The sequence below is a fragment of the Lentzea nigeriaca genome (assembly GCF_016907955.1).
GTDB classification, from domain to species: Bacteria; Actinomycetota; Actinomycetes; order Mycobacteriales; family Pseudonocardiaceae; genus Lentzea; species Lentzea nigeriaca.
The window spans coordinates 278,521-390,080 of the sequence record NZ_JAFBCX010000007.1 but is presented as its reverse complement, the minus strand read 5'-3'; the positions used below and the strand labels follow the sequence as shown (position 1 = coordinate 390,080).

The following is a 111,560-nucleotide window of genomic DNA, read 5'->3' as shown; positions in this document are numbered from 1 at the left end:
GTGCCATGCACACGCCGTCGCCAGCCAGTTCCACCGGCACTCCGGGGAACAACGACGACACCGCGGACCGCAGCGGAAACGCCTGCCACGAGGGCACGTTGATCGGCGAGACGGTGCCGGCGACGGTGTCCACGGGCCCGGCGGAAGCGATGCCGACACCGGAGACGGGCTCACCCCGCACCACCGACGACACCACCGACACGACGGCGTCCCAGGGGTCGGAGGTCGGCGTGGGCACCCGCGACGAACGCACCACGGCACCCGAGGGGTCCACCAGGGCGGCAGCGATCTTGGTGCCGCCGAAGTCCAGTGCCAGCACCAGATCAGTCACGGTGGCCCATGTTAACCGGGGTTGATCGCCTCGAGTGCCTGCTCCGCCTGCCACCGGCTGTCGCGGTACGCCTCGCGATCGGTGCTGATGGCCGTCAGCACCGGCACTGCGGCCGCGGCGGGCGGGCCGATCTTCTCCAGCGCGTGCATCAGGCGGTACTTCGCCGACTCGTCCCGCATCCAAAGCTCCGTCTGCTCTGCGGGCAGCGGGAACGACTCGAGCGCGGTGACCAGCGCCGGCACGACTTCGGCTCCGTGTGCGGCCAGGGCTTCCGCCGCGATGATCCACGGGACGCCGGGCACCCCGCCGGTCCGCAGGTCCTCGATCACCGACTCGGCGGTCGCGCCGCCGGTCAGGCGTGCCAGCAACCGACCGGCCAGTCCCTCGTCGTCACGGAACAGGCGGTCGCAGACCTTCACGATCTCGGTCGACTCGGTCTCGATCAACGCGAGAACGGCTTCCTCTCGTTGCTCCGGCGCGCACTCGAGCGCGAACCGGACCAGCTCGGCCTCATCCGGATGCATCATGCACGGCAGCCTATGGATCTTGCCGACTCACCCCGCACCGATTTCGAGCCGGATGACAGGAGAGGTCCTGACCAGCTCACCGGCCGCCACCTTCGCGACCGCCGACCACGAGCCTGGCGTGGCCCACACCGGCGCCGACACCGTGAAGTCGAGCGCCAACCGGCCTTGAGCGGGCAGGAGACCGGACAAGCTGAACGGCCCGACCAGCTCCCAGGTCTCCCGCGGCGACAACATCCACGCCTGCACCGGCAGGTCCCCGTGCGCGCCGGAAGCCAGCACGACCCGCAGCACGGAAGAGGAGCCCGGCGCAACGGACACCACCGCGGGCGACGAAGCCACCCACAGCACCTCGACGGGGTCCTCGAAGTCCCACTCGGGCACGGTCAGCAGCACGACGTCGTAGACCTCGAACGGCAGTCCCTCCAAAGTGGCCAGCACCGGATAACAGCCAGGAGTCCGCGGCGGCACCAATCTCACGTCGGCCGACACGAACCCACCGGCGGACAGCGACACCGGCAACTCGTCCCACGACGCCGACCACCCGTCCGGCAGCGACAACCGGACGACACCCTCGAACGCGTCCCCGTCCGAGACCGCGACCACCCGCAGCCGGGTCGGACCGAGCACCTCCAGGTGCACGTTCGCGGCGAGACCGCCCAACGGCGCCGGCTCGTGCAGCCAGTACCGCCCGAACACCGGCGTGACGGCGGGCGAGGCAGGCCCCAGCGGTGGCCCGGCCACCGACAGCCGCGGGGCCACGTCGGGCAGCGTCCCGTGCGCCGGCGACCGCGTGCCCAGCACGCCCACGAGCGGGGAAGGTCCGAGGTGGTCGACCTCGTGCCACAGCGTGAAGGTCGACGACCCGACCATCTTCTCGCCGACCTCGCTGTGCCAGACCGTCACCGGCCCGGTCAGCCTGGGAGGCTCCAGCACAGGACCGTCCACAGCGACCAGTGACGCGATCGGGTCGTACGTCAGCACGTAGTGCGTGGACGCGATCTCCGTGCCGAAGCCCTGCTTCCAGCCGTGGTCGACGTCGTCCTCGACCAACGAACACGTCCGCCACCCGTGCGGCGGTACGTCGCGCGCCAGGAACGTCACGGTGCTCCCGTCGACCAGCGTCGGCAGGGCCTCACCGTCGTGGGCGACGTGCACGTTGCGAGGAGAAGGCAGGTGCACCGAGACCACGTCGGTGCACGGCAGGTTCAACGGGTTCCACACGATCACCGAAGAGTCCACAGTGGACGTCAACGCCGACAGCGACCGCGAGATGATGTCCGAGTGCAGGTCGAAAGCCTCACGCGGATGCGCCGCCGCAGCCCGCACAAGCGCAGCGGCCGGGTAGGCCGCTCCGGTCAGCCGGGCAGCGTGCGTCGCGAACACCGCCGCGGGTGAGTCGTCGATCGGAGCAGGAGGAACGGGCACCTTGCCGCGAACGTAGTAGTCGCGCGGCAACGAGCAGATGACCCGCGGCCACGTGTAGCGGGACTGCCAGTCGTGGTGGATCTCGGTCGTCCACGGCGACGGCATCGAGTGCGGCGCTCCGACGGGCAGCATCACGTGCATCGCGGATCCCGAGGACCGCAGTGCCAGGAACGACGTGTAGACCGACCGCTCGGCCTCCACCAGTGAGGAAGCCTCCAAGGGCGATCCGGGCGGCAGCGACCAGAGCAACGGCGCCACACCGACCACATTGGACGGAGAGCCGACGACCTCGACCCGTCCCTCGGAGATCAGCCGCAGCAGCAGCGAGCGGTGCTGCGGGAACGTGTCCCAGTAAGGCTGCAGCAACTCCACGGACGTCACGGCGAACCGGTAGGCGGGATCGGTCAGAGCCAGGTCCAGATGAGCGCGCAACACCGGGAAAGGCGCATCGGCCGCCACGTGCCCGACGAGGTGCACGGTCCATCCCGGAGTGCCCACAACCAGCGAAAACGAGCACGATTCCTCACCGTCGGCAGACCGCAGGACGGCCTGAGCGGGCACCACGGCGCCGGGGGAGTGCTCGGAAACGTCGACGGCCACCTCGTAGCCGAACGGTCCCGGCAGCAGCGCCCCGCCGTGCCGCGGCGAGTGCAGGCCAGGTCCGGAGACGTGCGCGTGCACCGGTCCCGCCGACGTAGGCGAGGTCACCCGCACCACCTGCAGCAGCGCGGTCCGAGGCCCGACGAAGAGCTCGGTGGACTCGGCGGCGATCACCGATCGATCGCACCACCGTTCAGTTGCCGACGAAATACCCCGATGGTGGCGTCATCGTTTCAGCATTCGTGTCAAACCCGCAGCCACAGTGGTGGCCAGAATCCACCCCGTCACGATCAGCCCGGACGCGATCCACTGCGACGCACCCGGCGTCTGCCAGCGGTTCTTGTTGCCGAAGTCGACGATCGGCACGACCAGGTCGATCGTGTAGAGCCACGCGTTCCACGGCAGGTGGTCCTGCTCGTTGATCGGCACCAGCGGCCCCTTGAACTGGAACCACATGCTGCCCACCATCCACGCCGCGATCAGCCACCCGAGAGCGCGCGCCGGCCGGTAGCCGTAGCCGACCATCGAACGCTGCAGGAAGCTCCACAGCAGCACCAGCGGGCCGAAGAACCGCATGCCCTCCGCGACCGCGCGGTACCGCAGGCGCTGCTTCTCGATCAGCACCGTCGAGGCGTGTTCCTCGTTGCCCGCCGCGGCGAGCATCTCGGCGAACTGGTCGTACGGGCGCGGCCGGTAGCTGCGCCGCATCGCGTGCCGCAGCCAGCGCAGCCGTTGCGCGACCTGGGCGTCGTCGCGCAGGTCGATCGGATAGGCGAGCGAGTCGTAGCGGAAGTCGTCGAGGTCCATGAACCCCGTGGCGTTCCAGAAGTTCTCGTTGTCGTCCAACGACGTGCAACGCGCCTGCCGCAGCGTCACCAGGCCCTTCGGCGGCGACACGACGTTGAGCATCAGCTCCTGGACCTGCATGCCCATGGCGTTCAACGCGTGGCTGTCGAGCTTGTAGCCGAGTACCGCGCCGTTGAAGTTCGCCATGCGGCCGATGGTCGCGCGACGGCAGCGCACGCCGCCGTGAGCCACGAACTCCTTCTCGCCGCGTGCGCAGATGAGGTCGCGGCCGATCGTCGCGCCGCCGATGTCGAGCGACGGCTTCTCGCGCGGTTGGTGGCGGTACTTGCCGGGCTTGATCAGGCGGCTGCCGCGCAGGTCGAGGTTCGCGCCCACGGTGATGCCGCGCAGCTCAAGGCCACCGGAGATCTCCGACTCGCGCACCACGAAGTTGCTGCCGATCTGCGAGCGGTTGGTCAGCAGCGCGTCGGCGCCGGGATTGTCCACAGTGGCATGCTCGATCGTGATGCTGCCGCGCACGTGCGTGTCGACCATGCGCAGCTGGCCCTTGATCTTCACGCCGCGGCCGACGATGTCGCCGCCGATCTCCGCTCCGTCGACGTGCAGCGCGCGACCCAGCCCGGTCGGGTCGGTGCCCACAGCGGGCGGCGACACGGCGTCCAGGACGGCGTCCGCCACCGACATCGTTCCGCCGACGCGGGCGTTCACGGCGCGGACCGTGCCGTGGCTCGTGAAGCCGCGGTCGAGCTCCAGGTCGCCGGACACGTCGACGCGGTCGAGGATCAGCGTCGCGGACGGGTCGGCGTGCGGGTCGTTGGTCTGCTCGAACACGTCACCGCGCGAGAGCATGGCGCGGCCCAACGACAGCGTCGAGCTGATCCTGGCGTTGGCGAGGAACACCACGCCGTGCGAGGTGAACGCGCCGAGCAGATTGCCCCCGACCTGCATGCCGTTGCCGTTCAACGCGAAGCCGTCGGCGTTCTCCAGCACGGCGCTGCCCAGGTTGACGTTGCCGCCGATGCGGGCGCCCGCGAGGCGCACCTCGCCCTCGGTGTGGATGCCGAACGCGAGCAGCGCGCCCGCCACCGTCAGCCGGTCACCGTGCAGGCACAGCCCGCCGGGAACGCTGAACCTGCTGTCCCGCAACAGGACCGAGCCCGCGATCTCGGCGTCGGTGAGGTCGATCAGGTCGGACACCCTGCAGGCGAGCAGCGAGACGTCGTTGCTGCTGCTGAGGTTGCGCGCTTCGAGTCCCGGCAGATCGCAGTCGGTGAACGAGATGCCGGCGAGGTTCGCCTGCCGCAGGTCGGGGGCCGACTCGAACTGGCAGCGCTCGAACTCGAGCACGTACGGCACCTCGACCGCGCGCAGGTCCAGCACATCGGTGACCACGCGGTCCACCACGCGGATGACGGGCGGCGTGCTCGGCTTGCGCCGAGGCAACCGCCACCCGCCCACTCCGTCGTTCTCCCCCGACAGTCCCCGCAGCACCTCCGCCGCGGCGACTTTCCCCCTCGCCACGCGGCTTACTCCGGGTCGCCAGGACCGTGGTGCGTGGGGTCGAGGACACGGCGCAGGAACGTCTTGGTGCGTTCCTCCTGCGGGTTGCCGATCACCTCGGCCGCAGGGCCCTCCTCGACGATGTAGCCGCCGTCCATGAAGATCACCTTGTCGGCGACCTCACGGGCGAACTGCATCTCGTGCGTCACGACCAGCATCGTCATGCCCTCGTCGGCGAGCTGGCGCATCACGCCGAGCACGTCACCGACGAGCTCGGGGTCGAGCGCCGAGGTCGGCTCGTCGAACAGCATCACCTCGGGGTTCATCGACAGCGCGCGGGCGATCGCCACGCGCTGCTGCTGGCCACCGGAGAGCTGCGCGGGCATCGCGTTGGCCTTCTCCTTCAGCCCGACCCGCTCCAGGTTGCGCAGCGCGACCTCCTGAGCTTCCTTCTCGCCGCGCTTGAGCACCTTGCGCTGCGCGACTGTCAGGTTGTTCAGGACGCTGAGGTGCGAGAAGAGGTTGAACGACTGGAAGACCATGCCGATCTTCGTGCGTGCTCTGTCGATGTCGACGTCAGGGTCGGTCAGCTCGACGCCGTTGACGACGATCTGGCCGCCGTTCGGTTCCTCGAGCAGGTTCACGCACCGCAGCAACGTCGACTTGCCGGAGCCGGACGGACCGATGATGCAGACCACGTCACCGCGGTTGACCGTGACGTCGATGCCCTTGAGGACGTCCAGCGTCCCGAACGACTTCTTCAGTCCGGAGATCTCGACGAAGACCTCGCTCATACGACCGACACCTTCTTCCCGCCGGTGCGACGCTCCAGGTGCCGCGACAGATAACCGAGCGGCAGGGTGATGATCAGGTACAGGAAGCCCGCGATCACGATCGGCGTCATGCCCCGGTACTCGTTCATCGCCTGCCTGCCGAACTGGGTGAGCTCGCGCTCGCTGGCCGCCAGACCGATGACGTAGATCAGCGACGAGTCCTTCGTCAGCATGATGAGCTCGTTGGTGAGCGGCGGCAGGATGATCCGGAACGCCTGCGGGATCACGACCGTGATCATGGTGCGCGGCGCGGACATGCCGAGCGACCGCGCGGCCTCGATCTGGCCCTTCGGCACCGCCTGGATGCCCGCGCGGATCGTTTCGGCCATGTACGCGCCGGCGACGATGCCGAGCGCCAGCATCACCGTGGAGTAGGTGTCGAAGCGCAGCTGGAACGCGGTCGGGACGCCGTAGGCGAAGGCGATGAAGACCAGCAGTGCGGGCACACCGCGGAAGAACTCGATGTAGGCCGTCGCGATCCAGCGGTACGGCCCGACCGAGGAGAGCTTCATCAGGGCCAGCACCAGGCCGAGCGCCAGACCGAAGGCGAAGCCGAGCGCCGAGTAGATGATGGTGTTCTTCAGCGCGACGATGATGATGTTGGGGAAGAGCTTCGCCGCGACGTCGAGGTCGAGGAACGCGTGCTGGATCTTGCCCCAGTCGGCGAACACCGCCATCAGGAGGGCCGCGACGATCAGGACGCCGTACTGCACGCCCCGGAAGACTTTGGCGCGTTGCCGCTTGGACATTGCCATGAGGTGCTACCTCGCGAGCTGAGGTTGGACAAGGAGCAGGGCCGGTGCGCGCGCACCGGCCCTGGGGCAAGCCGGATTACTTCTTGTCCGGCTTCTTGCCGAACCACTTCTCGTAGATCTTGTCGTACTCGCCGTTCTCCTTGGACTTCTTCAAGGTGGCGTTGACCTTGTCGAGGAGGGCCTTGTTGCCCTTCTTCACGCCGATGCCGTACTGCTCACCGGTCTGGAACTCGGTGACGACCTCGAGGTCGGCGTTCTTCTTCACGTAGTCGTAGAGCACGCCGTTGTCGTTGATCGCCGCGTCGACCGCACCGGTCTGCACCGCGGTGAGCTGCAGCGCGAGGTCCTCGAACTCGATGATCGTGTAACCGGCCGCCGCCTCGTTCTTCTTGGCGTACTCCTGGCCGGTCGTCGAGGCCTGAACGCCGATCTTCTTGCCCTTGAGCGCCGCCAGGTCCTTGGAGCCGGCACCCTTCTTCGCGACGAGCGCCTGCGTGGCGTCGAAGTACGGGTCGGAGAAGTCGAAGTTCTGCTTGCGCGTGTCGGTGATGGTCATACCGGCGGCCGCGACGTCGCACTTGTTGTTGTTCAGGTCCTGGCCGGACTGGATGCCCTCGAACGGCGTGTCCAGGATCTCCTGCTTGATGCCGAGGTCCTTGGCCACGAGGTTGACGAGGTCCACGTCGAAGCCGACCGTCTGGCCGTCCTTCTCGAACTGGAACGGCTCGTACGGCAGGTGCGTGCAGGTCGTCAGCGTGCCGCTCTTCACGAGCGGGATGCCGCTGTCCGTGCTCCCGGTGGTCTGCGTGCTCGTCGCGCATCCGGCCACGGCGAGGGCCAAGGCGGGGAGTAGGGCGAGCAAATGTTGCCTGGATCGACGAGCCACTGCGTCACTCCTCGTAATGTCGCGGACGAGTGAACGGGATCCTGCCACTCGGGTGACGTGGTGGACAGCACGTGCGTGTTACAGGCCACGTGCTTGCAATAATTTTGCGTCAAATGACGCCTCGAACCGCAGGATCTTGCGCGAAATGGTCCGTGTCACACAATGTCTGCACTTATTGCACCCGAATGGTAACCAAGTGCGATCGTGTCCTTGATCAGGATTTGATCACGGCGGCGCTGCTCAGCGCCTGCGTGCGGTCAGCAAACCGGCGACCAGCGCCGTCCACCCCGTCTGATGGGTCGCGCCCAGCCCTTCGCCCGTATCGCCGTCGAAGTACTCGCTGAACGTGACGTGGTTGCGCCAAAGCGGTGACTCCGAGGCTTCGATCCGCTTGCCGTCCGACGGGCGCCGCCCGTCGTGGTCTGGCAGGAAGAGCGCGACCAACCGGTCGGAGAGCTCGTCGGCCACCTGGCCGGCGGTGAGCAGGCGGCCGGAGTGCGTCGGCATCTCGACCTGGAACGTGCCGTCGTGGAACGAGCAGACGGTCCTGAGCGCCTCGACGAGCAGCGCGTTGGTCGGCAGCCAGACCGGGCCGCGCCAGTTCGAGTTGCCGCCGAACATCGGCGTGCTCGACTCGCCCGGCTCGTAGCCCATCCGGTGCTCCTGGCCCGCGACGTTGACCTCGAGCCCCTCGCGGTGGGCGGCGCTGAGCGAGCGGATGCCGTGCGGTGAGAGGAACTCGTGCTCGTCGAGCATCCGGTGCAGCACGCGGCGCAGCTTGTGCTCGTCCAGCAACGACACGAACGCACCGCGCTCGCCGTGGAACGTGATGAACTGCCCCAGCTCCGGCCGGCGCTTGAGCAGGTGCTCCAACCGGCTGGTGAACTCGTGCAGCTCGCTGAGCACCCACGGCTCCAGCACCGCCGCCGCGAGGAGCGGGATGAGGCCGACCATCGACCGCACCCGGACCGGTTCGGACTCGACGCTGCCGTCCGGGTGGCGGCGCGAGACCCGGTCGTAGCAGAAGCCGTCCTCGTCGTGCCAGATCCCGCTGCCCGACGACCCGAAGTGCGTGAACGCCTCCGCGATCGACAGGAAGTGCTCGACGAACTTCGTCGCGACGTCCTCATAGGACTCGTCGGTGCGCGCCAGCTCCAGCGCGATCTGCATGAGGTGCAGGCTGTACGCGGCCATCCACGACGTGGCGTCCGACTGCTCCAGCCGCCACTCGCCCAGCATCGGCTCGGACCTGTTGACCGGCCCGATGTTGTCCATGCCGAGGAACCCGCCCTCGAACAGGTAGCTGCCGTCGGCGTCCTTGCGGTTCACCCACCACGAGAAGTTGAGCAGCAGCTTGTGGAAGATCTTCGCGAGGAACTTGCGGTCCTTGCTCCCGTCCGCCCGGTAGACCTGTAACGCCGCCCACGCGTGCACGGGCGGGTTGACGTCGCCGAACTCCCACTCGTAGGCGGGAATCTGGCCGTTCGGATGCATCATCCACTCACGACAGAACAGCAGCAGCTGCTCCTTCGCGAACGCCGGGTCGACCAGCGTGAACGGAACCGTGTGGAACGCGAGGTCCCACGCCGCGAACCAGGGGTACTCCCACTCGTCCGGCATGGAGATCACGTCGGCGACGTCGAGGTGCCGCCAGTGCACGTTGCGAGCCTCCGGCGTACGTCTCGAACTGGGCGCCTCCGGCTTGGTGGGGTCGCCGTCGAGCCAGTCCCGCGTCCGGAACCGGTAGTGCTGCTTGGTCCACATCAACCCGGCCAGCGCCCGCCGGAGCACGTGCTTCTCCTCCGGGTCCGCCTCGGGCGCGATGGCGTCGTGGAACTCGTCGGCCTCCAGCTTTCGCTGGGCCATGGTCTCTTCGAAGCTCGGCCCAAAAGGGTCCGGGTGCCCGTCGCCGCCGCTGAGCCGCAGCCGGATCGCCACCGTCTCGCCGGGCTCCACGGGGTCGAACGAGTACCAGGCCGCGAACTTCGTCCCCGCCGCCCCTTCGTCGTCCGGCCCGACCACCTGACAGGTCGACGTGCTCCCGTGCACCACGTAGTTGCAGATGCCGTCCTTGGTCCACGGCGACGGGTTCCGCTCGGCCCCGAAGAGCGACATCTCGTTGCTCTCGTTGTCCGTCATCAACATCGACGGCACCCCGTCGAGCTGCAGCGTGTACCGCCCCAGGTTGCCGTGGTCAGCAGTCACCTTGCGCCCGGTCGCCGTGCTGGCGATGAGCTGGCACGGCCGCTGGTCCCTGCCCCAGGCCCACGTGTTGCGAAACCACAACTGCGGCAGCAGGTGCAACGGCGCGTCGTCGGGCCCGTGGTTGGTCGCCCTGATCTCGACGCAGATGTCGTCGGTGTCAGCCTTCGCGTAGGTGACCTCGACGTCGAAGAACCGGTTCTCGTCGAGCACCCCGGTGTCCGCCAGCTCGGGCTCGCGGTTCTCCCGCCCGGCGTTGCGAGCCATTTCTCTCAGCCGGCCGTACGGGAACTCCCGTTGCGGGTAGCGGTAGACCACCCGCATCCACGAGTGCGTGGGCGTCCCGTCCGTCACCCACCAGTGCTCCTTGACGTCCTCACCGTGGTTGCCCTCGCTGTTGGTGAGGCCGAAGTACCGCTCCTTCAGGATCGGGTCGTTGCCGTTCCACAGGGCGACGGCGAGGTTGAGGAACCCGTGCACGTCGCAGATCCCCGCGATGCCGTCCTCACCCCACCGGTACGCGCGCGCACGAGCGTGGTCAAAAGGGAACGACGCCCACGCATCACCCTCGGGCGAATAGTCCTCGCGAACCGTCCCCCACTGGCGGCCGGACAGGTACGGCCCCCACAGCCGCCACGGGGAGGTCGGGATCTCCGACTCCGCGAGGCGCGCACGTTCCGCTTGTTCGCCCATCGGCCCAGTGTGCGACACGGGGCCCGGCACCCGGTCGGGCCCACGTCAGGTCTGAGTCATTCCTCACTAAAAGCCGGGGCGAACCTCAGCGCTGAGACGACTGCGCGTCCAGCACCAACGCGACCGCCTCGGTGATCCGAGCCGCGTGCGCCAGGTGCAGCCACTCGTCCGGCACGTGGCAGTTGGAGTCGGGCCCGACCGCGCCCGTGACCAGGAACTGAGCGTCCGGGTAGGCCTCGTGCAGCAGTCCCATGAACGGAATCGACCCACCGAGCGACACGGTCCGCCAAGGCGCCCCGAACACCTCCTTGCCGGCGTCGTCCAGGGTCGCCGACAACCACGGCGCCAGCTCCGGCGCGTTCCAGCCGTCCGCGGCCTCGATGCGGGAGAGCTCCACGGTCGCGTTGTAGGGAACGTCCGTGGTCAGCCGCTCCCGGACCGCCTCCAGGGCGGCAGCGGAAGAGGCCGTCGGCGGCAGCCGGAACGAGAGCACCAGTGAGGTGAACGGCCGCAGCACGTTGCCCGCGTCGTCCGGCGACGGCAGGCCGTCGGCGCCTGTGATCGAGAGCGTCGGCCGCCACCCGGTGCCCAGCGCCTGCTCCACCTCGTCGGTGGACATCGGCTGCAGGTCACCGACTCGCGGCACCGGGCCCCACAACGCGCCCGGCGCGGCTTCGACGGCCTCGCGGACCTCGGCCAGCCGGTGCGGCGGGATCTCGACGTGCATCTCCGGGACCAGGATCTCGCCGGTGGCGGAGTCCTCGAGCCGGTCGAGCAGTACACGGGCGATGCGGAACGACGACGGCACCATGCCGGACGACATGCCCGAGTGCAGGCCGCCCTCCAGCACCCGCACGGTCAGCGTGACCTGCACCAACCCGCGCAGCGACGTGGTCAGCCACATGCGGTCGTAGTCCGAGCCGCCCGAGTCGAGGCACACGACCAGTGACACCTGGCCCAGGCGTGAAGACAGGTGCTCAAGGTAAGCGGGCAGATCGGGCGAACCCGACTCCTCGCCCGTCTCCAGCAGCACGACGCAACGTGAGTGCGAACCGCCCGCCGCGCGCACGGCCTCGATCGCGGCAATTGCGGCATATCCGGAGTAACCGTCATCCGCGGAGCCGCGGCCGTAGAGACGTCCGTCACGCAGTACCGGGGTCCACGGGCCGAGCCCGGAGCTCCACCCGCCCACCGGCGGCTGCTTGTCCAGGTGTCCGTAAAGCAACACCGTGTCGTCGCCCGCGTTGCCGAACGCCGGCACGTCGACGAGCAGAAGCGGCGTGCGTCCCGCCAGTTGGACGACCTCGAGCACCGCACCGGGCAGTGAGCGGGAGGCGATCCACGCGCGCACGTGCTCGATCGCGGCGGCCAGTTCGCCGTGTTCCTCCCAGGCGGGATCGAACGCGGGCGAGATCGCCGGCACGGCGACGAGCTGAGACAGGCTCGGGACGATGTCGTCGTCCCAGAGCGTCCGGACAGTGCTGGTCACAACTGAGCGGTCCACCTCTCGATCCTGTCACGACTCCGCCTCCGTCCGCGTCCACAACCGTGTCCCTGGAGACCTCCGCAGAAGTTAACGATCGGTAACCGGGACAACGACGTCCGGTAATCGGACGGCGTAGTCGGAGGGCAAAAGGTCGAACCTCCGACTGTTGTCGCTGATCAGAACGTTGACTCGTGTGTTACGAAGTGGGACGGGTCTCACCAACACGGCGGAGGCCGTGTCAGGATGTGGTCGTAAGCCACCGTCAACGCCGACGGATGCCTCCGGCCCCACCAGGGTTGGCGGCGACCGCCGGCGTCGCCGCACGAGGTCGTCACGAGCGATCAGGCGGTCGGAGAGACAGAGGAGAAGGCGCATGTCGTCCCCTGAGCAATGGACGCACCCTGAGCCGGACGCAGCGCCGGCCGCCACTGCCGCAAAACCGACAGCGGAACAGGTGATCGCAGGCTTGCGAGCGACAGACGAGGGTGGCGCCGACCTGGTGCAGCTCCTCACTCCCGAGGGTGAGCGCGTCACGCACCCCGACTTCGACATCGACATCTCGGCGGAGGAGCTGCGCGGTCTCTACCGCGACATGGTCCTCATCCGCCGGGTCGACCGCGAGGCCAACGCGCTGCAGCGCAAGGGCCAGCTCGGCATCTGGGTGCCGCTGCTCGGCCAGGAGGCCGCGCAGATCGGCGCCGGCCGCGCGATGCGCCCGACCGACATGGCGTTCCCCAGCTACCGCGAGCACGGCATCGCGTGGACCCGCGGCGTGCACCCGACGGAGCTGCTGGGCATCTTCCGCGGCACCGACCAGGGCACGTGGGACCCGGTCGAGAAGCGCTTCCACCCGTACACGATCGTCATCGGCAACCAGGTCCTCAACGCGGCCGGGTACGCGATGGGCCAGAAGTTCGACGGCAAGGTCGGCGACGACGACGGCGAAGCCACCATGGTGTTCTTCGGCGACGGCGCGACCTCCCAGGGTGACGTGCACGAGGGCTTCGTGTGGGCGGCGGTCTACGACGCGCCGCTGGTCTTCTTCTGCCAGAACAACCAGTGGGCCATCTCCGAGCCCACCGAGCGCCAGTCGCGCCTGCCGCTCTACCAGCGCGCCCGCGGCTACGGCTTCCCCGGCATCCGCGTCGACGGCAACGACGTGCTCGCCACGCTGGCCGTCACGCGCTGGGCGTTGGACGAGTGCCGCCACGGCAACGGCCCGATCCTGATCGAGGCGTTCACCTACCGCATGGACGCCCACACCACCTCCGACGACCCGACCCGCTACCGGCTGTCGGACGAGCTGGAGCTGTGGAAGCTCAAGGACCCGATCGAGCGGGTCAAGGTCTACCTGGTCCGGCAGCAGTGGGCCGACCAGGAGTTCTTCGCGGGCGTCGAGGCGGAGGCCGACGAGCTCGCCGAGAACCTGCGTGAGTTCTGCGTCAACATGCCGGACCCGCCCGCTCAACGGATCTTCAGCAACGTCTACGCCGAGGGCAACCCCAACCTCGAAGCGCAGCGCGACGAATTCCTCGACTACGTCTCGGGTTTTGCTGGAGGTGAGCACTGATGGCTGCTCCGACCATGGACCGATCCACGACCGCTGCCCCGGCGACCCCGGTGCAGACGCTCACGATCTCCAAGGCGCTGAACATGGGCCTGAGGGCGGCCATGGAGGCCAACCCCAAGGTCATCATGATGGGCGAGGACATCGGCAAGCTCGGCGGTGTCTTCCGAATTACCGACGGTCTGCAGAAGGACTTCGGTGAGCAGCGCGTGCTCGACACGCCGCTCGCGGAGTCCGGCATCATCGGCACCGCCGTCGGCCTCGCGATCCGCGGCTACCGCCCGGTGTGCGAGATCCAGTTCGACGGCTTCATCTTCCCCGGCTTCGACCAGATCGTGTCGCAGGTCGCGAAGCTGCACTACCGCACCCAGGGCAAGATCAAATTGCCCATGGTGATCCGCGTGCCCTTCGGCGGTGGCATCGGCGCCGTCGAGCACCACTCGGAGTCGCCAGAGTCGTACTTCGCGCACACCGCCGGCCTCAAGGTCGTCTCGTGCTCGAACCCGTCCGACGCGTACTGGATGATCCAGCAGGCGATCGACTGCGACGACCCGGTGCTGTTCTTCGAGCCCAAGCGCCGCTACTACGAGAAGGGCGAGGTCGACACCACGGCCCAGCCCGGCCCGCTGTTCAAGTCGCGGGTTCTGCGCACCGGCACGGACGCGACGCTCGTCGCGTACGGCCCGATGGTCCGCACGGCACTCGACGCCGCCACCGCGGCCGCGGAGGACGGCACGTCGCTGGAGGTCATCGACCTGCGCACGCTGTCGCCGCTCGACCTCGCGCCCGTGTTCGAGTCGGTGCGCCGCACCGGCCGTCTGGTCGTCGTGTCCGAGGCGCCGTCCGAGTCCTCGATCGCCAGTGAGATCGCAGCCAAGGTCCAGCAGGAGTGCTTCTACTCGTTGCAGGCACCGGTGCTGCGGGTGACCGGTTTCGACACCCCGTACCCGCCGTCGAAGCTCGAGGAGGAGTTCCTCCCCGACCTCGACCGGGTGCTGCACGCCGTCGACCGCTCTCTCGCCTGGTAAGGGGAACAACGGAAATGCCGCAGTACAAGCAATTCCCCCTGCCCGACACGGCAGAGGGGCTGACCGAGGCCGAGATCCTCACCTGGCACGTCAAGCCGGGTGACACCGTCACGGTCAACCAGATCATCGTCGAGATCGAGACGGCCAAGGCCGCCGTCGAGCTGCCGTGCCCGTGGGCCGGTGTCGTGACCGAGCTGCACGCCGAGCCCGGCCAGACCGTCGAGGTGGGCGTCCCGATCATCACGATCGACACCGACCCCGGTGGCGCCGCCGCACCCGTTGCTCCGGCGCCCGCTGCCGCCGAGGCGAACGGCACCTCGTCCGGCAAGATCGGTGAGGAGATGCCGGGCGGACGCATCGCGACGCTCGTCGGCTACGGCCCGAAGTCCGGCACGGCCAAGCGTCGTGCGCGCAAGGACACGGCTGCTCCTGCCGCCGTTGCCGCTCCCACTCCGGTCGTGGCGCCGGAACCCGTTGCGGCGCCTGCTGTTCCGGCTCAGGCTCCCGGTGGCTACGTGCCGCTGGCCAAGCCGCCGGTGCGCAAGCTGGCCAAGGACCTCGGTGTCGACCTGTACGCGCTCACGGGCTCCGGTCCGGACGGCGTGATCACCCGCGAGGACGTCGAAAGCGCCGTCGCCGCACCGACCCCCGTCGCCGCACCGTCCTATGTGGACAACGGCTCGCGCGAGCGCAGGGTCCCGATCAAGGGCGTCCGCAAGGCCACCGCGCAGGCGATGGTGGACAGCGCGTTCACCGCACCGCACGTCACCGAGTTCCTGACGGTCGACGTCACGCCGATGATGGAGCTTCGGGCCCGCCTGAAGAACCACCCGGAGTTCCGCGGCGTGAAGCTGACGCCGCTCGCGTTCTGCGCCAAGGCGGTCGTGCTGGCCACCCGCCGCACGCCGGACGTCAACGCGACGTGGGACAGCGCCGCGAACGAGATCGTCTACAAGGACTACGTCCACCTGGGCATCGCGGCTGCCACACCGCGCGGCCTGGTGGTGCCGAAGGTCCGCGACGCCGACCGGATGTCGTTGAAGGAACTGGCGATCGCGCTCGACGAGCTCGCCGCCGTCGCCCGTGACGGCAAGACCGCACCGGCCGACATGATGAACGGCACCATCACGATCACCAACGTCGGCGTCTTCGGCGTCGACACCGGCACGCCGATCCTCAACCCCGGCGAGTCCGCGATCCTCGCCCTGGGCGCGATCCGTGACATGCCGTGGGTGGTCGACGGCGAGATCAAGATTCGCAAGATCTGCCAGCTCGCGCTCTCCTTCGACCACCGCGTGGTCGACGGCCAGCAGGGCTCGCAGTTCCTGGCCGACGTCGGCGCGCTGCTGGCCGACCCTGGCTTCGCGATGACCTACTGAGCGAACTCGTGACGCGAGGCCCCTGCACTCGGGTGCGGGGGCCTTCGCGCTTCTCAGTCCCTGTGCTTCAGCGCGGAGATGGTCAACCCGGTCGCCAGGGCCACGCCGCCGACAAGTGCCATGGCCACGCCCGTGATGTTTTCCAGGCTGGAGTGTGGGCCCGGCGCGAAGTTGACCGCGTAAATCGACGCGATTCCCGCGCCTGCGATCACGCCACCAATCGAGTTGAGCGCTGTCTCCACGACCGACTTCCGGGCACGCTGCAGTCCGAGTCGCGCTGCGGATTCCTTCACGTGGCTGTCGTCAACCGTTCGCAAGTTCGCTCGCCGGGCGATGCGAATCGACTCCTGTCCGACGTCCCCGAGAAAGGCTGCGTGTGCGGTCTGCAGAGCGGATACCGCATGTGGACTCAGCGTCATCACGTTGTTGGGGTCGCGGGACAGTTCTGAACTGATCAGCTGTGCCGCATTGGTCAGATTGCTCGGCACGCTGGTGTTCGTCGCAGGGGCGGAGGGTACCTGAACTGACTGCGCGGGCGACGTCGTTTGTGTGTTCACCTGCCCCCTCCGGGCGTTGGCGGCTTCTGGGCCTCAGCTGGGTAGGCGTCGAGAAACGCCTGTTCACGAGCGGCCGATCCGATGATCTCGCGCACGCCGGGGTCGGGTATGTCCGCGAGCTCCAGCCGCTCCTCCGCTCGCGGCTTCCGGGTGCGCGAGCTCCGGAAGTAAAGGGTGGTGGCAGCGATGCTGACGACGCCGATTGAGCCCGCCAGCACAGGGATGAAATCGAGGAGCGAAACAACCCGGCTGAATGCGGAAATGTCGGCAAGTGCGGCCAGTGATGCGGTCAGGAAGGACAGGGCCGCAGGGGTGGCGGTCAAGATGAACTTGAATGCAGATTCTCTGCGGTCCTTGGAGCTGTCCGCTCTTGGGGGCATGAAATAAGCTTCTTCGGTCGCAGCAGGCTTGCGAGCGACGCGACGTTTGCGAGTGCGCGCCATCGCTCAACCTCCGCATTTTCCGGACATGTTCGACCAACGTGTCATCGGGCGATCTTGGTGGCCTGTTACAAGTGTGCCCTTGAGTTGTGCGATTCCACGATCGGTGGAATCGCGGCCTTGCGTCGGCGTCTCCCCGTCCAAGGTGCGTCTTCGCTGCTCAGCCACCCGGTCGGTTGATCGGGTTTGACTCTCCAGTCACTGGAGGGTTCAGAGTTGTCCCCGTGACGCGCTACCAGATCGGCGAGCTGGCCAAGATGACCGGCCTCACCGTCCGAACGATCCGGTTCTACTCCGACCAGGGCCTCATCCCGCCCACCTCGAGAACGGTCGGCGGCTACCGGACCTACGACAGTGAGGCGGTCGCGAAGCTCAAGCTGGTCCGCACGCTCAGGGATCTGGGCGTGGACCTGCCGACAGCCGGGCGGATTCTCGCCCGCGAGGTGACGGTGACCGACGTGGCGCGGGCACATGCGGAAGCGATCGACGCGCAGATGAAGACGTTGCGGCTGCGCCGTGCCGTCCTGCGCGCCGTCGCCAAAGGAGGGGAGATGGAACTGATGAACGAGTTGGCACGGATGTCGGACGAGGAGCGCCAGCGCATCCTCGACGACTTCTTCGAGGAGGTGTTCGGGCCCTACGAGCTGGATCCGCAGTTCGAGCAGCACATGCGGTCCGTGCGGATCGAGCTGCCGGACGATCCGACGACCGAGCAGCTGGAGGCCTGGGTCGAGCTCGCGAAGCTCGTGCAGGACCCGGACTTCCGCGCGTCGGTCAAGCGGATGTCGCAGCAGCACGAGGAACGGCGTCGCGACGGCGTGGACATGAGCCCGCCGGAGAACAACCAGTTGGAGGCGTTCAACTTCGCGATCGCCCAGGCGCGGGAGGCTCTCGAGGCCGGTATCGCGCCGGAGTCCGAGGCGGCCCGGGAGATCGTGGACCGCGTGAACGCCAACTGGGCGGAGGCGCTGGGCGTGCCGAACGACGAACGCGTCGTCGAGCGGCTGCGCACGTTCTCCGACTTCGCGGACCCGCGTGCCGAGCGCTACTGGGTGCTGATCGCCAAGATCAACGGCTGGCCCGCCATGCCGGACCACTCACGTGAGCGTGCCTGGCTGCGCGCTGCCGGACAGCCGTTCGGCTAGACCACTTCGCGACGGGAACCGGCTGGGCGCCCAGCTCGTTCCTGAAGCAACGAAGGGGGACGTCATGTCTGGGCTGTTCGAGGTGCTCGGGGGCGTGCTCGGGGAGTTGTTGGGTCCTCCGGGCGACGATCAGATGCGCGGTCACGGAGACGTCTTCCTGGATGGCCGCTGGGAAGAGGGAGAGCTGTTCTTCGGTCCCACGAAGATCATCTGGGACGAGCGGATCGTGTTCAGCCCCGAGGAGGGCTGGGTCGAACTGATCACCGACCACGAGCCGCCGCAGCCGAACTTCGTAGTCCTGCACTTCCGCCGCGCCGAGGACACCGTCCTGCTGGCCGTGCACCGCCGCGAGCTCCGGCGCGTGGGCGCGGTGCTGCAGCTGCCGAGCTGATCGTTCAGGCGCCGACCGGAACCGGCGGAACTTCCTTCGCCGGCGGGTTGACCGCGGCGGTCTTCTTCGAGCGGCGGGCGATGATGCGCCGGCCGAGCTCGATCGCCGGGTGCTCGACCCAGCGGAACACCACGTCGGCGAGCAGCAACGACACCAGCGTGACCACGACGGCCGTGAGCGTGCCGTGGACCTGGAACCGGGGCAGCAGCGCCGCGACCATGAAGCCCGCGATGCCCTGGAACAGGTACAGCGAGTAGGAGCGGTCGCCGACGAACCGCATCGGCGCGGTCGACAGCAGCCACGTCACCGGGTTGCGGCCCAGCAGCGACACGATCAGCATCGCCGTCAGCACCGCGTAGGCCAGCAGCAGCACCACGGCGTTGTCGGTGGAGTGCCAGAGGGTCTCCATGTTCACGTGCAGCACGGCGAACCCGATCATCGACACCGGCGCTACCAGCGGGTGGGTCAGCGGCTGGACGAGCTTGAACAGGCGCTTGCTATTCATGACGATCGCCAGCAGCGCGCCGATCAGCAGCACCACGTAGTGCACCGTCGACGTGTACAGCGCGGTCATCGAGTAGCTGGTGTACCAGCCGGCGGTGAGCGGGATGCACGCGATCAGCACGGCCATCGCACCCAGCGCGATGTAGACGCGGCGCCGGGCGGCGGCCACACCCGCGAAGACCATCAGCGCGGGCCAGACCAGGTAGAACTTCTGCTCGATGCCGAGCGTCCACGAGCCGGAGAAGTAGTCGTTCGGAGCGCCCCGCATGCCCTCGGGGAGGAACTCGTTCATGAACGTCAGGTAGTACTTCAGCGTCTCCGGGTAGCGGATCGTGAAGAAGTCGCCGCGCAGGTAGAAGAACGCCATGATGAAGGCGAAGATCACGAAGTACGGCGGCATGATCCGGAAAACGCGCCGGATGTAGAAGTTCTTGAGCGAGATCCGGCCCTTGGTGTCCTGCTCGCGCAGCAGCAGCGTCGTGATCAGGAAGCCGGACAGCACGAAGAAGAGGTAGACGCCGACCCACCCGGACAGCCACTTCCACTCGGCCCCGCCGAAGTGGAAGACCACCACGATGACGGCGGCGAACGCGCGCAGGCCGTCGAGCGCGGGGAAACGCCGCATCGCCATGAACTCGGCATGGGTCAACGTGCGCACGACGTTCCTCCAAGATGGGTTCACCCCAGACCACGGGGCGTTCCGGAGGCTACCAAACTCACCCGAGCCCCTTGGCGACGTTCCGCAGCCCGGCCTCCTTGCGGTAAAGCGTCGGCACGGCCTCGCGTCCCGTCCCGCGCGGACATTGCCGCGAACGGCCCTTCCCAGGCCACGGTCACCGGAGTCCCCTCCGGCAACAGCTCGCCGAGCCGCCTGCGGAATCCTCGTGCAGACACTCGTCCGCGGCAGGCGCGTCGACGTTCGCGAGCTTCACCGCCAGGCGTCACTCCACGCGTTCGCCGATTTACCGTCGGCTAACCAACGCGACCTACGTTCACGTACGTGCTGATCAAACTGGGAATCGTCACGACCGGCGTAGCCCTGCTCTTCGGGGGCGTCGCACAAGCAGCCGAGGTACCGACGGTACCGAAGCCGCCGAACTGCTCGACCGCGGTGCAGGTCGGCTCGGCCGGTGTCGTCAAGCGCGGCACCACCACCATGGCCACCATCACGCAGTTCGAAGGCTGTGGCGGCAAGTACGGCCACGTCCGCGTGCAGGCCACGACCCCGTTCCGCGCGTCCGTCCGCCTGAGCGGCGGCGGCTCGTTCACTCCGCCCACCCAGGGTGAGCTGAACCAGCGCGACGTGTGGACGTTCAGCCGCGTGCTGAACGACAAGTGCACGTTCGCCGTGGCCACCGTGCACATCGATGAGGACGCGCTGACGGGACGCAGCGGCTCGTCCTGCTGATCGGGCGGGCCGGGGTGCGCACTCCGGCCCACCTCTCCGTAACGCGCTCATCGCGGTGTGCGACTACATCGCGCTTCAGGGCAAGCGGTGAGAGCGGACGGCCCGAAAGCCGCCCGCCCGCGGAATCACTTGATCTGCATCCCGGAGATCGCCCGCGACACCACGAGCCGCTGAATCTCCGAAGTGCCCTCGAAGATGGTGAAGATCTTGGCGTCCCGGTGCATCCGCTCCACCGGGTGCTCCCGCGTGTACCCGGCTCCACCCAGCACGTGAATCGCCCGCTCGGTGGCCCACACGGACACCTCGGAAGCCTTGAGCTTCGACATCGAGCCCTCACCGGCGGTGAACGGCACGTTGTTGCGCCCCATCCACGCCGCCCGCCACACGAGCAGCCGCGCCGCGTCGATCTCCATCCGCATGTTCGCGAGGTCGAACGCGATCGACTGGTTCTCGATGATCTTCCGCCCGAACGCCTCGCGGTCCTTGGCGTAGTCCAGCGCGTACTCGTAGGCGGCGCGTGCGACGCCGACGGCCATGGCGCCGACGGTCGGGCGCGTGGTCTCGAACGTCGCCATCGCGGCCTGGCCGCCGGCGCGCTGGCCTTCACGTGCTCGCGCCAGCCGGGCTTCGAGACGCTCGCGGCCGCCCAGGACGCAGCGGCCGGGTACGCGGACGTCGTCGAAGAACACGTCGGCGGTGTGCGAGGCGCGCATGCCGTGCTTCTTGATCTTGCCCGGTGAGGACAGGCCCGGCGTGCCGGGCGGGATGATGAAGCCGGCCTGGCCGCGTGCGCCGAGCGACGGGTCGACGACGGCGGTCACGACGTGCACGTTCGCGATGCCGCCGTTGGTGGCCCATGCCTTCTGGCCGTTGATGACCCACTCGTCGGTGGCCTCGTCGTAGCGGGCGCGCGTGCGGTAGCCCGCCACGTCGGAGCCCGCCTGGGGCTCGGAGGCGCAGAACGCGGCCAGCTTCGGCTCGTTCTCGTCGCCGAAGCACTCGGGCACCCACTCGGCCAGCTGTTCGGGCTCGCCGGACGCGAAGATGCCGGCGACGGCCAGGCCGGTGCCCATCAACGCCAAAGCGATGCCGGCGTCACCCCAGAACAGCTCTTCGGTGGCGATGGGCAGGGACAGGCCGATCGGGTCCGCGAACCAGGTCGCGAGGGCCTCGAAGCCGTAGAGGCCGATCTTCGCGGCCTCCTGGATCACCGGCCACGGCGTCTCCTCGCGCTCGTCCCACTCGGAGGCCGCCGGCCTGATCACGTCGCGAGCGAAACCGTGCACCCAGTCGCGCAGGTCGGTCTGGTCTTCGTTCAGCTCGAGCGAGAAGCCACCCACAGGAACTCTCCTAGGCCTTCGGGATGTTGAAGAGGCTCATGAAGCCGGCCGCGAACCCCAGGTCGCCCTTCACCTTCAGCTTGCCCGTCATGAACAGCACGGGGGCGGAGGCGTTGCCGGTCGCGAGCTTCAGGAAGTCGGCGGGCGTCAGCGTCACGACGGCGCGGGCCTCGCGCGTCACGCCCTTGTTGATGGTGCAGGTCGCGTCTTCGATGATGGCCTCGTAGACGTCGTCCAGCACGTGGAAGTGCACGACCGCACGGGTGGCGCCGGCCCGGTCCGCGCGGAAGTGGACCTCCATGCGGCGGAACACCTCGTCCAGCACGCGCGTGCGCAGCGCCGGATCGGAGACGACGCCCTCGATCTGGTCCTTCGAGGCACGCGAGATGATGCGAGCGAAGTTGGACGGGTCCATCTTCGCCAGGTCGAGGTCGGCGCCGCCGTCGGCGAGCCTGCCCAGCGCGTTCAGCAACGCGGCGAAGTCGGACTTGCCCAGCTTCTTCGGGTCGATGCCGCGGGCGATGACGTCGATGTCGACGTCCTTCAACGCGGGGTCGTCCGGGGAGATCTGCTGCAGCGTGCTGATCAGCTCAGCCGGGCTGAGCTTCGCGATCGCCTCGGTGGTGAGGTCGAGCGTCATTGACACACCTCCTGGTACCTACTCGTGAGTAAGACTACTGGCGAGTAGATAGGGCGGCAAGCCGATCGGATAATCTTGTTCCTCCATACCGAGGGGGTTTCATGCGCACAGAAGGTCGAGCCAAGCGCTTGCCACGCGCGGTGCGCGAGCGGCAGATCATGGACGCCGCCGTCGACGTGTTCTCGCGGCTCGGCTTCCACGCGGCCTCGATGGACGAGATCTCCGAGGTCGCCGGCATCTCCAAGCCGATGCTCTACGCCTACCTCGGTTCGAAGGAAGAGCTCTTCGCGACCTGCATCCGGCGTGAGGCCACCCGGATGATGGAGGCCATCGCGACCGGCGTCGAACCCGACCAGGAACCCGACGTGCAGCTGTGGAGCGGCCTCAGGGCGTTCTTCGGGTTCGTCGGCGAGAACCGGGCGAGCTGGATGGTGCTGCACCGGCAGGCGTCGACCCAGGGCGGCCCGTTCGCGGTCGAGCTCACGGACATGCGCACGCGTGCGGTGTCGCTGGTCGCGGCGCTGCTCACCCAGTCGACGAAGGCGCCGGCGACCAAGCTGGAGGCCGAGTCGCTGGCCGCCGCGCTGGTCGGTGCCGGCGAGTCGCTCGCCGAGTGGTGGCTCGACCACCCGGAGGAACCCGCCGGCGTCGTCGCCGCCCGCCTCATGAACCTCGTCTGGATGGGCTTCGGCGACCTCGTCGAGGGGAACGTCTGGCACCCGCCGTCACGCCGCTGAACCCACCAGGTGGGGCCCCTTGCCCCACACGGCGAACTCCCAGCCGGAACCGCTCTCGCGTGCCGAGAACTCGACGCGACCGGGGATCAGCAGCGGCTTCTTGAACCGGACGTCCACGGTCACGGCCTCGGGCAGCCGTCCTTCCAGCGCGGCCAGGCAGCGGGCCTTCGTCCACATCCCGTGCGCGATCGCCCGCTTGAACCCGAACAGCTTGGCGCTCAACGGGTACAGGTGAATCGGGTTGCGGTCGCCGGACACCGCCGCGTAGCGCCGCCCGATGTCCCCAGGCACCCTCCACACCGCCGACCCGACCGGTCGCTGCAGCTCCTCGCCGGAACCCGATGAGCCGCCAGTGCGCCGCAGGTAGGTCGAAACCCCTTCCCAGACACCGGAAACCGACGTCACGACATCGACCTGCGTCCCCTGCGGGTGCGGCCGGAGGTCACGCGCGGACACGGTGATCTCCAGCGGTTCGCACAACGCCAGCGGCCGCGACTGCGTGATCCGGTTCGCGACGTGCACCAGGCCGGGCAACGGAAACGGGAACCCCGCACCCGTCATCAGCTTCATCTGCAACGGAAAGCCCAGCACGTGGGGGTAGGTCAACGGCAACGCGTCCCGCAACCCGAAGCCGCACACCGCGTTGTACGCCGTCAGGTGCTTCAACGAGACGTCGTGAGTGGCGGAAACCGGTTGGGCTGCCAGGGTTTCCCCACGCCGGAACGACGTGAGAGCGGCACGCAGCAACATCACGCCCCCAGCAGCATCTGGCCGCACACGCGCACGACGTTTCCGTTCACGCCACCGGATCCGGGCGAGGCGAACCACGCCACCGTCTCCGCCACGTCGACCGGCAGGCCGCCCTGCGACAGGCTGTTCATCCGCCGTCCGACCTCACGGGTCAGCAACGGCACGGCCGCGGTCATCTTCGTCTCGATGAACCCCGGCGCGACGGCGTTGATCGTCGCCCCGCGCGCGGCCAGCACCGGCGCCAAGGACTTCACCATCCCGATCACGCCCGCCTTCGACGTGGCGTAGTTGGTCTGGCCGACGTTGCCCGCGATGCCCGCGATCGACGACACCCCGACGATCCGCCCGCCCGCGCGCAGCACGTCGCCTTCGAGCAGCGCCGCGTTGACCCGCTCCTGGCAGGCGAGGTTGACCTCCAGCACCGCGTCCCACAGCGAGGAGTCCATGCGCGCCAACGTCTTGTCGCGCGTGATGCCCGCGTTGTGCACGACGACGTCCACGCCGCCGTGCCGTTCGAGCAGGTAGGACGTCAACCGAGACGGGTCTCCGGTGATGTCGAGCTGCAGCGCAGACCCGCCGACGGAGTTCGCGACCTTCGACAGCTCGTCGCCGGCCGCGGGAACGTCCAGGCAGATCACGTGCGCGCCGTCGCGTCCGAGAGCCGTGGCGATCGCCTCGCCGATGCCCCGCGAGGCACCGGTGACCAGCGCGACCTTGCCCTCCAGCGTGCCGGTCGACGCGGCACCGGAAACGTGGATGACCTGCCCGGACACGTAAGCCGACCGGCCGGACAGCAGAAACCGCAGCGTGGACTCGACGCCGTCCTCGGCACCGTCGGCCACGTAGACCAGGTTCGCGGTGCCGCCGCGCCGCAGCTCCTTGCCGACGGACCGCACGAAGCCCTCGAGCGCCCGTTGTGCCACGGAGTCCGGCGACCGCCCGATGACGATCACCCGCCCGCACGGCCCGAGCTGCGTGATCACCGGGTGGAAGAAGTCGTGCAGCTGCCGCAGATCGGCGACAGAAGCGATGTCGGACGCGTCGAACACCAACGCGCCGTATGGAGCGGACCCTGTTTCGAGCTGCTTCAGAAAGGGCAGCCGGGAAGCGCCACCGACCAGTACGGGCGTGGCCAGAGCGGCGTCACGGCGCAGTGGATACGGGTTCGGCAGGCCGAGCCTGCGCACGAGCTGGCGACCGAGCCCCGACGATGCGAACTTCTGGTACCTGTCCACGTCACACAACCTACTAGCTAGTAAGTCTACTCGCTAGTAGGTAGTATGGACGCATGCGAGTAGCGATCATCGGCGGCAACCGCATCCCGTTCGCCCGCTCGAACGGCCCGTACGCGACCGCGTCGAACCAGGACATGTTCACCGCGGTCCTCGACGGCCTGGTCAGCCGCTTCAACCTGCAGGGAGAACGCCTCGGCGAGGTGGTCGCGGGCGCCGTGCTCAAGCACTCGCGCGACTTCAACCTCGTCCGCGAGTCGGTGCTGGGCAGCAAGCTCAGTCCGGAAACGCCCGCGTACGACCTCCAGCAGGCGTGCGGCACCGGCCTGCAGGCGATCATCGCGGTGGCCAACAAGATCGCGCTCGGCCAGATCGAGGCGGGCATCGCGGGCGGCGTCGACACCACCAGCGACGCCCCGATCGGCGTGAACGAGAACTTCCGCAAGCTCCTGCTGGAGTTCAACCGCACCCGCAAGATCAGCCTGCTGACCAAGCTGCGCCCCGGCCACGTCGTGCCGCACCTGCCCCGTAACGGCGAACCGCGCACCGGCATGTCCATGGGCGAGCACGCGGCCATCACCGCCGCCAAGTACGGCATCACGCGCGAGGACCAGGACGAGCTCACCGCGCGCAGCCACCAGAACCTCGCGCGCGCCTACGACGAGGGTTTCTTCGACGACCTCGTCACGCCGTACCTCGGTCTGACCCGCGACCAGAACCTCCGCCCGGACAGCAGCGTCGAGAAGCTCGCCAAGCTCAAGCCCGTCTTCGGTGACACGATGACGGCCGGCAACTCGACCCCGCTCTCCGACGGCGCCTCCGCGGTCCTGCTCGCCACGGAGGAGTGGGCTCACGCCCGCAAGCTGCCCGTCCTCGCCTACCTGACGTTCGCCGAGACCGCGGCCGTCGACTACGTGCACGGCGACGAGGGCCTGTTGATGGCTCCGGTCCACGCCGCGCCGCGCATGCTCGAGAAGGCGGGCCTCAAGCTGCAGGAGTTCGACTTCTACGAGGTGCACGAGGCGTTCGCGTCCCAGGTGCTCGCCACGCTGAAGGCCTGGGAGTCCGACCTCGGCGAGATCGACCGCGCCAAGCTCAACGTCAACGGCTCGTCGCTCGCGGCAGGCCACCCGTTCGCCGCGACGGGCGCCAGGATCGTCGCGACCCTGGCCAAGTTGCTGCACCAGAAGGGCAGCGGGCGCGGGTTCGTGTCGATCTGCGCCGCCGGCGGTCAGGGAATCACGGCGATCCTGGAGCGATGAGTTCTCCGGGCTCGTGAAGTCGAACCATCCGAACCCGATCAGGAGAAGGATGGCGACCCATGACGCTGCAGGAAGTTCTGGTGGCACACCGCGCGACCACGCCCAGCGCGGTCGCACTCGTCGCCAGGGGTGACGACGTCGAGTTCGCGGCGATCGGCGAGGAGACCCGCGAGTCGGTCTTCCCGATCGCCTCGGTCACCAAGCCGATCGTCGCCACGGCGGCGATGCTGCTGGTGCGGGACGGGAAGCTCGGGCTCGACGACCCGGTCGCGACCTGGCTGCCGGAGATCGCGAACCCGGTGGTCGCGCGGACGCCGAGCAGTCGGATCGACGACGTCGTCCCCGCGACGAGGCCGATCACCGTCCGGCACCTGCTGGCGTCGCGTTCCGGCTGGGGCTTCACGGCGGACTTCTCACTGCCAGCCACGCAGAAGCTCTTCGAAGAGGCGCACCTGCACGGTCGTGAGGACCTACCGTCGCCGGAGGAATGGCTCAAGCACCTCGCGCTGGTGCCGTTGCTGCACCAGCCAGGCGATGGCTGGCTCTACAACACGTCGTACGACGTGCTCGGCGTGCTGCTCCACCGCGTCACGGGCTCGCTCCCGGACTTCATGGCCGAACGCTTCTACGAGCCGATCGGCATGCCGACCACCGGCTTCATCAGCGACGCCCTGCCGTCCGGTGCCGGTGGTCTGAAGTCCACTGTGGATGACCTGCTGGCGTTCAACAGGTTCCTGCTGAACGGCGACCTGCTCGCGGAACTGGCGGTCGACACCACGACGGCGCAGGAGCGCGAGGCCGGGCGGATCTTCCTGGAGGGCCAGGGCTGGGGCTTCGGCGGCAGCGTCGACATCGCCGAGATCGACCCGTGGAACGTCAAGGGCCGCTACGGCTGGGTCGGCGGCTCGGGCACGGCGGCCCACGTCGTGCCGTCGCAGAACCTGATCACCATCCTGCTCACGCGCACCGCGATGACCAGCCCCACACCTCTCGCGATCATGCGTGACTTCTGGCGGAGCGCCGCTCGGCAGGTTCTCTAGTCCAGCAACGACCAGGCCGCCGTGCAGGACGCGGACACGGTGATCTGCTGCGCCTTGAGGTTCAGCTGGTCGACCATCCCGGCCGCCCCCGCCATCTCGAACGAGGCGGACCGGGCCATCGGCGCGTAGTGCCCGCCCTCGGTGTCGCCGATGCGCAGCAACGGCCCGAGTCGTCGCCCGAGCGCCGACGCGTAGCCCTCGGCGCGGCGCAACGCGTCTGCCACGGCCTCCTTCTGCGCCTCGCGGATGGCCTCGGTGTCGTCGACGAGCGTCCACGTCGGTCCGTTGATCCACGACGGTTCGGCCTGCACGAGCTCGGCCAGCAGCCCGTCGAGCCGGTCCAGGTCGCTCACCCAGATCACGTACTGCTGCGACGCGCGGCTGCCTGCGCGCTGGTTGTTGTCCCAGTTGTCGTGCACGGACAGCTGCCGCGAGCGCACCTCGAAGTCCTCGAGCAGCGGTTCGACGGCGGAAATGCGCTGGTTGAGCGTGCTCACCGCCTCGGAACGTTCGGCACCGAGCGCCTCGAACGTCACGTCCACCTGGGCGCGGTCGGCGGTCCGCTCGACCTCGCCGGTCCCCTTCGTCACGACTTCAGCCACGTGGGCCAGCCAACCGGTGCCCCGGTCGATCCGCAACTATTCGGATCTATTGCTCAATCACTAGAAAGCCGAATACAGATCCAGTCGTGGTTCGTCTGCGCGTCTCTACTGCGGGCCCTAGAAACGCCGATACGGTGCGAGCCATGGACCCGGTGCGCAATCCGTTCGCTCCCGGTGCAGGCCAGCGGCCTCCTGAGCTCGCCGGCCGGGACAAGGAAGTCGGAGCGTTCGAGGTGGTGCTCGAACGCGTGGCCCGTGGCCGCCCCGAACGCAGTCTCGTGCTGACCGGGCTGCGGGGTGTCGGCAAGACGGTGCTGCTCGGCGAGCTGCGGTCCATGGCGGTCAAACGCGGCTGGGGTGCCGGCAAGGTCGAGGCCAGGCCGGACGCCGACCTGCGACGACCGCTCTCGGCCGCGCTGCACCGGGCGATCCGCGACCTCGCGGTCCGGCACCGCGCGCCGGACCGGGTCGAGGCGATCCTCGGCATCCTCAAGGCGTTCGCGCTGAGGGCGGCACCGGACGGCGCGAAGCTGCGCGACCGCTGGCAACCCGGCATCGACGTGCCGGCGGCAAGCGGCAGGGCCGACTCCGGTGACATCGAGATCGACCTCGTCGAGCTGTTCACCGACGTCGCCGAGCTCGCGCAGGACGTCGGCACGGGCGTCGCGCTGCTCATCGACGAGATGCAGGACCTCAAGCCCGACGACATCAGCGCGTTGTGCGCGGCGTGCCACGAGCTTTCGCAGCTGGGCGCGCCCCTGGTCGTCGTCGGCGCGGGTCTGCCGCACCTGCCCGCGGTGCTCAGCGCCAGCAAGTCGTACTCGGAGCGGCTCTTCCGCTACGTCCGCATCGACAGGCTCAGCCGGGAGGACGCCGACCGCGCGGTGCTCGCGCCGGTCGAACGGGAGGACGCCCGCATCACCGACGAGGCGCTGGACGCCCTCTTCGATGCGAGTGGTGGCTACCCGTACTTCATCCAGGCCTACGGCAAGGCCGCCTGGGACGCGGCCCCCGCCGATCCGATCTCCGCGCTGGACGTCTCCGTGGCCGCTCCCGAGGCCGACGCGGAGCTGGCCGTGGGCTTCTTCGGCTCCCGATACGAGCGTGCAACGCCCGCTGAACGCGAGTATCTCCGGTCGATGGCCGAGTTGACCGACGGAAAGGATGCGGGCGTCAACACCGCCCAGGTGGCCGACCACCTGGGGCGCAAGCCGTCGTCGCTGTCGCCCGCACGGGACTCGCTCATCAAGAAAGGCCTGGTCTACAGCGCGGAACGGGGTCAGATCGCCTTCACCGTGCCGCACTTCGGGAGGTTCCTGCTCGGCCGGGAGGACTAGCCGAAGGTGCCTGCCGTTGTCCGGCCGTTCACGTTGTCAGCCGATGATTCATCGGCATGTGCCCCAACTCACCGGATAATCGTGTGCGTTCGTGGGTAGGAGGGTGCATACTTGAGTTACCAACACAGCAGACCTCCGAGAGGGAAGTGCAGACCGAGATGAACTTCGCAGCGAAGCTCCGCGCCCGTCGTGCCGAGGCGCGCAACCGGAAGGCCGTGGCTCGCGCGATCGACATGGCCGCCACGCCGTCCATGCGTCACGAGCTGATGGCAATCGCCCAGGCTCAGGTCACGACCCTGCGCTGACTTTCGACCCGGCACTCGCGCGGCGCCCCGTAGCGAGTGCCTCCCCCCAACGGGAACCCCTGGAGCACCTCCCGCGCTCCAGGGGTTTCATTCTGTTAAACGTGATCCGCGCCACAGTATGCTGGCGCTGTAACGGTGCATGTCGGTCCGCCGATGTCACGGTTGACCTCGTGGTGCTGTCGGACCCCCGACCTGGCAGCACCGCGAGGTTTCTTGTTTGCTGGGACCATGAAGATCGCCGTGCTCGGCACCGGCCTCATGGGTGCCCCCATCGCAGCCAACCTCGTCGCTGCCGGACACGAGATCCGGGTCTGGAACCGCACGCGCGCCAAAGCCGAACCGCTCGCCGACCAGGGCGCCACCGTCGCCGACACGCCCGCTGAAGCCGTCGAGGGCGTGGAGATCGTGCTGACGATGCTCAACGACGGCGCCACCGTCACGTCGGTCATCCAGGACGCCGCCCCTTCGCTGCCGCACGACGCCGTGTGGATCCAGGCGTCCACGGTCGGGGTCTCGGCCACCGAGGACCTCATCGCGCTCGCCCGCTCGCTCGGGCTGGAGTTCGTCGACGCGCCGGTGCTGGGCAGCACGAAGCCCGCGGCCGAGGGCAAGCTCGTCGTGCTCGCGTCCGGTGCGCCTGAGCTGCGTGACCGGGTGCAGCCGGTCTTCGACGTGATCGGCGCCCGCACGATGTGGGTGGGCGAGGCCGGTGCGTCCTCGAAGCTGAAGCTCGTCGCGAACAGCTGGGTCCTCGCGCTGACGGCCGCCGTCGGTGAGGCGGTGTCGCTCGCCGAGGCGTCCGGGATCGACCCGAACCTGTTCCTGGAAGCCGTTTCCGGCGGGCCGACGGACTGCGCGTACCTGCAGATGAAGGGCAACGCGATCATCGATCGGTCCTTCTCGCCCGCGTTCACCGTGCAGAACGCGTTGAAGGACGCCTTGCTGGTGAACGAGGCGGCGGTACGTGCCAACGTGCAGCTCGACGTGGCACAGGCAGCGAGTGCGCGGCTCAACCGCGCGGTCACCAAGGGCCACGGCGAGGAGGACATGGCCGCGTCCTACTACGCGAGCTTCTGACAAGCGCCCGACGATCGGCCGGTCCGGCGAGGCGTGCGGGCTCAATAGCGTGGCTTGGTGAACAGACTCGTACGCTCCCTGCTGGCGTTCGGCCTGGTATCGACGCAGGTCTTCGCCACAGCCGCGGTGTCATCCGCGGCGGAAGACGTCAAGAACCGCATCGCCGCCATCCCCGGTGTGCGGATCATCAGCGAAGGAACGTCCGGCACCGCCAGGACGTTCGTGCTCGGCATCCAGCAACCCGTCGACCACCGCAAGCCGCGCGGCGCCCGGTTCGAGCAGCGGTTCTCGTTGCTGCACAAGGCGGAAACCAAGCCGATGGTGCTGCACACCTCCGGCTACCACCTGCCGGGCACGGTCGGCGCGTCCGAGCCCGCCCGGCTCGTCGACGGCAACCAGATCAGCGTGGAACAGCGGTTCTTCCCGCCGTCGCGGCCGTCGCCCGCCGACTGGGACGACCTCGACATCTGGCAGGCGGCCAACGACCACCACCGGATCGTCAGCGCGTTCAAGAAGATCTACGGCGCCCGCTGGCTCTCGACGGGTGCCAGCAAGGGCGGCATGACCTCGGTCTACCACCGGCGGTTCTTCCCACGCGACGTCGACGCGACCATCGCGTACGTGGCGCCCAACGACGTGGTGAACGACCGCGACGTCTACGGCGAGTTCATCCGCAACGTCGGCAACGACCCGACGTGCAACCGGCGGCTGGAGGGCGTGCAGCGGCAGATCCTGCAGCACCGCGACGAGATCGTGTCCCGCCTGGAGGCCAAGGGCTACACGTTCAGGCAGTTCGGCGGTGGGCACCGGGCGCTGGAGGTCCTCGTGCTGGACACGCCGTTCACGTTCTGGCAGTACGGGACGCAGAGCCAGTGCACGCTGGTGCCCGGTGCGGGTGCTTCGGTGGACGACATCTGGACGTTCATGGAGAAGACCGTCGGTTGGGACTTCTACACCGATGCAGGCATCGCGCCCTACGAGACGTACTACTACCAGGCGGGCACGCAGCTCGGCTGGCCCGAAGCCGACGAGTCCTCGGTGCGCGATCTGTTGCGCTACCCCGGCGTCAGCGTGCCGCGCACGCTGGTGCCAGCGGAGATCGAGTTCCCGCGCTTCGACCGGCACGCGATGGCCGACATCGACCTCTGGGTGCGCTACCAGGGCTCGCGGCTGCTGTTCGTGTACGGGCAGAACGACCCGTGGAGCGCGGAACCGTTCCGGCTCGGGCCGGGCACGCGCGACTCGCTGATGTTCTCGGTGCCGGGCGGCAACCACGGCTCGAACATCGCGAAGCTGCCGGAGAAGGACCGCGCCGCCGCGACCGCTGCCGTGCTGCGCTGGGCCGGTGTTTCCGCGCCCGCAACGCTTTCCGCCGCCGACGAGGGCCCCGACTCGCTGGACGCGCTGCGGGCCCGCCGGGACTGAGGCAGGCTGGGGGCGTGAAGCCGTTGCTCGTGGTCGACGCAGCCAACGTCGTGGGTTCGGTGCCCGACGGGTGGTGGCGTGACAGGGCGGGCGCGGCCGAACGCCTCCGCGACGCGTTGCGCGGCCGTGACGAGGAGGTCGTTCTGGTCGTGGAAGGCAAGGCGCGCAACGTCTCCAGCGTCGACGACGTCCGGGTCGTCGCAGCGTCGGGCAATGGCGACGACAAGATCGTCGAGGTGGTTCGCGAGGAAGGCGCCGGACGACCGGTGACGGTGGTGACCGCCGACCGCGAGCTGCGGCGGCGGGTGACGGCCCTGGGGGCCGAGGTGGCCGGCCCCACCTCGGTGCCACGCCGTTAGAGGCGGAACAGCCGTTCGATGACCTGCGCGACGCCGTCCTCGGTGTTCGGCGGCGCGTGGTTCGCGCACGCTCGTTTGACCGCCGGGTGCGCGTTGCTCATCGCGTACGCCGTGCCGGCCCACCCGAGCACCGACAGGTCGTTCGGCATGTCGCCGAACGCGATGACCTCGTCCTTGCTGATTCCTCTTGCGTTGCAGAGGGATTCGAGAGCCGCTGCTTTCGAGACACCGGGCGGGCTGATGTCCAGCAGGCCCAGCCCACCCGAGTGCGTGACCGTGACATGCTGCCCGACGGCCTGTCTGGCGATCTCCATCAGGTGGTCGGCCTCGGCGTCCGGTGCCCACGCGAGCATCTGCACGACCTGGTCCGCCTCGGCGAAGACGTGCTCGAGCAGCTCCAGTGTCCGATGTGGATTGTTCGGCCCGAACCCCTGGAAACCGGGCTCGGACAACACCTCCAGCCCGGTCTCGACCGCGATGCCGACGTTCGGGATCACCTCGGCCAGCGCCGCCGACACCTTCCGCACCACGTCGAACGGCAGCGTCTGCGCGTGCGTGACCTCCCGGTTCGTCAGGTCGTAGATCATCGCCCCGTTCGCGCAGATCGCCGTGCCGGGGAGGTCGAGGTCCTGCACGTACCGGGGCGGCCGCGCGGTGACGACCACGACGTCCGCGTCCACGGCGTCGAGCGTGGCGCGGGTGCGGTCGCTCAGCACCCCGCCCGGCTGGAGCAGCGTGCCGTCGAGGTCGGTCGCGATCAGCCGGATCATCGGCCGATTATCGGGCAGGATCACCTCATGACCCATCGAATTGACGACATGCCGCTGCCGGTCTGGCTCCCCGAGTCCGGCTCCGGTCCCGGCATCGTGCTGATCCAGGAGATCTTCGGCCTGGACGGCTATCTGCGGGGCGTGGCGGAGAAGCTGGCCGCGCTCGGTTACGTCGTGGCCGTGCCCGAGCTCTTCCACCGCTTCCAGCCGGGCTGGGTCGGCGAGCACGACGAGGCGGGCATCCAGAAGTCGATGGAGGTCGTCGGCAACCTCGACTTCCCGCTGGCCGTCCAGGATGTCGTCCGGTCGGTTCAGTACCTGCGCGGACTGCCGGAGGTCACCGGTGGCGTCGGCGTGCTCGGCTTCTGCCTCGGCGGCACCCTCGCCTACGCGGCGGCCGTCGCCTCGGACCCGGACACCGCCGTGTCGTTCTACGGCTCGGGCGTGCCGGACCAGATCGGCACGCTGGACCAGGTGTCGTGCCCGATCCTGTTCCACTTCGGCACCGAGGACGCGTTCATCACCGAGTACCAGAAGGTCGTCGACGCGGTCGCCGAGCACGAGGGTGCCGAGATCGCCCTGGAGCCCGCGGGGCACGCGTTCCTCAACCACCTGGGCCCCTGGTACGACAAGGACGCCGCCGACCGCGCCTGGGACCTGACCGCGGCGTTTCTCGCCCGCACGCTCCCGGCCTAGGAGATGCACGGCACCGCGAGCTGCTGCGAGAAGAACCTCTCCAGCGGCTTGCGGTGCAACCGGCGCTCGACCGCGATCAGCTCGTTCTTGCGGTAGTGGCAGATCTGCGTGCTCGTCACGACGAACCCGTTGCGCTCGGTGGTGGGCATCTCGTCGTAGAGCAGCGCGTGCCCTCCTTGCAGCACAACGACATCCGCCAGCCCGTCAGGAATCTGCCCGGCCCGGCTGGCAACGGTCGCGGCCAGCGAGTCCGGCCGGTTGCGCACCTTACGATGCGGCCACGGCACCCCGTGGTGCTCGGCCTCCAACGTCCGGTGCAACGCCCGCGCGGCATGCCGGATCGCCTTGATGGAGTCGCCGGCCAGCACGTGCGCGTGCGGCACGTCGAGACTCGTGTCCCTGCGAAAGCCGGTGCAGACCACCACCTTGTCGTACCGCAGCTCCCCGGTTCCGTCGAACGTCGCCACGAACTCGTTGCCGCACTTGACGATCCGCTGCACCGACCGCCCGACCGTGTGCGTGATCCGCGCCGTGGTCGCGATGTTGTCGGCCGTCTCGAACGCGCTGTGCCCCCGCCCGATGATCAGCACCCGCTTCCCCGAGTACTCCGTCGGATCAGTGCTGGCACTCGCGTACGTCTCGGCGTGCTCGACCCCGGGAATGCCTGGCACGTACGGCTTCTTGCCCGTGGCGAGGATGACGTGCCGCGCCTGGTACTGGTCCGTGTGCGTGACCCGCGTGTTGTACCGGATGTTCAACGGCCGCGCGAAGTCCTCCAGATACCGCACCAGATCATCGGCGTCGGGAAACGACCGCTTGCTGTACCGCGCGAACGGCACACCGTCGAACAGCGAGTTGTCGTCCGTGGCGAGAACCCGGTGCCGCGGAAACGTCCGGAAGAAGCTCGCCGGCTCCGGTGCCGCCTCGACGATCACGTAGTCACGGCCCGCGTCGTGCAGGAACCGCCCCATCTGCAGTCCCGCGGGACCCGCACCGACCACCAGGTACTCCACCATCACGCACCTCCCGGGGACCTCTACGCCAAAGACAGCGCAAAGGTTCAGGTGGGCGGTTACGTCCATGATGCGGGCTACTGGCGAGTTGCTGTCAATCCTCGCTCCAATGAGCGAGGAATCGGCCGGCGACGTAGATCAGCCACCTGCTCAGGGTCTCCAGTTCCACATCGTGGACGTCGGAACAGTGAAACCGTCCACAGTGTTGGATACGGCCGTGACGACTGCGAAGCGCCGTGCCCGTGTCCGAGCCCCCGAGCTGGTAGGACGCGGCTGGCTCAACACCGGCGGCGACCAGGTCAGCCTCAGGGACCTGCGCGGCAAGATCGTGCTGCTCGACTTCTGGACGTTCTGCTGCATCAACTGCCTGCACGTGCTCGACGAGCTGCGCCCCCTCGAGAAGGAGCACGAGGACGTCCTGGTCACCATCGGCGTCCACTCGCCGAAGTTCGTCCACGAGGCGGACCCGGAGGCGTTGAAGGCCGCAGTGGAGCGCTACGAGGTGCACCACCCGGTCCTCGACGACCCGGAGCTGACCACCTGGCAGAACTACGCCGTCAAGGCGTGGCCGACGCTGGTGCTGATCGACCCCGAGGGCTACGTGGTTCACGTGGCCGCGGGCGAGGGGCACGTGGAAGCGCTCGACACGATCATCAACGAGCTCAGGGAAGAGCACGACGCCAAGGGAACGCTGCACCGCGGCAACGGCCCGTACGTCGCCCCCGAGCCCGCGAACACCACGCTCAGGTTCCCGGCGAAGGCCATCGTCACCCCGAGCAACACGATCCTGGTCAGCGACTCGGCCCACCACAGCATCGTCGAGCTCGAGCAGGACGGCGAGACCGTCGTCCGCCGCATCGGCACCGGTGAGCGCGGCCGCGCGGACGGCCTGAACCCCTCGTTCTCCGAACCCGCCGGCCTCACCCTCGTCCCCAACACCCACGGCTACGACGTGGTCGTCGCGGACACCGTCAACCACCTGCTGCGCGGCCTCAACCTGGAAACCGGCGAGGTGAGGACCCTCGCGGGCACCGGTGAGCAGTGGCGCGACGGTGAGACGGACGGTCCCGCCGACAAGATCGACCTCACCAGCCCGTGGGACGTCGCGTGGTGGAACGGCGGCGTCGCGATCGCCATGGCCGGCAACCACACGCTGGGCTTCTTCGACCCCGGGACGAACCAGGTCAGCCGCCTGGCCGGCACCACCGTCGAGGGCATCAACGACGGGCCCGCGCAGGAAGCCTTCTTCGCCCAGACGTCCGGTCTGGCCGCGGACGGCGACCGGCTGTGGATGGTCGACTCCGAGACGAGCGCGCTCCGCTACCTGGAGAACGGCGAGGTGCACACCGTCATCGGCAAGGGACTCTTCGCGTTCGGGCACAAGGACGGCGACGCGGAGGAAGCCCTCCTGCAGCACCCGCTCGGAGTCACGGTCCTGAAGGACCACTCGCTCGCCATCTCGGACACCTACAACAACGCCATCAGGCGCTTCGACCCCGAGACCAGCACGCTGACGACCATCGCGACGGATATCGCCGAACCGTCCGACGCGCTGCTGATCGACGACGAGCTCGTCGTGGTGGCGAGCGCCGCCCACCGGCTGGAGCGGTTCTCCGCGGCGGCCACGAAGATCGACGGCGAGGCCCACGAGGTCAAGCGGCCGAGCACCGACATCGCGGCCGGGGAGATCGAGCTGGCCGTCATCTTCACCCCGCCGACGGGCACCAAGCTCGACGAGCGGTACGGGCCGTCGACCCGGCTGGAGATCACCAGCTCGCCGCCGGAGCTGATCTTGGAAGGCGCCGGTGTCAGCACCGAACTGGTACGGGCGTTGCGGATCAACGATCAGGTCACGAACGGCGTTCTGCACGTCGTAGCGCAGGCGGCCAGTTGCAGTGACGATCCTGCCGACGAACACCCGGTCTGTCGTCTGACCAGGCAGGACTGGGGTGTTCCCGTTCGAGTGGTTGCCGATGCACCTACACGTCTGCCCCTGCTGATGGGCGGCATGGACGAGGAGGGTCAGCAGGCCACGTAGACTCTGCGGGTGCCTGATGTCAAGCTCGAGATCCAGATGCTGTACGACCGCGTCATGGTGCGCATCTCGCCGGAGGACGGCGAGCGGCGTTCAAGCGGAGGCATCGTGATCCCCGCGACGGCCCAGATGGCGAAGCGGTTGGCGTGGGGCGATGTGTTCGGAGTCGGTACCAGCGTGCGTCACGTGAAGGTGGGCGACCGGGTGCTGTTCAACCCGGAAGATCAGCTTGAGGTCGAGGTGCAGGGCACCACGTACCTCGTGATGAGGGAACGCGACCTGCACGCGGTTGCAACCGAGCTCACCGAGCACGGTACCGGTCTGTACCTATGAGCCGCCGTTCGTGATCTGCGCCTGATAGCTACACACATATGCCGCCTCACCAGAGACAGGGCAACGGGGAGAGCTGTGCCGTACGACGCTGACAAGACGAGAGCGATGCCGCCGGTCAACCCCGGAGGCACCGCCTCCGAGCAGACGACGAAGATCTCGCCGGTGACCGTGGACCCCTCCACGGCGGCGTGGCCGTCGGAGGAGCCGGACAACGAGCCGACCGTCACCGCGGCCGTGCCCGGCGTCGGCTTCCCGGCGAGCGAGGACGCCACCGAGTACATGCGGCCGGTGACCCCGCCGGAGCCGAAGCCGGAGGACTCCGGCGTCTACGGGCCCGTGATGATCGAGCCGGGCGAGGACGACGAGAAGCCGCGCAACGGCAAGAAGAAGGCCCTGCTCGTGGCCGCGGTCGTGGTCGGCGCGTTCGGCCTGCTCTACGGCCTCGACATCCTGATCTCCAGCGGCAACGTGCCGCGCGGCGTCACGGTGGCGGGCGTCGACGTCGGCGGCATGACCCACGACGAGGCCGAGAAGAAGCTGCGCGACCAGATCGGCCCGCGCCTGAGCAAGCCCGTCGCGCTCAAGGCGGGCGACGTCACCGCGGAGCTCGACCCGAAGGCAGCGGGTCTGGAGCTCGACTGGAACGCCACGATCGACCGCGCGGGCAGCCAGCCGCTCAGCCCGATCACGCGCATCACCTCGTTCTTCACCAGCCGTGAGGTCGGTGTGGCGACGAAGGGCGACGACGCGAAGGTCAGCGGCGCGCTCGAGGCGATGCGGCCGAAGCTCGACCACGAGCCGATCGAGGGTTCGATCAAGTTCGAGGGCGGCAACCCCGTCGCCGTCGAGCCGCACGCCGGCCAGAAGCTGAAGGTCGAGGAGGCCGTCAACAAGGTCGTCTCGAACTGGGCCTCCGGCGGCCCCGTCGAGGTTCCGGTGGACTTCACCCCGGTCAAGACGACCAAGGAGGGCGTCGAGAAGGCGCTCAACGACGTCGTCAAGACCGCGGTCTCCGGTCCGGTCAAGATCAAGGGTGAGGGCAAGGACGCGACCCTCACGCCCGAGCAGGTCTTCGGCACTCTGGCGTTCGAACCCGGCGACGGCGGCGCGCTGAACGTGAAGCCGAACAAGGACAAGCTCGTCGAGTTCGCCGCACCGCAGCTCAAGGACACGGTCAAGGAGGGCAAGGACGCCCAGATCGTGTTCGAGGGTGGCAGGCCGACGGTCAAGGAGTCGGTGGACGGCCTCGACCTCGACTGGGACAAGAACCTCCAGCCCTACTTCGACACGGTGAAGAAGACCGACGGGCGCGAGGTCAAGTTCGAGTACAAGCACACGCCCGCGAAGGTCACCACCGAGCAGGCGAACAAGATGGGCATCAAGGAGGTCATCGGCGAGTTCCAGACCGGTGGCTTCGCCGCCGCCTCCGGCGTCAACATCCGGGTTGTCGCCGAGAAGGTCAACGGCGCGATCGTGAAGCCCAAGGAGACGTTCAGCCTCAACAAGTACACAGGCCCCCGCGGTACCGCGCAGGGCTACGTCGAGGCGGGCATCATCGAGAACGGCATCCCCGGCAAGGCGGTCGGTGGCGGCATCTCGCAGTTCGCGACCACGCTCTACAATGCGGCCTACTACGCGGGCATGAAGGACGCGGGCCACAAGGAGCACAGCTACTGGATCTCGCGGTACCCGAAGGGCCGCGAGGCCACCGTGTTCATGGACGGCGCGGGCAACAGCCTGATCGACATCGCGTTCACGAACCCGGACGACACGGGCATCGCCATCCAGACGATCTGGACGCCCTCCACGATCAAGATCGTGCTCTGGGGCACCAAGAACTACGACGTCACCGGTTCCACCAGCAGCGAGTTCAACCCGACCCAGCCGCAGGAGAAGAAGATCTCCAAGGAGGGCTGCACGCCGAGCAACGGCGCGCCCGGCTTCTCGGTGACGGACACCCGCACGATCACGGACCGCCGTACCGGCCAGTCCCGCAGCGAGTCACGGACGGTCCGCTACGATCCGCAGTTCAAGATCATCTGTGAGCCGCCGGCCGGCGGCTGAGGCTGAGCGTCGGGTTCACAGTGGCCACGCGCGGGTATTCACCCGTTCGTGGCCACTGTTGCGAATGAGACGCGAAGACACCCGGTCGTCGAGACGCTCGGGCGCGTGGGGATGGTTGTGTACGGAGCGGTCCACGTGCTCATCGCGTGGCTCGCGCTCCAGGTCGCGTTCGGCGGTGACGCCGAGCGGACGGATTCGAAGGGCGCGCTGACCGAGATCGCCGAAAACGGTGCGTGGCTGCTCTGGGCCGTGGGCATCGGCCTCGTCTTCTTCGCGCTCTGGCAGGCACTCCTGGCCTGCGTCGGTTACCGCTACCGCAGCGAGAAGCGAAAGCGGATCACCAAACGGATCGGCTCCGGCGCCCGCGCGATCACCTCAGGTGCGATCGCCTTCGGTGCCTTCAAGTACGCGACGAGCGGCGCCACCGGCGACACCACGCAACAGCAGCAGGAAGTGACCGCCCAGGTGCTGGTGTGGCCGGGCGGCCAGTGGATCGTCGGCGCGGTCGCGGTCGGCGTCGTCATCACCGCGGGCGCGATCGTCTACAAAGGCATCAAGAAGTCGTTCGAGAAGGACCTCGACATGATCCGCGCGCCGTCGTGGATCGAGCCGGTCGGCCGGATCGGCTGGATCGGCAAGGGAGTCGCGTACGGCGTGATCGGTGTCCTCATCGGACTGGCGGCCATCTACGCCGACCCGCAGCAGTCCGGCGGCATGGACAAGGCGCTGCACACGTTGGCAGAACAGCCTTTCGGCCCGTACCTGCTCGCGGCCGTCGCGATCGGCATCGCCGCGTTCGGCGTCTACTGCTTCGTCGCCGCGCGCGCCCTCCGAGGCTGAAACCGTCAGGCTGTCGCGAGTCTGTGCCGATGGCGGGCAGCGCCTGCCTGCACGGACCGCGGCAGCCCGCCAGGACCTGGCCCCGGCCCACGTAGAAGATTGTTGTGCTGGCCCCATCCCGAGGTTCCCCGCAGCAGCAGGAGATCGCCGGGAAGCAGACTCATACCCTCGAACCAGGAGTCCTGCGGGATACCTGTCTTCTGCCACACGATCACGGCTTTGCGGCCGCGCCGGGCGCGTTGGTACACCTGGTCGACCACCAGTTCGGCTCCCGGCGCTCGGTGTACTCCTGTCAGGCACACCGCGGCCACGATCGCCGGGGTGCCAGGAGGTTCGGTCCTCGGCACCGCTTTCGGTTGGCGTGCCACGTTCCTCGCGGTCGCCGTGCTCTGCGGGTCGGCGGCAATCGGTGTGCTGAAAGGGATTGCGGCACGACCGGCGCACGCCGCGACGCCACCGCTGCGACCGGAACTGGCGCGCCTCGGCAAGCCGAGGCTCATAGTGGTCATGGTGCTCGCCGTGCTGGTGAACGCGGAACGTTCGGCCACTTCAGGTTTCTCGCCCGGTCATCACGGACGTTGCCGGGCTTAGCGAGTGGTGGGTGCCCGTCGCGCTGGTGCTGTTGGGGCCGACGGACCGCTGGTGCTGGCCGGTTGGCTGAGCCTCGACCAGCTCGGCGGCGAGCCGGTGTTGTTGCTGTCGCTGGTCTTCGTGCTCGGCGTGCTGTCGTTCGGCGTCGGCAGCACGTTGATCGCGCGGACGCTGCGCCACGCGGCCGGAGCGCCCACGATGGCCGGTGCCTACGCGACCGCCGCGTTCAACTTCGGCGCGGTGGCCGGACCGTCGGCGATGTCGTTCTGACGCAACGAAAACGGGTCCCGCACCTCGGGCAGGAGGTGCGGGACCCGTCGTCAGCGAGTGTCCTAGAAGACGCTCTCGTCGATGTCCATCAGCGAGTTGTCGGTGGACTCGGCGATCTTGCGGCGAGCGGTGAGCTCCGGCAGCACGTTCTTCGCGAAGAACGACGCCACCGCGACCTTGCCCTCGTAGAACGCCTTGTCCTTGGCCGACGGGGTGCCGCCGAGCTTCTCCAGCGCGACCTCGGCCTGGCGCAGCAGCAGCCAGCCGACGAGCACGTCGCCCGCGGTCATCAGCAGGCGGACCGAGTTCTGGCCGACCTTGTAGAGGTTGCGGACGTCTTCCTGCGACGAAGTCAGGAAGCCGACCAGCGCACCGAGCATGCCCTGCAGATCCTCGAGACCCTGCTTGAGCAGTGCCCGCTCCTCCTTCAGGCGACCGTTGCCACCCTCGTTGTCGAGGAACTTCTGGATCTCGCCGTTGATGAACGCGAGCGCCTGGCCCTTGTCGCGGATGATCTTGCGGAAGAAGAAGTCCAGCGACTGGATGGCCGTGGTGCCCTCGTACAGCGAGTCGATCTTCGAGTCGCGGATGTACTGCTCGATCGGGTACTCCTGCAGGAAGCCCGAGCCGCCCAGGGTCTGCAGCGACTGCGCCAGCTGCTCGTACGCGCGCTCCGAGCCGACGCCCTTGACGATCGGCAGCAGCAGGTCGTTGACCTTGGCCGCGAGCTCCGCGTCCTCGCCGCCGAGCATCACCTTGTCCTGGAACGTCGCGGTGTACAGGTACACGGCGCGCAGGCCCTCGGCGTACGCCTTCTGCAGCATCAGGCTGCGGCGCACGTCCGGGTGGTTGGTGATGGTGACGCGCGGGGCGGTCTTGTCCGTCATGCGGGTCAGGTCGGCGGACTGGACGCGCTCCTTGGCGTAGGACAGCGCGTTCAGGTAGCCGGTCGACAGCGTCGCGATGGCCTTGGTGCCGACCATCATCCGGGCGTACTCGATGACGTCGAACATCTGCGCGATGCCGTCGTGCACCTCGCCCAGCAGCCAGCCCTTGGCGGGGACGCCGTGCTGGCCGAACGTCAGCTCGCACGTGGTGGACGCCTTGATGCCCATCTTGTGCTCGACGTTGGTGACGAAGGCGCCGTTGCGCTCGCCCAGCTCACCGGTCTGCGGGTCGAAGTGGAACTTCGGCACGAGGAACAGCGACAGGCCCTTGGTGCCGGGCTTCGCCTCGATGCCTTCGCCCTCGGGGCGCGCCAGCACCATGTGCATGATGTTCTCGGTCAGGTCCTGGTCGCCGGACGTGATGAAGCGCTTCACGCCCTCGATATGCCAGGAACCGTCGTCCTGCTTGATCGCCTTGGTGCGGCCGGCGCCGACGTCGGAACCGGCGTCCGGCTCGGTCAGCACCATCGTGGCGCCCCAGCCGCGGTCGATCATGATCTGCGCCCAGTGCTTGTCGCGCTCGGTGCCGTTGTTGTAGACGACCGTCGCGAAGCTCGGGCCCGCCAGGTACATGTAGATCGGCGGGTTGGCGCCCAGGATCATCTCCGACGCGGCCCACGCCACCGACGGGGGCGTGCCGAAGCCGCCCAGCGCCTCGGGCAGGAACATGCGGTACCACTCGCCGTCCCAGATCGCCTGGTACGACTTCTTCAGCGACTCCGGCAGGGTCGCGGAGAACGTCTTCGGGTCGTACTTCGGCGGGTTGCGGTCGGCGTCGGCGAACGAGTCCGCGAGCGGACCCTCCGCGAGAGTCTTCATTTCGGCCAGAACGCCGCGCGCGGTGTCCTCGTCGGACTGCTCGAACGGCCCCTTGCCGAGGTGGTCCTGCACGTTGAAGACCTCGAACAGGTTGAATTCGAGATCCCGGACGTTGCTCTTGTAGTGGCCCATCTCGTCAGCTCACTCCTCAGGGTCGCGGCGGGGTCGCCTACTGACCGGTAACAACAGAGTATTACCCGACAGTAACCCCGGCAAGGGTGGCCACCCACTGGTGGCGAAGTAGACAGTCCGCGAAGTGGTCTGGATCGGGCATGAGAGCAGGTCAGACGCGTATCGGGCGCTCGGGAACCATGTCGAGCAGTCCCGCGTTCGTGCGCTCCTGTGCGTCGACCGCGCGCGGCAACATGGCAGATTCGTAGGTCCGGACCCCCTCTCGGACACCGTGCTCGGCGATCGCGAGCGCCAGATCGGCCGCGTCCTCCATCGCGAGGTTCGCGCCGACGCCCAGCGGAGGCATGAGGTGGGCGGCGTCGCCGAGCAGCGTCACGCCTGGTGTGTGTTCCCACGTGTGGGGGACGGGCAGCGCGTACAGCGGGCGGTGGATCGGCTCGCCGGTGAGGAACGCCCGCAGCGACGGGTGCCAGTCGGCGTACAGCTCCAGCAGTTGGGCGTTGGAGGGCCTCCAATCCTCACGCGCGCGCATGCACGCGTACGCGCGGATGTGATTGCCGCTGTTGCGCTGGGCCCACAGCATCAAACCCTCGTCGTCCGCGACCATCGTGCCCTGACCGGTGAGGCCGAGCAGCTGCTCGTCGTCGTCGTGCCGGGTCTCGACGAACATCACGCCGGTGTACTGCGGCGAGGCGGCCGACAGGGCTCGGCGCACCCGTGACCAGGCGCCGTCCGCGCCGATGACCAGGTCGAACGTGGCGGTGGAGCCGTCGAGGAACGTGACCTCGCCCGGCCGCGCCGAGCCGATGCCGACGCCCCAGCTGACGGTTCCCGGTGCGAGCGAGTCGAGCAGCAGCTTCCTGAGCTGGCCGCGGTCGATCTCCGGGCGGAAGTCGCCCTCCGGTGGCTCATGCTCGATCAGCTCGGCCGTGACGGGGTCGACCCTGCGCTGCTCCTGGCCCTCGAACCGGGCGAGCGCGCGCCACTCGTCGAACAGGCCGGCGGCCCGGATGGCCTCCTGGCCGCTGCCGGCGTGCAGGTCGATGGTGCCGCCCTGCTGGCGGGCGTCGGGCGAGCTCTCGCGCTCGAACACGGTGACGTCGTCGAAGCCGTGCAGCTGGAGCACTCGGGCACAGGTGAGGCCGCCGAGTCCGGCGCCTGCGATGGCGATGCGTGGTGAGGGCATGACTCCATGAAAGCGTATCGAGTTCAAAAGTGCAACCACTCAACTTTTGAACCTGCTCAACCAATGCGATATGGTGGAGAGGTGACCGAGCTCGGCCGCCGTGAGCGCAAGAAGCTGCAGACCCGTCAGTCGATCTCCGACGCGGCGACGAGGCTGTTCCTCGAGCGCGGTTTCGACGAGGTGGGAGTGAAGGAGATCGCCGACACGGCGGACGTGTCGGTGACGACGCTGTTCAAGCACTTCCCCAGCAAGGAGGCGCTGGTCTTCGACGAGGACGAGGCGCAGGAGTCCGCGCTGGTCGCCGCGGTGCGCAACCGCGGGGGCAGGTCGATCCCGATGGCGTTGCGCGACCACTTCGTGCAGGCGGCGCGGGGGCACGCCGACCACCCGCAGTTCGAGATCTTCCAGCGGCTGGTGGTGGAGACGCCCGCGTTGCGCGAGTACGGGCACCGGATGTGGACGCGGCACCAGGACGCGCTGGCGCGGGCCATCGCGGAGGAGGCGGGTGTTCCGGCGGACGACGTCAGGTGCGCCGCGCTGGCCAGATTCGCCCTGGAGGCACGCGACGTGATCTTCGAGCGGGACGACCGCGAACGGGCGGCCGACGAGGTGTTCGGGTTACTCGAGCACGGCTGGGCGGCCGATCAGCAGACCTGATCGGTAGGCGAGCGAGACCGCGTGCGTGCGGTCACGCGCGCTCAGCTTGCGCAGGATGCCCTTCACGTGGGTGCGCACGGTCTCCACGGACACGATCAGCTCGTCGGCGACCTGCTGGTTCTCCAGGCCGTCCGCGATGAGCGTGAGCACCTCGTACTCGCGCCGGGTCAGCGTCGGTCGTTCCTTCGGGCGCAGGTCGGGGTGCACGTAGCCGCGCGACCTGCAGGTTTCCAGAATGACGCGGACGATCTGCTCCGGCTGGGCGCTGCGCGGCACGACTCCGCGCACACCCGACTCCAGCACGGCCGTCACGTAGTTCGCATGCGAGTGCGCATCGCGTACCAGCCCGATGACCAGCAGCATCGGATCTCGTTCGACCAGCAGGCGGGCCAGGTGACCGACCGGGTCCAGCACGGAGTCGACGAGCAGCACGTCGGGGCGCAGGCGTTCGTGCAGCCGAACGGCGGCGTGGAGATCACCCGTCGACCCGAGCCAGCGCAGGCCGGGAGTCCGCCTGATCAGGCCGGACAGGCCCTCGCGGTAGAGCGGCACTGGGTCGATCAGCGCGATGCCGGGAGCAGGCCGGCCGGGCGGGAGCATCAGCACCTCCGTTCGTGCATCCAGAGGTGAGACGTCGTTCCCTCGGACGTGTGACGCGGAATAGCCGGTTCATGTGGATGAACAAGGATCACAAACGTGATTCAAGACCGCTGAAGGTCTTCCGTCCCGGGGCAACAGTCTCGTAAGACCTACGTCACATATCCCGTGCGGATGTGCCAGGTTCCCGCCGCCATCAGGCCTGGTGCTCTCGCGGGCACACGTGTGTGCACGCAAGGAGGTCACATGGGCACCCTCGATTGGATCGTGGTCGCCGGTTACTTCGTGGTGATGGTCGGCATCGGGCTCTGGTCCCGCGGGCGGATCAACAACATCGCCGACTTCTTCACCGCGGGCGGCAAGATGCCCTGGTGGTTGTCGGGCATCTCCCACCACATGTCCGGGTACAGCGCCGTCATGTTCGTCGCGTTCGCGGCGGAGGCGTACCGGCTCGGCCTCACGGTCTACATCTGGTGGTCGCTGACGATCGGTCTCGGTGTCGGCATCGGTGCGTTCCTCTGGGCGCCCGCGTGGAACCGGCTGCGGGCCAAGCACGACGTGAAGTCGCCGCTCGAGTACCTGGCCATCCGCTACAACGTGCCGACCCAGCAGCTCATGGCGTGGGCGGGCGCGGGCCTCAAGGTCGTCGACATCGCGGCCAAGTGGGTCGCCGTCGCGTTGCTGCTGCAGGGCTTCGCCGGCGTGCCTGTCGGCTGGGGCATCGCGCTCGTCGGTGCGGTCACGATGGTCTACTCGGTGCTCGGTGGCCTGTGGGCCGACGCGCTGACCGACTTCGGCCAGTTCGTCATCCAGGGCCTCGCGGGCTTCGCGATGTTCTTCGCGGTCGCCGCGCACTTCGGCGGCATCGACTTCATGTGGAAGATCTGGGACCAGCTCCCCGCGAGCCACAGCGACCCGCTGACCGGTCCCTACACGCTGACGTTCTTCATGGCGCTCTTCCTGATCAAGACGCTCGAGTACAACGGCGGCATGTGGAACCTGGCCCAGCGCTACATGGCGGCCCCGTCGGGCTTCGCCGCCAAGCGCTCGGCCCTGCTGTCCGCGGTGCTGTGGCTGGTGTGGCCGCTCGTGCTGTTCTTCCCGATGTGGGCGGCGCCGCTGATCGTGCCGGGAATGGACGCCAACGCCGAGCAGGCCTACGTCGCGATGGGCAAGGCCATGCTCCCCGCGGGCATGGTGGGCCTCGTCCTCGCAGGCTTCTTCTCGCACACGATGGCGATGGTCTCCTCCGACGCCAACGTCATCACCGCCGTCATCACCCGTGACATCCTCCCGCGCATCTGGAAGGGCGCACTGACGATGTCGGCCGACGCACAGCTGAAGCTCGCGCGCATCACCACGTTCGCGTTCATCGGCCTATCGATGACCATCGCGTTGACCGCGGACACCAAGGGCTTCGTGCTGAAGGTCGTGATCGCCCTGGTGGCGGCCACGATGGGCCCGATCGCGATCCCGTTGATGCTCGGCCTGCTCCCGTGGTTCCGCAAGGTCGGCCCGACGGCCGCACTCACGTCGACCATCGGCGGCCTCGCCACCTGGGTGTTCCTCTACACCGAACAGCAGTTCCTGAAGGACTTCACCGTCTCGCAGGCGCTGATCGTCTCGACTCCGCTGCTGGTCTCGCTCGTCCTCTACCTGGCGATCGGCTTCGCGAAGCCCGAGCCGTCGGCCGAGCGCGACGCGCTGATCGACTCGCTCAAGACCGACGCTCCCGACATGGAAGCCGTCAAAGCGTAAGCGCGTTCGTTCTTCATGATCCTCGCGGCGGCGCACCCGAACAGGGTCGCCGCCGCGAGCCACACGTAGGGCATCGGCGTGCCCGTGTAGGACTCGGCCGTCGTCGCCAGCACCACCGTCGCCCCCACTACGAGCCCGGTCGTGTGCGTGACCGGGCAGGAGCTCTTCAGCACGGTGACCACCGCGATCGGCACGAGCAGGAAGCCGTAGGCCAGCACCCTCGTCAGCAGGTTGGCGTGCTCGACGACCTCGTACTTGAGCGCCGGCACGGCGAGCAACGTCAGCAGCACACCGATGGCGAGCCCGATCGTGAGACTGAGCAGCGCGGTCCGTCCTTGCCACACTCGCGTCATGCGGTTCAAGACGTGCACATCACCCGATGGTTGCCGTGGCGTGCGTCATCGTCACGAGACTCATGCGCCGCGGCGCATGCACAGTGGATGGCATGAGTGCCTGGTTTCCCGCAGACGACGCGGAACTGACCGCGGGTTGGCGGCTCTGGCTGGAGCTGAGCGACCGCGTCTACCCGGACGCGTCGTGGGACGGCACCCCGGCGGACGCCATCCGCCAGGTCCGCGAGCTCCTGGCGGCCTGCGAGTCGATCCGCCTGGACTACCTCGCCGAGACCGCGCAGCCTTCGGTCGCCCTGCTGCAACTCCTGCAGTCCATGCCGTTCGTGGCGTCGTTCCCGGTCGACCTGTGGCACGACGACACGCACCCGTTGGACGTCGAACGCGCCGAACTGCTGCATGGCGACCTCGCGTCGTTCGCGCAGCACGTCGCCGGTGTTCGTGCGGCCTTGGCCCGCGGTGGAGGCTGGGTCGAGCTGGACCGCCGTCCGTGGGGTCTCCCGGTCGACTGATTGTCGCGGTGCTGAAAGGCCCTCCGCGTGGGAAGGCCTTTCAGCACAAATTCACACCTGCAGTTCGGCTTCGATGCGCTTGAGCTGGTGCCTGGCCATGGCGAGATTCGCGACATCTCTTTCCAGCACCAGGTAGAGGAAGAGCGAACCCCTGGCTTTCACGCCGCCCATCAACCGGATCAGGTGGTACTGGCGGTGCAATGTGATCAGGATGTCCTCGATGCTGTCGTTGAGGCCGAGCGCCTGCATCACCCGGAGTTTCGACCGGATGACCTCGGTGTTCCCGGCCGCGGCGATCTCCAGGTTCAGCCAGTCGCCTCCACCGCTGGTCCCGAGCGACATCCCGCTCTCGTGGTCGACCAGTGCGACGCCGACGGCGCCGGCGATGGACATGGCCTCTTTCATCGCGATATCGATGTTCATCGAACTCCACTTCCCTCTGTCAAATGGTGGTCGAGACGGCGTGGCCGCTTTCCGGTGTCGCGATGGCATGCGGACACGCCTCCATGCGGAAAAGATCGTCGTTGAGATCAGTGAGCCAAGCGTGGACATGCGCCCCGACCGTTTCTCGCTCACCCGGTGCGCTAGGCGGCCAGGATCGCGCCGAGCCGTTCGATCACGGGCCGGGACTCGTGGAGGAGACGTCCGAGGTTCAGCCCCTTGTCCCCGAGCACGACCATCAGCGACAGCCGGCCGATGGCGTACACGGCCATGTAGCCCTCGCTGCCGAACACCACGGTCTGGCCGAGGGTGCCCAGGCCGACCACCTCGGTCGTCTGGCGTGCGATTCCGAGTCCGGACGCGGCCAGTGCGGAAATGTGCGCGGGGTCGACGTTCTTCGCCACGTCGGCGAGGATGGGGATACCGTCGGTCGCGGCTATCACCGTGTCGGTCACCCCGGCAACGTTCTCTCGAAGCTTCTTGAGTTCGGCGCCCAGGGCGTCGTAGTTCAACTCACTCCATTCCTGGATCGGAAAGGTCGAACCGCTCAGTACTAACATTCCACCTCCCTAGGGGCCCGAGGGTGCAGCGAGGTGAGCCCCCAATGTGAAAAGCTGAACGATGTCGTGGGCTCGGCGATCTCCAGCAGGCCGTCGCCCAGCATCCGGGAAATTTCGACGGTGACCGCGTGCAGGCCGCGCCCGAGCGCGAAGGCGATGTCCCGCGCATTGCGTCTTCCGGTGGCGAGCTCGATGATCTGCCGCTGTTCCACGGTGGCCGGTTCCGTCCCGCAGACGGCCACCACGCGGTCGCGGTAGGGCGACAGGGGGAACGGCAGCGTGGCCAGGGCGTCCAGCCGGTGGGTCGTCTCGGCCAGCAACAGGTCGGGCTCGACGCCGGTAGTCGCAGGTAGCAGGGGTGGATCGACGGATTCGTCGACACAGCACCGCTCGATCTCCCCGGCGGCAACGGCGAACGCGCCGTCCTGCATGGCGGCTGTCGCGACGTCCTGGACCGCGGTGGCCGTGACGACCCCGCGAGCGACGAGCGCCGTTTGCAGCGACCGCGTCTCGACGCTCTCCACCAGAGCGGCCGCCCAGTCCTTTTCTTCGATGATTCCCGAACTGATCAGCAGCGTGTCCGCTCCGGGTGAACCGGGACTGTCCACCGCGACCACCGCGCCGTCGCGGAGATGAAACAGGCCGCCCGCATTGCCGACAACGCGCAATACGCCGGTTACTCGTTCCACGTGACACTGCGCCAGGGCGTACGCGAGGACGTCGAACGAGGCTCGATTATCGCGTCTCAGAGGTCACTCCCGGTGAATTCGGGCCTACAGAGCGGTATCCGACGAACCAGCCGATCGGGTACTTCGGATTCATCGAAAGAGCGATCGGCAGGGATACTTCTACCCGTAGTCACGACCCTTTTCGGTCGGGCGTCACCCCATTGAGTGAAACATTCCAGTTCACTCGGCAAACAGGCCGACTGGTCGGTCTGAAGCGGCCGCCGAGGGCCTGACAGACCCCGGAAACGCCGAAGGCCCTCACGAGGAGGGCCTTCGAGTCGAGAGCGGGTGACGGGAATCGAACCCGCCTCTACAGCTTGGGAAGCTGTCGTTCTACCAATGAACTACACCCGCAGGAGCAAGCTCGCCGCCGATCATACACAGGCGGGCAACGAGGCGTGCCGGAGTCTTCGGTTAGCCTGTCGGAGTGCTGCTGAGTGACCAGGATCTGCGCAAAGAGGTCGAGTCGGGCCGTCTGCTGCTCGACCCGTTCGACGTCGGGATGGTGCAGCCGTCGAGCATCGACGTGCGGCTGGACCGGTTCTTCCGGGTCTTCAACAACACCAAGTACACCCACATCGACCCGTCCGTGCAGCAGGACGACCTGACGAGCCTGGTCGAGACGCCGGAGGGCGAGCCCTTCGTGCTGCATCCTGGCGAGTTCGTGCTCGGGTCGACCTACGAGATGGTGACGCTGCCGGACGACCTGGCCGGTCGTCTCGAAGGCAAGTCCAGCCTCGGGCGGCTCGGGCTGCTCACGCACTCGACGGCGGGCTTCATCGACCCCGGCTTCTCCGGCCACATCACGCTGGAGCTGTCGAACGTGGCGAACCTGCCGATCACGTTGCACCCCGGCATGAAGATCGGGCAGCTCTGCCTGTTCAAGCTGTCGAGCCCGGCGGAGCACCCTTACGGATCGAAGCAGGCAGGCAGCCGGTACCAGGGGCAGCGCGGTCCCACGCCGAGCCGCGCCTACCTCAACTTCCACCGCACCGACACGCGCCGCTAGAAGCCGTAGCGGTCGAGCACGCGGCGGCGCAGGTCCGGGTCGGTGCGCGGCACCGGCTCCAGGAAGATCTCGTCGAGGTCCGGGAACATCGCACGCAGCTCCGCGGAGACGCGCACGCACGCGTTCTCCAGCTCGAAAGCCGTCAGCGTGTCGGTGAAGTCGAGCCGTGCGCAGAGCAGCACGCGGTCGGTGCCGATCAGCATCGTCAGCACGTCGACGACGGCCTCGACCTCAGGCACCTCGGACAGCCGCCGCCAGATCGCCTTCACCATCACGGGATCCGCCTGACGCCCGATCAGGAGGCCCTTGTTGGTGCGCGCCAGGATGTAGGCGACCAGGGCCAGCAACAGGCCGATCGCCAACGAAGCGAGGCCATCCCACAACGACGACCCGGTCAGCTGGTGCAGGCCGAGGCCCGCGAACGCCAGCACCAGGCCGATCAGGGCGGCCGAGTCCTCCAGGAACACCGTCTTCACGGTCGGGTCGTCGGACATACGCAGGAAGTCGAAGAACCCGCGGCCGTGCGCGGCGGACTCGGAGCGGACCTGCCGGAACGCCTGCGTCCACGAGATGCACTCGAGCAGGAACGCCAGCGTGAGCACGATGTAGCCGACGAGGGGCCGCGTCTGCTCCTCCGACTCGCCGAACACCGTGCTGAAACCCTCGTAGAAAGCGAACATCGCGCCGGAGGCGAAGATCGAGACGGCCGCCAGCAGCGACCAGAAGTAGCGCTCCTTGCCGTAGCCGAACGGGTGGCGGCGGTCGGCCGGGCGGTCCGAGCGGCGCAGCGCGGTGAGCAGCAGGGCTTCGGTGAACGTGTCGGCGACCGAGTGCGCGGCTTCCGAGAGGATCGCCGCCGACCCGGTCAGAACGCCGGCTATGGCCTTGGTGATGGCGATCGCCAGGTTCACCACCAGGGCCAGGACGACGGTCAGTGTGCTTTCGCCCGAGCCCGACGGCTTCTCGCTCATGGAGATCAGCCTAGGCCTGCCTGGGGCTTACTGCATTCGAGTGACAATTGCCATGCGGGGCAACATCCACGAGTCCAGCGGTGTCTTAAGGCTGGGATCTGCTCCGGGGGGACGCTGATCACCAGGGGGTAAGACGGAACCGCCCGCGTCCGGGAGAGACGCGGGCGGTTCCGAGTTTCGGCGCAACCACGATCGTGAGATGGGCGAACGCGTGCGCACGACACCGATGCCGAGGTCGGGTCGTGGAGGGCCGAGGTTCCGGCGATCGATCCACGATCACGAGCCGCCTCGACCGGCTGGAAGGTGATGGAGGTGCTCGCGGGCGAGCTGGGTCCGACCCGCCGCCGCACGACTGCCGGAGTGACCGGCATCACGCAACACCCGGACCCCGGGATTTCGATTACCCGTGTGGAGTAGTAGGAATCCTGGGGGATCAGTGAAGAACTTCTGCGCCGTCGCGATGACGGCTGCCCTCGTGCTGTCCGCGGGCGCGCCCGCTCTCGCGCAGGACGAGAAGATCACCGTTGAAGGTCTGTTCTTCTTCGACCGCAACGGCAACAACGTCTACGACACGGGCGACGCCGTCCGGAAGAACGGCCGCGGTGTGAGCGTGCGGAACGTGGACACCGGCCAGATGGTCGGCGACTTCCGCACCGGCGCGGACGGCCGGTACCGCGTGGAGCTGCCCAAGGGGCCGAACTACGAGATCCGGAACTCGGACATCTTCGACTACACGAGCACCAAGCTCGGGTACGACCTCGCCGAGTCGCTGACCAACGCCGACTTCCCGTTGCGGGGCAGCAGGGTCTTCGGTTACTCCTTTGTGGACGCCAACGGCGACAAGGTGTTCAACCCCGGCGAGCAGAAGCTGCCCGTCAGCGACGGCAACCTCAGCGGCCGCGCGTGGATCACGGGCACCTCGGCCGACGGGGTGGCGGTCAACCTGCAGGCGGGCCCGACCGCGGCCGACGGCACCTACAGCATCGAGGACGTGCCCTCCGGTGATCTCACGCTGCACGCGCCGAACCTCACCTACCGCGGTCTCACGGTCGATCCCGACACCCCCGACATCGACCCGGCGACCCTCACTCGCAAGCTCGACGCCTTCCGGGACAGGCAGATGCGGGTCGACCAGCGTTACCTCGTGGCGAAGTCGGACCCGGCGCTGGTCGGTCTGACGCTCGTGCCGGCGAAGGCCGGCTACCGCAGCGGTGAGAGGGCGAAGGCCGTCATCGAGGTCGCGAACAAAGGCAACTTCCCCGAGAAGATCAAGTTCATCCTCGACGGGCACAACACCGACGTGGACTCGGTGGGCGACAACGCCGTCCGCGTCGAGGGCAACATCATGTCGCTCAAGGAGCCGCTCGCGCCGGGCGCGACCGCGAAGGTCGACGTCGACTTCACCTTCACGTGGGACTCGCCCGACTCGGTGCGCGCCCTGGTGCAGCGCGGCGACCAGTTCGACGACGCCGACCAGAAGAACAACGAGATGTCGATCGACGTCACCATCGATCCGCCTGTCGTGGGCGCGCCGTCGACCGCGCCGTCGGAGAGCACCACCACGCCCGCACCGAGCAGCTCGACCCCGGCTCCGGCGCCCGCCGGTGCCGCCACGAACGACAAGTTGGCGTCCACGGGCGCCTCGCCACTGGGCTTCCTCGCCCTCGGCGGACTCCTGCTCGTCGCCGGCGCGGGTGCGTTCTTCGCAGCGCGTCGCCGTCGTTCCTGAAAGATCTTGGGGGACAAGTGAAGAAGCAGTTCGCCGTCACGCTGACGGCAGGCCTCCTGCTGGCCGGTGCGGGCCTCCCCGCCGCCGCGCAGGAAGAGACGATCACGGTCGAGGGCCTCATGTTCTTCGACCGCAACGGCAACGAGGCCCACGACGCGGGCGAGCCGGTCCGCGCGAACGGCCCCGGTGTGTGGGTGACGAACCTCGAGAGCAACGAGAAGGTCACCGAGGTCCGTACCGACGTGAACGGCCGCTACCGCGTCGTGCTGCCGAAGGGCCCGCGGTACATGGTGATCAACCAGGACAAGGCGGACTTCGATCTGCCTTGGGGCGCCCGGCCCACCGACAAGGACATGACCCTGGACTTCCCGCTCTGGGGCCGTTTCGTCGAGGGTTTCAGCTTCGTCGACGCCAACGGTGACGGCGTGAAGCAGGCCGACGAGAAGGCCACCACCGCTGAGATCAAGGCCAGCGGCAAGACCAGGACCGGCTCCCAGGTCGACGTGGCCACCACGCCGGCCGCGGACGGTTCGTACCGCTTCGACCTGCCGGTCGGCGACTACACGGTGACCGTGCCGGATCTCGCGCGGCAGGAGCTGGCGCTGGCCAAGCCGCTGGGCGCGAACGACATCGACTGGCTGACGGGCCAGGTGAACGTCGGTGGCGACCGGAACAAGCGGATCGACGTGCGCTACTTCGCGCCCAAGGCCGACGTCGCTGCCGAGGAGCTCACGATCAGCCCGGCGAAGGACACCTACACCGTCGGCGACCAGATCGACGTCAGGGTGAAGCTGACCAACAAGGGCGACGTCCCCGGCAAGCTGTCGTTCATCCTGTTCGGCCCCGACGGGAACGTCCTGTCCCACAGTGAGAACGTCACCGGCGCCAACCGCGAGTACGAGACCGTCGCCAAGGTGCTGCCCGGCCAGTCGGTCGTGGTCGACGTGAAGCTCGAGCTGACTTCGGCCGAGACCACCGAGATCTGGCCGGTCGCCCGGCCGTGGATCGACGGTCACAAGGACGTCGACCGCAGGAACCAGGGCGTGCAGCTGAAGAAGACGATCAAGATCGTCGAGAAGACCACGACGACCACGCCGCCGTCGTCCTCGGAACCCGCTGCTTCGACGACCACCACGACCACACAGGCCGTGGCGAAGGCGGGCAACAAGACGGGCCTCGCGTCGACGGGTGCCTCGCCGCTCGGGTTCCTGGCCCTCGGCTCGGTGCTGGTCGCGGCCGGTTTGAGCGCGCTCTTCGTGGCACGCCGCCGCCGCAGCTGACCACAAAGGACCTGTCAGGGCTAGTCTGCGGCATGGGCATCTTGGTGCATGTGCTGCTGACTGCCGTGGCGGTCTGGGTGTCGACCGCCCTCCCCGGCATCGATCTGGGCGAGGGCACCACCGGCTCGAGAATCCTCACGCTGATCGGCGTCGCGGTGATCTTCGGCCTGGTGAACGCCATCGTGAAGCCGCTGGTGAAGTTCTTCGGGTGCTTGTTCTACCTGCTCACCCTGGGCCTGATCGGGCTCGTGGTGAACGCGCTGCTGTTCATGCTCACCGGATGGCTCGCCGAGCAGCTGGACCTGCCGTTCCGCGTCGACGGCTTCTGGCCCGCGTTCTGGGGCGCGATCATCGTCGCCCTGACCGGCTGGGTGCTGAACGTGATCTACGACAAGGTCACCGACAACGACTGACCCCACCAACGAAAAAGGTCCTCGGTCCACAACGGACCGAGGACCTTTCTCTTTGCGTTCTACGCGTTCGCCTCCGCGGCCGGAGTCGTCTGGCCGCGCTTCACGGACTCGAGCAGCATCTGCGCGACGTCCACGACCTCGACGTGAGCCCCGGCCAGGCCGTCGGACTGACGGGCGGTCACGCCGTCCGTCAGCATCACGCGGCAGAACGGGCAGCCCGTCGCGATCTTGGACGGCGCGGTCGAGAGCGCCTCGTCGACGCGGTCGATGTTGATGCGCTTGCCGATCCGCTCTTCCATCCACATGCGAGCGCCACCGGCACCGCAGCACATGGAGCGTTCCTCGTGCCGCGGCATCTCGCGCAGCTTCGCGCCGGACGCCCCGATGAGCTCACGCGGTGCTTCGTAGACCTTGTTGTGTCGGCCCAGGTAGCACGGGTCGTGGTAGGTGACGTCCTCGGTGACCGGCGCGACCGGCACCAGGCGGCGTTCGCGGACCAGCTTGTTCAGCAGCTGCGTGTGGTGCACGACCTCGTAGGTGCCACCGACCTGCGGGTACTCGTTGGCCAGCGTGTTGAAGCAGTGCGCACACGTGACGACGATCTTGCGCTGGCCGACTGGCCGGTCCTCGAAGACCGAGTTGAGCACCTCGACGTTCTGCTGCGCGAGCATCTGGAAGAGGAACTCGTTGCCGGCGCGGCGGGCCGGGTCGCCGGTGCAGGTCTCCTCCGGGCCGAGGACGGTGTACTTGACGCCCGCGGTGTGCAGCAGCTCGGCCACGGCGCGGGTGGTCTTCTTCGCGCGGTCCTCGAACGCGCCGGCGCAGCCGACCCAGAACAGGTACTCGGCGTCGCCCAGCTCGCCCTCGAACACCGGCACCTCGAAGTCGAGGCCCTCGGTCCACGCCAGACGGTCCTTGGCGTTCTGGCCCCAGGGGTTGCCCTTGTTCTCGAGGTTCTTGAACATGCCGCCGAGCTCGGTCGGGAAGTTCGACTCGATGAGCACCTGGTAGCGGCGCATGTCGACGATGTGGTCGACGTGCTCGATGTCGACGGGGCACTGCTCGACGCACGCACCGCACGTCGTGCACGACCACAGCACCTCGGGGTCGATGACGCCGAGCTCGTCGGGGCCGCCGACCAGCGGGCGCTCGGACTCGGCCATCGCCAGCACGTCGATCGACTCGAGGCGCTTCTTGTAGTCCTCGTACTTGTCCTCGACCAGGCCGACCTCGTCACCTGCCATGTCGCGCGAGCCGCCGGCCAGCAGGTACGGGGCCTTGGCGAACGCGTGGTCGCGCAGCTGCGTGATGACCAGCTTCGGCGACAGCGGCTTGCCGGTGTTCCAGGCGGGGCACTGCGACTGGCAGCGGCCGCACTCGGTGCAGGTGGAGAAGTCGAGCCAGCCCTTCCAGGTGAAGTCCTCGACCTTGCCGACGCCGAACACGTCCTTGTCCGGGTCGGCCTCCTCCAGGTCCAGGACCTTGCCGCCGGACATCATCGGCTTCAGCGCGCCCAGGGCGACGCCACCGTCGTCCTCGCGCTTGAAGTAGATGTTGAAGAACGCCGAGAAGCGGTGCCAGGCAACGCCCATCGTCAGGTTCCTACCGACCACGACGAGCCAGATCATGCCGGACAGCAGCTTGATCAGCGCCATCACGGACACCCAGATCGGCGCCGCGGGCAGCAGGTGGGCGAGCGGCTGCGTCACGAACGACGTCCACAGCGGCGCGGCCTCGAGACCGCTCGACTGCTTGAACGCCTTCACACCGAGGATGCCGAGACCCTCGATGATCACGACCGCCTCGACGAAGTAGGCGGACTTGAAGTCGGAGCCCTGGAAGCGCGAGACGCGGTCGGCGCGGCGCGGGTGGTTGCGCTGGCGGATGATCGCGAGGGCCACACCACCGACGACGGTGCCGAGGCCGAGCAGCTCGACCAGCAGCAGCCAGACGGACCACGTGCCGATGATCGGCCAGTGGAAGTGCGGGTTGAACACCTCGCCGTAGGCCTCGAACAGCACCGCGGAGCCGATGAGGAAGCCCCACATCACCATCCAGTGCCAGGGGGCGACCGAGCGGAACTTGGCCATCCTGGTGTGCGCGACGAACTCGACGATCAACGTCCGCAGCCGCGGCCAGAACGGGCCCTTGCGAGTGCCGTCCGGCTGGCCGAGCCGGATGATCTTGATCATCTTCCAGACGCCAGCGACGAACACGCCCCAGGCGACGACGCTCACCGCTACGGCGACGAGTCCGAGAACCAGCTGGAGGGTCATGGCGGGAGTCTAGGCCACGTTACTCATCAGTAACCACTTGGACGTGGCCGGTGTCTCCTCTCGTACCGGTCAAGTATCCGGAAATTGATCAAAAACTTGTGGAACAATCGTTCAAGTAGTTGGGCTCAGTGGCTGGAGGTCGCCGTGTTGTACCTGTATCTCGCTGCGGCGATCGCGGGAGAGATCGCCGCCACCGTGTCGTTGAAGCTGTCTGATGGCTTCAGCAGACCGTGGCCGTCGGTCGTGGTCGTCGTCGGATATGCGATCGCCTTCACAGCCCTTTCGCGCGCGTTGAAGTTGGGTATGCCAGTGGGCGTCGCCTACGCCGTGTGGTCCGCCGTCGGTGTCGCAGCCGTCGCGATCATCGGCTGGAAGTTCCTGGGCGAGACCCTCAACCCCACGATGGTCATCGGGTTGGCTTTGATCATCGGAGGCGTGGTGACACTCGAGCTCGGGAGGACGCACTGACTCCGGTCGTGGACAGCCGAATGATCGATGGCAGGAAGGCACGCGGCGAGAAGAAGCGGCGCGCCATCGTCGAAGCCGCGCTGCGAGTGATCGAACGTGAGGGCATCGCCGGAGTGACGCATCGCAGCGTCGCCCGCGAGGCCGGTGTGCCGACGACGGCGTCCACCTACTACTTCGCGACACTCGACGACCTGTTGATCGCCACGCTGCTGTGGGTCGCGGAAGAGCTGTGCGAGGACATGCTGAAGATCGTCGCTAGCGGCGGCAACCCGCGCGAGATCGCACGCTTTCTCGCTCGTGCGGTGAATGAGAACCGTGCGCGCACACTCGCCGAGTACGAGCTGTATCTGCTGGCAGGTCGTCGTCCCGAACTGAAGGCGGCCGCACGCCGGTGGCTGGACCTGGCGGTGGAAGTGTCCAGGCCCGCGGACCCGGTGGCGTTCCGCGCGTTCCTCGCGGCCGTCGACGGGCTGCTGATCCAGGGCCTGATAGCCGATGTTGCTCCGAACGAGGACGAGCTGGAGCCAATTGTGTCCTTCTTGATCTGCGGCCGCGACGATTCCACCCCCGAGACGCGGGAACAATGAAGGTATGAAGTTCGCGCGAGAGGTGTCCGGCATCAGCCACGGGGTGAGCCTCGGGCTGCTGGCAGCGCTCTACGTCCGCGACTCACTGGCGTTGTCCGTCGACGTCGAGCCGCACGTGCCGGGCCTGGAGCCCTCGCTGCCGGTGCAGGTGCCGGCCGGTGTCGACCGCGGGGCCGTGACCCGCGAGTGGCCGGGCTGGTGGGCCGACGCATTGGACGCGTGCACGCGCGGTGCCGAGCCGACCGTGCCCGAGGACGCCGAGGCGTTGCTGACCCGCCCCGCCTGCCGCGCCGCCGTGCTGGCCCTGAAGCCGGGCATCGAGCAGCTGCACCGGGTGCAGACTCCCGTCGCGTTGCCGATCGGTGACGTGCTGCGGGGCATCGAGTCGCGCATCGGCCGGTGGGCGCAGAGCGTCGAACTGCACATCGCCGAGGTGCCGGTGGACGGCCTGCTGTGGGAGCGGATCGCACCGGCCCACGTCCTGGCGTCGACGCGGTTCCTGAACGACCCGGCCCGCACCGCGCCGGCGTTGCGCGCCGTCCTGGAAGACCTGGTCTGACCGTGCTTGATCATTTGGGGTAGGGACAACCCCACCCCGCCTTCGGGGGCTGACTGCCGTGTCGCTGAGCACCCGCCACCCCTACTTTTGTGCTCATGACGAGGACAGCGCTGGTGGCGTTGCTGGTGGGGGCGGTGCTCACGGCCTGTGGCATCCGCATCGTGAAGTACGAGTTCACCGACGACAACGTGGTGGCGGAGAAGTTCACGTCCGTGCGCGTGCGCACCGGCTCGGGGATCGTCGCGATCCGGTACGTGCCCGGCCTGTCCGAGACGAAGATCCACCGCAAGGTCGAGCACAACAAGGACAACAGGCCTACGGGCGTCTCGCACCGCATCGAGGGCAGCAGCCTGGTGCTGGACGACTGCGGCAGGGACTGCGAGGTCAACTACGACGTTCAGGTGCCGTCCGCGGACATCGCCGTCCAGGGCGACGTGGGATCAGGCGACGTCACGCTCGAGGGCCTCACGTCGGTCGACTACCGGACGGGCTCCGGCAGGATCGTGGTCCAGAACATCGCGGGCAACGTCCAGGTCACGAGCGGCTCGGGTGACATCGACGTCCGTGACATCGCGGGCGACGTCAAGGCCGTCACCAGCTCGGGCAAGTTCGAAGCCGCCAAGGTCAGGGGCAGCCTCACCGCCGACCTGGGGTCCGGCAACATCACGCTCGACCAGCTGTCGGGCAAGACACTGGTCAACACCGGCTCCGGCAACATCACCGGCACCGCCATCGACAACGACGTGACCGCCGACGCCGACTCCGGCAACGTCGAGCTGAACTTCGTCTCGGCGCGCACGGCCCGCGTGGTCAGCGGCTCGGGGAACATCACCGTGCGGGTGCCGGTGTCCGCCGGCCCGTACAAGGTCACCGCGGAGTCCGGCAGCGGGGACCGCAAGATCGACGTGCCGACGGACCCGGCGGCAAAGCACGAGCTCAAGCTGAACGCCGACTCGGGCAACGTGAAGGTGCTGGCCGTCTGAGGCCGCCCGATCCGGGGGAATGTGCCGAGGACCACTCCACGAGGGGTGGTCCTCGGCGCGTTCTGAGGGAACAACCAGACCTCGCCAGCCGTTGGGACCATCAGAAAGCTTGAGTCGGGTAGGCTCAACGTTGGGCAAGATGGCAAACTTGAGCCAGCAACGCTCAACAAGTACTAGCGGAAGGAACTCCAATGGCGCGTGCAGTCGGCATCGACCTCGGGACGACCAACTCCGTCGTCGCCGTCCTCGAAGGCGGTGAGCCGACGGTCATCGCCAACTCGGAGGGCTCGAGGACGACCCCGTCCATCGTCGCGTTCGCGAAGAACGGCGAGGTCCTCGTGGGTCAGCCCGCGAAGAACCAGGCCGTCACGAACGTCGACCGCACCATCCGCTCGGTGAAGCGGCACATCGGCACCAACTGGAAGACCGATGAGATCGACGGCAAGCAGTACACCTCGCAGGAGATCAGCGCGCGCGTGCTGATGAAGCTCAAGCGCGACGCCGAGGCGTACCTGGGTGAGGAGATCACCGACGCCGTCATCACCGTCCCCGCCTACTTCGAGGACGCGCAGCGCCAGGCCACCAAGGAGGCCGGCCAGATCGCGGGCCTCAACGTGCTCCGCATCGTCAACGAGCCGACGTCGGCCGCTCTGGCCTACGGCCTCGACAAGGGCGAGAAGGAGCAGACCATCCTGGTCTTCGACCTCGGTGGCGGTACGTTCGACGTCTCGCTGCTCGAGCTCGGCGACGGCGTGGTCGAGGTCCGCGCGACCTCCGGTGACAACCACCTCGGTGGTGACGACTGGGACCAGCGTGTCGTCGACTGGCTGGTGGACCGCTTCAAGCAGGCCAACGGCATCGACCTGACCAAGGACAAGATGGCCCTGCAGCGCATCCGTGAGGCTGCGGAGAAGGCCAAGATCGAGCTGTCCAGCTCCAGCACCGCGAGCATCAACCTGCCGTACATCACGGTGGACGCGGACAAGAACCCGCTGTTCCTCGACGAGACGCTGTCGCGCGCCGAGTTCCAGCGGATCACGTCCGACCTGCTCGACCGCACCCGCGCGCCGTTCAACAACGTGATCAAGGACGCCGGCATCTCCGTCGGTGACATCGACCACGTCGTGCTCGTCGGTGGCTCGACCCGCATGCCCGCCGTCGCGGAGCTCGTGAAGGAGCTGACCGGCGGCAAGGAGCCCAACAAGGGCGTGAACCCGGACGAGGTCGTCGCCGTCGGCGCCGCCCTGCAGGCCGGTGTCCTCAAGGGTGAGGTCAAGGACGTCCTGCTGCTCGACGTCACCCCGCTGTCCCTCGGCATCGAGACCAAGGGCGGCATCATGACCAAGCTGATCGAGCGCAACACCACGATCCCGACGAAGCGTTCCGAGACCTTCACGACGGCCGACGACAACCAGCCGTCCGTGCAGATCCAGGTCTTCCAGGGCGAGCGCGAGATCGCGGCGCACAACAAGAAGCTCGGCATGTTCGAGCTGACCGGCCTGCCCCCGGCCCCGCGCGGCGTGCCGCAGATCGAGGTCACCTTCGACATCGACGCGAACGGCATCGTCCACGTGTCGGCGAAGGACCTGGGCACCGGCAAGGAGCAGTCGATGACCATCACCGGTGGCTCCGCGCTGCCGAAGGAGGACATCGACCGCATGGTCAAGGACGCCGAGGCCCACGCGGAGGAGGACAAGCGCCGCCGCGAGGAGGCCGAGGTCCGCAACCAGGCGGAGACCCTCGTCTACCAGACCGAGAAGGTCGTCAAGGAGAACGACGAGAAGCTCCCTGCCGACATCAAGGAGAAGGTCAACGCCGCGATCGCCGAGGCGAACGAGGCGCTCAAGGGCACCGACATCAACGCCATCAAGGCCGCGGTGGAGAAGCTCGCGACCGAGTCGCAGGCCATCGGCCAGGCGATCTACGCCAACGCGCCGGGTGCCCCCGGTGCCGAGGCCCCCGGTGCCGAGGCTCCGGGCGCCGGCCAGGCCAAGGCCGGCGAGGAGAACATCGTTGACGCCGAGATCGTGGACGAGGAAAAGAAGAAGTGACTGAGCCGAGGCACGCCGCCCCTGACGAGGAGCAGCCTCAGGTAGTCGTGAACGACCGGCGCCGGATCGACCCGGAGACGGGTGAGGTCCGGTCGCCGGCCCACGCTGCCGCCGAGGAAGGCGCTGCTCCAGGTGAAGACGCACCGGTCGTTGCGGAGGTCGTCGACGAGGTGGCCGCCGAGCTGAAGACCCAGCTCGACGAGCGCACCGCCGACCTGCAGCGGCTCACCGCCGAGTACGCGAACTACCGCAAGCGGGTGGAACGCGATCGCGAAGCGGTGATCAACAACGCGAAGGCGTCCGTTGCCGCCGAGCTGCTCTCCGTGCTGGACGACGTCGAACGGGCCGACGCGCACGGCGACCTGACCGGCGCGTTCAAGGCGGTGGCGGACAAGCTCGTGTCCACGCTGGCCAAGACCGGCCTGGAGCCGTTCGCGCACGAGGGCGAGGCGTTCGACCCGTCGGTGCACGAGGCCGTGCAGCACAGCACGTCCCCGGACGTCGACGGCCCGACCGTCACCGCAGTCCTGCGCCGCGGCTACCGGTTCGGCGACAAGCTCGTTCGCCCCGCGCTCGTCGCGGTGACCGACCACGAGCCTGCCCCCGCCGCACCCCAGGCCGAAGAGAACTAGTGGCGTGACACGGCACGTCGGCGGTGAACTCACGCTCAGCAGGACGCCTCGCGGCACCGCCTCCACGCCCACAGACAACCGGATGAGGACGCGGGGGCGGCACCGCGAGGCGCCCGTCCGACCGCGAATTCGCACGTCAACGTGCCGCGCCACACCACTGCGAAAGGAGGGGACGTCCGGTGAGTGCTAGGGACTGGATCGAAAAGGACTTCTACCGCGAGCTGGGCGTCTCCTCCGACGCGTCGGCGGACGAGATCAAGAAGTCCTACCGCAAGCTCGCCCGCGAGCTGCACCCCGACGCGAACCCCGGCGACGCCAAGGCCGAGGCCCGCTTCAAGGCGGTCTCCGAGGCCTACGGCGTGCTGTCGGACCCGGCCAAGCGCAAGCAGTACGACGAGGCCCGCCGCCTGTTCGCCGGCGGCGGCGGTTTCCCCGGCGGCTTCGGCGGCGGTGGCGGCTTCGACGTCAACGACCTGTTCGGCCGTGCCGCGCAGGGCACCGGTGGCGGCGGCCTGGGCGACCTGCTCGGCGGCCTGTTCAACCGGCGTGGCGGCGGTGCCGGCTCCGCGACGCGCCCGCGCCGTGGCGAGGACGTCGAGACCGACGTCCGCATCGACTTCACCGAGGCGGTGAAGGGGGCGACGGTGCCGCTGCGCCTTTCGTCCCCCGCCGCCTGCTCGACGTGCGGCGGTTCCGGCGCCAAGCCGGGCACGATGCCGCACGTGTGCGCGACCTGTTCGGGTTCTGGCCTGGTGACCCGCTCGCAGGGTGCGTTCGCGTTCAGCGAGCCGTGCCGCGACTGCCGGGGAACCGGCCGGATCATCGACGACCCGTGCCCCGAGTGCGGTGGCGACGGCGTCAGCACCCGCACCCGCACGCTGACCGTGCGGATCCCGTCGGGCGTCGACGACGGCCAGCGGATTCGCCTTGCGGGACAAGGGGAACCTGGACGCAACGGCGGACCGTCCGGCGACCTTTTCGTGCGCGTGCACGTCAACCCGCACAGCATCTTCGGCCGCAAGGGCAACGACTTGACGCTCACGGCGCCGATGACGTTCTCGGAGCTGGCGCTGGGAACGACGTTGACCGTGCCGACGCTGGACGGCAAGGTGACCTTGAAGGTGCCTGCCGGTACCGCCTCCGGGCGTGTGCTGCGGGCTCGGGACAAGGGGATCACGAAGCGCGACGGCACCTCCGGCGATCTCCTGATCACCCTGGAGGTCGCGGTGCCGAACAACCTGTCGTCCGAGGCCCGCAAGGCGCTCGAGGCGTACGCGGACGTGACGAAGGATCACGACCCGCGTGGTGATCTGAACGCACTTCTCGAAGGGCGGTGAGTTCCGTGGGTTTTCCGTTCCCTCCAGGGACTGACGAGGACACGCCCTTCTTCGTGATCTCAGTGGCGGCACAGCTGTCCGGTCTGCACGCCCAGACGCTGCGGTCCTACGACCGGATGGGCCTCGTCTCGCCGGGCCGCACGTCCGGCGGTGGCCGCCGCTACTCGATGCGCGACATCGTGCTGCTGCGCGAGGTTCAGCGGCTCTCCCAGGAGGAGGGCGTGAACCTCGCCGGCATCAAGCGGATCATCGAGCTGGAGAACCAGGTCGACGCGTTGCGCGCTCGGGTCACCGAACTCCAGCAGGAGCTCGCGCAGGCGCTGGCGGCAGCCGACTCCACGGCCGCCGCCGTGCACGCGTCCTACCGGCGAGACCTCGTGCCGGTCAGGCAGGAGACCGCGCTCGTCGTGTGGAAACCCAAACCCCGCAAGTGACTCACTTGAAGTAGAACCCGGTCTCCAGGTCCGCCAGGAGGCCGGGTTCCTTCGTTTCCCAGCCCAGCAACGCTTTCGTGCGCGCCCCGGACGTCGGCGCGTCCAGCGCGACCATGTTCGCGAGCGGCCCGAAGTGCTCTGCCGGGACGCTCTGGACCGGTACATCCAGCTTCCGTCCGATCACTTCGGCGATCTCCTTCAGCGAGATGGCCTCCTCGGCGACCGCGTGCAGCACCGAACCCGCGGATGCCTGCTCGACGGCCAGCCGGTAGAGCCGTGCCGCGTCCAGCGTATGCACGGCCGACCAGCGGTTCGCGCCGTCGCCGGGGTAGCCGGAGACTCCCGCGGAACGGGCGGTCCTGATCAGCACCGGGATGAAGCCGGCCGTGTCCAGTTCACTGTGGACGGTCGGCGGCAGCACGACCACCGCACCGCGGAGTTCGGGCGCGTCGACGATCAGGTTCCGGGCGGTGCCGCGGCTCTGGTCGTCCGGCACCCGCTCCTCCTCCGTGGCCGTGTGGCCGAGGCCGGAGTACGAGAGCGTGCCGCCGGTGCCGATCAGCGCCTTGCCAGTCCCGGACAGTTCGTCGATGAACGCCCGGACCACCGCGAGATCGGCGGCCGACGCGCCGGCGTAGTTCCCCGCGAACAGCTCGTCGTGCTTGAACGCCAGGTGGATCACCGCGTCCGCCTCGGCCGCGCCCTTGCGTAACCCGTCCAGGTCGTCCAGATCGCCGCGCTGGACGGCGGCGCCCTGCGCTTCGAGCTTGGCGGCGGACGTGTCCGAGCGGGCCAGCCCGACGACCTCGTGGCCCGCGCGGAGCAGTTCCGGGACCAATGCGGAGCCGATGTGTCCGCTGGCGCCGGTGACGAAGACCTTCATGGCACTTCCTTCAAGTGATGGGACTTGGTCTCATCAACCGTAGCAGAGTGATGGGACCAAGTCCCATCACCTAAGATGACCGAATGGGTCGATGGGAGCCGGACGCACGGGAGCGGTTGGTGCGCGCCGCACTCGACCTGTTCGGCGAGCAGGGGTACGAGAACACCTCGGTCGCGCAGATCGCCGAGCGCGCCGGGCTCACGAAGAGCACGTACTTCCGGCACTTCAAGGACAAGCGCGAGGTGCTGTTCGGCGGTCAGGACGAGCTGGTCGGGCTCATCGTCGCGGGGATCGCGGGCACGCCCGAGTCCGCCGGAGCGCTGGCGGCGGTCGAGGGGGCGCTGGTGGCGATGGCGGTCACGTTCACGCAGGACCGCTGGGCGAACGGACCGCGGCGGCTGGCGGTGATCGAGAGCAACGACGAGCTGCGCGAGCGGGACGCGTTGAAGATGGCCGGGTTCGGCCGCACGATCAGGGACGCGCTGCGCCGGCGAGGTGTGCCGGAGCTCGATGCGGACGTTGCCGCCGAACTGGGAATTCTGGCCCTGCGGCGCGGTTATGCCCGGTGGCTCGAGGCCGGCGGGGACTTCGCTGATGTCGCCCGCCGGGCGCTCGAAGAGGTTCGGATCGCGGCCGCCTCGCTAGAGGGTGCCGAGTAGGTCCTCGACCTCGGTGGCGATGCGGTCCAGCGCCTGGTCGTTGTCGTGGGCGGCGATCACCCGGTCGATCCAGTCCGCGATCAACGGCATCTGCTCCGGCTTCAGGCCGCGCGTGGTGATCCCGGCCGTCCCGAGCCGGATGCCCGACGGGTCGAAGGGCTTGCGCGGGTCGAACGGCACCGCGTTGTAGTTCAGCTCGATGCCGGCACGGTCCAGGGCCTGCGCCGCCGGCTTGCCGGCGATCGCCTTCGACGTCAGGTCGATCAGGATCAGGTGGTTGTCCGTGCCGCCGGAGACCAGGTCGAAGCCGCGCTCCAGCAACGCGTCCGCCAGCGCGCGAGCGTTTGCGACAACCGTGTGCGCGTACTCGCGGAACTCCGGCTGAGCGGCTTCGTGCAGCGCCACGGCGATGGCGGCGGTCGTGTGGTCGTGCGGGCCGCCCTGCAGACCGGGGAACACTGCCCGATCGATCGCCTTCGCGTGTCCGGCGTCGCACAGGATCATGGCGCCGCGGGGTCCGCGCAACGTCTTGTGCGTGGTCGTGGTGATCACCTGGGCGTGGCCGACCGGGGACGGGTGGGCGCCGCCGGCAACCAGACCTGCGATGTGCGCGATGTCGGCGACCAGGATCGCGTCGATCTCCCGCGCGATGGCGGCGAAGGCCGGGAAGTCGATCGTGCGTGGGATCGCGGTGCCGCCGCAGAAGATGACCTTCGGGCGTTCGGCGAGGGCCAGGTCGCGGACCTCGTCCAGGTCCACCACACCGGTGTCCTTGCGGACGTCGTACTGCACCGCGCGGAACCACTTGCCGGTCGCGGACACGCTCCAGCCGTGGGTGAGATGGCCGCCCATGGGGAGGGACATGCCCATCACGGTGTCGCCCGGCTGCAGGAACGCGAGGTACACGGCCAGGTTGGCCGGGGCGCCGGACAGCGGCTGCACGTTGGCGTGGTCGACGCCGAACAGCGATTTCGCCCGGTCGATCGCCAGCTGCTCGACCTGGTCGATGATCTGCTGGCCCTCGTAGTACCGCTTGCCGGGGTAGCCCTCGGAGTACTTGTTCGTCAGCACCGAGCCTGTTGCCTCAAGCACGGCCGCTGAGACGGCGTTCTCGGACGCGATCATCCGCAGCTTGCGGGACTGCCGCGTGGCCTCGGCCTGGATCAGGGCGGCGATTTCCGGGTCGACATGTGAGAGCACGGCGCATCTCCATGCCGGGCACCCAGGCGTTCGGTGCGCTCGGCCGTCGCTTCCCGGTGGTCAGTTCCACCCTCGGCACGCCAGTCGCTTCGACGTGCCGAGTCTAGTCCAGCGTGAACGGGTCGTACTTGATCCGGTCCAGAGGCGTTCCGGCGACCAGCATGCGGGACACGGTCGAGCGGATCATGGCCGGGCTGCCGCAGACCAGGACGTCGCGGTCCTCCCACGCTCCGTAGCGGGTGACCACGTCGGCCAGGGTGCCCTGCTCGACGCCGCGGACACCGGGGTCCGACTCGAGCACCGGCACGACCGTGAGCCACGGGTTCGTGGTCGCGATGCGCTGCAGGTTGTCGAGGTCGTAGAGGTCCTCGCGGGTGCGGCCGCCGTAGAACAGGTGCACGCGGGGGTTGTCGCCCCACTGCGACATCTCGTCGATGATCGCGTGCATCGGCGCCACGCCCGTGCCGCCGGCGACCATCAGGACGTCCGACCCGGCCGTGCGGTCGACCTGCAGACGTCCCATCGGCGGTCCGATCCGCCACGTGTCACCGGCCTGCGTGTGGCCGACCACCGAGCGTGACACCCAGCCGCCGTCGACGGACCGGATGTGGAACTCGATGACGCCGTCCTCGCGCGGTGCGTTCGCCGGCGAGTAGTACCGCCACAGGCGCTTGCGCTGCGGCGTCTCCACGCTGACGTACTGACCCGCGCGGTAGTTGACCGGGTGGTCGGGCTGCAGCCGGACGACGGCCAGGTCCCACGAGACGCGCTGGTGCTCCAGCACGGTGGCGTGCCAGTAGGCGGGCCCGTTGTCGGCGTCGGCGGCTTCCTGCATGGCCCGCGCCATCAACGTGTAGGCCTCTGCCCACGCCATCTCGACCTTCGGCGTCCAGGCGGCGCCCGCGAACTTCTTCACGGCGGACAGCAGGGCGGTGCCGACGGCCTCGTAGTGGACGTTGATGACACCGAACTTGCGGTGGTCACGGCCCAGCTGACGCAGGAAGGGGATGAGGTCGTCCGGCCGGTCGACCATCTGCACCACGTGCACGAGAGCGCGCAGCAGGCGGCTTCGCTGCACCTCCATGTTCGCGGGGAACATCTCGCGTGTGGCAGGCGAGAGCGAGAAGAGCATGCCGTAGAAGAACTTCGCCACTTCTTCGGCATGCGGCTCCACCACCGCGAAACTCTCCCGGATCATCCGCACCATCGCGGTGACACCAGGCGGAGGTTCTCGGTGGGGCGGGGTAGGGATGGGGCTCAGCACAGCGTTCGCAGTCATGGTCCGCGCGCAGTCTCCACGTTCTCATTGGCGCCAGCAAGGCGCGGTAGTCCTCGTCAAGCATCCGTCCCCCGACAGAGTGGACAGTAACCCCTGATCGGAGGGTTTGGTTCCTTGATGCCACCTTCGAGCGAAGTCTGATTACCCTACGCAACTAGTTGTTAGCACAACAGTGTGAACCTGCGGGGGCATCTGTACCGACTTGCTCGCTTGCGTGCAACGGTGTGGCACGTGTCCCTGCCTGAGCTGACTGAAACCACCTCACCCGACCGTGTTGACCTACCTGGCTCACGCGGTGAGCACTTCCTCCAATGTGCCCTGGAGACCCAGGATCGCGCCACACGCTTCTACTCGGACCAGGTCCTGGACCACCTCAACCCCGCGATGGCCGAGTTCGTCGGCCGGATGGAGATGGCCTTCATCTCGACCGCTGATGCCGACGGGGAGTGCGACTCGACCCTGCGGGCCGGGCCGGCGGGGTTCATCCAGGTGATCGACTCCCGGACCGTCGCGTACCCCGAGTACCGCGGCAACGGCGTGATGGCGTCCCTGGGCAACATCATGGAGAACCCGCACGTCGGGATGCTGATGGTGGACTTCACCGACGACCTGATCGGGCTGCACGTCAACGGCCGCGCCCGGATCGTGCCGCGGGACGACATCCCCACCGAGGACAAGAAGGTGGAGCGGTGGGTGGTGGTCGAGGTGCAGGAGGCCTACATCCACTGCCGCAAGCACATCCCGCGGATGATCCCGGTCGACCGGGTGCGCGACTGGGGTACCGACGACGTGAAGCGCAAGGGTGGCGACTACTTCGGCGTGAAGGCGGGCAAGGCCGCCGACTGACCCGCGAGGTCGCGTGAGCAGGGCCGCCAGGCGAAGGTGCCTGGCGGCCCTTGTCGTGCGTGACCGATCAACCACCCGAACTAGTTGGCCTAGCTAACTATCTCCGTATATAGTTGTATGACATCAACCAACTACCGGAGGTGTGCTTGAACCGGCCCTCGTCGCATCGGGAGATCCTCGAAGCGCTGTCCGGCATCTGGGTGGCTCTGCTGGTCGCGATCCTCAGCTCCACCATCGTCTCGAACGCCCTCCCGACGATCCTGGCCGAGCTCAAGGGCACCCAGACCCAGTACACGTGGGTCATCACGTCGATGCTGCTCGCGTCCACGGCCAGCACGCCGCTGTGGGGCAAGCTCTCCGACCTCTTCGACAAGAAGATGCTGCTGCAGACGAGCATCGTGCTGTTCGTCGTCGGTTCGGTCCTGTCGGGCCTGAGCCAGAACATGGAGCAGCTCATCGCGTTCCGGGTCGTCCAGGGCCTGGGCATGGGCGGTGTGCAGGCGCTCGGCCAGGTCGTGGTCGGCGCGTTGCTCAGCCCGCGCGAACGCGGCCGCTACAGCGGCTACACCGGCATGGTGATCTCCGCGGGCACGGTCGGAGGGCCGCTCGTCGGCGGGTTCCTGGTCGACTGGCCCGGCTGGCGCTGGTGCTTCTTCGTCTGCGTGCCGCTGGCGCTCGTGGCGCTCGCCGTACTGCACAAGACGCTGCACCTGCCCACGAAGAAGCGGCACGTGAAGATCGACTACTTGGGCGCCACGCTCATCACCGGTGGGGTGAGCCTGGTGTTGATGTGGGTGTCCTTCGCCGGCAAGGACTTCGCCTGGATCAGCAAGCAGAGCGCGCTGTTCGTCGGCGGTGCCCTTCTCGCGCTGGTCACGGCCTACTTCGTCGAGCGCAGGGCGAGTGCGCCGGTCATCCCGCTGCACCTGTTCCGGAACCGGACGGTGGTGCTGGCGATGCTCGGCGGCATCGCGGTCGGTACGGCGATGTTCGGCGCGTCGGTGTTCATGGGGCAGTACTTCCAGATCGCGCGCGGGTTCTCGCCCACGAAGGCAGGGCTGCTCACGGTGCCGTTGGTGCTGGGGCTGAGCATCTCCTCCACGGTCAGCGGGCAGCTCATCGCCAGGAGCGGCAAGTGGAAGGGCTACCTGGTCTGGGGTGCGTTCTCGCTGGTCATCGGGCTGGCGTTGCTCGGCACGATCGACCACACCACGAACCTCGTCCTGATGGGCGCGTACCTGCTGCTCGTCGGCGTCGGCGTGGGGCTGACCATGCAGAACCTGGTGCTGGCCGTGCAGAACGGCGTGGGCATGGCTGACCTGGGCGCGGCCAGCTCCACCGCCACGTTCCTGCGGTCGCTGGGAGGGACAGCCGGCGTCTCGGTGCTGGGCGCGGTTCTCGCCGCCCAGGTGAGCACCAAGACACTCGACCGCGGCTCCCTCTCCCCAGTCGTGCGGGACTCCTACGGCGATGCGATGGGTGAGTTGTTCCTCATCGCCGCGGGTCTCGCGGTCTTCACGGTGATCGCGGTCCTGCTGATCAAGGAACAGCCGCTGCGCGACTCGGTGGATGTCACTCCAACGGCTTCTAGTGCACAGACGGTCGCCACTGAGCTTGCTTCACCTGTGGATACTGACCAGCGGATTGTGGACAAGTCCACCCCGGCTGTGGACAAGCTGTTGGTGCTTTCGAGTGACGATGGTCAGGAGGTCGCGGCGCGTTCGGCTGCGCTGCGTTCCACGCAGAACTCGTTGCCCTCGGGGTCGTGCATGGTGACCCAGCCGGTGCCGTCCGGCCTGCGGTGATCCTCGTAGATCTTCGCGCCGATGCCGAGCAGGCGCTCGACCTCCTCGTCGCGGGTCACGTCGGTCGGCTGCAGGCAGACGTGGACGCGGTTCTTGACCGTCTTGGCCTCGGGGACCTCGATGAAGAGGTACTGGATGCCGCTCGGCAGCTTGACCATGCACTCCGGGTCGCCGGGGTTGTCGTCGGGGTGGATCGGCAGGCCGAGCACCTGGCTCCACCACGACGCCTGGTCGTAGGCGTTCTTGGCGTCGACGGTGACGTTGTGGACGGTTGAAGTCATGGTGCTGATCTTCGCCTAACGCGCCCCTCCGGCCGCAGGATTTTCCGCGACGGCCGTCACGTTCTCGTAGTTGAGCGGAACAGACTCAACTTTTCTGACGTTGTGCGGAATGATGGTCCATGCTGGAGGCTGACCACGAGGTGGAGGAATGGACGCTTTCAACCCGACGACGAAGACGCAGCAGGCGGTTTCCGCTGCGGTGCAGGCCGCCACGCTCAACGGGAACCCTGACGTGGGGTCCGTGCACCTGCTCAGTGCTCTGCTGGCGCAGACGGACGGGTTGACCGCGCCGTTGCTGTCGGCCGTGGGTGCCGACCCGACCCTGGTGCGCAAGGAACTGGAGCAGCTCTCCCGCTCGTTGCCGAGCGCCTCGGGCTCGACGGTCTCCGCACCGCAGCTCTCGCGCGACGCCGTGCGGGTGCTCGGCAAGGCGCAGGAGCTCGCCACCGAGATGGGCGACGAGTACGTGTCCACCGAGCACCTGCTCGTCGGGCTCGCCCAGCACGGCGGCCAGGTCGCCGACCTGCTGCGCCGCCACGGAGCGACGCCGGACGCGTTGAAGGACGCGTTCGAGAAGGTGCGCGGCTCGGCGCGGGTCACCTCGCCCGACCCGGAGGGCACCTACAAGGCGCTGGAGAAGTACGGCGTCGACCTCACCGAACGCGCCCGCAAGGGCGAGCTCGACCCGGTGATCGGCCGTGACGCCGAGATCCGCCGGGTCGTCCAGGTGCTGTCGCGGCGTACCAAGAACAACCCGGTGCTGATCGGCGAGCCCGGCGTCGGCAAGACGGCGATCGTCGAGGGCCTCGCGCAGCGCGTGGTGGCCGGCGATGTGCCGGAGTCGTTGCGCGGCAAGCGGGTCGTGGCCCTGGACCTGGGCTCGATGGTCGCGGGCGCCAAGTACCGCGGTGAGTTCGAGGAGCGGCTCAAGGCCGTCCTGAAGGAGATCACCGACTCGGCCGGCCAGGTCATCACGTTCATCGACGAGCTGCACACGATCGTCGGCGCCGGCGCGACCGGCGAGTCGGCCATGGACGCCGGCAACATGATCAAGCCGATGCTGGCCCGTGGCGAACTCCGCATGGTCGGTGCCACGACCCTGGACGAGTACCGCGAGCACATCGAGAAGGACGCCGCCCTGGAACGCCGCTTCCAGCAGGTGCTGGTCGGTGAGCCGTCGGTGGAGGACACGGTCGGCATCCTGCGCGGCCTGAAGGAGCGCTACGAGGTGCACCACGGCGTGCGCATCACCGACGCCGCCCTCGTCGCCGCCGCCACGCTGTCCGACCGCTACATCACCGCACGCTTCCTGCCGGACAAGGCGATCGACCTCGTCGACGAGGCCGCGTCCCGGCTGCGCATGGAGATCGACTCCCGCCCCGTCGAGATCGACACCGTCGAACGCGCCGTGCGGCGGTTGGAGATCGAGGAGATGGCGCTCGCCAAGGAGTCCGACGCGGCGTCGCTGGAACGCCTCTCCGCCCTGCGCGCCGAGCTGGCCGAGAAGCGCGAGGAGCTGTCCGCGCTGACCGCCCGCTGGCAGAACGAGAAGGGCTCCATCGACCGGGTTCGCACGTTGAAGGAACAGCTGGAGTCGTTGCGCGGCGAGTCGGAACGCGCCGAGCGCGACGGCGACCTCGGTCGCGCGGCGGAGCTTCGGTACGGCCGGATTCCCGCGCTGGAGAAGGAACTGGAGGCGGCCTCCGAAGCGTCCACTCAGGACGCCGCCATGCTCAAGGAGGAGGTCGGCCCGGACGACGTCGCCGACGTCGTCTCGGCGTGGACCGGCATTCCGGCCGGCCGTCTGCTGGAGGGCGAGACCGCCAAGCTGCTGCGGATGGAGGACGAGCTCGGCCGCCGGGTCGTCGGCCAGGCCGAGGCCGTGCGAGTCGTCTCGGACGCCGTGCGCCGCACCCGTGCCGGAGTCGCCGACCCGGACCGCCCGACGGGCTCGTTCCTGTTCCTCGGCCCCACCGGCGTCGGCAAGACCGAGCTCGCCAAGGCGCTGGCGGCGTTCCTGTTCGACGACGAGCGGGCGATGATCCGCATCGACATGAGCGAGTACTCCGAGAAGCACTCGGTGGCCCGCCTGGTCGGCGCACCTCCCGGCTACGTCGGCTACGACCAGGGCGGCCAGCTGACCGAGTCGGTCCGCCGCCGCCCGTACTCCGTCGTGCTGCTGGACGAGGTCGAGAAGGCCCATCCGGACGTGTTCGACGTGCTGCTGCAGGTGCTGGACGACGGTCGCCTGACCGACGGCCAGGGCCGGACCGTCGACTTCCGCAACACGATCCTGGTGCTGACCTCGAACCTGGGATCCACCGCGATCGCCAATCCGTCGCTGTCGGAGATGGAACGACGCGACGCCGTGATGTCGGTGGTGCAGCGGCACTTCAAGCCGGAGTTCCTGAACCGCCTCGACGACGTCGTGGTGTTCCACGCCCTCGCCACCGAGGAACTGACGTCCATTGTGGACATTCAGATCGCCCGGCTGGCCGACCGGCTGGCGGCGCGGCGGTTGTCCCTGGACGTCACGGCCGCGGCGCGTGACTGGTTGGCGTTGAACGGTTTCGACCCCGTGTACGGGGCCCGGCCGTTGCGGCGACTGGTGCAGTCGGCGATCGGCGACCAGCTGGCGAAGGAGTTGCTGGCCGGTGAGGTGCGGGACGGCGACACGGTCCGGGTCGACGTGCTGGACGACCAGTCCGGGCTGATCGTGGGCCGAGCGGCGTGACGTTCTCTCCCACGGGGCCGGTAACTTCGGCCCCGTGGGGGACTTTCGACACGTTCGGTACCAGGCGGCGGAACCCGACGCCCGAGGCGCCTTTCCCGGAGTTTTCGCGCTGTTCAACGGGCTGGTCAGGAGTGGACGGCTCACCGAGGAGCAGGAGACGTTCCGGCGCGTCGACAACGCCTGGCTCCACGCCTCCTGCACCGACCCGTCGACGGTGGATCCGACCGTGTACGACCGGATCAATCCCGGCGCGGTCGCGTGGTTCACGGTCTCGGCGACGCAACTGGTGGACCGTCTTTCGGGCTGTCTGGCGATCCTCGACGCGCACGGCGTCGCGTGGCAGAAGCTGGAGTCCGACGATCCGGGCCGGATCGTCCACGAGGACCAGGATCAGGTCGTCGTGGTGCCGCACGGCACGCGATACGTGCGGTTCCAAGCGGCCCTGCCGGATCGGCAGGGCCGCTTTCTCGGCGTCTTCGCGCTGGTGAACATGATGGCGCGCCGGGATCAGCTGACCCCGGCGCAGCATCTGTTCCGGCGGCTGAACAACGACTGGTACGACGCCAACTTCACCAACCCCGCCGCCGTGGACCCGACCGTGTACGCGTCGCCGGGCGCGGCGGCGTGGTTCCGGCACACCTCGCCGCACCTGATCTCCCGGGTCGCCGGATATCTGGCGATCCTCGACGCGCACGGCGTCGCGTGGCAGCGGCTGGACAGCGATGACCCGGGCCGGATCGTTTACGAGGACCAGGATCAGGTCGTCGTCGTGCCGCACGACGAGTGCATCAAGCTGGATTGATGTATTGTTCGGGTGTGTCCAGGACGTTGCCGCTGTTCCTGCGGCTGATGGCGGACCCGCTGCGCTGGCAGCTGGCGTGCGAGCTCGCCGCCGGTGACCGGAGGGTCCGCGAACTGGTCGCGGCGGTGGGAGAACCGCAGAACCTGGTTTCCTACCACCTCAAACAGCTGCGCGACGCGGGTCTCGTGACCGCGCGGCGCAGCAGTTTCGACGGCCGCGACACCTACTACCACCTGGATCTGGAGCGGTGGGCCCAGGCGCTGGCCGAGACCGGTTCCGCACTCACGGCCGCGAAACCGGCCATCCAGGCCGGCGCTCGGGTGCTGTTCGTGTGCACCGGCAACAGCGGGCGGTCGCCGATGGCCGAGGCGTTGCTGCGGCATCGCGTCGGCGAGCGCGTCGAGGTCGCCAGTGCGGGGAGTCATCCCAAGCCGTTGCACCCGGACGCGGTGCGGGCGGTGGCTGAGCACGGCATCGCGCTCGAGCACGAGCCCACTCATCTGGACACCGTGCGTCGCAGCCGTTTCGACCTCGTGATCAGCCTGTGCGACCGGGTGCGCGAGGTGTTGCCCGCCTTCACCGGTGGGCCACGGCTGATCCACTGGAGCATTCCCGATCCGGCTCGTGAGGCCGAGACGTGGCCGGCTTTCCGCCGCACCGCCGCGGATCTCGCGAGCCGGATCCGACTTCTGGAGGTCTGAGATGACCACCGATCTCGTGAGCGTGCGCTACCTCGTCGACGACGTCGAGGCCTCGCTCGCCTTCTACACCGAGAACTTCGGGTTCGAGGTGCGCACCGATTTCGCGCCGGCGTTCGCCGACGTCGTCCGCGGCAACCTGCGCCTGCTGCTCAGCGGGCCAACCAGTTCGGCAGGCCGGGAGATGCCCGACGGCACCAAGCCCGGTCCCGGTGGCTGGAACCGGATCCATTTGATCGTCACCGACATCGACGCCGAAGTGGAGCGTCTGCGCAAGCAGGGCGTCCGGTTCCGCAGCGATGTCGTGAAGGGGCCTGGCGGGCAGCAGATCGTGCTCGACGACCCGTCCGGAAATCCCGTGGAGCTGTTCCAACCGGCCTAGAAAAGGCGACGCGCGGAAGTGATCTTCGTTCCTCGGGCCGGACCCACTACGCTTCAGCTGTGGGCATACCGGCGTGGGTCTGGTTCACCGTCGCCGCGGTGGCGGGCGTGGCGGGGTTCGCCCTGCTCGCGACCGACCGGGCACAACGAACCGCGCGTAATCGTGAACGGCGCCGTTGGGCTGCTCTGCGCGGCTGGCAGTTCGAGGAAACAGACCACGTGCTGCCGACACGCTGGGAAGCGGGCGCCATCGCGTACTACGGCACCGGGCTCGCGCGTGACGTGGTCGCGGGCTCGACCTTCACCGCGGACGGCAGGCGTCAGGTCTACGTGCTCGACCACGAGACCGGCGGCAAGGTCAACTCGGTGCTGGTCGGTGTGCGCTGCCGCCGAGCGCTGTCGGTGGTGATCGAGCTCTGGCTGTCGACCGTGCCGTTCCAGCGCGACAACGACAAGATGCCGATGCCCGACCTGCTCGGTCCCGTGGGTTCGCGCTACGCCTTCGTCACGGACGTCCCGGCCGCCCGCAAGATCATCACGCCGGACCTGATCGACGCCGCCGAGGAGATCGGTGGCGACGTCACGGTCGTGTGGCTGGAGAACGACTGGGTGCTGGCCGCCGCGCCGCCGAACTCGTCGCCCGCGCGCCTGGAGCGGTTGCTGCGCGACATCGGTGAACTCGCGGACGTCATCGACCCGTTCGACCCGGATCCCTCCGAGCGGGAGGAGCCGGTGGCGGAGGACGACGAGGGTGGCGAGGTCTACCGTCCGTCGTTCGGTCGGAAGCAGCCGTAAGCCGGGACTTCTCCCGTCACACTCGGTGATCAATTTGGCGTCTACCGTGCGTTGCCAATCGCTCACCAGTGGTATTCCACCTTGTCACTAAAGTGTAGTGACCTACGTCACACTTCACTCTGTGTAAAACATTTCCGGCTGATTCAGATACTCCGTGCGTAAGGCGTCGTGTCCCAGACACCCCCCGGAGGGAATCACGATGTACGGAGGAAAGGTAGTTCCGCCCGTAGCCGTCGCAGGTACGGCGTCCGCTGTGACGCTGGCCAACACGGGTGCATCGGTCGGATGGTTGCTGTTCGGCGGAGTCGCTCTGGTCGTTTCGGGCCTTGCGCTGCGTCTGCTCGTTCTTCGTCGCCCGACGAAGACCGGAGCGTGATCGTCGGCGCGCTTCCGACCCCGACCTAGATCCGACTACCGTGCCGAGGCATGCCAACCGCACTGGTGACCGGATCGACCGTCGGGATCGGGGCCGCCTTCGCCCGCAGGCTCGCCGCAGAGGGATACGACCTCGTGCTCGTCGCGCGCACAGCGTCCGCACTCGAGGAACTCGCGCAGCAGCTGCGTGATCGTCACGGCGTGCACGTCGACGTTCTGCCCGCCGACCTCAGCGATCACGGCGACCGCGCCAAGGTCGAGGCACGCCTGGCCGAGTCGCCCGTCGACCTGCTCGTCAACAACGCGGGCTTCGCCAACACCGGCGAGTTCTTCGCGGCGGACGTCGAGAAGCTGCAGGCCCAGCTGGACGTCAACGTCGCCACGGTGCTGCGCCTGTGCAGGGCCGCCATCCCCGGCATGATGGCGCGCGGCAAGGGCGACGTGATCAACGTGTCCAGCGTGGCCAGCTTCCTGCCCGGCCGCGGCACCAGCTACAGCGCCGACAAGGCCTGGGTGACGTCGTTCTCCGAGGGCATGTCCCTCGCGGTCGGTCACTCCGGCGTGCGGATCATGGCTCTGTGCCCCGGTTTCGTGAAGACCGAGTTCCACAAGCGCGCCAACATCGACATGTCCAAGACGCCGGACTGGCTCTACGTCGACGCCGACCGGCTCGTCCACGAAGCCCTGCGTGACCTGCGCCGCGGCAAGGTGCTGTCGATCCCCGGCACCCAGTACAAGGCGATCGTGAGCGTCACGAAGGTGCTGCCGCGCTCACTGGTGCGCAAGATGGCGTCCCGGTTCGCCGGCGGCCGGGGTCGCACCTGATCGGAACCATCCGGACCAATCGAGCGTCGGAGCCCCTGTGAGTGAACAGTTCCATGTCGTGCCGGACGAGCTGCGCGGGTACAGCGAGCTGCTGGACCGCAACGCCCAGCACTTCCTGACCATCAAGGATCACGCGATCTCCAAGGGCGGTGACACCAGCGGGTTCACCGGCCTGCTGACGTTGCTGCATCCCGTCGTGACCGGCGTCGCGAACCTCTACGGGGAGACGTTGGACTTCGCGAACAAGATGATGCTCAAGGACTCCGAGGCACTGAAGAAGACAGCCGACTCCTACGAGAAGGTCGACCTCCACGGCGTGCAGCTGATGCAGCAGGCAGGAGGTGGCCGATGACCACGGCATACGCGGACGTCGAGGACCCGTCGGTCGCCCTCAGGGCGGCGGCAGAGGACCGGCCAGGACGTCAGACCACCAAGGAACTCATCGAGAAGGCCGGCTGGAAGATCCAGGGCGTCAACTGGATCTACGAGAAGGTCACCGGCGAGAACCTCGTCGAGTCGCTCATCAACCCGCTGCTCGGCGACTTCGAGAAGATCGACGCCAACGCCAACGCGTGGGACCAGGTCGCCAAGGCCCTGGACTCCGTGCGCCACAACGTGGGCGAGGGCGTCAACCAGCTCAACCCGCACTGGAACGGCAAGGCCGCACAGGGCTTCGAACGCCGCATGGACACCATGTGGGTCGTCGCGATCGAGGCGGACTCCCAGGTCGCCCGGATCATCGGCAACAAGTTCCAGTCCATGGCCCAGACCTGCCGGACGGCGACCGGCCTCGCGCTGACGCTGCTCGACATGCTGGTCACCAAGCTGATGGAAGCCGTGATCCTGGCGCCCATCCCGGTGGTGGGTTGGGGCAAGGCCGTGTGGGTCGTCTACGACTGCATCCAGATCGTCGACCGCATCCGCAAGATCATCCTCTCGATCCAGCAGATCATCGAGGGCGTCAAGGGCATGGTCGACGGCATCAAGGCCATGGGCACCGCGCTGATGAAGCTCAAGGACGTGCGGGACGTCAACGACGCCCTCGACGTGGTCGACGGCGTGCAGGACGGCAAGCAGAAGTTCGACAACGGCAAGTCGGCCGTGACCGGCGGCCTGAAGAACATCGCCTGGGACGGCTACAAGCTCGGCAAGTCAGGCCATGCCGCGTCCACCCGGTACAGCGGTGGGAACAGCGGCGGTGGTGGTGCCGGTGCCGGTGCTGGTGCCGGTTCGAGCTCCGGTGGCGCGGGCAGCACAGGCGGAGGACAGCAGTGACGTTCCCCTACGACCAGGCAAGGTTGCAGGCGCTGTTCGACGACGTCGACGCCAAGACCGCGGCAGCGGTGCAGGTCGCCCAGCAGGCGGCCCAGTACCAGCCGCGGTCGCGCGGTGTCAGCGAACAGGACCTCGCCGAGATCGAGCGGTACGCCCGCAGCGGCAACGCGCCCAAGGAGTTCAAGGACCTCCAGCAGCGCATCGACTCGGGTGAGTTCAGCTGGAAGGACATCGCCTCCGGCCGCGTGATGGACGAGGGCGTGCAGAAGGCGCTCGCCACCGGCGTTCCTGACCTCCAGCGCGCCTACACGGCGATCGAGGAGGGCCAGGACATCGACGACATCATCGCGTCGGGCAACCCGGTGGCTCAGCAGCCGCCGCGCTCACGCCGCGACGATGACGACGAGGACGACGGCCCGAGCCACTTCCGCAAGGACGCCTGGTAGTCAGGCTGGCCAGTCCATGCTGTTGCTCAGGTGGCTGGTACCGGTGCCGCGCACCACGTCGAAGGCGACGGCACACGCGAAGGCGAGCGAGCGCAGCGGTTCGGCGGCGGCGGGATTGATCTGGACGTGATCCCGCCGGACCCGCCGGCCGTTGCGCTTGGCGCGCCTTCCGGTCTCGATGCGACCGATGTCACCGAAGAAGCACAGCTGCTGACCGTTCGCGTCGTGGAGTGACTGCCGCCACGCGCCGTGCGTCTTGATCGTCCCGATCAACTGCCCCTGCGGCGTGCTTACGCGCACGTGCGGCCGTCGCCCGAACCGCTTGCTGATCTGCATGAGCGGCCGTCCGTCGGGTGCGACGGCGTCGAGGTCGAACGTCGTCCAGCCGGAGAAACCCGTGTACCGCAACGGCAGCTGCAGCCCTGCCCCAGTGCGCTCCCTGATCACCGCGACCGGGGCGTCGTGTTCGTCGAACACCTCCACCCGGTAGTGCGGCCGGAACAAGAGGCTCATCGCGGTCCACGGCTGTTCGATGTAGAGGGTGCCCACGGTGATGCAGGGTATGCGGCACCGACCGCCCGTGTGTGCGAAGCTGACGACCCGTGCGAACTGAAGTGGTCTTGGACGCGAACGCGAAGTCGGAACTCGCTCGTCTCGTGAGCGAGTTGGCCGTGGTGCACGGCAAGGTGACCCTCTCCAGCGGCAAGGAAGCCGACTACTACGTCGACCTGCGCCGCGCGACGCTGCACCACGCGGCGGCCCCGCTGATCGGCAAGCTGCTGCGGCAGCTGACCAGCGACTGGGACTTCGTCGCCGTCGGCGGGCTCACGCTCGGTGCCGACCCCGTCGCCTACGCGATGATGCACTCCGCCGCGGCCGCCGGTCACGTGCTCGACGCCTTCGTCGTGCGCAAGGCCAGCAAGACCCACGGCATGCAGCGGCAGATCGAGGGCATCGACGTGCGGGGCCAGCGCGTGCTCGCCGTCGAGGACACCTCCACCACGGGCGGTTCGGTCCTCACGGCCGTCACGGCGTTGCGCGAGCACGGTGCGGAGGTCGTCGGTGTGGCCACGGTCGTCGACCGCGGCACGGGCGCCAAGGAGGCCATCGAGGCCGAGGGGCTGCCGTACCGGTACCTGTTGGACCTGAACGACCTCGGCCTCGCCTGAGGTTCGTTCGTTTTATCGAGCGCGATTCGAGCTACCCCGTCCTAGTCTGGAGGGCGGGGTGGTGCGAATGGCCAGGTTCCTTGCTGAAGCGGTCATGGCTTTGCATTTCACGGTGCTCGCGTTCCTTCTCCTGGGCGGCTTCCTGGCGTGGCGGTGGCGGTGGGTGATCTATCCGCACCTGGTCCTGGGCGCGTGGGCGGTGCTGAGCATCGTGACTCCGACGGTCTGCCCGCTCACGCTGTGGGAGAACGACTTCCGTGGGCTGGCGGGCATGCCGCTGCTGGAGACCGGGTTCATCGACCACTACATCGACGGCGTCTGGTACCCGGAGAGCGCGTCGACGCTGGTGCAGCTCGTGCTGGGGTCGATCGTGATCGTCTCGTGGATCGGCTTCTATGCTGGCCACCGTGCTGCTCGAAGGCTTTCACGCTGTTAAGCACGCGTTGCGCTTCGGCGCCGACGTGCATCCGTTGATCACCACGGACCTCAGCGCCGCGATCAGCCTCGCCGAGACGCACGCGCCCGACCTGGTGGAGAAGTTCGAGGCCGCCACCGAGGTCGACAAGGCCGGGTTCGTCCTGCGCGTCGGCCGCACCCATCCGACCGGCGTGGCAGGGTTCGCGGAGAGGCCAGAGCTGCCGTTCGACCGGAACGCGCCGATCGTGCTGCTCGACAACCCGCGCAACCTCGGCAACTTCGGCGCCACGATTCGCGTGGCGGCGGGTCTGGATGCGGGTGGCGTGATCTCCACCGGTGACGTGGATCCGTGGCACCCCAACGTTCTCCGGGGCTCGGCCGGGCTGCACTTCGCCCTGCCCGTCGCCAGGGCCACCACCCTCGACTTCGACGGCGAGCTGATCGCGTTCGACGCGGACGGCGATCTCCTGGCCGGCCCGATTCCCGACAACGCCGTGCTGGCGTTCGGTTCGGAGCGCCACGGGCTGTCGGAGGAGGTCCGCGCGAAGGCGACCAGGATCGTGCGGCTGCCCATGCGCGAGAAGGTCAGCAGTTACAACCTGACGACTTCTGTCGCCATGGGTCTCTACCACTGGGTGATTCACCGCGCTTCTTGACCGGTCAAGAACGCACCATGACGCAGTGGCGATCGCGAAACTGCTGGCGGCGCGCGCGGGCGTCGCGGAGCGTGCGGTGTATTCCAGGCACCTGCGGCGGGTCTGGGGTGTGCCGGGCACGCTGCTCGGTGCGAGGGCGTGGCCCCCGCTGTTCAGGGACAAGGTGCACGCCAGCTTCAACTACTGGTGGCAGGCGCACCTGCTCGACTGCATGGTCGACGGCTACCTGCGCTCGCCCAGCGAGTTGCGCAAGAGGACCATCACCAAGCTCGTGCGGGGCATCCGGGTGCGCAACGTCCTCGGCTGGACCAACGACTTCTACGACGACGTCGCGTGGCTCGGCCTCGCCCTCCAGCGTGCCGAGCAGATCGTCGGTGTCACGAAGCCCAAGGCTCTCAACGCGATCGCGGAACAGCTGCGGGACGGCTGGACCGACCACGCCGGTGGCGGCATCTGGTGGAAGCGCAAGGACGACTTCAAGAACGTGCCGGCCAACGGGCCCGCCGCGATCTTCCTGGCCCGGCAGAACGACCGCACCGACCTCGCCCGCGCGCGGTCCATAGTGGACTGGATGGTGGACAACCTCGTAGACGAGAACAGTGGCCTCGCGTGGGACGGCCTACATGTGCACCCCAACGGCGAGATCCGGGAGTACGAGAAGAACGTCTACACGTACTGCCAAGGGGTTCTGATCGGCGCGTGCGTCGAGCTCGCCAAGCACGGCCAGCAGGAGAAGTGGCTCGAGAAGGCCGCCCGCACGATCACCGCGGTGCACGACGACCTCGCCACCAACGGCGTGATCAAGGGTCAGGGCGGCGGTGACGGCGGCCTGTTCGCGGGCATCCTCACCCGCTACCTGGCGCAGGCCGCGTTGACGATCCCCGAGCTCGAACCGGATCTCCACGACACCGCGGACCTCGCCAGGGAGCTCGTGATCCAGTCGGCGGAGGCGGTGTGGCTCAACCGCGTGATGGCGGTGAGCGGCCCGCTGTTCGGTCCGGAGTGGACGGTCCCGGCGGACGAGCGGGAGGGCCGCGACCTGTCGGTTCAGCTGGGTGGGTGGATGTGCCTGGAGGCCGCGGCGCTGCTGGAGCGGCAAGGCCTGAACGTCACGACCCCTTGAGGTAGCTCAGCAACGTCTTGGCGTCCTCGCGGAACTGCTCCGGCGAGTCGTCGATCACGAACTCCAACAGGGCGTTGCGCTCGATGCCGTCCCGCGCGAGCTCGGTCAGCACCGGCTTCCACAGGTCGCGCCGCGCCGAGAGCGGCAACCGGTCCTGATAACCACCGGACCCCCACGAGAAGACGTGCGCGGTCACGGGTTCCAGCGTCCGCACCTCGTGCACGGCGGAGAACACGTCCTGGCCACCGCGCGGCTGCCAGTACGGCACCACGCCGTCGACCTCGTCGAGCAGCTGGACCGCGGACTCCAGCGTGTCCGTCAGCGTGTTGCGGTGATACTCCAGCGCGATCCGCGTGCCCATCGCGTCCGCGTGCTCGACGGCGTGCTGCAGCGCCTCGATCACCGGGCCGCGGTCGGGGCACTCGGCCGACCCGGACGTGCCCGCCCAGACCCGCACGAGCGGCGCGTCCAGTTCGGCCGCGGTCTCCAGGATCGTCGCCAGGTCAGCGCGATCGGAGACACCCGCCCGGTAGTACGACCCGTACGCGGCCACCTTCAGCCCGGTGTCGAGCGCCTGCCGTGCCGCCGCGAAGTCGCCGGGCGGCACGTGCACGTCACCACCCCACTCCACGGCCTGCAGCCCGCATTCCAGGGCCAGCTCGCCGATCTCGGGGATCGTCAGCTGCCGGAACGTCACGGAGACGAGGCCGGGGATCAGCATCCGCAGGACTGCCGGTGCATGAGCGAGGGCGACAGCCGGATGGTCTCCGGCGGCCGCCGCGGATCCGCGATCCGGGAGAGCAGCAGCTTCACGGCGGTCCGGCCGATCTCCTCGACCGGCTGGGCCAGGGTGGTGAGCGGCGGTTCGATCAACGTGGCCCACTCGACCTCGTCGTAGGCGACGACGGCGAGATCCGTGCCGAGCTTCAGGCCGCGGGCGCGTGCCTCGTGCAGCATTCCTACCGTGACGAGGTGATCGGCCGCGACGACCGCGGTCGCCGGGTCGTCCTGGTCGAGCAGCGGCGCGAGCCAGCCGCTCTGCGACACCAGCGCCTCGTCCCACTTGAGGCCCGCACGGCCGAGACCGAGCCGGTAGCCGAGGATGCGCTCCTCGGTCGTCGCGACGCCCGCCTTGCCGCAGACGATGCCGATCCGCCGGTGCCCCAGTTCGGCGAGGTGCTTCACCAGACCCGAGGTGGCCTGGACGTTCTCCGGCCCGACCTGGTCGATGTCCTTGGCCACGGTCAGCCGGTCGACCAGCACGGTGGGAATGCCGAGCCGCTTGAGCTCGGGCAGCACAAGGCTTCCACCGCCTGCCGAGGGTGTCAGCAGCAACCCGTCGACTCTCCGTGAGCGCAGCATCCTGACCGCGGTCTGCTCGGATTCGGGGGTGTCCCGCGTGTCGATCAGCACGAGCGAGTAGCCGTTCCGGGTCGCTTCCGACTCGATGGCCGCGATCAGCTCGGCGAAGTACGGGTGGGAGACCAGCGAAACCGCGAGGCCCAGCGACTTCGTGCCGCCCATGACCAGCGATCGCGCGATGGCGTCACCCGTGTACCCGGTTTCGTCGATCGCCTTCTGGACGCGCTCTCGCGTGTCATCGGCGACCGGCCTGGTCTCGTTGATCACGTGTGACACCGTGGTGATGGAGACCCCCGCGAGAGCCGCGACATCCCGCATGGTGACCATGGCCGGGACCTTACCCGTTTGGAGGATGCCCAGATGGCAGCCGTGCTGTGTGTCGGGCTGACAACTCTCGACGTGACTCAACGGGTGGACGCCTTCCCGGCTCCCGGCGAGAAGGTCCGCTCGCTGGACGCGGTGCTGTCGCCCGGCGGTCCGGCGGCCAACGCGGCGCGCGCGGTCGCGGCACTCGGCGGAAAGTCCTTACTGCTCACCGCGTTGGGTGCCGACGCACTGGGTGAATTCGTCAGGGCGTCCTTGGATCCGGTCCAAGTGACTGCCGTGGCCGGCACGACGCCCGTGAGCATGGTCGTCGTCAGAGCCGCAGATGGGGAGCGCACTGTCGTTTCGCGTAACGCGTCGGTGCCCGTCGTCGCGCCGGATTTGTCCGGCCTCCTCACCGGTGTCGACGTCGTGCTCTTGGACGGACACCATGACGGCCTGGTGATCCCCGTCGCCCGGCAGGCGAAAGCGATGGGATTGCCTGTGGTGCTCGACGCCGGGAGCTGGAAACCTGTCCTCGATCACCTGTTGCCGCTGGTGGACGTGGCCGCCTGCAGTTCGGGTTTCGAGCGGTCCGAGGCCGAGGTGCACTCCTACGGGGTGCCGCTGGTCGTTCGCACCCATGGTGCGAAGCCGGTGACCTGGTCGCGGAACGGCTCGACCGGAGAGGTGCCCGTGCCGGCGGTGGAGGTGAAGGACACGAACGGAGCCGGTGACGTCTGGCACGGCGCGTACGCCTACGCGCTGGCGTCAGGTGCGGATCCGGTCGCCGCCATCGGCTTCGCGTCGGAGGCGGCTGCTGTTCGGGTCGGTGCGGTCGGGGACTGGGTTGAGAGGCTGGCACGGTGGCAGGACAGCAGGTCAGGTTCGAGGAGCTGCTAGAGCGGGCCAAAGCGCTCACAGATCTGGGCGAGCGCAAGATCCTCGGTATCGGCGGGGCACCCGGCTCCGGCAAGTCGACGCTCGCGCGCCGGCTCGTCGAGGCGCTCGACGGCCAGGCCGTCCTCGTCGAGATGGATGGTTTCCACCTCGCCCAGCGCGAGCTGGAACGGCTCCGGCTGGTCGAACGCAAGGGTGCGCCGGACACGTTCGACATCCCCGGCTACGTCGACCTGCTCGGCCGGATCAAGGCGTGCGGGCCGGACATGATCTACGCGCCGGAGTTCCGCCGCGAGATCGAGGAGCCGATCGCCTGCGCGGTGCCGGTGCACCCCGACGTCCCGCTCGTCGTCACCGAGGGCAACTACCTGCTGCTCAACTACGACAAGTGGAAGCGCGTCCGGATCATCCTCGACGAGGCGTGGTTCCTGTTCATCGACGAGGACGTGCGCGTGCAGCGCCTGATCGACCGCCACCTGCGGTACGGGCGCACCTTGTCGGAGGCGCAGGAACGGGTGCTGCACGGCACGGATCACGTGAACGCGCTGATGGTGAACTCGTCGAAGGGATCAGCGGATCTGCTGATCACCGAGGTGCTCTAGCCGCCTCTGGGAACGCGGCGAGGCCGCCCTCGATCAACGCGGCGGCACGGCGGACCTCGTCGGCCGCGGCGGTGAGCGCGTCCTGGACCTGGTGACCAGGCTGTAGGTGAGTCCGCAGGGCGCGGAACTGGATCCGCCACAGGCCGAGCAGCGCGGCCGCGGCGATCTGGGGTTCGGGGTCGGTGGGCCCGAGCGCGGCCCGGGAGGCGAGTGCTTCGGCGGCGACGTCGACGAACCGTTCGGCGGTGCTGCTCTGGTACGCCCGCAACGACGGAGTGCTGCGGATGAGGTCGCCGAACTTGCGATAGCTGTTCAGGGCCTCGTCGCCGGTCAGGCTCCGGCCGAGATCGCGCAGCTCGTCGTCCAGGATCTTCAGCATCGCGGCGACCGGGGACAGCGCCGGGTCCGCGAGATGGGTGCGCAACGCGTCGGCGGTGGCCTCCAGCCGGTCCAGGACGAGGGCCTCTTTGCTGGGGAAGTAGTTGAAGACCGTCTTCTCGGACACTCCGCAGGCCTCGGCGACGTCGGCGACTCGGACCGCGTCGAAGCCGTGCTCGATGAACATCCGTGCGGCTGTGTCGGACAGCTGCTGACGCATCGCGCGCTTCTTGCGCTCGCGCAGCCCTTCCGCAGCTCGTGTTGCCATGCGACCCAGCCTACGACAGCCACTGAAAAAGTTCTGCTACAGTAATTTTACTGCGACTGAACGTTTTGACCCGTGAGGAGTTCGCTGTGGCTGAGATCGACATCGTGTGCGACTACCCGCACTCGCCCCTGAAGGTCTGGCGGGCGCTGACCGATCCGGACCTGATCCCGCACTGGACCTCGACCGGGCAGGGCGCTCGTGCCGTCGGCTTCGAGCCGGTGGCCGGCAACCGGTTCCAGTTCGTGGCCAAGCCGGTTCCGGGATGGCGAGGCGTCGTCGACTGCGAGGTGCTGGAGGTCCGCGAACAGGAGCTGCTGCGTTACACCTGGGTCGGTGCCGACGGTGAGCAGCCCAGCTACGTCCGCTACCGGCTGGAACCGACACCCGAGGGCACCCGGTTCACCTATCACCACACCGGGTTCACCGGGATCGGCGGGTATGTGATGGCCAGGATGCTGGGCTCCGTCCGGCGGAAGATGCTCACCGTCGGGATGCCCGCTCTGCTGGCCGAGATGGACGAGACCGGCGCACGGCTGCCCGAGGACCGCCGGTGAACGCCTTCGCTCAGACGTTCGCGGTCACCGCGGCGCTCATGCACCTGTGGATCTTCACGATGGAGAGCCTCCGGTTTGCTCGCCCTCGGGTTCACGCCATGTTCGACGTGCGGACCGCAGACCTCGCCGCGGTCCGGCCCTGGGCGTTCCACCAGGGGTGCTACAACGCGATTCTGGCCATCCAGACGCTGGTGGGCCTGGCCGTCGTGCACCTGGGCGATGCCTCTGCCGGGTGGGCGCTCGTCCTGGGCGCCTGCGCCTCGATGCTCGCGGCGAGCGTCGCCCTGATCGCCTTCGACCCGCGCCGGTCACGGGTGCGGGGCCTGATCGGCCAGGGCGCACCCGCCCTGGCCACACTCACCGCCGCCCTGCTGTGAACCCGTGGCCAGTACCGCGACCGGCAACCAACGCCCGCGTCTGCCCATTGCGGCACTCAGCGGGCGTGGTGCTCGCTGACGTGCTCGAGGTCCTCGCTGGTCTCGTCGATCGGCTTGCGCATCTCCTGCCGGTAGCGCCAGATGCCCCACCCGGTGCCGCCGAGGAAGAACGCGATGCTCACGATCAACGCGGCCGTCTCCAGCCACGGCAGCTCCTGCAGGATGCCCGCGCCGTAGTACCCGGCCAGCACCAGCGTCGGCACCCACGCGACGGCCCCGATGGTCGTGGCCAGCGTGAAGCGGCGGATGTCCATCCGCGCGGCACCCGCGATGATCGGCGCCAGCGTGCGGATCCACGGGATCCAGCGGGCCAGCACGACGGCCCAGAACCCTCGCCGGTCGAGGAAGTCGCCGGCCCGTTTCAGGTTCTGCCGGTTCAGCACCTTGCCGCCCTTGCGGGCGAGCACGCGCGTACCGGTGTGCCTGCCGATGTAGTAGCCGACCTGGTTGCCGACAACGGCCACGACGAGCGCCACCCCGGACAGCGCCCACGCCGACACCTCGCTGTTGTGTTGCGCCAGCACCACGCCGGCGGCGAACAGCAGCGAGTCACCGGGCAGGAACAACCCGAAGATGAACGCGCACTCGAAGAAGATGAAGCTCAGCACGATGACCCACACGGCCACCGGACCTGCGGTCTCCAACGAGGCGAAAGCATGCGCCACGGTGACCAAGCCTACGTCGTGCTGTGCCGGCGGCACGGCGACATCGGTCTAACAGGACGACGAAATCCTGGTTGAGCACGTTGGGTCACCACGTGAACTCCCCTTCCGCTGAGATCACCTTCGAGTGAACCAGTCGAATCGGACTAGCGTGGAACGCATGGAGACCTTGCTCGTCGAACTCCGCGCCGCACTGGGTGACTCCGGCGTTCTCACCGACACCGACGTCACCGACAGCTACCGGCGCGACATGATGCCGTTGGCGCCGGACGGCAGCCCGTTGGCGGTGGTGTTCCCCCTGAACACCGAGCAGGTCCAAGCGGTGGTGCGAGCCTGCGCGCGCCACCACGTCCCCATTGTCCCCCGTGGCGCCGGCAGTGGCCTCTCCGGTGCCGCGAACGCCATCGACGGCTGCGTCGTCCTCGTCACGACCAAGATGGACGCCATCGTCGAGATCGACGCCGACAACCGCCTCGCCGTGGTCGAGCCGGGCGTGATCAACCTCGACCTGCGCGGCGCCGTCGAGAAGAACGGCCTGTTCTACCCGCCGGACCCGAGCAGCTACGACTGGTGCACGATCGGTGGCAACCTCTCCACCAACGCGGGCGGCCTGTGCTGCGTGAAGTACGGCGTGACCACCGATTCGGTGCTGGGCCTTGAAGTGGTCCTGGCCGACGGCGAGGTCCTCAGAACCGGCCGCCGCACGGTCAAGGGTGTCGCTGGCTACGACCTGACGAAGCTCTTCATCGGCTCCGAAGGCACCCTGGGCGTGATCACCAAGGCGACGCTCGCGTTGAAACCGCTCCCTCAGGCTCCCGCGACGCTGGTCGCCGCGTTCAGCAGCACCACCACGGCCGGTGCCGCCGTCAGCCGGATCGTCCGCGAGGGCCTGGTCCCGTCGCTGATGGAGATCATGGACCGCACCTCGATCGAGGCCGTGGAGCAGTACCTGAAGACCGAGCTGGGCGCGGGCCCCGGCTGCGCGGCCCTGCTGATCTGCCAGTCCGACGCGGGCGGTGAGCAGGCCCGGCACGAGCTGCAGCAGATCGAGGCCATCTGCTCCGAGGCCGACCTCGTCTACGCGACGCACGACATCAACGAGGGCCGCGACCTGCTGACCGCGCGCCGGGCCGTGCTGACCGCGCTGGAGGTCTACGGCTCCTGGCTGACCGACGACGTGTGCGTCCCGCGCACCCGCATCGCCGAGCTCATCCAGGGCTGCGAGGACATCTCCAAGGAGGTCGACCTCAAGATCGCCGTCGTCGGCCACGCCGGCGACGGCAACATGCACCCGACGATCGTCTACAACGCGGCTTCGGAGGACGAGTTCGCCCGTGCCCAGAAGGCGTTCGACGACATCCTCGCAGTCGGGCTGTCGCTGGGCGGGACGGTCACCGGTGAGCACGGCATCGGCAAGATCAAGCGGGAGTGGCTGGCGAAGGAGATCGGACCGGTCGGTCTCCGGGTCCACCGCGACATCAAACGCGCGCTGGACCCGGAGAACCTGTTCAACCCCGGCTCGATGTTCAGTCTCTGACCCCGAGTTCCTTCGGAGCCGCTCAGCAACACCCTGCCCTGACAGCGCCAATCGGCTCCTGAGCCGCCTTTTCCACGTCCGCGAGCATCTGCTGCCGTTCTGCCGACCCGAGCACCCGGCCGCGGGTCAGCACCGCGTGGATCCGTTGCGTGTGGCGGATGTCCTTGAGCGGATTGCCGTCCAGCACGACGAGGTTCGCCTCCCCGCCTGGCGTGAGCCGGGTGCCCCGCGTGCCCGCCCTCAACGCCGCCCCAGGCGACAAGCCCGCCTCGACCAGCAGCTCCAGCTCGTCGTGCACCGAGAACCCGGAGAACACGTACGGGTTGCCCGCGTCCGTGCCGACCAGCACCTCCACGCCGAGCTCGTGCATTTCCGCGACCTGTTCCTGGCGGCGCCGGAAGAACTCGGCCTGCTCCCGGATCTCCTGCGGGGTGACCGGAGCCCACCGCTTCAGGCCGTCCCGCCAGAGGTCCCGGTAGAAGGCCGGCATGTACTTCATCCGCGGGTCGTTCTCGAACCGGTCGGCCGGGCTCGAGTACACCCGCATCGCGACCATCGTCGGAACCAGTGCGGATCCGTTGCGCCGCAACAACCTCGCCAGCTGCACGGCCTTGTTCCGGCTGTGCGACGACGTGGCCCGGCGTTCGAGCTCCAGCACCTGCCTGAACCACGCGAAGGGGTCGGCCGGGTCGAGCGGCAGGTCTGCGATCCGTTGGCGCAGCTCCGTTTCCTGGGAGCTGGTCGCGAGCGGCAAGCCGTACATGTGCTCGAACGTCCGCTGTCCCAACGAACTCGCGTCGCCCAGCGCCACGTGGTTCGAGCAGTGGCCGGCGAACGTGATGTCCTGCCGCGCACACTCGTCCGCGATGGCGGCGAGGGTCGGGCGGTCCAGGTACGAGTACACCTTCACGAAGTCGGCGCCCTGGGTCTTGGCGTCGCGCACGGCCTGGCGTCCCTCGTCCGGCGTCGCGACGATCAGGGCGCCGGGCAACGTCGAGTGCGGGCCGTCGATGATCGAGCTGCCCACGACGAGCCGCGGGCCGAAGACCTCGCCGCGGTCGATGCGGGCGCGCAGCTCGTAGAGCGGCGGGAAACCCCACATCTCGCGGATGCCCGTCACGCCGTTGACCAGGCACAGCGGCAACGTGACGCGGTCCAGGAACGAGCCGTGCACGTGCATGTCCCACAAGCCGGGGATGACGAACTTGCCCGGCAGGTCCAACACTGTCGCGCCGCGTGGCAACGGCAGGTCGCGCGAGCCGACCGCGAGAATCTTGTTGTCCGCCAGCACGATGGTGGCGTTCGGGCAGACGCGCGAGGAGTCGACGAGGGTGACGCCTCGCAGTGCGGTGACGCCGACGGACGCGCTGGCGTGACCCGGTGCGAACAGGCCGATGCCCGCCGCCGCACCGAGCCCGGCCAGCCAGCCCAGCACTTCACGTCGAGTGGTGTCAGTCATGCCGTTCAACCAACACCTTGACGTTACGTCAGACTCAAATCCTCAAGCACCGCACGTGCTTCCGGTGCCCAGAGAGGGCTGGCGCCCAGCTCCACGAGCTCGGGCGCGACTGGAATCCCTTGCGGAGCAACGACATCCTGGTCTCCACCGCAAGTGATTCGGACCAAAGCAACCTAGGGGTGGTAGCCGACCTGCCGCAACAGCGACTTCAGATACGCCTCCAGCTCCTCCGCCGTGTGCTGCTCCGGGTTGGTCAGCGAGTGGTAGAAAAGCGCACCTCCGACCATGTCCAGCACGAGGCCGAGGTCGGTACCGGGCGGAAATCCGGGACGCAGCATCTCCTTCAGCGCGGCCCTGCGCGGCGCGATGAACAGCTCCCAGTACCGCTTCATCAGCTCGAAGTTGTCCGCTGACGCACCGACGATCCGGCGCAGCAGCTGGACCGACGTGGGCGTCGACAGCAGCGCGGCCCAGCCCCTGACCGTCTCCTCCGGCGGCGCCACGAGAATCCGTTCCGGATCGAGCGCCGCGACCTCGCGCGGCAGCTCGATCACGCTGAACAGCAGGTCTTCCTTCGTGGCGAAGCGGCGGTAGACCGTCGCACGGGTCACGCCCGCGCGACGGGCCACCTGCTCGATCGACGTGCCGTCGAGGCCGCGTTCCAGGAACAGCTCGAAAGCCGCGCTCAGGATCGCGTTGTCCGCCTCGGGGTCGCGGGGACGCCCAGCACTTCGTTCAGCCACGCGGCAAGCCTTTCCGGATTCGAGGGGCCGCGCCACGCCAGGTGCCCGTCCGGGCGCACCAGCAGCGTCTCGCCGGCGCGTTCATGGTGCACGACATCCCCCAGCCGGCCGCGGGCCGCCTCCAGGCAGGTCGACGGTCCCGCCAGCACCCACCTGCCGATGCGCGTGAACGCCGGCACCCGTTCGCCGCCGCGCCGTCCGACCGCCAGCGGCCCCGAGTACTTCACGTCGAGCTGCGACGTGAACCGCACGAGCTGCCGCTGCACGACCGGGAGGTTCAGCACCGGCCACAACAGCCGATCCCGCACGGTCCGGCTCACCACACCGGAGCCCATCACCAACCGCGTCGCCGGCGTGGTCGACGCGAGCACTTGTGCCCCGACAGGACGACGCTCGGCTTCGTAGGTGTCGAGCAACCGCTCGGAAGCCCTGCCCTGCACCACCAGAGCGAGCTTCCAGGCGAGGTTGTCGGCGTCGCCCAGCCCCGTGTTCATGCCCTGACCGCCCAACGGGCTGTGGATGTGCGCGGCGTCGCCCGCCAGCAGCACGTTCCCGCGCCGGTAGGTCGCCGCCTGCCGCCGGTGGATGCGGAACGTCGACTCCCACTCCACCTCGTCGATCGGCCCCGGCGTCCACCGCTCGCCGTTCGGTGACATCACCCGCCAGATCCCACCGGGCAACGGGAAGACGCTCGTGATCGCCGACCCGTCGACGAACAGGTGGATCGACTCGCGGTCGAGATCCCACTCCCCGTAGACGTCTCGCAGCAGGAAGTTCTCCATCACCGACTCGCCTTCGAAGGCGATCCCCGCCATCTTCCGCACGGCGGAGTGCGCGCCGTCGCAGCCGACCAGCCAGTCCCACTCCGACACCGACGAGACCGGCGTGTTCCACTCGATCTCCACGCCCAGCGCCGACAGCCGGTCGCGCAGCCGTTCCTCCACCCACGCCTGCGACACGATCAGCTGGCCGGCGTCGCGCAGGAACTCCATGTCCAGCGCGACCTTGCCGTTGAGTCGCAACGACCGCAGCCGGACCGCCTTGTCCGGCAGGTCGCCCAGCGCTCCCAGTCGTGCCAGCACCTCGGCGCCACGTGGTTGCACCCCCAGCGCCCGCGATGTCGTGGCCGGGCCCGCAGCCGCGTCCACGATCCGCACATCCACCCCGAACTGCCGGAGTCCGCACGCCAGCGCCAAGCCGGTCGGACCCGCCCCCGCGATAGTAACCATACGAATACAGTACAGCTCTGTATTCAAATCGCGCCGGCAAAAAGGCCCGCTGTGACGCGGGCCTCAGTGCGTCAGCGCTCGACGCGCGGGATGACCTGCGTCGCGTCGTCCTGGTGGACCTGGGCGTCCATGACCTGGGTGATGTCGTCCGCCTCTTCCTGCACGAGCGACTTCTTCTCCTTGCGAGCCTTGATCACCTCGAAGATGATCGGGATGACCGAGAGCAGCACGATCGCGACGAGCGTGAGTTCGAGGTTCTTGCGGATGAACTCGACCTGACCGAGGAAGTAGCCCAGCACGGTCAGACCCGCCGCCCACGCCACACCGCCGATCGCGGAGTAGGTGAAGTACTTCTTCGGGTCCATGCGCCCGACGCCGGCCATCGCGGTGATGAACGTGCGGACGATCGGCACGAACCGCGCGAGGACGATGGCGCGCGCGCCGTACTTGTCGAAGAACTCCTGCGTCTTGTCGACGTACTCCTTCTTGAAGATCTTCGACTCCGGCTTGTTGAACAGCGCCGGACCGGCTTTGCGGCCGATGTAGTAGCCGCAGACGTTGCCGACGAACGCGCACACCGTCAGCAGCGCGCAGACGAGCCAGAGCGGCGTCGAGATGTGCCCTGCCGCGACGAAGAGACCCGCCGTGAACAGCAGCGAGTCGCCCGGCAGGAAGAACCCGACGAGCAGACCGCACTCGGCGAAGACGATCAAGCAAAGCCCGACGAGCATCCACGGGCCGAGCATCGTCAGCAGTTTTTCGGGATCCAGCCAGTCAGGGCCCAATGCAATCGTCACGGCCACAACGGTACAGGTCAGCTGAGGGTGATCACTGCGGCCACCGTGCCCGCTGCCAGGCCCAACAGCAGTGCGAGGCCCAGCACCAGCCACGCGGACATGGGTGCCGGGCGCTCGTCGCGAACCGGGACAGGTACGGCAAATCCGGCATTCGTGCTGGTCGCCTGCGCTCGCAACGCGTCGGTCACCAACCGTTCCGGATCGTCAGCCATCCACCTAGTCCTTGACCCACTCGCCCTTGACCATCACGTCCCTCGGCTTCAATTCTGCATCCAGCACGACGAGGTCGGCCGCGCATCCCTGCTGCAGCTTGCCCGTGTCGAGGCCGAGCAGCTCCGCGCCGCGGGTCGCGGTCGCGTACGCGGCCTCCACGAGCGACAGCCCGCAGGAGTTGACGGCGTTGCGGAACGCCATGTCCATCGTCAGCGTGCTGCCCGCGAGCGACACGCCACCGGCGAGCGTCGGAACGCCGTCGACGACGCGGACCTCCAGCCCGCCGATGTCGTACACGCCGTCGCCGACACCGGCGGCCGCGATGGCGTCGGTGATGAGGACCGTGCGCTTCGGACCGGCGTGACGCGCGGCCAGGCGGACCGCGGTCGGGTGCAGGTGCACGAGGTCGCAGATGAGCTCGACGGTGACGCGTTCGTCGTCCAGCAGCGCGCCGATCGGGCCGGGCTCGCGGTGATGCAGCGGACGCATGCCGTTGAACAGGTGCGTGGCCACGGTGGCACCCGCGTCGACAGCAGGGCGGACCTGCGCCTCGGTCGCGTCGGTGTGGCCGATGGCCGCGATGACGCCCGAGTCCACCAGCTGGCGCACGGCCCTGACCGCGCCCTCCAGCTCGGGGGCGATGGTGATCATCCGGACCGTGCCCTTGCCCGCGTCGAGCAGTTTCGTCACCGCGGTCTGCTCCGGCGGGCACAGGATGGCCGGGTCGTGCGCGCCGCACCGTGCCGCGGACAGGAACGGACCTTCGAGGTGCACCCCCGCGACCACGCCCTCCTGGACCAGCTCGGCCAGCGCGGAGACCTGGTCGGCGAGCTCCGGCACGGGCCGCGACACCAGCGAGGCGAGCATCGTCGTCGTGCCGTGCTTGCGGTGAGCCGCGGCGGCCCTGCGCACCTTCGCGGGATCGCTGCTGGTGAACGCGTCCCCGCCGCCACCGTGGCAGTGGATGTCGACGAAGCCGGGCACGATCGTGCCGCCACCGACGTCGGTCGTCGGGCCGTCCGGCGCGGTGCCCTCGCCGACGGCGGCGATCCGGCCGTCCCTGACGCTCACCCACCCGTTCTCGAGCACCCTGTCCGGCGTGACGACCCGACCATTGGTCAGGGTCACGTCGACAGGTCCACCCCACGTGCTCATGACGCCTCCAGCATGTCGATGGCCAGCAGCGCCGCGCCGAGGAAGCCCGCCTCGTCGCCGAGCGCCGCGAGCCGCAGCTCCGGTCGGCGCTGGAAGGCGATCAGCCCGTCCAGCCTGTCCCGCAACGGCTCCACCAGCAGGTCTCCTGCGAGTGCGAGCCCGCCACCGAGCACGACGGCTTCAGGGCCGAGCAGCGTCGCCAACACCAGGATTCCCCTGGCGAGCGCGTCCACGGCCTCGTGCCACACGGCGACGGCGTCCTGCTCCCCGTCGGCCACCCTGCGTGCGACTTCGGCGGCACCGTTGACGGGGGTGCCGGTACGTGCGGTGTACCGGCGGGCGATCGCCGCGGAGGACGCCACTGTCTCCACGCAGCCGATCTGGCCACACGCGCAGGGCACGCCGTGGCCGACGTTCACATGTCCGATCTCACCCGCGTAGCCGTCGCCGCTGAAGATCTTGCCGTCGAGCAGCAGCGCGCCGGCGATGCCGGTGCCGATGGGCATGATCACCGCATTGCGGAGGTCCTTCGCGGCACCCATGCGGCACTCGGCGAGCCCGGCCGCGCGGACGTCGTGTCCGAACGCGACGGGGACGCCCAGCCGTTCCGTCATGACGGTGCTGAACGCGAACTGGTCCCACGGCAGGTTGGTCGTGTACACGCCGACGCCGTTGGCCTCGTCCACGATGCCCGGCGCCACGATCCCCACGGCGTCGATCTCGTGCTCCGAGGCGTGCCTGAGCTCGTCGACGAGCTCGGCGATCACGGCGAGGAGCGGCTCCAGCTCGCCGGGGGTCGCGCGGCGGGCGTGCTTGTGCGCCGCTACCTCCTGCGAGGTCCCGGTGACCAGAGCCGCCTTGGTTTCGGTGCCGCCGATGTCGACGGCGACCACGTGTCTGCGTGCCACGAGGACTGATCCTGCGGCATCGACGCCCTATTGGTCTATACCAAGTACCGGATTGGGGCGTGTTCCCGCACACCGGAACCGCCCCTACCGGGCAAAACGACTTCCGCTATCCCGCCATGATCTTCTGGAGTGCGTCCAGAGCCCGAGACGCCGTCGACTTCACGGTGCCCTTCGAGATGCCGGTCGCCTCGGCGATCTCGGCCTCGGACAGGTCGCCGTAGTAGCGCAGCACGAGGACCTCGCGCTGGCGCGGCGGCAGCTGCTGCAGGGCCTTGACCACGGCCTGGTGCTCGGCGGTCAGCATCGCGAGCGACTCGGCCGAACGGGCGTTGGCGACGTGCGGCGGCGTGTAGTCGCGCGCGGTCTTGCGCCGGCGCAGCACGCTCCGCGAGCCGTTGACCACGGCCGTGCGGAGGTAGCCCACCGCAGCCTGGGCGTCGCGCAGGCCCTTCCAGTTGCGGTGCAGGCCCGTGAAGGCCTCCTGCACCACGTCCTCCGCCGTCGCGGGCTCGTCCACCAGCAGCAGCGCGAGCCGGATCAGGCGCATGCGGTGTTGCTTGTACAGGTCTTCGAGCGTCAGAGGCCCCGTGGGAGGTCCTGCGACGCCGTCCTTGATTCGCAGGTTGGTCAGGGTGTCCTGCACGCTGCGCGGGGTTTCGTCGCCAGCCACAAGGTAGGACGGTACCGGTCACCGTCGCTACGGTGGTCGCATGGCCCGCTTTGCAGTCGAATTGGTGTTCGGTCCCGATACCGAGAAGCGTCTCGCGGTTCGCCCGTCGCACCGCGAGTACATCGCCTCTCTCGCGGAGAAGGGCGTGGTCCTCGGCGCCGGTCCGTACGCGGACGACTCCGGCGCGTTGATCATCTACGAGGCGGCGGACGAGCCGGCGCTGAAGGAGTTCATCGCCGCCGACCCGTACACGCCCGCGAACGTCATCACCGAGTGGAAGATCCGCGAGTGGACTCCCGTGCTCGGTCGCTGGCTCAACGACTAGCGGCCTGACCACCCGGCCCGACGAGCCCTGAGGTGTCCGAGGCGGCCATCTGCCGGTCGGCGTCGGCCACCTCTTCGACCGCCTGGCGGTCCACGACCATCGGTGTGAACGCGCGGAAGTACTTGAGCGCGCCCACCCAGCCGGGGACGTGGACCGCCTTCGCACGTTTCTCGACGCCCCGCACGACTGCCTTGCCGACGTCGCGGACCGGGTACTTCTTGCCCGCCAGGCCTGGCATGCCCTTGCGGAGCTTGCCGAACACCGGGTGCTCGTCGGCGCTGTCGACCATGTCCGTGGAGATCCATGAGAAGTACGCGGTGCCGACGTCGACGCCCAGGTGCCTGACCTCGGCCCGCAGGCTGTCCGCAAACGCTTCACAGCCCGCCTTGGCCGCGGAGTAGGCCGCGTTGCCGGGGATGTGCACGATCGCCGCCAATGACGACACGACCAGGCAGTAGCCGCGGCTGCGGATCAGGTGCGGCAGCGCCGTGCGGACCGTGCGCCACACACCGAGCAGGTTGACCTCGACGACCCGTTCGAAGGCCTTCGGGGCCATGGAACGCACGAACCCCGTGGCCGCGATGCCCGCGTTCGCGATGACGACGTCGATACCGCCGAAGTGCTCGGCGACCTCCTGGAACGCGGTCTCGAGGGCGTCCCAGTCCGTGACATCGGCTTCCCACGCCCTGCCGCCTGCCTGTCGTGCCACCTCTTCGAGCTGGGCCTTCTCGAGCCCGACGAGCGCGAGACGAGCCCCGCGCGCGGCCAGTTGCCTCGCCACCTCGGCGCCGATGCCCCTGGCCGCGCCGGTGATCAGTACCACCTTGCCCGTGACGTCCATGCCGTCACGGTAACGCAACCTACTCCCAGTAAGCTACTGACAAGTTAAATTGCGCTGAGGCGGTCCACCTCGGCCTGGGTGAGTTCGAAGTCCAGGAGCGGCGTCAGGTCGCTGAGCTGCTCCAACGTCCTGGCGGACGCGATCGGCGCGACCACCGTCGGCTGCTGGGCGAGCCACGCCAGCGCCACCGCGGCCACCGTGGTCTGGTGCGTCTCGGCCAGGTCGTCGAGCACCTCCAGCACCTGCAGGCCGTGCTCGTCGAGGTGCTTCGAGGCCGCGCCCGCCCGAGGGCTCCGCACCTCGACCCCCGGCCGGTACTTGCCGGTGAGGAATCCCCTGGCGAGGCCGAAGTACGGGACGGTCGCGAGGCCGTTCCTCGCGACGACGTCCTGCACGTCGCCCTCGAACTTGTCGCGGCTCACCAGGTTGTACTCGGGCTGTAACGCGACGAACTTCGCGAAGCCCTCGCGCTCCTGGATCTCGAGCGCCTGCGCCAGCCGTTCGGCGCTGAAGTTGGACGCGGCGACGTAGCGGACCTTGCCGTCCTTCACGAGCTGGTCGTAGGCGGCCAACGTTTCCTCGAGCGGCGTGTTCGGGTCGTCGAGGTGGTTGTAGTAGAGGTCGATGTGGTCGACACCGAGGCGCTTCAACGAGCGTTCGGCGCTGGTCAGGATCGTGTCGCGCTTCTGGTTGTTGAACCCGGCGAGCATGCCGACCTTCGTCGCCACCACGATCTGGTCGCGGTCGCTGCGCTTGGCCAGCCACTTGCCGATGATCGTCTCCGACTCGCCGCCGGAGTTGCCTTCCGCCCAGGCCGAGTACACGTCGGCGGTGTCGATGAAGTTGCCGCCCGCCGCGGCGTAGGCGTCGAGCACGGCGAACGACTGGTCCTCGTCGGCGGTCCAGCCGAACACGTTGCCGCCCAGGCAGAGGCGGGACACGTTCAGGTCGGTTGTGCTCAAGATCGGCATAACCCGAACGTAGTCCTTGTTGGTGACCGACATGAGCGAGAATTTGGGGAAGTTCGGGGCCTGGGGTTCGCGGTTCCAGTGGGCGGACCGGGTCGACGAGGTCGCCGAGCTGGAGTCGCTCGGCTACGGCACGTTCTGGCTCGGCAGCTCGCCCGAGTCGGACCTGGCGCTGCCGGAGCGGCTGCTCGGCGCCACCACGTCGATGACCATCGCGACCGGCATCATCAACGTGTGGCAGACCGAGCCGGAGGACGTCTCGCGGTCGTTCCACCGGATCGGCAGCGACCGGCTGGTGCTCGGCATCGGCGTCGGCCACAAGCAGATCGACCAGGCCTACGAGAAGCCGTATCCGAAGCTGGTGTCGTACCTCGATCGGCTGGACGTGCCCGCCGACCGGCTGCTGCTCGCCGCGCTCGGCCCGAAGGTCCTGAAGCTCGCGGCCGACCGCACGGCGGGCGCCCACCCGTACCTGGTGCCGGTCGAGCACACCGCGCAGGCGCGCGAGGTGCTCGGCGGCAAGCTCCTCGCGCCGGAGGTCACGGTCGTCGTCGAGGAGGACCCGGAGGCCGCCCGCGCGATCGCACGAGAGCAACTGGCGTACTACTTCACGCTCACCAACTACACGAACAGCTGGCAGCGCTGGGGCTTCAGCGCGGAGGAAGTCGCCGCACCCGGCTCAGACCGGCTCATCGACGCACTGGTTGCGCACGGCAGCTCCGAGCAGGTCGCCGCGAAGCTGCGTGCGCACGTCGACGCGGGCGCCGACCACGTCGCGATCCAGTCGTTGAACGGCCACTACGCCGAACTGGCCGAGGCGCTGCGGCTCAGGCCGTGACCTCGACGCCCTTCCAGAACGCGACGCGGCCCTTGATCTGCGCGGCGGCCTCTTTCGGCTCGGCGTAGTACCAGGCCGCGTTCGCGTTCTCGGAGCCGTCGACCTGCAACGAGTAGTAATTGGCCGTGCCCTTCCACGGGCAGAAGCTGGTGTGGTCGGACGGCTTCAGCGCCGACGCGTCCACGGACTCGAGGGGGAAGTAGTGGTTGCCTTCGACGACGACCGTGTCGTCGCTCGAAGCGATGATCTTGTCGTTCCACCGGGCGGTTGCCATGTCATCCAGTGTGCCCGTACCGGCGAGTAGCGCGAGCAGGCACTACGTCGAGTTGGCCGCCGCGTTCGTCCTGCGACGCACCCTCGTAGGATGGGTCGACACGGCGTTCAGGGCACCTGAGGAGGACGACCGATGCCCATCGCAACCCCCGAGGTCTACGCGGAGATGCTGGACCGGGCCAAGGCGAACGAGTTCGCCTATCCCGCGATCAACGTCACGTCGTCGGAGACTCTCAACGCGGCTCTGCGCGGATTCGCCGAAGCCGAGAGCGACGGCATCATCCAGATCTCGACCGGTGGTGCCGAGTTCGCCTCGGGCACCAAGGTCAAGGACATGGTGACCGGCGCTGTGGCGCTCGCGGAGTTCGCGCACGTCGTCGCGGCGAAGTACCCGGTGAACATCGCGCTGCACACCGACCACTGCCCGAAGGACAAGCTCGACGGGTACGTGCGTCCGCTCATCGCGATCAGCCAGGAGCGGGTGGACAAGGGCGGCAACCCGCTCTTCCAGTCGCACATGTGGGACGGCTCGGCCGTGCCGCTGGAGGAGAACCTCCAGATCGCGAGCGAGCTGCTCGACCTCTCCGCCAAGGCGAAGATCGTCCTCGAGATCGAGGTCGGCGTCGTGGGCGGCGAGGAGGACGGCGTCGACAACGAGATCAACGACAAGCTCTACACGACGCCAGAGGACTACCTGAAGACCGTCGACGCGCTCGGCGCCGGTGAGAAGGGCCGCTACCTGCTCGCCGCGACGTTCGGCAACGTGCACGGCGTGTACAAGCCGGGCAACGTGAAGCTGCGTCCGGAGATCCTCAAGCAGGGCCAGGACGTGGCGGCGGAGAAGCTGGGTCTGCCGGCCGGCTCGAAGCCGTTCGACCTCGTCTTCCACGGCGGCTCCGGCTCGCTGCTGGAGGAGATCCACGAGGCCGTGTCGTACGGCGTCATCAAGATGAACATCGACACGGACACGCAGTACGCCTTCACCCGCCCGATCGCGGCGCACATGTTCACCAACTACGACGGTGTGCTGAAGATCGACGGCGAGGTCGGCAACAAGAAGACCTACGACCCGCGCAGCTACCTCAAGGCAGCTGAGCAGGCCATGGCCGCCCGCATCGCCCAGGCGTGCGAGCACCTGAAGTCGTCGGGCCGCATGATCGCGGGCTGATTTCCGAGCGTACGCGGGGAGCTTTCGTACTCTCAGAGAGTACGAAAGCTCCCCGCGTACTTTGCTAGCTCAGTTTGAGGCGCGAGGCGAGCAGTTGCGCCTCTGGGCGGTGGATGATCAGGTCGCCGAACGTCCAGAGCACCGCCAGCAGCACGGCCGTGACCGCCGCCGACGAGAACGAGATCGGCGGCCCCCACAGGAACTCCTGCTGGAACCAGATGCCGACGTAACCGACCGTCGTGACGGCCGCCGACCCCAGCACGGCCGCGGCCGGCGTGGGCATCTTGACCACGTGCGCCGCGTCGATCGCGAGCCCCACGAGGATCAGGAACAGCGGCACCGCGGACTTCGGGAAGTCGATGCCCGCGAGCAACGGCCAGATCAGGCACCGATAAGCGACGTAACCGCCGGCAACGGCCGTGGCAGCCCACGGCTTGTCGATCGTGCGCCGCGCGATCACCAGCACGATGGCCGCCGCGACCAGCCCCCACACCGGGTAGACCCAGTCCGCGATCGGCAGCGCGAAGTGCACGACCGCCTCCCGCCCGATCGGCACGCCGAGCTGGTCGGCGGCGAACTGCAGCAGGATCGGCTCGGCCTCTGGCCTGCCGTTGTCCCAGGCCTGCAGCGCGCGCACGCCGTACTCCTGGTGCTGGTTGGGGAACCAGACGTTCTCCAGGAAGAAGAACCACAGCGCCACGAGCCCGAACGTCCTGGCGTTGCCCTCGGGGAAGTACTTCGTCCACCCGCGGATCGCGCCGGCCAGCATGACCGCCGTGCCCAGGTAGAGCAGCGCGTGCGACCCGGACCAGCTCGTGATGTCGAGCCCGTTGATCCGATGGTTGATCACGTCGATCGGCAGGGCGACGAGGAAGATCCCGCACCCGGCCTGCATCAGCCTGACGGTCAGCTTGTCCACGCCGTACCCGGTGAACGTGTGGAACAACGTCAGCCCCACCACGATCACCGTGCCGACGGTGTTGATCAGGTGCGGCGGCGCCAGGTCGTCGCGCAGCCACTTGAAGTGCCACGAGACGTCCCACGAGGACCCGATCAGCTTGAGCACCAGGCCTGCGAGCCACAGCCGGTAGAGCTGCCTGGTGAGCGCTGCCGGTGTCTCCCTGCCCGGCGCGCCCCGCTCCCAGTACTGGTCCCGGAACTGCCTTACCCCCTGAATCATCCGAACATCATGAGCGCTGGTCGTGGTTCCAGGTAGGCGAACTCACCCTGGTTTTACCCTGATGTTTCCGATTCGTATGCACGTTCGGGTGAACAGCGTTGATCTGGACGGGCTAGCGCGGAACCATGCTCGGCCATGAACAAGAAGATCATCGCTGGGGTGCTCGTGACCGCGTTGCTGCTGGCCGTCGTGGCCGCCGTCATGAGGGTCTTCATCTCCTAGCTTCGGGTTGTGCGGCACGATGGCCGCATGGTTGAGAACCTCCTCGGGCCAGAGCCGACTCGTCTTCCTGACCGTCCTGAGGCGCAGGCCGCCGCTGATGGTGGTACGGATCCGGCCAAGATCGTGCGGGCCTATCCGGACTTTTCTGAGGCTTGGGCCTTGCTGGCCGAACGTGCGCTGCACGCCGGCGACCCGGTCGCCGCTTACGCCTATGCCCGCACGGGTTACCACCGTGGGCTCGACCAGTTGCGTCGGTCGGGCTGGAAGGGTTTTGGGCCTGTGCCGTGGGATCACCGGCCCAACCAGGGGTTTTTGCGGGCGCTCGCCGCGCTGGCTCGGGCTGCTCGGGAGATCGGGGAGGACGAGGAGTGGAACCGGTGCTCTCAGTTCCTGGCTGACTCCGATCCCAAGGCTCCTGCCGCTCTCGGGCTGGTTTAGGGCTGCTCCGGGGTGGGTCCCGCCGTGACGGAACCCACCCCACCGTCGCTGTGAGGCAACGCAGGTTGTGCCTCGCGGTTGTTGCACCAAGACTGACGGCTCAGACAGGAGCCAGCCGAGTCGGGGTGAGTGGTGGGTGCGGTCAGGGAAGCGGTCGGGCGTGCGCTGACGCGGTGGCGCGGGGCTGCGTTGGTGATCGTTCAGACTGCCCTCTCGGCTGGCCTTGCGTGGGTTGTGGCGACGCTTGTCGTTGGGCATCAGCACCCGTTCTTCGCGCCGATTGCCGCGGTTGTGTGCCTCGGGGTTTCGTTGGGGCAGCGGCTGCGGCGGGTCAGTGAGCTCGTCGTCGGAGTGTCGGTCGGCGTCGGGGTCGGGGACGTGCTGATCGCGTGGATCGGCAGTGGGCCCTGGCAGATCGCGCTGGTCGTGGCGCTGGCGATGTCGGCGGCGGTGTTGTTGGACGGTGGCTCGGTCATCGCGTTGCAGGCCGGGAGCAGTGCGGTTCTCGTCGCCACGTTGCTGCCGCCCAGCGCGGGCGGTGGGTTCGACCGGATGATCGACGCGTTGACCGGAGGGCTCGTCGGGCTCGCGGTGGCGGCGTTGTTGCCTGCCAACCCGGTCACCGTGGCACAGCGGCAGTTGAAGGTGCTCGCGAACACGCTCAGCGGGGCGTTGCGGAACCTCGCGGAGGCCCTGGCGGAGAAGGACGCGGTCAAGGCCGCTGGGGTGCTCGCGGAGCTGCGGACCAGTCAGGGCACGATCGACGACTTCAAGACGGCGCTGCAGACCGGGAGTGAGATCACGAAGATCGCGCCCATCCGGTGGCGGTCCAAGGACGAGCTCGGCAGGTATCACACGGCGGCCGGGCCCGTGGACTACGCGATCCGCAACACGCGCGTGCTGGCCCGCAGGAGCATGGCGGCGCTCAAGGCGGGCGAGGAGATTCCCGGCGGCGTGCCGGAGGTCTTGAAGGACTACGCGGACGCCGTCGACTGCCTCAAGAGCGAGCTGGAGAAGGGGCGGACGCCCAAGCAGACCAGGGAAGCCGTGCGAGACGCCGCGCGGCATCTCACCGCGCGGCGTCTCGGTGGGGACGGGTTCTCGTCCAAGGTCGTGCTGGCGCAGATCCGGAGTGTCGCGGTGGATCTGCTGCAGGCGACCGGGCTGAGTCGGAGCGAGGCGATGGAGGCGTTGCCGCCGCTCAGCCCTCCGGCCGGTTCAGCAGGCCGTGGAGAAGCGAGTGAACCGGCTCGTGATCGCGAGGATCAGCCAGGACGCACGAACCGCCCGTGATGGCGTACCACTCCTCCGCGCCCTCGTAGCGGACCAGTGCGCGGAGCTTTCCGTCGTCGGAGAGTTCTGTGCACAGTTCCAGGTCGCCGGTGACGACGCCGACCTCGTCGGTCATCACGCCACCGGGGCCTGCCACGAAAAGCGTGGAGAGTGTGGCCATCAGCAGGTACCGAGCATGTCTGTCAACGCCGCCTTCTCCGCCTGGTTCACGCTTAGTCCGTACTCGTCCTTAACACGTACCCACATCTTGGCGTAAGTGCACCAGTAGGACCGCAGCGGAGGCTTCCAGGTGGCCGGGGTCTGGTCGCCCTTGGCCTGGTTGACGTTGTCGGTCACCGCGATGAGTTGCGGGTGCTCCAGGTCGTTGGCGAACTTCTGGCGTCGCTCCTGCGTCCAGGAGGCCGCGCCCGACCGCCAGGCGGCCGCCAGGGGCACTACGTGGTCGATGTCCACGTCCGAAGCCGCGGTCCAGGTCGCGCCGTCGTACGGGGACTTCCAGGTGCCCGACCTGGCGGCGCACGAAGAGTCGGTCACCACGTTCGTGCCGTCCCGCTTGAGCACCTCCTCCCTGGTGTTGCAGGTGGTGCCCGGCTTGGTGATCCAGTGCGGGAACTTGCTGCGTGAGTAGCCCGTCATCGGGCCGTCGGCCCGGACGGTCAGACCGGCCAGTTGCGTTCGCGCGGTCTCCAATGGAGGGATTCCGGGTGGAGCCGCAAGTGCAGGGGAAACAAAACCAACGGTGAGTGCCACTGCGGCAACGAGAACACCGATGGTTCGGTTAACTTTTGACATCATCCCGACCTTCCTTGTTGGAAGTTTCGGGACCACCCTTGGTTACATTGTGGAATTAGGCAATGCCTTTGGGTGACACTCGGATGAACGACGGTGCACGGCTAGAGGCCTCGAACCAGCCTCAAGTCCTCGGTGTGGCGGTACCAGGTCCACTTGTCGACCGGGCGCGGGTGCTTGTGACCATCCAAAACGGCTGTCGTGGGGAGGCAGCCGAGCTGGAAGGCGCGGGGGCGGCTTTCGCGGATTCGGGAGCCGATCAGGCGCTTGTTGACAATTCGCACCACGAGGCCCAAGCCGCCTTCCGGGTCCGGGGTGCACTCGATCCGCGAGGCCTGCCCGCGCAGCACGTTGTCCGCGTCGCTGTAGCCGACGCCACGGACGGGTGAGAGAACGCCGAGGCCCACCAGCACGCCGCCGACGTCGTCGCGGACGAACGGGACGGGATCTACGTCACCGTTCCGGGCGATGTCCAGCGCGCGGGCGGGGTCGGTCGAGATGCCCCACAGTGCGGCGACCGGCGAGTTGCCGACCGGTACGTAACCGAGCGCTACCGAGCCCAGCTTTTCCTTGCGCAGCAACCGCAGTGCGACGGCGGCGAGGTCGGCGTCCGTACCCACCACGATGAGCCGGTCCGCGTCCAGATGTTGATCTACGTGATCCTTGCCGGGGCGGGACGGGACGACGTGGACGTCGTCACGTTGAGTGATCATTGGCAACTGCGAGTTTCCGCAGGCCAACACGATTCCGTGCACGGTCATCTCCTGGTCTACCCTCGCTTACCGGCGTTCGCTCGAACCAGTCCAAGCGCTTGGAGTTTCACATGCCGGCCGTCGTGCTGATCGGTGCCCAGTGGGGCGATGAGGGCAAGGGCAAGGCCACCGACATCCTCGGTGAGCGTGTCCAGTGGATCGTCCGCTACCAGGGTGGCAACAACGCGGGTCACACCGTGGTCCTCCCGGACGGCCAGAAGTTCGCCCTGCACCTCATCCCGTCCGGCATCCTCACGCCCGGTGTGCGCAACGTCATCGGCAACGGTGTCGTGGTCGACCCCGGCGTGCTGCTCGAGGAGCTCGCGGGCCTTGAGGAGAAGGGCGTCGACACCAGCGGCCTGCTGATCTCGTCGGACGCGCACTTGATCATGCCGTACCACGTGGCCATCGACAAGGTGACCGAGCGCTACCTGGGCAAGGCGAAGATCGGCACTACCGGCCGCGGCATCGGGCCCGCCTACCAGGACAAGCTCGCCCGCGTCGGCGTGCGCGTGCAGGACCTGCTGGACGAGAAGATCCTCCGGCAGAAGGTCGAGGCGGCCCTGGACTTCAAGAACCAGGTGCTGGTCAAGGTCTACAACCGCAAGGCGCTCGACCCCGACCAGGTCGTCGACCAGGTGCTCGAGCGGGGTCAGCACTTCGTGCACCGCATCGCCGACACCCGCCTGCTGCTCAACCAGGCGCTCGACCGCGGCGAGATCGTCGTGCTGGAGGGCTCGCAGGGCACCCTGCTCGACGTCGACCACGGCACCTACCCGTTCGTCACGTCGTCCAACCCGACGTCGGGTGGCGCGACGGTCGGTTCCGGTGTCGGGCCGACCCGCATCAGCACCGTGATCGGCATCCTGAAGGCCTACACGACCCGCGTCGGCTCCGGTCCGTTCCCGACCGAGCTCAACGACGACCAGGGCGAGTACCTGCGCAAGCAGGGCGGTGAGTTCGGTGTCACCACCGGCCGTTCGCGCCGCACCGGCTGGTTCGACGCCGTGATCGCCCGGTACGCCTCGCGCGTCAACGGCATCACCGACTACTTCCTCACCAAGCTCGACGTGTTGTCGGGCCTGGAGAAGGTGCCCGTCTGCGTCGCGTACGAAGTGGACGGTCGCCGCGTCGACGAGATGCCGATGACGCAGACCGACGTGCACCACGCCGTGCCGGTGTACGAGGAGCTGCCGGGCTGGTTCGAGGACATCTCGCACTGCCGCACGTTCGACGAGCTGCCGGCCAACGCCAAGGCCTACGTCGAGTACCTGGAGAGCATCATCGGTGCCCGCGTGTCGGCGATCGGCGTTGGCCCCGGCCGCGACCAGACGATCGTCCGCCACGACGTTCTCGGCTGACACAGATTATCTCCAGGTACGACGCTTTTTCACGATTTGGGCGTCGTTGACGAAGGGCCACGGCTCCGCCTGTAATTCGGGCCGTGGCCCTTTCTCTTGCTCGGAAACCCGCGCTGCAGCTGCGCTGGATCAGCCCTGTCGCGCTGGTCCTTCTGTGGCAACTGGCCAGCTCAACGGGTGTGCTTTCGCCCGAGAAACTGGCCTCTCCGCTCACCGTCGCACAGTCGGCCGGTGAGCTGATCGCGGATGGCCAATTGGCGGACGCATTCGTTGTTTCCCTCGGCCGCGTTTTCTTCGGATTTCTCATCGGCGGCGTCGTCGGCGTCGCACTGGGCCTGGTTTCCGGTCTTTCCCGGTGGGGTGAGACGTTGCTGGATCCTCCGGTCCAGATGGTGCGGACGCTGCCGCACCTCGGCCTGATCCCGTTGTTCATCCTGTGGTTCGGCATCGGCGAGGAACCCAAGCTCGCGCTGGTGGCGTCCGGTGTGGCCTTCCCTCTGTACCTCAACCTGCACTCGGGCATCAGACAGACGGATCCCGGCCTCGTCGAGGCCGCGAGAGTCCTGGGCTACAGCCGGCTCGAACGGATCGTGCACGTCGTCCTGCCGTCCGCGGTGCCGCAAACCATGGTGGGACTGCGGATCGCGCTCGGCACGGCCTGGTTGTCGCTGATCGTCGGCGAGCAGATCAACGCCGACGCCGGGCTCGGCTTCCTGATCAACAACGCCCGCGAGTTCCTCCGCACCGACGTCGTGGTCGTCGGCCTCGTGGTCTACGCGCTGCTCGGCCTGACCACCGACGCGCTGGTGCGGTTGCTGGAGAGGAGGGTCCTGCGATGGCGAACCCGGTGAGCATTCGCGGTCTGCGCAAGGCTTTCGGTGCGCGGACGGTGCTGGACGGCATCGACCTGGAGATCGCGCCGGGCGAGTTCGTGGCGCTGCTCGGGCGCAGCGGCTGCGGCAAGTCGACGTTGCTCCGGATCCTGGCCGGCCTCGATCGAGAGATCGACAGCGAAGCACGCGTCTCCGGTGCGGTGTCGATCGCGTTCCAGCAGCCGCGGCTGCTGCCGTGGCGCAAGGTCTGGCGCAACATCGCGTTGGGCCTGCACAAGCCGGACGGCCGCGCGATCGCCTTGAAGGCGCTGCGAGAGGTGCGGTTGCCGGATCACGCCGACGCGTGGCCGCTGACGTTGTCCGGTGGCGAGGCGCAACGGGTCTCGCTCGCGCGGGCGTTGGTCCGCGAACCCGACGTGCTGCTGCTGGACGAACCGTTCGGCGCGCTGGACGCGTTGACCCGCCTCGCCATGCACCACCTTGTGGAAGACCTGTGGGCCAAGCACCGGCCCGCCGTGCTGCTCGTGACGCACGACGTCGACGAGGCGTTGCTGCTGGCCGACCGGATCCTCGTGCTCGACGAGGGCCGGATCGTCGCCACGCACCACGTCGACCTGCCCCGCCCGCGCCGCCGGGCCTCTGTTGTGGAGCAACGCACCCGCGTGCTCGCCGACCTGGGAGTGGATGTTGAAACAGCTGCTTGAGAAGAAGCTGCTCGCCCTGCTCGCCGCGATCATCTTCACCACCGGGTGCTCGGCCACCGCGCAGGACACCCCGGCCGGCGAGGTCGTGCTCAAGGTCGGTGACCAGAAGGGCAACGCGAAGGCGGTGCTCACGGCCGCCGGTCTGCTGAACGACTTCCCGTACAAGATCGAGTGGTCGACGTTCACCTCGGGCCCGCCGCTGCTGGAGGCCGCCTCCGCCGGTGCGATCGACCTCGGTGGCGTCGGCAACACACCGCCGATCTTCGCCGCCGCCGCGAACGCCAAGATCGCCGCGGTGGGTGCGTCCAAGGGCCAGGTCGAGGCAGACGCGATCCTCGTGCCCGAGACCTCGCCGTTGAAGTCCGTCGCAGACCTCAAGGGCAAGAACATCGCCGTCGCCAAGGGGAGTTCGGCGCACGGCCAGGTCCTGCTCACGTTGCGCGCGGCCGGGCTCACCACCAAGGACGTCACCCTGAACTTCCTGCAGCCCAGCGACGCGTACGGAGCGTTCACACAGGGCAAAGTCGACGCGTGGGCGGTCTGGGACCCCTACACCGCGCAGGCGCAGCAGGAGGCCAGGGCGCGCGTGCTCACCACCGGCGAGGGCAGGGCGAACGGGTACGGCTTCCAGGTCGCGGGCCGGAAAGCCCTGGACGACAAGGGGAAGATCCCGGCGATCAAGGAGTACCTGATCCGCTACTACAAGGCGCAGAAGTGGGCCGACACGCACCGCGAGGAGTGGGCCAAGGCGTGGGCGGCGGAGACGGGGCTCAAGTACGAGGTCGCGCTGGCCGCGGTGAACCGCAACGGCGACCTGCCGGTGAAGATCGACGACACCCTGATCTCCTCGGAGCAGCAGCTCGCGGACGCGTTCACCGAGGACAAGACGTTGCCCGGCAAGGTCGACTTCGCGAAGTTCGTCGACACGAGGTTCCAGGGAGATCTCGCATGAGCGTCACACTGCACTGGTTCCTGCCCACGTCCGGCGACGGGCGAACGGTCGTGGAGCACTTCCACGCGCAGCGGGCACCTGTCGCCGGGGCGCGTCGCGAGCCGGACATCGACTACCTGGCGCAGATCGCGCGCACGGCGGAGCAGGTCGGGTTCACCGGCGTGCTCACGCCGACCGGCACGTGGTGCGAGGACGCGTGGCTGACCACGGCCGCGTTGATCGGGCTCACGTCTCGCCTCAAGTTCCTGGTGGCGTTCCGGCCGGGCGTGCTGTCGCCGACTCTCGCCGCGCAGATGGCCTCGACGTATCAACGCATTTCGCGCGGACGGCTGCTGCTGAACGTCGTGACCGGCGGCGATTCCGTTGAGCAGCAACGGTTCGGCGACTGGCTCGACCACGACCAGCGGTACTCGCGCACCGACGAGTTCCTCCAGATCGTGCGCGGAGCCTGGACGGGGCAGCCCTATTCGTTCCAGGGCAAGCACTACCAGGTGCGGGACGCGACCGTGCTGGCCGCGCCGGACCCGGTGCCGCCGATCTACTTCGGTGGCTCGTCGGATGCCGCTTTGCCGGTGGCTGCCCGCAATGCGGACGTGTACCTGACGTGGGGAGAGCCGCCGGAGGACGTGGCGGCGAAGATCGCGCGGGTACGGGCGTTGACGGACAGGCCGATCCGGTTCGGCATCCGGCTGCACACGATCAGCCGCGACACGTCTGCGGAAGCGTGGGCGGCGGCTTCGCGGCTGCTCGACGCGCTGGACCCGGCCGCGGTGGCGAAGGCGCAGGAGCAGTTGCGGACGTCGGAATCCGTTGGCCAGCAACGGATGCTGGCGCTGCACGGCGGTGGTCTCAGCCGCGGCGTCCGTGGCCTGGAGATCTACCCGAACCTGTGGGCGGGCGTCGGACTGGTTCGCGGTGGTGCGGGAACCGCGCTCGTCGGGTCGCACTCGGAGGTCGCCGACCTCATCGAGGAGTACCACTCCGTCGGGATCAGCGAGTTCGTCCTCTCCGGCTACCCGCACCTGGAGGAGGCGTACTGGTTCGGCGAGGGCGTGCGGCCCCTGCTGAAGCAACGCGGGTTGCTCGACGGGGACCGCACGCTCGCACTCGCTAGCGCTTGACCTTGGCCTCGATGGCCGTGTCGGGATTGTCCGCGAACAGGCCCTCGAGCCCGGTCTTGAAGAACACGTCGTACTCCT

General features: G+C 68.2%; 117 protein-coding genes, 1 tRNA gene, 1 pseudogene and 1 riboswitch (2 of these 120 only partly in view). Of the genes and pseudogenes, 66 read left to right on the top strand and 53 right to left on the bottom strand.

Annotated elements, in window-relative coordinates:
- The 9 genes from JOD27_RS26470 to JOD27_RS26430 all read right to left on the bottom strand — a co-directional run.
- Positions 1–331, bottom strand: partial view of an ROK family protein gene (locus JOD27_RS26470; RefSeq protein WP_204764951.1) — the beginning only. The gene continues 560 nt to the left of window position 1, outside the view; only the first 331 of its 891 coding nucleotides appear in the window; the start codon lies at positions 329–331; its stop codon lies beyond the left edge, outside the window.
- Between the two features lie 11 nt (positions 332–342).
- Positions 343–858 carry a hypothetical protein gene (locus tag JOD27_RS26465; protein WP_204764950.1) on the bottom strand — a complete coding sequence of 172 codons (516 nt, stop codon included), beginning with the start codon at positions 856–858 and terminating at the stop codon, positions 343–345.
- 27 nt (positions 859–885) lie between these two features.
- Positions 886–3,057 (bottom strand): NEW3 domain-containing protein, encoded by a 2,172-nt coding sequence (locus tag JOD27_RS26460; RefSeq protein ID WP_204764949.1) that lies wholly within the window; start codon positions 3,055–3,057, stop codon positions 886–888.
- 51 nt (positions 3,058–3,108) lie between these two features.
- Positions 3,109–5,211: a hypothetical protein gene (locus JOD27_RS26455; protein WP_204764948.1), complete on the bottom strand. Its 2,103-nt coding sequence runs from the start codon at positions 5,209–5,211 to the stop codon at positions 3,109–3,111.
- A gap of 5 nt (positions 5,212–5,216) precedes the next feature.
- Complete coding sequence (locus JOD27_RS26450) at positions 5,217–5,984, bottom strand: amino acid ABC transporter ATP-binding protein (protein ID WP_204764947.1); 768 nt, start codon at positions 5,982–5,984, stop codon at positions 5,217–5,219.
- Positions 5,981–6,778 (bottom strand): amino acid ABC transporter permease, encoded by a 798-nt coding sequence (locus JOD27_RS26445; protein ID WP_204764946.1) that lies wholly within the window; start codon positions 6,776–6,778, stop codon positions 5,981–5,983. Before JOD27_RS26445 ends, JOD27_RS26450 begins: the two co-directional genes overlap by 4 nt.
- Positions 6,779–6,854: 76 nt before the next feature.
- Positions 6,855–7,664, bottom strand: coding sequence for an ABC transporter substrate-binding protein (locus JOD27_RS26440; RefSeq protein WP_204764945.1), 810 nt, complete (start codon positions 7,662–7,664; stop codon positions 6,855–6,857).
- A gap of 240 nt (positions 7,665–7,904) precedes the next feature.
- Entirely contained in the window at positions 7,905–10,559 is a 2,655-nt protein-coding gene (locus tag JOD27_RS26435) for an MGH1-like glycoside hydrolase domain-containing protein (RefSeq protein ID WP_239568763.1), read from the bottom strand.
- Between the two features lie 85 nt (positions 10,560–10,644).
- Entirely contained in the window at positions 10,645–12,063 is a 1,419-nt protein-coding gene (locus tag JOD27_RS26430; protein WP_204764943.1) for a M20/M25/M40 family metallo-hydrolase, read from the bottom strand.
- A gap of 355 nt (positions 12,064–12,418) precedes the next feature.
- Between JOD27_RS26430 and pdhA the strand changes: the two genes are divergently transcribed.
- From pdhA to JOD27_RS26415, 3 genes are read left to right on the top strand one after another with little or no spacing between them, the layout of a single operon-like run.
- Positions 12,419–13,615 (top strand): pyruvate dehydrogenase (acetyl-transferring) E1 component subunit alpha, encoded by a 1,197-nt coding sequence (gene pdhA / locus JOD27_RS26425; protein ID WP_204764942.1) that lies wholly within the window; start codon positions 12,419–12,421, stop codon positions 13,613–13,615.
- A complete protein-coding gene (locus JOD27_RS26420; protein ID WP_204764941.1) occupies positions 13,615–14,640 on the top strand; it encodes an alpha-ketoacid dehydrogenase subunit beta in 1,026 nt (341 codons plus the stop codon). Before pdhA ends, JOD27_RS26420 begins: the two co-directional genes overlap by 1 nt.
- 14 nt (positions 14,641–14,654) lie before the next feature.
- Positions 14,655–16,019: a dihydrolipoamide acetyltransferase family protein gene (locus tag JOD27_RS26415; RefSeq protein WP_204764940.1), complete on the top strand. Its 1,365-nt coding sequence runs from the start codon at positions 14,655–14,657 to the stop codon at positions 16,017–16,019.
- Positions 16,020–16,072: 53 nt separating this feature from the next.
- Here the strand turns inward: JOD27_RS26415 and JOD27_RS26410 are convergent, their stop codons facing one another.
- Both JOD27_RS26410 and JOD27_RS26405 read right to left on the bottom strand, forming a co-directional pair.
- Complete coding sequence (locus tag JOD27_RS26410) at positions 16,073–16,507, bottom strand: hypothetical protein (protein WP_204764939.1); 435 nt, start codon at positions 16,505–16,507, stop codon at positions 16,073–16,075.
- 65 nt (positions 16,508–16,572) lie between these two features.
- Entirely contained in the window at positions 16,573–17,019 is a 447-nt protein-coding gene (locus JOD27_RS26405) for a hypothetical protein (RefSeq protein WP_204764938.1), read from the bottom strand.
- 221 nt (positions 17,020–17,240) lie between these two features.
- Here JOD27_RS26405 and JOD27_RS26400 point away from each other — a divergent pair, with 221 nt between their 5' ends.
- Positions 17,241–18,161, top strand: coding sequence for a helix-turn-helix domain-containing protein (locus tag JOD27_RS26400; RefSeq protein ID WP_204764937.1), 921 nt, complete (start codon positions 17,241–17,243; stop codon positions 18,159–18,161).
- A gap of 64 nt (positions 18,162–18,225) precedes the next feature.
- Complete coding sequence (locus tag JOD27_RS26395; RefSeq protein ID WP_204764936.1) at positions 18,226–18,552, top strand: hypothetical protein; 327 nt, start codon at positions 18,226–18,228, stop codon at positions 18,550–18,552.
- Positions 18,553–18,556: 4 nt separating this feature from the next.
- Here JOD27_RS26395 and JOD27_RS26390 read toward each other — a convergent pair whose 3' ends face one another.
- Entirely contained in the window at positions 18,557–19,714 is a 1,158-nt protein-coding gene (locus JOD27_RS26390; RefSeq protein ID WP_307830327.1) for an acyltransferase family protein, read from the bottom strand.
- 342 nt (positions 19,715–20,056) lie between these two features.
- Between JOD27_RS26390 and JOD27_RS26385 the strand changes: the two genes are divergently transcribed.
- Positions 20,057–20,464 carry a hypothetical protein gene (locus tag JOD27_RS26385; protein WP_204764935.1) on the top strand — a complete coding sequence of 136 codons (408 nt, stop codon included), beginning with the start codon at positions 20,057–20,059 and terminating at the stop codon, positions 20,462–20,464.
- Between the two features lie 125 nt (positions 20,465–20,589).
- Here the strand turns inward: JOD27_RS26385 and JOD27_RS26380 are convergent, their stop codons facing one another.
- Both JOD27_RS26380 and JOD27_RS26375 read right to left on the bottom strand, forming a co-directional pair.
- Positions 20,590–21,804 (bottom strand): acyl-CoA dehydrogenase family protein, encoded by a 1,215-nt coding sequence (locus JOD27_RS26380; protein ID WP_204764934.1) that lies wholly within the window; start codon positions 21,802–21,804, stop codon positions 20,590–20,592.
- Between the two features lie 10 nt (positions 21,805–21,814).
- Positions 21,815–22,444, bottom strand: a complete 630-nt coding sequence (locus tag JOD27_RS26375) for an SCP2 sterol-binding domain-containing protein (RefSeq protein ID WP_204764933.1) — start codon at positions 22,442–22,444, stop codon at positions 21,815–21,817.
- A gap of 101 nt (positions 22,445–22,545) precedes the next feature.
- Here JOD27_RS26375 and JOD27_RS26370 point away from each other — a divergent pair, with 101 nt between their 5' ends.
- The gene (locus JOD27_RS26370; RefSeq protein ID WP_189252324.1) at positions 22,546–23,181 is read left to right on the top strand and encodes a TetR/AcrR family transcriptional regulator; all 636 of its coding nucleotides are present in this window, start codon (positions 22,546–22,548) and stop codon (positions 23,179–23,181) included.
- Here the strand turns inward: JOD27_RS26370 and JOD27_RS26365 are convergent.
- The gene (locus tag JOD27_RS26365; RefSeq protein ID WP_204765005.1) at positions 23,170–23,931 is read right to left on the bottom strand and encodes a MaoC family dehydratase; all 762 of its coding nucleotides are present in this window, start codon (positions 23,929–23,931) and stop codon (positions 23,170–23,172) included. The two genes, JOD27_RS26370 and JOD27_RS26365, sit on opposite strands and share 12 nt — an antisense overlap.
- Positions 23,931–25,166 (bottom strand): 3-oxoacyl-ACP reductase, encoded by a 1,236-nt coding sequence (locus tag JOD27_RS26360; RefSeq protein WP_204764932.1) that lies wholly within the window; start codon positions 25,164–25,166, stop codon positions 23,931–23,933. The genes JOD27_RS26365 and JOD27_RS26360 overlap by 1 nt, the downstream gene beginning before the upstream one ends.
- A gap of 53 nt (positions 25,167–25,219) precedes the next feature.
- Here JOD27_RS26360 and JOD27_RS26355 point away from each other — a divergent pair, with 53 nt between their 5' ends.
- Together JOD27_RS26355 and JOD27_RS26350 are read left to right on the top strand one after the other, a co-directional pair.
- Positions 25,220–26,425, top strand: coding sequence for an acetyl-CoA C-acetyltransferase (locus JOD27_RS26355; RefSeq protein WP_204764931.1), 1,206 nt, complete (start codon positions 25,220–25,222; stop codon positions 26,423–26,425).
- A 59-nt stretch (positions 26,426–26,484) separates the two neighbouring features.
- Entirely contained in the window at positions 26,485–27,465 is a 981-nt protein-coding gene (locus tag JOD27_RS26350) for a serine hydrolase domain-containing protein (RefSeq protein ID WP_204764930.1), read from the top strand.
- On the opposite strand, the gene JOD27_RS26345 is transcribed toward JOD27_RS26350, so the two are convergent.
- Positions 27,462–28,067: an SIMPL domain-containing protein gene (locus JOD27_RS26345; RefSeq protein ID WP_204764929.1), complete on the bottom strand. Its 606-nt coding sequence runs from the start codon at positions 28,065–28,067 to the stop codon at positions 27,462–27,464. The genes JOD27_RS26350 and JOD27_RS26345 overlap by 4 nt on opposite strands.
- Positions 28,068–28,210: 143 nt before the next feature.
- Here JOD27_RS26345 and JOD27_RS26340 point away from each other — a divergent pair, with 143 nt between their 5' ends.
- From JOD27_RS26340 to JOD27_RS26320, 5 genes are all read left to right on the top strand, one after another.
- Positions 28,211–29,404: an ATP-binding protein gene (locus tag JOD27_RS26340; RefSeq protein ID WP_204764928.1), complete on the top strand. Its 1,194-nt coding sequence runs from the start codon at positions 28,211–28,213 to the stop codon at positions 29,402–29,404.
- A gap of 158 nt (positions 29,405–29,562) precedes the next feature.
- Positions 29,563–29,709 carry a hypothetical protein gene (locus JOD27_RS26335; RefSeq protein ID WP_204764927.1) on the top strand — a complete coding sequence of 49 codons (147 nt, stop codon included), beginning with the start codon at positions 29,563–29,565 and terminating at the stop codon, positions 29,707–29,709.
- A gap of 228 nt (positions 29,710–29,937) precedes the next feature.
- Positions 29,938–30,786 (top strand): NAD(P)-dependent oxidoreductase, encoded by an 849-nt coding sequence (locus JOD27_RS26330; protein WP_204764926.1) that lies wholly within the window; start codon positions 29,938–29,940, stop codon positions 30,784–30,786.
- Between the two features lie 57 nt (positions 30,787–30,843).
- Complete coding sequence (locus JOD27_RS26325; RefSeq protein WP_307830326.1) at positions 30,844–32,211, top strand: serine protease; 1,368 nt, start codon at positions 30,844–30,846, stop codon at positions 32,209–32,211.
- Between the two features lie 14 nt (positions 32,212–32,225).
- A complete protein-coding gene (locus JOD27_RS26320) occupies positions 32,226–32,570 on the top strand; it encodes a PIN domain-containing protein (RefSeq protein WP_204764924.1) in 345 nt (114 codons plus the stop codon).
- On the opposite strand, the gene JOD27_RS26315 is transcribed toward JOD27_RS26320, so the two are convergent.
- Positions 32,567–33,340 (bottom strand): HAD family hydrolase, encoded by a 774-nt coding sequence (locus JOD27_RS26315; RefSeq protein ID WP_204764923.1) that lies wholly within the window; start codon positions 33,338–33,340, stop codon positions 32,567–32,569. The genes JOD27_RS26320 and JOD27_RS26315 overlap by 4 nt on opposite strands.
- Before the next feature lie 27 nt (positions 33,341–33,367).
- On the opposite strand from JOD27_RS26315, the gene JOD27_RS26310 reads away from it, so the two are divergent.
- Positions 33,368–34,036, top strand: a complete 669-nt coding sequence (locus JOD27_RS26310) for a dienelactone hydrolase family protein (protein ID WP_204764922.1) — start codon at positions 33,368–33,370, stop codon at positions 34,034–34,036.
- On the opposite strand, the gene JOD27_RS26305 is transcribed toward JOD27_RS26310, so the two are convergent.
- Positions 34,033–35,052: an NAD(P)-binding domain-containing protein gene (locus JOD27_RS26305; RefSeq protein ID WP_204764921.1), complete on the bottom strand. Its 1,020-nt coding sequence runs from the start codon at positions 35,050–35,052 to the stop codon at positions 34,033–34,035. The genes JOD27_RS26310 and JOD27_RS26305 overlap by 4 nt on opposite strands.
- A 214-nt stretch (positions 35,053–35,266) precedes the next feature.
- Between JOD27_RS26305 and JOD27_RS26300 the strand changes: the two genes are divergently transcribed.
- The 5 genes and pseudogenes from JOD27_RS26300 to JOD27_RS47220 form a co-directional block, all read left to right on the top strand.
- On the top strand, positions 35,267–37,087 hold the full coding sequence (locus tag JOD27_RS26300; RefSeq protein ID WP_307830325.1) for an NHL domain-containing thioredoxin family protein: 1,821 nt from the start codon (positions 35,267–35,269) through the stop codon (positions 37,085–37,087).
- Positions 37,088–37,123: 36 nt separating this feature from the next.
- Positions 37,124–37,417 carry a GroES family chaperonin gene (locus JOD27_RS26295; RefSeq protein WP_204765004.1) on the top strand — a complete coding sequence of 98 codons (294 nt, stop codon included), beginning with the start codon at positions 37,124–37,126 and terminating at the stop codon, positions 37,415–37,417.
- A 279-nt stretch (positions 37,418–37,696) separates the two neighbouring features.
- Entirely contained in the window at positions 37,697–39,481 is a 1,785-nt protein-coding gene (locus tag JOD27_RS26290) for a VanW family protein (protein WP_372441742.1), read from the top strand.
- A 111-nt stretch (positions 39,482–39,592) separates the two neighbouring features.
- Entirely contained in the window at positions 39,593–40,321 is a 729-nt protein-coding gene (locus JOD27_RS26285; protein WP_204765002.1) for a DUF1206 domain-containing protein, read from the top strand.
- A 274-nt stretch (positions 40,322–40,595) separates the two neighbouring features.
- Positions 40,596–41,164, top strand: a pseudogene (locus JOD27_RS47220) (MFS transporter); the annotation flags it as partial.
- A gap of 80 nt (positions 41,165–41,244) precedes the next feature.
- Here the strand turns inward: JOD27_RS47220 and JOD27_RS26270 are convergent.
- Positions 41,245–43,080 (bottom strand): acyl-CoA dehydrogenase, encoded by a 1,836-nt coding sequence (locus tag JOD27_RS26270; protein WP_204764917.1) that lies wholly within the window; start codon positions 43,078–43,080, stop codon positions 41,245–41,247.
- Positions 43,081–43,231: 151 nt separating this feature from the next.
- Positions 43,232–44,266: an FAD-dependent oxidoreductase gene (locus JOD27_RS26265; protein WP_204764916.1), complete on the bottom strand. Its 1,035-nt coding sequence runs from the start codon at positions 44,264–44,266 to the stop codon at positions 43,232–43,234.
- 81 nt (positions 44,267–44,347) lie between these two features.
- On the opposite strand from JOD27_RS26265, the gene JOD27_RS26260 reads away from it, so the two are divergent.
- Entirely contained in the window at positions 44,348–44,923 is a 576-nt protein-coding gene (locus JOD27_RS26260; protein WP_204764915.1) for a TetR/AcrR family transcriptional regulator, read from the top strand.
- Here the strand turns inward: JOD27_RS26260 and JOD27_RS26255 are convergent.
- Positions 44,885–45,523 (bottom strand): response regulator transcription factor, encoded by a 639-nt coding sequence (locus tag JOD27_RS26255; RefSeq protein ID WP_204764914.1) that lies wholly within the window; start codon positions 45,521–45,523, stop codon positions 44,885–44,887. The two genes, JOD27_RS26260 and JOD27_RS26255, sit on opposite strands and share 39 nt — an antisense overlap.
- 243 nt (positions 45,524–45,766) lie before the next feature.
- On the opposite strand from JOD27_RS26255, the gene JOD27_RS26250 reads away from it, so the two are divergent.
- Complete coding sequence (locus JOD27_RS26250) at positions 45,767–47,278, top strand: sodium:solute symporter family protein (protein ID WP_204764913.1); 1,512 nt, start codon at positions 45,767–45,769, stop codon at positions 47,276–47,278.
- Here JOD27_RS26250 and JOD27_RS26245 read toward each other — a convergent pair.
- On the bottom strand, positions 47,173–47,631 hold the full coding sequence (locus JOD27_RS26245; RefSeq protein ID WP_204764912.1) for a hypothetical protein: 459 nt from the start codon (positions 47,629–47,631) through the stop codon (positions 47,173–47,175). The genes JOD27_RS26250 and JOD27_RS26245 overlap by 106 nt on opposite strands.
- A gap of 92 nt (positions 47,632–47,723) precedes the next feature.
- Between JOD27_RS26245 and JOD27_RS26240 the strand changes: the two genes are divergently transcribed.
- Complete coding sequence (locus tag JOD27_RS26240; protein ID WP_204764911.1) at positions 47,724–48,140, top strand: hypothetical protein; 417 nt, start codon at positions 47,724–47,726, stop codon at positions 48,138–48,140.
- A gap of 51 nt (positions 48,141–48,191) precedes the next feature.
- On the opposite strand, the gene JOD27_RS26235 is transcribed toward JOD27_RS26240, so the two are convergent.
- The 4 genes from JOD27_RS26235 to JOD27_RS26220 all read right to left on the bottom strand — a co-directional run bounded on the left by JOD27_RS26235 (position 48,192) and on the right by JOD27_RS26220 (position 50,223).
- A complete protein-coding gene (locus JOD27_RS26235; RefSeq protein WP_204764910.1) occupies positions 48,192–48,563 on the bottom strand; it encodes a hypothetical protein in 372 nt (123 codons plus the stop codon).
- Between the two features lie 161 nt (positions 48,564–48,724).
- Positions 48,725–49,141, bottom strand: coding sequence for a roadblock/LC7 domain-containing protein (locus JOD27_RS26230; protein WP_239568757.1), 417 nt, complete (start codon positions 49,139–49,141; stop codon positions 48,725–48,727).
- The gene (locus JOD27_RS26225; protein WP_204764908.1) at positions 49,135–49,830 is read right to left on the bottom strand and encodes a hypothetical protein; all 696 of its coding nucleotides are present in this window, start codon (positions 49,828–49,830) and stop codon (positions 49,135–49,137) included. The genes JOD27_RS26230 and JOD27_RS26225 overlap by 7 nt, the downstream gene beginning before the upstream one ends.
- 322 nt (positions 49,831–50,152) lie before the next feature.
- Positions 50,153–50,223: transfer RNA gene (locus JOD27_RS26220), tRNA-Gly, on the bottom strand.
- A gap of 73 nt (positions 50,224–50,296) precedes the next feature.
- Between JOD27_RS26220 and dcd the strand changes: the two genes are divergently transcribed.
- Positions 50,297–50,878, top strand: a complete 582-nt coding sequence (dcd, locus tag JOD27_RS26215; RefSeq protein WP_189252297.1) for a dCTP deaminase — start codon at positions 50,297–50,299, stop codon at positions 50,876–50,878.
- On the opposite strand, the gene JOD27_RS26210 is transcribed toward dcd, so the two are convergent.
- The gene (locus JOD27_RS26210) at positions 50,875–51,849 is read right to left on the bottom strand and encodes a cation diffusion facilitator family transporter (RefSeq protein ID WP_204764907.1); all 975 of its coding nucleotides are present in this window, start codon (positions 51,847–51,849) and stop codon (positions 50,875–50,877) included. The two genes, dcd and JOD27_RS26210, sit on opposite strands and share 4 nt — an antisense overlap.
- 436 nt (positions 51,850–52,285) lie before the next feature.
- Between JOD27_RS26210 and JOD27_RS46785 the strand changes: the two genes are divergently transcribed.
- From JOD27_RS46785 to JOD27_RS26195, 3 genes are read left to right on the top strand one after another with little or no spacing between them, the layout of a single operon-like run.
- Positions 52,286–53,578: an LPXTG cell wall anchor domain-containing protein gene (locus tag JOD27_RS46785; RefSeq protein WP_204764906.1), complete on the top strand. Its 1,293-nt coding sequence runs from the start codon at positions 52,286–52,288 to the stop codon at positions 53,576–53,578.
- A 17-nt stretch (positions 53,579–53,595) separates the two neighbouring features.
- Positions 53,596–54,858, top strand: coding sequence for a hypothetical protein (locus tag JOD27_RS26200; protein WP_204764905.1), 1,263 nt, complete (start codon positions 53,596–53,598; stop codon positions 54,856–54,858).
- 32 nt (positions 54,859–54,890) lie between these two features.
- Positions 54,891–55,271, top strand: coding sequence for a phage holin family protein (locus JOD27_RS26195; RefSeq protein WP_189252292.1), 381 nt, complete (start codon positions 54,891–54,893; stop codon positions 55,269–55,271).
- Positions 55,272–55,330: 59 nt separating this feature from the next.
- On the opposite strand, the gene JOD27_RS26190 is transcribed toward JOD27_RS26195, so the two are convergent.
- A complete protein-coding gene (locus JOD27_RS26190; RefSeq protein WP_204764904.1) occupies positions 55,331–57,547 on the bottom strand; it encodes a (Fe-S)-binding protein in 2,217 nt (738 codons plus the stop codon).
- 144 nt (positions 57,548–57,691) lie between these two features.
- On the opposite strand from JOD27_RS26190, the gene JOD27_RS26185 reads away from it, so the two are divergent.
- From JOD27_RS26185 to JOD27_RS26150, 8 genes are all read left to right on the top strand, one after another.
- Positions 57,692–58,015 (top strand): DMT family transporter, encoded by a 324-nt coding sequence (locus JOD27_RS26185; RefSeq protein WP_204764903.1) that lies wholly within the window; start codon positions 57,692–57,694, stop codon positions 58,013–58,015.
- Positions 58,016–58,035: 20 nt separating this feature from the next.
- Positions 58,036–58,602, top strand: coding sequence for a TetR/AcrR family transcriptional regulator (locus tag JOD27_RS26180; RefSeq protein WP_204765001.1), 567 nt, complete (start codon positions 58,036–58,038; stop codon positions 58,600–58,602).
- A 4-nt stretch (positions 58,603–58,606) separates the two neighbouring features.
- The gene (locus JOD27_RS26175; RefSeq protein ID WP_204764902.1) at positions 58,607–59,161 is read left to right on the top strand and encodes a hypothetical protein; all 555 of its coding nucleotides are present in this window, start codon (positions 58,607–58,609) and stop codon (positions 59,159–59,161) included.
- A gap of 95 nt (positions 59,162–59,256) precedes the next feature.
- The gene (locus JOD27_RS26170; RefSeq protein ID WP_204764901.1) at positions 59,257–60,144 is read left to right on the top strand and encodes a DUF4097 family beta strand repeat-containing protein; all 888 of its coding nucleotides are present in this window, start codon (positions 59,257–59,259) and stop codon (positions 60,142–60,144) included.
- Positions 60,145–60,335: 191 nt separating this feature from the next.
- Positions 60,336–62,195, top strand: coding sequence for a molecular chaperone DnaK (gene dnaK / locus JOD27_RS26165; protein ID WP_204764900.1), 1,860 nt, complete (start codon positions 60,336–60,338; stop codon positions 62,193–62,195).
- Positions 62,192–62,827 (top strand): nucleotide exchange factor GrpE, encoded by a 636-nt coding sequence (grpE, locus tag JOD27_RS26160; protein ID WP_204764899.1) that lies wholly within the window; start codon positions 62,192–62,194, stop codon positions 62,825–62,827. Before dnaK ends, grpE begins: the two co-directional genes overlap by 4 nt.
- Positions 62,828–63,006: 179 nt before the next feature.
- A complete protein-coding gene (dnaJ, locus tag JOD27_RS26155; RefSeq protein WP_204764898.1) occupies positions 63,007–64,164 on the top strand; it encodes a molecular chaperone DnaJ in 1,158 nt (385 codons plus the stop codon).
- A gap of 5 nt (positions 64,165–64,169) precedes the next feature.
- A complete protein-coding gene (locus JOD27_RS26150; RefSeq protein ID WP_372441736.1) occupies positions 64,170–64,598 on the top strand; it encodes a heat shock protein transcriptional repressor HspR in 429 nt (142 codons plus the stop codon).
- A 1-nt stretch (position 64,599) separates the two neighbouring features.
- On the opposite strand, the gene JOD27_RS26145 is transcribed toward JOD27_RS26150, so the two are convergent.
- Positions 64,600–65,481, bottom strand: coding sequence for an SDR family oxidoreductase (locus JOD27_RS26145; RefSeq protein WP_204764896.1), 882 nt, complete (start codon positions 65,479–65,481; stop codon positions 64,600–64,602).
- 83 nt (positions 65,482–65,564) lie between these two features.
- Between JOD27_RS26145 and JOD27_RS26140 the strand changes: the two genes are divergently transcribed.
- Positions 65,565–66,140, top strand: a complete 576-nt coding sequence (locus JOD27_RS26140) for a TetR/AcrR family transcriptional regulator (protein WP_204764895.1) — start codon at positions 65,565–65,567, stop codon at positions 66,138–66,140.
- Here JOD27_RS26140 and glyA read toward each other — a convergent pair.
- Both glyA and JOD27_RS26130 read right to left on the bottom strand, forming a co-directional pair.
- On the bottom strand, positions 66,123–67,340 hold the full coding sequence (gene glyA, locus JOD27_RS26135) for a serine hydroxymethyltransferase (protein WP_204764894.1): 1,218 nt from the start codon (positions 67,338–67,340) through the stop codon (positions 66,123–66,125). The two genes, JOD27_RS26140 and glyA, sit on opposite strands and share 18 nt — an antisense overlap.
- Before the next feature lie 13 nt (positions 67,341–67,353).
- A riboswitch (ZMP/ZTP riboswitch) is annotated at positions 67,354–67,438 on the bottom strand.
- A gap of 5 nt (positions 67,439–67,443) precedes the next feature.
- Positions 67,444–68,547, bottom strand: a complete 1,104-nt coding sequence (locus JOD27_RS26130; RefSeq protein ID WP_239568755.1) for an FAD-binding oxidoreductase — start codon at positions 68,545–68,547, stop codon at positions 67,444–67,446.
- 294 nt (positions 68,548–68,841) lie between these two features.
- Here JOD27_RS26130 and JOD27_RS26125 point away from each other — a divergent pair, with 294 nt between their 5' ends.
- Together JOD27_RS26125 and JOD27_RS26120 are read left to right on the top strand one after the other, a co-directional pair.
- Positions 68,842–69,465, top strand: coding sequence for a pyridoxamine 5'-phosphate oxidase family protein (locus JOD27_RS26125; protein ID WP_372441735.1), 624 nt, complete (start codon positions 68,842–68,844; stop codon positions 69,463–69,465).
- A gap of 146 nt (positions 69,466–69,611) precedes the next feature.
- On the top strand, positions 69,612–71,270 hold the full coding sequence (locus tag JOD27_RS26120; RefSeq protein WP_239568753.1) for an MDR family MFS transporter: 1,659 nt from the start codon (positions 69,612–69,614) through the stop codon (positions 71,268–71,270).
- On the opposite strand, the gene JOD27_RS26115 is transcribed toward JOD27_RS26120, so the two are convergent.
- On the bottom strand, positions 71,168–71,551 hold the full coding sequence (locus JOD27_RS26115) for a VOC family protein (protein WP_204764892.1): 384 nt from the start codon (positions 71,549–71,551) through the stop codon (positions 71,168–71,170). The genes JOD27_RS26120 and JOD27_RS26115 overlap by 103 nt on opposite strands.
- Positions 71,552–71,699: 148 nt before the next feature.
- On the opposite strand from JOD27_RS26115, the gene clpB reads away from it, so the two are divergent.
- The 9 genes from clpB to JOD27_RS26070 all read left to right on the top strand — a co-directional run bounded on the left by clpB (position 71,700) and on the right by JOD27_RS26070 (position 79,882).
- The gene (gene clpB / locus JOD27_RS26110; RefSeq protein WP_204764891.1) at positions 71,700–74,285 is read left to right on the top strand and encodes an ATP-dependent chaperone ClpB; all 2,586 of its coding nucleotides are present in this window, start codon (positions 71,700–71,702) and stop codon (positions 74,283–74,285) included.
- 226 nt (positions 74,286–74,511) lie between these two features.
- Complete coding sequence (locus tag JOD27_RS26105) at positions 74,512–75,087, top strand: hypothetical protein (RefSeq protein WP_239568751.1); 576 nt, start codon at positions 74,512–74,514, stop codon at positions 75,085–75,087.
- The gene (locus JOD27_RS46155; protein ID WP_372441734.1) at positions 75,087–75,788 is read left to right on the top strand and encodes a metalloregulator ArsR/SmtB family transcription factor; all 702 of its coding nucleotides are present in this window, start codon (positions 75,087–75,089) and stop codon (positions 75,786–75,788) included. Before JOD27_RS26105 ends, JOD27_RS46155 begins: the two co-directional genes overlap by 1 nt.
- 1 nt (position 75,789) lies before the next feature.
- Complete coding sequence (locus JOD27_RS26095; protein WP_204764890.1) at positions 75,790–76,167, top strand: VOC family protein; 378 nt, start codon at positions 75,790–75,792, stop codon at positions 76,165–76,167.
- A 59-nt stretch (positions 76,168–76,226) separates the two neighbouring features.
- On the top strand, positions 76,227–76,961 hold the full coding sequence (locus JOD27_RS26090; RefSeq protein WP_112226517.1) for a TtfA family protein: 735 nt from the start codon (positions 76,227–76,229) through the stop codon (positions 76,959–76,961).
- A 426-nt stretch (positions 76,962–77,387) separates the two neighbouring features.
- On the top strand, positions 77,388–78,161 hold the full coding sequence (locus tag JOD27_RS26085; RefSeq protein WP_204764889.1) for an SDR family NAD(P)-dependent oxidoreductase: 774 nt from the start codon (positions 77,388–77,390) through the stop codon (positions 78,159–78,161).
- 37 nt (positions 78,162–78,198) lie between these two features.
- Positions 78,199–78,513 carry a hypothetical protein gene (locus JOD27_RS26080; RefSeq protein ID WP_204764888.1) on the top strand — a complete coding sequence of 105 codons (315 nt, stop codon included), beginning with the start codon at positions 78,199–78,201 and terminating at the stop codon, positions 78,511–78,513.
- Positions 78,510–79,436, top strand: a complete 927-nt coding sequence (locus tag JOD27_RS26075) for a WXG100 family type VII secretion target (protein ID WP_204764887.1) — start codon at positions 78,510–78,512, stop codon at positions 79,434–79,436. The genes JOD27_RS26080 and JOD27_RS26075 overlap by 4 nt, the downstream gene beginning before the upstream one ends.
- Positions 79,433–79,882, top strand: coding sequence for a hypothetical protein (locus JOD27_RS26070; RefSeq protein WP_204764886.1), 450 nt, complete (start codon positions 79,433–79,435; stop codon positions 79,880–79,882). The genes JOD27_RS26075 and JOD27_RS26070 overlap by 4 nt, the downstream gene beginning before the upstream one ends.
- Here JOD27_RS26070 and JOD27_RS26065 read toward each other — a convergent pair whose 3' ends face one another.
- Complete coding sequence (locus JOD27_RS26065; protein WP_204764885.1) at positions 79,883–80,431, bottom strand: hypothetical protein; 549 nt, start codon at positions 80,429–80,431, stop codon at positions 79,883–79,885.
- 65 nt (positions 80,432–80,496) lie between these two features.
- Between JOD27_RS26065 and pyrE the strand changes: the two genes are divergently transcribed.
- From pyrE to JOD27_RS26045, 4 genes are all read left to right on the top strand, one after another.
- Positions 80,497–81,051, top strand: a complete 555-nt coding sequence (gene pyrE / locus JOD27_RS26060) for an orotate phosphoribosyltransferase (RefSeq protein WP_204764996.1) — start codon at positions 80,497–80,499, stop codon at positions 81,049–81,051.
- 94 nt (positions 81,052–81,145) lie between these two features.
- Positions 81,146–81,487, top strand: a complete 342-nt coding sequence (locus tag JOD27_RS26055) for a DUF2784 domain-containing protein (RefSeq protein WP_239568749.1) — start codon at positions 81,146–81,148, stop codon at positions 81,485–81,487.
- Positions 81,447–82,124 carry a TrmH family RNA methyltransferase gene (locus tag JOD27_RS26050; RefSeq protein ID WP_204764883.1) on the top strand — a complete coding sequence of 226 codons (678 nt, stop codon included), beginning with the start codon at positions 81,447–81,449 and terminating at the stop codon, positions 82,122–82,124. Before JOD27_RS26055 ends, JOD27_RS26050 begins: the two co-directional genes overlap by 41 nt.
- 25 nt (positions 82,125–82,149) lie before the next feature.
- A complete protein-coding gene (locus JOD27_RS26045; RefSeq protein ID WP_204764882.1) occupies positions 82,150–83,247 on the top strand; it encodes a glycoside hydrolase family 76 protein in 1,098 nt (365 codons plus the stop codon).
- Here the strand turns inward: JOD27_RS26045 and JOD27_RS26040 are convergent.
- Together JOD27_RS26040 and JOD27_RS26035 are read right to left on the bottom strand one after the other, a co-directional pair.
- The gene (locus JOD27_RS26040; protein WP_204764881.1) at positions 83,234–83,968 is read right to left on the bottom strand and encodes a sugar phosphate isomerase/epimerase family protein; all 735 of its coding nucleotides are present in this window, start codon (positions 83,966–83,968) and stop codon (positions 83,234–83,236) included. The genes JOD27_RS26045 and JOD27_RS26040 overlap by 14 nt on opposite strands.
- Positions 83,962–84,936 carry a LacI family DNA-binding transcriptional regulator gene (locus JOD27_RS26035; protein ID WP_204764880.1) on the bottom strand — a complete coding sequence of 325 codons (975 nt, stop codon included), beginning with the start codon at positions 84,934–84,936 and terminating at the stop codon, positions 83,962–83,964. Before JOD27_RS26035 ends, JOD27_RS26040 begins: the two co-directional genes overlap by 7 nt.
- 33 nt (positions 84,937–84,969) lie before the next feature.
- On the opposite strand from JOD27_RS26035, the gene JOD27_RS26030 reads away from it, so the two are divergent.
- Positions 84,970–85,815 (top strand): PfkB family carbohydrate kinase, encoded by an 846-nt coding sequence (locus JOD27_RS26030; protein WP_204764879.1) that lies wholly within the window; start codon positions 84,970–84,972, stop codon positions 85,813–85,815.
- Positions 85,779–86,414, top strand: coding sequence for a nucleoside/nucleotide kinase family protein (locus tag JOD27_RS26025; protein ID WP_204764878.1), 636 nt, complete (start codon positions 85,779–85,781; stop codon positions 86,412–86,414). The genes JOD27_RS26030 and JOD27_RS26025 overlap by 37 nt, the downstream gene beginning before the upstream one ends.
- Here the strand turns inward: JOD27_RS26025 and JOD27_RS26020 are convergent.
- Complete coding sequence (locus JOD27_RS26020) at positions 86,398–87,060, bottom strand: TetR family transcriptional regulator (RefSeq protein ID WP_239568747.1); 663 nt, start codon at positions 87,058–87,060, stop codon at positions 86,398–86,400. The two genes, JOD27_RS26025 and JOD27_RS26020, sit on opposite strands and share 17 nt — an antisense overlap.
- Before the next feature lie 86 nt (positions 87,061–87,146).
- Here JOD27_RS26020 and JOD27_RS26015 point away from each other — a divergent pair, with 86 nt between their 5' ends.
- Together JOD27_RS26015 and JOD27_RS26010 are read left to right on the top strand one after the other, a co-directional pair.
- Complete coding sequence (locus tag JOD27_RS26015; RefSeq protein ID WP_204764877.1) at positions 87,147–87,614, top strand: SRPBCC family protein; 468 nt, start codon at positions 87,147–87,149, stop codon at positions 87,612–87,614.
- Positions 87,611–87,991, top strand: a complete 381-nt coding sequence (locus tag JOD27_RS26010) for a DUF1304 domain-containing protein (protein ID WP_204764876.1) — start codon at positions 87,611–87,613, stop codon at positions 87,989–87,991. Before JOD27_RS26015 ends, JOD27_RS26010 begins: the two co-directional genes overlap by 4 nt.
- Before the next feature lie 56 nt (positions 87,992–88,047).
- Here the strand turns inward: JOD27_RS26010 and JOD27_RS26005 are convergent, their stop codons facing one another.
- Positions 88,048–88,716, bottom strand: a complete 669-nt coding sequence (locus JOD27_RS26005; protein ID WP_307830322.1) for a DedA family protein — start codon at positions 88,714–88,716, stop codon at positions 88,048–88,050.
- Between the two features lie 157 nt (positions 88,717–88,873).
- Between JOD27_RS26005 and JOD27_RS26000 the strand changes: the two genes are divergently transcribed.
- Positions 88,874–90,250, top strand: a complete 1,377-nt coding sequence (locus JOD27_RS26000) for an FAD-binding oxidoreductase (RefSeq protein ID WP_204764874.1) — start codon at positions 88,874–88,876, stop codon at positions 90,248–90,250.
- Positions 90,251–90,272: 22 nt separating this feature from the next.
- Here the strand turns inward: JOD27_RS26000 and JOD27_RS25995 are convergent, their stop codons facing one another.
- From JOD27_RS25995 to JOD27_RS25960, 8 genes are all read right to left on the bottom strand, one after another.
- Complete coding sequence (locus JOD27_RS25995; protein WP_204764873.1) at positions 90,273–91,709, bottom strand: amidohydrolase family protein; 1,437 nt, start codon at positions 91,707–91,709, stop codon at positions 90,273–90,275.
- A 173-nt stretch (positions 91,710–91,882) separates the two neighbouring features.
- A complete protein-coding gene (locus tag JOD27_RS46150; protein ID WP_204764872.1) occupies positions 91,883–92,452 on the bottom strand; it encodes a TetR/AcrR family transcriptional regulator in 570 nt (189 codons plus the stop codon).
- Complete coding sequence (locus tag JOD27_RS25985) at positions 92,395–93,681, bottom strand: FAD-dependent oxidoreductase (protein ID WP_204764871.1); 1,287 nt, start codon at positions 93,679–93,681, stop codon at positions 92,395–92,397. The genes JOD27_RS46150 and JOD27_RS25985 overlap by 58 nt, the downstream gene beginning before the upstream one ends.
- A gap of 71 nt (positions 93,682–93,752) precedes the next feature.
- Positions 93,753–94,427, bottom strand: coding sequence for a DedA family protein (locus tag JOD27_RS25980; protein WP_204764994.1), 675 nt, complete (start codon positions 94,425–94,427; stop codon positions 93,753–93,755).
- 68 nt (positions 94,428–94,495) lie between these two features.
- Complete coding sequence (locus JOD27_RS25975; RefSeq protein WP_204764870.1) at positions 94,496–94,690, bottom strand: hypothetical protein; 195 nt, start codon at positions 94,688–94,690, stop codon at positions 94,496–94,498.
- Between the two features lie 4 nt (positions 94,691–94,694).
- Positions 94,695–95,846: an N-acetylglucosamine-6-phosphate deacetylase gene (gene nagA, locus JOD27_RS25970; RefSeq protein ID WP_204764869.1), complete on the bottom strand. Its 1,152-nt coding sequence runs from the start codon at positions 95,844–95,846 to the stop codon at positions 94,695–94,697.
- Positions 95,843–96,754 carry an ROK family protein gene (locus tag JOD27_RS25965; protein ID WP_307830321.1) on the bottom strand — a complete coding sequence of 304 codons (912 nt, stop codon included), beginning with the start codon at positions 96,752–96,754 and terminating at the stop codon, positions 95,843–95,845. Before JOD27_RS25965 ends, nagA begins: the two co-directional genes overlap by 4 nt.
- Before the next feature lie 106 nt (positions 96,755–96,860).
- Positions 96,861–97,424, bottom strand: a complete 564-nt coding sequence (locus tag JOD27_RS25960) for a SigE family RNA polymerase sigma factor (RefSeq protein WP_204764868.1) — start codon at positions 97,422–97,424, stop codon at positions 96,861–96,863.
- A 40-nt stretch (positions 97,425–97,464) separates the two neighbouring features.
- Here JOD27_RS25960 and JOD27_RS25955 point away from each other — a divergent pair, with 40 nt between their 5' ends.
- Complete coding sequence (locus tag JOD27_RS25955) at positions 97,465–97,749, top strand: YciI family protein (RefSeq protein ID WP_204764867.1); 285 nt, start codon at positions 97,465–97,467, stop codon at positions 97,747–97,749.
- Here JOD27_RS25955 and JOD27_RS25950 read toward each other — a convergent pair.
- Positions 97,739–98,590 carry an SDR family oxidoreductase gene (locus JOD27_RS25950; RefSeq protein WP_204764866.1) on the bottom strand — a complete coding sequence of 284 codons (852 nt, stop codon included), beginning with the start codon at positions 98,588–98,590 and terminating at the stop codon, positions 97,739–97,741. The two genes, JOD27_RS25955 and JOD27_RS25950, sit on opposite strands and share 11 nt — an antisense overlap.
- 44 nt (positions 98,591–98,634) lie before the next feature.
- Entirely contained in the window at positions 98,635–99,561 is a 927-nt protein-coding gene (locus tag JOD27_RS25945; protein ID WP_204764865.1) for an aldo/keto reductase, read from the bottom strand.
- Positions 99,562–99,592: 31 nt separating this feature from the next.
- On the opposite strand from JOD27_RS25945, the gene JOD27_RS25940 reads away from it, so the two are divergent.
- Positions 99,593–100,396 (top strand): LLM class F420-dependent oxidoreductase, encoded by an 804-nt coding sequence (locus tag JOD27_RS25940; protein WP_204764864.1) that lies wholly within the window; start codon positions 99,593–99,595, stop codon positions 100,394–100,396.
- On the opposite strand, the gene JOD27_RS25935 is transcribed toward JOD27_RS25940, so the two are convergent.
- Positions 100,386–100,670, bottom strand: coding sequence for a DUF427 domain-containing protein (locus JOD27_RS25935; RefSeq protein WP_204764863.1), 285 nt, complete (start codon positions 100,668–100,670; stop codon positions 100,386–100,388). The two genes, JOD27_RS25940 and JOD27_RS25935, sit on opposite strands and share 11 nt — an antisense overlap.
- Before the next feature lie 132 nt (positions 100,671–100,802).
- On the opposite strand from JOD27_RS25935, the gene fbaA reads away from it, so the two are divergent.
- Positions 100,803–101,837 (top strand): class II fructose-bisphosphate aldolase, encoded by a 1,035-nt coding sequence (gene fbaA, locus JOD27_RS25930; protein ID WP_204764862.1) that lies wholly within the window; start codon positions 100,803–100,805, stop codon positions 101,835–101,837.
- 64 nt (positions 101,838–101,901) lie between these two features.
- On the opposite strand, the gene JOD27_RS25925 is transcribed toward fbaA, so the two are convergent.
- On the bottom strand, positions 101,902–103,017 hold the full coding sequence (locus JOD27_RS25925) for a hypothetical protein (protein WP_204764861.1): 1,116 nt from the start codon (positions 103,015–103,017) through the stop codon (positions 101,902–101,904).
- Between the two features lie 249 nt (positions 103,018–103,266).
- Between JOD27_RS25925 and JOD27_RS25920 the strand changes: the two genes are divergently transcribed.
- Together JOD27_RS25920 and JOD27_RS25915 are read left to right on the top strand one after the other, a co-directional pair.
- Positions 103,267–103,677 (top strand): DUF3151 domain-containing protein, encoded by a 411-nt coding sequence (locus tag JOD27_RS25920; protein WP_204764860.1) that lies wholly within the window; start codon positions 103,267–103,269, stop codon positions 103,675–103,677.
- Between the two features lie 129 nt (positions 103,678–103,806).
- Positions 103,807–104,970 carry an FUSC family protein gene (locus tag JOD27_RS25915; RefSeq protein WP_307830320.1) on the top strand — a complete coding sequence of 388 codons (1,164 nt, stop codon included), beginning with the start codon at positions 103,807–103,809 and terminating at the stop codon, positions 104,968–104,970.
- A 159-nt stretch (positions 104,971–105,129) separates the two neighbouring features.
- Here the strand turns inward: JOD27_RS25915 and JOD27_RS25910 are convergent, their stop codons facing one another.
- Positions 105,130–105,762, bottom strand: a complete 633-nt coding sequence (locus JOD27_RS25910) for a GmrSD restriction endonuclease domain-containing protein (RefSeq protein ID WP_204764992.1) — start codon at positions 105,760–105,762, stop codon at positions 105,130–105,132.
- A gap of 101 nt (positions 105,763–105,863) precedes the next feature.
- Complete coding sequence (locus JOD27_RS25905) at positions 105,864–106,472, bottom strand: hypothetical protein (RefSeq protein ID WP_204764858.1); 609 nt, start codon at positions 106,470–106,472, stop codon at positions 105,864–105,866.
- 110 nt (positions 106,473–106,582) lie between these two features.
- Here JOD27_RS25905 and JOD27_RS25900 point away from each other — a divergent pair, with 110 nt between their 5' ends.
- The 5 genes from JOD27_RS25900 to JOD27_RS25880 all read left to right on the top strand — a co-directional run bounded on the left by JOD27_RS25900 (position 106,583) and on the right by JOD27_RS25880 (position 111,482).
- Positions 106,583–107,872: an adenylosuccinate synthase gene (locus JOD27_RS25900; RefSeq protein ID WP_204764857.1), complete on the top strand. Its 1,290-nt coding sequence runs from the start codon at positions 106,583–106,585 to the stop codon at positions 107,870–107,872.
- Between the two features lie 83 nt (positions 107,873–107,955).
- Positions 107,956–108,723, top strand: coding sequence for an ABC transporter permease (locus JOD27_RS25895; RefSeq protein WP_307830319.1), 768 nt, complete (start codon positions 107,956–107,958; stop codon positions 108,721–108,723).
- A complete protein-coding gene (locus JOD27_RS25890) occupies positions 108,708–109,409 on the top strand; it encodes an ABC transporter ATP-binding protein (RefSeq protein WP_204764856.1) in 702 nt (233 codons plus the stop codon). Before JOD27_RS25895 ends, JOD27_RS25890 begins: the two co-directional genes overlap by 16 nt.
- Positions 109,393–110,361: an ABC transporter substrate-binding protein gene (locus JOD27_RS25885; protein ID WP_443673964.1), complete on the top strand. Its 969-nt coding sequence runs from the start codon at positions 109,393–109,395 to the stop codon at positions 110,359–110,361. The genes JOD27_RS25890 and JOD27_RS25885 overlap by 17 nt, the downstream gene beginning before the upstream one ends.
- Positions 110,358–111,482, top strand: coding sequence for an LLM class flavin-dependent oxidoreductase (locus JOD27_RS25880; protein ID WP_204764854.1), 1,125 nt, complete (start codon positions 110,358–110,360; stop codon positions 111,480–111,482). The genes JOD27_RS25885 and JOD27_RS25880 overlap by 4 nt, the downstream gene beginning before the upstream one ends.
- Here the strand turns inward: JOD27_RS25880 and JOD27_RS25875 are convergent.
- Positions 111,472–111,560: the 3' end of a glycerophosphodiester phosphodiesterase gene (locus JOD27_RS25875; RefSeq protein WP_204764853.1), read on the bottom strand. The gene runs 997 nt beyond the window's last position; 89 of the gene's 1,086 nt are visible here — the last part of the coding sequence; its start codon lies beyond the right edge, outside the window; it ends in the stop codon at positions 111,472–111,474. The two genes, JOD27_RS25880 and JOD27_RS25875, sit on opposite strands and share 11 nt — an antisense overlap.

What these genes read in the sequence shown, in the direction of transcription:
- JOD27_RS26415 (WP_204764940.1), top strand. Translation starts at nt 14,655, where the DNA reads ATGCCGCAGTACAAGCAATTCCCCCTGCCCGACACGGCAGAGGGGCTG.
- JOD27_RS26235 (WP_204764910.1), bottom strand. Translation starts at nt 48,563, where the DNA reads ATGAACATCGATATCGCGATGAAAGAGGCCATGTCCATCGCCGGCGCC.
- JOD27_RS26435 (WP_239568763.1), bottom strand. Translation starts at nt 10,559, where the DNA reads ATGGGCGAACAAGCGGAACGTGCGCGCCTCGCGGAGTCGGAGATCCCG.
- JOD27_RS25980 (WP_204764994.1), bottom strand. Translation starts at nt 94,427, where the DNA reads ATGCTCGGCCCGTGGATGCTCGTCGGGCTTTGCTTGATCGTCTTCGCC.
- JOD27_RS26295 (WP_204765004.1), top strand. Translation starts at nt 37,124, where the DNA reads ATGCTGTACGACCGCGTCATGGTGCGCATCTCGCCGGAGGACGGCGAG.
- JOD27_RS25935 (WP_204764863.1), bottom strand. Translation starts at nt 100,670, where the DNA reads ATGGCAACCGCCCGGTGGAACGACAAGATCATCGCTTCGAGCGACGAC.
- JOD27_RS26245 (WP_204764912.1), bottom strand. Translation starts at nt 47,631, where the DNA reads ATGACGCGAGTGTGGCAAGGACGGACCGCGCTGCTCAGTCTCACGATC.
- JOD27_RS26050 (WP_204764883.1), top strand. Translation starts at nt 81,447, where the DNA reads ATGCTGGCCACCGTGCTGCTCGAAGGCTTTCACGCTGTTAAGCACGCG.
- JOD27_RS26310 (WP_204764922.1), top strand. Translation starts at nt 33,368, where the DNA reads ATGACCCATCGAATTGACGACATGCCGCTGCCGGTCTGGCTCCCCGAG.
- JOD27_RS26095 (WP_204764890.1), top strand. Translation starts at nt 75,790, where the DNA reads ATGACCACCGATCTCGTGAGCGTGCGCTACCTCGTCGACGACGTCGAG.
- JOD27_RS26000 (WP_204764874.1), top strand. Translation starts at nt 88,874, where the DNA reads ATGGAGACCTTGCTCGTCGAACTCCGCGCCGCACTGGGTGACTCCGGC.
- JOD27_RS26190 (WP_204764904.1), bottom strand. Translation starts at nt 57,547, where the DNA reads ATGACCCTCCAGCTGGTTCTCGGACTCGTCGCCGTAGCGGTGAGCGTC.
- dnaK (WP_204764900.1), top strand. Translation starts at nt 60,336, where the DNA reads ATGGCGCGTGCAGTCGGCATCGACCTCGGGACGACCAACTCCGTCGTC.
- JOD27_RS26450 (WP_204764947.1), bottom strand. Translation starts at nt 5,984, where the DNA reads ATGAGCGAGGTCTTCGTCGAGATCTCCGGACTGAAGAAGTCGTTCGGG.
- JOD27_RS26230 (WP_239568757.1), bottom strand. Translation starts at nt 49,141, where the DNA reads ATGTTAGTACTGAGCGGTTCGACCTTTCCGATCCAGGAATGGAGTGAG.
- JOD27_RS26250 (WP_204764913.1), top strand. Translation starts at nt 45,767, where the DNA reads ATGGGCACCCTCGATTGGATCGTGGTCGCCGGTTACTTCGTGGTGATG.
- JOD27_RS25900 (WP_204764857.1), top strand. Translation starts at nt 106,583, where the DNA reads ATGCCGGCCGTCGTGCTGATCGGTGCCCAGTGGGGCGATGAGGGCAAG.
- clpB (WP_204764891.1), top strand. Translation starts at nt 71,700, where the DNA reads ATGGACGCTTTCAACCCGACGACGAAGACGCAGCAGGCGGTTTCCGCT.
- JOD27_RS26350 (WP_204764930.1), top strand. Translation starts at nt 26,485, where the DNA reads ATGACGCTGCAGGAAGTTCTGGTGGCACACCGCGCGACCACGCCCAGC.
- JOD27_RS25880 (WP_204764854.1), top strand. Translation starts at nt 110,358, where the DNA reads ATGAGCGTCACACTGCACTGGTTCCTGCCCACGTCCGGCGACGGGCGA.
- JOD27_RS26085 (WP_204764889.1), top strand. Translation starts at nt 77,388, where the DNA reads ATGCCAACCGCACTGGTGACCGGATCGACCGTCGGGATCGGGGCCGCC.
- JOD27_RS46155 (WP_372441734.1), top strand. Translation starts at nt 75,087, where the DNA reads ATGTATTGTTCGGGTGTGTCCAGGACGTTGCCGCTGTTCCTGCGGCTG.
- JOD27_RS26255 (WP_204764914.1), bottom strand. Translation starts at nt 45,523, where the DNA reads ATGCTCCCGCCCGGCCGGCCTGCTCCCGGCATCGCGCTGATCGACCCA.
- JOD27_RS26175 (WP_204764902.1), top strand. Translation starts at nt 58,607, where the DNA reads ATGAAGTTCGCGCGAGAGGTGTCCGGCATCAGCCACGGGGTGAGCCTC.
- JOD27_RS26270 (WP_204764917.1), bottom strand. Translation starts at nt 43,080, where the DNA reads ATGGGCCACTACAAGAGCAACGTCCGGGATCTCGAATTCAACCTGTTC.
- JOD27_RS26315 (WP_204764923.1), bottom strand. Translation starts at nt 33,340, where the DNA reads ATGATCCGGCTGATCGCGACCGACCTCGACGGCACGCTGCTCCAGCCG.
- JOD27_RS26170 (WP_204764901.1), top strand. Translation starts at nt 59,257, where the DNA reads ATGACGAGGACAGCGCTGGTGGCGTTGCTGGTGGGGGCGGTGCTCACG.
- nagA (WP_204764869.1), bottom strand. Translation starts at nt 95,846, where the DNA reads ATGAGCACGTGGGGTGGACCTGTCGACGTGACCCTGACCAATGGTCGG.
- JOD27_RS25975 (WP_204764870.1), bottom strand. Translation starts at nt 94,690, where the DNA reads ATGGCTGACGATCCGGAACGGTTGGTGACCGACGCGTTGCGAGCGCAG.
- JOD27_RS25945 (WP_204764865.1), bottom strand. Translation starts at nt 99,561, where the DNA reads ATGCCGATCTTGAGCACAACCGACCTGAACGTGTCCCGCCTCTGCCTG.
- JOD27_RS26465 (WP_204764950.1), bottom strand. Translation starts at nt 858, where the DNA reads ATGATGCATCCGGATGAGGCCGAGCTGGTCCGGTTCGCGCTCGAGTGC.
- JOD27_RS26130 (WP_239568755.1), bottom strand. Translation starts at nt 68,547, where the DNA reads ATGGTGCGGATGATCCGGGAGAGTTTCGCGGTGGTGGAGCCGCATGCC.
- JOD27_RS26355 (WP_204764931.1), top strand. Translation starts at nt 25,220, where the DNA reads ATGCGAGTAGCGATCATCGGCGGCAACCGCATCCCGTTCGCCCGCTCG.
- JOD27_RS26035 (WP_204764880.1), bottom strand. Translation starts at nt 84,936, where the DNA reads ATGGTCACCATGCGGGATGTCGCGGCTCTCGCGGGGGTCTCCATCACC.
- JOD27_RS25955 (WP_204764867.1), top strand. Translation starts at nt 97,465, where the DNA reads ATGGCCCGCTTTGCAGTCGAATTGGTGTTCGGTCCCGATACCGAGAAG.
- JOD27_RS25890 (WP_204764856.1), top strand. Translation starts at nt 108,708, where the DNA reads ATGGCGAACCCGGTGAGCATTCGCGGTCTGCGCAAGGCTTTCGGTGCG.
- JOD27_RS25950 (WP_204764866.1), bottom strand. Translation starts at nt 98,590, where the DNA reads ATGGACGTCACGGGCAAGGTGGTACTGATCACCGGCGCGGCCAGGGGC.
- JOD27_RS26210 (WP_204764907.1), bottom strand. Translation starts at nt 51,849, where the DNA reads ATGAGCGAGAAGCCGTCGGGCTCGGGCGAAAGCACACTGACCGTCGTC.
- JOD27_RS26075 (WP_204764887.1), top strand. Translation starts at nt 78,510, where the DNA reads ATGACCACGGCATACGCGGACGTCGAGGACCCGTCGGTCGCCCTCAGG.
- JOD27_RS26305 (WP_204764921.1), bottom strand. Translation starts at nt 35,052, where the DNA reads ATGGTGGAGTACCTGGTGGTCGGTGCGGGTCCCGCGGGACTGCAGATG.
- JOD27_RS26030 (WP_204764879.1), top strand. Translation starts at nt 84,970, where the DNA reads ATGGCAGCCGTGCTGTGTGTCGGGCTGACAACTCTCGACGTGACTCAA.
- JOD27_RS25940 (WP_204764864.1), top strand. Translation starts at nt 99,593, where the DNA reads ATGAGCGAGAATTTGGGGAAGTTCGGGGCCTGGGGTTCGCGGTTCCAG.
- JOD27_RS26055 (WP_239568749.1), top strand. Translation starts at nt 81,146, where the DNA reads ATGGCTTTGCATTTCACGGTGCTCGCGTTCCTTCTCCTGGGCGGCTTC.
- JOD27_RS26285 (WP_204765002.1), top strand. Translation starts at nt 39,593, where the DNA reads ATGGTTGTGTACGGAGCGGTCCACGTGCTCATCGCGTGGCTCGCGCTC.
- JOD27_RS26405 (WP_204764938.1), bottom strand. Translation starts at nt 17,019, where the DNA reads ATGGCGCGCACTCGCAAACGTCGCGTCGCTCGCAAGCCTGCTGCGACC.
- JOD27_RS26195 (WP_189252292.1), top strand. Translation starts at nt 54,891, where the DNA reads ATGGGCATCTTGGTGCATGTGCTGCTGACTGCCGTGGCGGTCTGGGTG.
- JOD27_RS26020 (WP_239568747.1), bottom strand. Translation starts at nt 87,060, where the DNA reads ATGGCAACACGAGCTGCGGAAGGGCTGCGCGAGCGCAAGAAGCGCGCG.
- JOD27_RS25985 (WP_204764871.1), bottom strand. Translation starts at nt 93,681, where the DNA reads ATGGTTACTATCGCGGGGGCGGGTCCGACCGGCTTGGCGCTGGCGTGC.
- JOD27_RS26335 (WP_204764927.1), top strand. Translation starts at nt 29,563, where the DNA reads ATGAACTTCGCAGCGAAGCTCCGCGCCCGTCGTGCCGAGGCGCGCAAC.
- JOD27_RS25920 (WP_204764860.1), top strand. Translation starts at nt 103,267, where the DNA reads ATGGTTGAGAACCTCCTCGGGCCAGAGCCGACTCGTCTTCCTGACCGT.
- JOD27_RS26365 (WP_204765005.1), bottom strand. Translation starts at nt 23,931, where the DNA reads ATGTTGCTGCGTGCCGCTCTCACGTCGTTCCGGCGTGGGGAAACCCTG.
- JOD27_RS25995 (WP_204764873.1), bottom strand. Translation starts at nt 91,709, where the DNA reads ATGACTGACACCACTCGACGTGAAGTGCTGGGCTGGCTGGCCGGGCTC.
- JOD27_RS26290 (WP_372441742.1), top strand. Translation starts at nt 37,697, where the DNA reads ATGCGGCCGGTGACCCCGCCGGAGCCGAAGCCGGAGGACTCCGGCGTC.
- JOD27_RS26445 (WP_204764946.1), bottom strand. Translation starts at nt 6,778, where the DNA reads ATGGCAATGTCCAAGCGGCAACGCGCCAAAGTCTTCCGGGGCGTGCAG.
- fbaA (WP_204764862.1), top strand. Translation starts at nt 100,803, where the DNA reads ATGCCCATCGCAACCCCCGAGGTCTACGCGGAGATGCTGGACCGGGCC.
- pdhA (WP_204764942.1), top strand. Translation starts at nt 12,419, where the DNA reads ATGTCGTCCCCTGAGCAATGGACGCACCCTGAGCCGGACGCAGCGCCG.
- JOD27_RS26240 (WP_204764911.1), top strand. Translation starts at nt 47,724, where the DNA reads ATGAGTGCCTGGTTTCCCGCAGACGACGCGGAACTGACCGCGGGTTGG.
- JOD27_RS26115 (WP_204764892.1), bottom strand. Translation starts at nt 71,551, where the DNA reads ATGACTTCAACCGTCCACAACGTCACCGTCGACGCCAAGAACGCCTAC.
- JOD27_RS26375 (WP_204764933.1), bottom strand. Translation starts at nt 22,444, where the DNA reads ATGACGCTCGACCTCACCACCGAGGCGATCGCGAAGCTCAGCCCGGCT.
- JOD27_RS25905 (WP_204764858.1), bottom strand. Translation starts at nt 106,472, where the DNA reads ATGATCACTCAACGTGACGACGTCCACGTCGTCCCGTCCCGCCCCGGC.
- JOD27_RS26180 (WP_204765001.1), top strand. Translation starts at nt 58,036, where the DNA reads ATGATCGATGGCAGGAAGGCACGCGGCGAGAAGAAGCGGCGCGCCATC.
- JOD27_RS26420 (WP_204764941.1), top strand. Translation starts at nt 13,615, where the DNA reads ATGGCTGCTCCGACCATGGACCGATCCACGACCGCTGCCCCGGCGACC.
- JOD27_RS26340 (WP_204764928.1), top strand. Translation starts at nt 28,211, where the DNA reads ATGGACCCGGTGCGCAATCCGTTCGCTCCCGGTGCAGGCCAGCGGCCT.
- JOD27_RS26370 (WP_189252324.1), top strand. Translation starts at nt 22,546, where the DNA reads ATGCGCACAGAAGGTCGAGCCAAGCGCTTGCCACGCGCGGTGCGCGAG.
- JOD27_RS25925 (WP_204764861.1), bottom strand. Translation starts at nt 103,017, where the DNA reads ATGATTCAGGGGGTAAGGCAGTTCCGGGACCAGTACTGGGAGCGGGGC.
- JOD27_RS26330 (WP_204764926.1), top strand. Translation starts at nt 29,938, where the DNA reads ATGAAGATCGCCGTGCTCGGCACCGGCCTCATGGGTGCCCCCATCGCA.
- JOD27_RS26040 (WP_204764881.1), bottom strand. Translation starts at nt 83,968, where the DNA reads ATGCTGATCCCCGGCCTCGTCTCCGTGACGTTCCGGCAGCTGACGATC.
- JOD27_RS25910 (WP_204764992.1), bottom strand. Translation starts at nt 105,762, where the DNA reads ATGTCAAAAGTTAACCGAACCATCGGTGTTCTCGTTGCCGCAGTGGCA.
- JOD27_RS26140 (WP_204764895.1), top strand. Translation starts at nt 65,565, where the DNA reads ATGGGTCGATGGGAGCCGGACGCACGGGAGCGGTTGGTGCGCGCCGCA.
- JOD27_RS26265 (WP_204764916.1), bottom strand. Translation starts at nt 44,266, where the DNA reads ATGCCCTCACCACGCATCGCCATCGCAGGCGCCGGACTCGGCGGCCTC.
- JOD27_RS26395 (WP_204764936.1), top strand. Translation starts at nt 18,226, where the DNA reads ATGTCTGGGCTGTTCGAGGTGCTCGGGGGCGTGCTCGGGGAGTTGTTG.
- JOD27_RS26145 (WP_204764896.1), bottom strand. Translation starts at nt 65,481, where the DNA reads ATGAAGGTCTTCGTCACCGGCGCCAGCGGACACATCGGCTCCGCATTG.